The 95,570-nt window shown below is 38.1% G+C and carries 70 protein-coding genes and 2 tRNA genes (1 of these 72 only partly in view); 36 read left to right on the top strand and 36 right to left on the bottom strand.

Annotated elements, in window-relative coordinates:
• The first annotated feature begins 434 nt into the window (after positions 1–434).
• Positions 435–1,337, top strand: coding sequence for a tyrosine-type recombinase/integrase (locus V9G42_14125; GenBank protein MEI2760562.1), 903 nt, complete (start codon positions 435–437; stop codon positions 1,335–1,337).
• The gene (locus V9G42_14120) at positions 1,318–2,541 is read left to right on the top strand and encodes an IS91 family transposase (GenBank protein ID MEI2760561.1); all 1,224 of its coding nucleotides are present in this window, start codon (positions 1,318–1,320) and stop codon (positions 2,539–2,541) included. The genes V9G42_14125 and V9G42_14120 overlap by 20 nt, the downstream gene beginning before the upstream one ends.
• 290 nt (positions 2,542–2,831) lie before the next feature.
• Here V9G42_14120 and V9G42_14115 read toward each other — a convergent pair whose 3' ends face one another.
• From V9G42_14115 to V9G42_14065, 11 genes are all read right to left on the bottom strand, one after another.
• On the bottom strand, positions 2,832–3,380 hold the full coding sequence (locus tag V9G42_14115; GenBank protein MEI2760560.1) for a MepB family protein: 549 nt from the start codon (positions 3,378–3,380) through the stop codon (positions 2,832–2,834).
• Positions 3,381–3,592: 212 nt separating this feature from the next.
• Entirely contained in the window at positions 3,593–3,982 is a 390-nt protein-coding gene (locus tag V9G42_14110) for a hypothetical protein (GenBank protein ID MEI2760559.1), read from the bottom strand.
• A 229-nt stretch (positions 3,983–4,211) separates the two neighbouring features.
• Entirely contained in the window at positions 4,212–5,357 is a 1,146-nt protein-coding gene (gene ppk2, locus V9G42_14105) for a polyphosphate kinase 2 (protein ID MEI2760558.1), read from the bottom strand.
• Between the two features lie 420 nt (positions 5,358–5,777).
• On the bottom strand, positions 5,778–6,437 hold the full coding sequence (locus V9G42_14100) for a tetratricopeptide repeat protein (GenBank protein ID MEI2760557.1): 660 nt from the start codon (positions 6,435–6,437) through the stop codon (positions 5,778–5,780).
• Positions 6,437–7,249, bottom strand: coding sequence for a hypothetical protein (locus V9G42_14095; protein ID MEI2760556.1), 813 nt, complete (start codon positions 7,247–7,249; stop codon positions 6,437–6,439). The genes V9G42_14100 and V9G42_14095 overlap by 1 nt, the downstream gene beginning before the upstream one ends.
• 2 nt (positions 7,250–7,251) lie before the next feature.
• Positions 7,252–7,869: a hypothetical protein gene (locus V9G42_14090; GenBank protein ID MEI2760555.1), complete on the bottom strand. Its 618-nt coding sequence runs from the start codon at positions 7,867–7,869 to the stop codon at positions 7,252–7,254.
• A 118-nt stretch (positions 7,870–7,987) separates the two neighbouring features.
• On the bottom strand, positions 7,988–9,127 hold the full coding sequence (gene xerA / locus V9G42_14085; GenBank protein MEI2760554.1) for a site-specific tyrosine recombinase/integron integrase: 1,140 nt from the start codon (positions 9,125–9,127) through the stop codon (positions 7,988–7,990).
• Between the two features lie 789 nt (positions 9,128–9,916).
• Positions 9,917–10,063, bottom strand: coding sequence for a hypothetical protein (locus V9G42_14080; GenBank protein ID MEI2760553.1), 147 nt, complete (start codon positions 10,061–10,063; stop codon positions 9,917–9,919).
• Positions 10,064–10,247: 184 nt separating this feature from the next.
• Positions 10,248–12,263, bottom strand: a complete 2,016-nt coding sequence (locus V9G42_14075) for a tetratricopeptide repeat protein (protein ID MEI2760552.1) — start codon at positions 12,261–12,263, stop codon at positions 10,248–10,250.
• A gap of 631 nt (positions 12,264–12,894) precedes the next feature.
• Positions 12,895–14,466 (bottom strand): T9SS type A sorting domain-containing protein, encoded by a 1,572-nt coding sequence (locus V9G42_14070; protein ID MEI2760551.1) that lies wholly within the window; start codon positions 14,464–14,466, stop codon positions 12,895–12,897.
• A gap of 516 nt (positions 14,467–14,982) precedes the next feature.
• Positions 14,983–15,360: an SWIB/MDM2 domain-containing protein gene (locus tag V9G42_14065; protein ID MEI2760550.1), complete on the bottom strand. Its 378-nt coding sequence runs from the start codon at positions 15,358–15,360 to the stop codon at positions 14,983–14,985.
• Positions 15,361–15,799: 439 nt separating this feature from the next.
• Between V9G42_14065 and V9G42_14060 the strand changes: the two genes are divergently transcribed.
• The 8 genes from V9G42_14060 to V9G42_14025 all read left to right on the top strand — a co-directional run bounded on the left by V9G42_14060 (position 15,800) and on the right by V9G42_14025 (position 24,052).
• The gene (locus V9G42_14060; protein ID MEI2760549.1) at positions 15,800–17,230 is read left to right on the top strand and encodes a hypothetical protein; all 1,431 of its coding nucleotides are present in this window, start codon (positions 15,800–15,802) and stop codon (positions 17,228–17,230) included.
• A 114-nt stretch (positions 17,231–17,344) separates the two neighbouring features.
• Positions 17,345–18,343, top strand: coding sequence for a bifunctional ADP-heptose synthase (locus tag V9G42_14055; protein ID MEI2760548.1), 999 nt, complete (start codon positions 17,345–17,347; stop codon positions 18,341–18,343).
• Position 18,344: 1 nt separating this feature from the next.
• Positions 18,345–19,064, top strand: a complete 720-nt coding sequence (gene ubiE / locus V9G42_14050; GenBank protein MEI2760547.1) for a bifunctional demethylmenaquinone methyltransferase/2-methoxy-6-polyprenyl-1,4-benzoquinol methylase UbiE — start codon at positions 18,345–18,347, stop codon at positions 19,062–19,064.
• Complete coding sequence (locus tag V9G42_14045; protein ID MEI2760546.1) at positions 19,061–19,771, top strand: porin family protein; 711 nt, start codon at positions 19,061–19,063, stop codon at positions 19,769–19,771. Before ubiE ends, V9G42_14045 begins: the two co-directional genes overlap by 4 nt.
• Positions 19,772–19,786: 15 nt before the next feature.
• Positions 19,787–21,337 (top strand): FAD-dependent oxidoreductase, encoded by a 1,551-nt coding sequence (locus V9G42_14040; GenBank protein MEI2760545.1) that lies wholly within the window; start codon positions 19,787–19,789, stop codon positions 21,335–21,337.
• 33 nt (positions 21,338–21,370) lie between these two features.
• Positions 21,371–22,456: an AI-2E family transporter gene (locus V9G42_14035; protein MEI2760544.1), complete on the top strand. Its 1,086-nt coding sequence runs from the start codon at positions 21,371–21,373 to the stop codon at positions 22,454–22,456.
• A 78-nt stretch (positions 22,457–22,534) separates the two neighbouring features.
• Entirely contained in the window at positions 22,535–23,188 is a 654-nt protein-coding gene (scpB, locus tag V9G42_14030; GenBank protein ID MEI2760543.1) for an SMC-Scp complex subunit ScpB, read from the top strand.
• An 87-nt stretch (positions 23,189–23,275) separates the two neighbouring features.
• Positions 23,276–24,052, top strand: a complete 777-nt coding sequence (locus tag V9G42_14025; protein ID MEI2760542.1) for a DUF3108 domain-containing protein — start codon at positions 23,276–23,278, stop codon at positions 24,050–24,052.
• A 245-nt stretch (positions 24,053–24,297) separates the two neighbouring features.
• Here V9G42_14025 and V9G42_14020 read toward each other — a convergent pair whose 3' ends face one another.
• From V9G42_14020 to V9G42_14010, 3 genes are all read right to left on the bottom strand, one after another.
• Entirely contained in the window at positions 24,298–24,855 is a 558-nt protein-coding gene (locus V9G42_14020) for a hypothetical protein (GenBank protein MEI2760541.1), read from the bottom strand.
• A 110-nt stretch (positions 24,856–24,965) separates the two neighbouring features.
• Complete coding sequence (pdxA, locus tag V9G42_14015) at positions 24,966–26,036, bottom strand: 4-hydroxythreonine-4-phosphate dehydrogenase PdxA (GenBank protein MEI2760540.1); 1,071 nt, start codon at positions 26,034–26,036, stop codon at positions 24,966–24,968.
• Positions 26,037–26,038: 2 nt separating this feature from the next.
• Positions 26,039–27,463: a leucyl aminopeptidase family protein gene (locus V9G42_14010; GenBank protein ID MEI2760539.1), complete on the bottom strand. Its 1,425-nt coding sequence runs from the start codon at positions 27,461–27,463 to the stop codon at positions 26,039–26,041.
• A 155-nt stretch (positions 27,464–27,618) separates the two neighbouring features.
• On the opposite strand from V9G42_14010, the gene mqnC reads away from it, so the two are divergent.
• The 3 genes from mqnC to V9G42_13995 are packed head-to-tail and all read left to right on the top strand — an operon-like array spanning position 27,619 to position 31,959.
• A complete protein-coding gene (gene mqnC, locus V9G42_14005; protein ID MEI2760538.1) occupies positions 27,619–28,764 on the top strand; it encodes a cyclic dehypoxanthinyl futalosine synthase in 1,146 nt (381 codons plus the stop codon).
• 4 nt (positions 28,765–28,768) lie between these two features.
• The gene (locus V9G42_14000; GenBank protein MEI2760537.1) at positions 28,769–31,363 is read left to right on the top strand and encodes a gliding motility-associated C-terminal domain-containing protein; all 2,595 of its coding nucleotides are present in this window, start codon (positions 28,769–28,771) and stop codon (positions 31,361–31,363) included.
• Positions 31,363–31,959, top strand: a complete 597-nt coding sequence (locus tag V9G42_13995) for a riboflavin synthase (GenBank protein ID MEI2760536.1) — start codon at positions 31,363–31,365, stop codon at positions 31,957–31,959. Before V9G42_14000 ends, V9G42_13995 begins: the two co-directional genes overlap by 1 nt.
• Here the strand turns inward: V9G42_13995 and purB are convergent.
• Positions 31,951–33,297, bottom strand: coding sequence for an adenylosuccinate lyase (gene purB, locus V9G42_13990; GenBank protein ID MEI2760535.1), 1,347 nt, complete (start codon positions 33,295–33,297; stop codon positions 31,951–31,953). The two genes, V9G42_13995 and purB, sit on opposite strands and share 9 nt — an antisense overlap.
• Positions 33,298–33,437: 140 nt before the next feature.
• On the opposite strand from purB, the gene deoC reads away from it, so the two are divergent.
• The 9 genes from deoC (at position 33,438) to V9G42_13945 (ending at position 45,539) form a co-directional block, all read left to right on the top strand.
• On the top strand, positions 33,438–34,343 hold the full coding sequence (gene deoC, locus V9G42_13985) for a deoxyribose-phosphate aldolase (protein ID MEI2760534.1): 906 nt from the start codon (positions 33,438–33,440) through the stop codon (positions 34,341–34,343).
• 36 nt (positions 34,344–34,379) lie between these two features.
• A complete protein-coding gene (pyrH, locus tag V9G42_13980) occupies positions 34,380–35,090 on the top strand; it encodes a UMP kinase (protein MEI2760533.1) in 711 nt (236 codons plus the stop codon).
• A 282-nt stretch (positions 35,091–35,372) separates the two neighbouring features.
• Positions 35,373–36,548, top strand: coding sequence for an ImmA/IrrE family metallo-endopeptidase (locus V9G42_13975; protein MEI2760532.1), 1,176 nt, complete (start codon positions 35,373–35,375; stop codon positions 36,546–36,548).
• Positions 36,545–37,102 (top strand): DUF4411 family protein, encoded by a 558-nt coding sequence (locus V9G42_13970; protein ID MEI2760531.1) that lies wholly within the window; start codon positions 36,545–36,547, stop codon positions 37,100–37,102. The genes V9G42_13975 and V9G42_13970 overlap by 4 nt, the downstream gene beginning before the upstream one ends.
• A gap of 257 nt (positions 37,103–37,359) precedes the next feature.
• Entirely contained in the window at positions 37,360–37,716 is a 357-nt protein-coding gene (locus V9G42_13965; protein MEI2760530.1) for a hypothetical protein, read from the top strand.
• A gap of 39 nt (positions 37,717–37,755) precedes the next feature.
• On the top strand, positions 37,756–42,186 hold the full coding sequence (locus V9G42_13960) for a T9SS type A sorting domain-containing protein (protein ID MEI2760529.1): 4,431 nt from the start codon (positions 37,756–37,758) through the stop codon (positions 42,184–42,186).
• Between the two features lie 216 nt (positions 42,187–42,402).
• On the top strand, positions 42,403–43,530 hold the full coding sequence (locus V9G42_13955; GenBank protein MEI2760528.1) for a DEAD/DEAH box helicase: 1,128 nt from the start codon (positions 42,403–42,405) through the stop codon (positions 43,528–43,530).
• Between the two features lie 40 nt (positions 43,531–43,570).
• Positions 43,571–43,759: a cold-shock protein gene (locus tag V9G42_13950; protein ID MEI2760527.1), complete on the top strand. Its 189-nt coding sequence runs from the start codon at positions 43,571–43,573 to the stop codon at positions 43,757–43,759.
• Between the two features lie 115 nt (positions 43,760–43,874).
• Positions 43,875–45,539: a DUF4139 domain-containing protein gene (locus V9G42_13945; protein ID MEI2760526.1), complete on the top strand. Its 1,665-nt coding sequence runs from the start codon at positions 43,875–43,877 to the stop codon at positions 45,537–45,539.
• Positions 45,540–45,717: 178 nt separating this feature from the next.
• On the opposite strand, the gene truB is transcribed toward V9G42_13945, so the two are convergent.
• The 5 genes from truB to V9G42_13920 all read right to left on the bottom strand — a co-directional run bounded on the left by truB (position 45,718) and on the right by V9G42_13920 (position 49,513).
• Positions 45,718–46,428 (bottom strand): tRNA pseudouridine(55) synthase TruB, encoded by a 711-nt coding sequence (gene truB, locus V9G42_13940; protein ID MEI2760525.1) that lies wholly within the window; start codon positions 46,426–46,428, stop codon positions 45,718–45,720.
• A gap of 5 nt (positions 46,429–46,433) precedes the next feature.
• Complete coding sequence (locus V9G42_13935; protein ID MEI2760524.1) at positions 46,434–47,234, bottom strand: undecaprenyl-diphosphate phosphatase; 801 nt, start codon at positions 47,232–47,234, stop codon at positions 46,434–46,436.
• A gap of 20 nt (positions 47,235–47,254) precedes the next feature.
• Positions 47,255–47,452, bottom strand: a complete 198-nt coding sequence (locus tag V9G42_13930) for a DUF3098 domain-containing protein (protein ID MEI2760523.1) — start codon at positions 47,450–47,452, stop codon at positions 47,255–47,257.
• A gap of 94 nt (positions 47,453–47,546) precedes the next feature.
• Complete coding sequence (locus tag V9G42_13925; GenBank protein ID MEI2760522.1) at positions 47,547–48,419, bottom strand: permease-like cell division protein FtsX; 873 nt, start codon at positions 48,417–48,419, stop codon at positions 47,547–47,549.
• A gap of 95 nt (positions 48,420–48,514) precedes the next feature.
• Positions 48,515–49,513: a glycosyltransferase family 9 protein gene (locus tag V9G42_13920; protein MEI2760521.1), complete on the bottom strand. Its 999-nt coding sequence runs from the start codon at positions 49,511–49,513 to the stop codon at positions 48,515–48,517.
• Positions 49,514–49,599: 86 nt separating this feature from the next.
• On the opposite strand from V9G42_13920, the gene V9G42_13915 reads away from it, so the two are divergent.
• The 6 genes from V9G42_13915 (at position 49,600) to V9G42_13890 (ending at position 54,240) form a co-directional block, all read left to right on the top strand.
• A complete protein-coding gene (locus V9G42_13915; GenBank protein MEI2760520.1) occupies positions 49,600–50,364 on the top strand; it encodes a TatD family hydrolase in 765 nt (254 codons plus the stop codon).
• Entirely contained in the window at positions 50,364–51,386 is a 1,023-nt protein-coding gene (locus V9G42_13910; protein ID MEI2760519.1) for an asparaginase, read from the top strand. The genes V9G42_13915 and V9G42_13910 overlap by 1 nt, the downstream gene beginning before the upstream one ends.
• A 191-nt stretch (positions 51,387–51,577) precedes the next feature.
• Positions 51,578–51,665: transfer RNA gene (locus V9G42_13905), tRNA-Ser, on the top strand.
• An 18-nt stretch (positions 51,666–51,683) separates the two neighbouring features.
• Positions 51,684–52,304: a SirB2 family protein gene (locus V9G42_13900; protein ID MEI2760518.1), complete on the top strand. Its 621-nt coding sequence runs from the start codon at positions 51,684–51,686 to the stop codon at positions 52,302–52,304.
• Between the two features lie 22 nt (positions 52,305–52,326).
• A complete protein-coding gene (gene hflX, locus V9G42_13895; protein MEI2760517.1) occupies positions 52,327–53,517 on the top strand; it encodes a GTPase HflX in 1,191 nt (396 codons plus the stop codon).
• Between the two features lie 96 nt (positions 53,518–53,613).
• Positions 53,614–54,240, top strand: coding sequence for a hypothetical protein (locus V9G42_13890; protein MEI2760516.1), 627 nt, complete (start codon positions 53,614–53,616; stop codon positions 54,238–54,240).
• Positions 54,241–54,292: 52 nt separating this feature from the next.
• On the opposite strand, the gene V9G42_13885 is transcribed toward V9G42_13890, so the two are convergent.
• The 7 genes from V9G42_13885 to V9G42_13855 form a co-directional block, all read right to left on the bottom strand.
• A complete protein-coding gene (locus V9G42_13885; protein ID MEI2760515.1) occupies positions 54,293–56,224 on the bottom strand; it encodes a KUP/HAK/KT family potassium transporter in 1,932 nt (643 codons plus the stop codon).
• A gap of 607 nt (positions 56,225–56,831) precedes the next feature.
• Positions 56,832–58,361, bottom strand: coding sequence for a T9SS type A sorting domain-containing protein (locus tag V9G42_13880; GenBank protein MEI2760514.1), 1,530 nt, complete (start codon positions 58,359–58,361; stop codon positions 56,832–56,834).
• A complete protein-coding gene (locus tag V9G42_13875) occupies positions 58,358–61,174 on the bottom strand; it encodes a T9SS type A sorting domain-containing protein (GenBank protein ID MEI2760513.1) in 2,817 nt (938 codons plus the stop codon). The genes V9G42_13880 and V9G42_13875 overlap by 4 nt, the downstream gene beginning before the upstream one ends.
• Positions 61,175–61,363: 189 nt before the next feature.
• The gene (locus V9G42_13870; protein ID MEI2760512.1) at positions 61,364–62,902 is read right to left on the bottom strand and encodes a T9SS type A sorting domain-containing protein; all 1,539 of its coding nucleotides are present in this window, start codon (positions 62,900–62,902) and stop codon (positions 61,364–61,366) included.
• Entirely contained in the window at positions 62,899–69,849 is a 6,951-nt protein-coding gene (locus tag V9G42_13865) for a T9SS type A sorting domain-containing protein (protein MEI2760511.1), read from the bottom strand. Before V9G42_13865 ends, V9G42_13870 begins: the two co-directional genes overlap by 4 nt.
• 20 nt (positions 69,850–69,869) lie before the next feature.
• Entirely contained in the window at positions 69,870–70,322 is a 453-nt protein-coding gene (locus V9G42_13860; GenBank protein ID MEI2760510.1) for a hypothetical protein, read from the bottom strand.
• Between the two features lie 441 nt (positions 70,323–70,763).
• Positions 70,764–70,837: transfer RNA gene (locus V9G42_13855), tRNA-Ile, on the bottom strand.
• 81 nt (positions 70,838–70,918) lie between these two features.
• Between V9G42_13855 and V9G42_13850 the strand changes: the two genes are divergently transcribed.
• Positions 70,919–71,545 (top strand): HAD family phosphatase, encoded by a 627-nt coding sequence (locus V9G42_13850; GenBank protein ID MEI2760509.1) that lies wholly within the window; start codon positions 70,919–70,921, stop codon positions 71,543–71,545.
• Here V9G42_13850 and mce read toward each other — a convergent pair.
• The 7 genes from mce to V9G42_13815 all read right to left on the bottom strand — a co-directional run bounded on the left by mce (position 71,542) and on the right by V9G42_13815 (position 79,751).
• Positions 71,542–71,946, bottom strand: a complete 405-nt coding sequence (gene mce / locus V9G42_13845; GenBank protein MEI2760508.1) for a methylmalonyl-CoA epimerase — start codon at positions 71,944–71,946, stop codon at positions 71,542–71,544. The genes V9G42_13850 and mce overlap by 4 nt on opposite strands.
• On the bottom strand, positions 71,933–72,631 hold the full coding sequence (locus V9G42_13840; GenBank protein ID MEI2760507.1) for a rhomboid family intramembrane serine protease: 699 nt from the start codon (positions 72,629–72,631) through the stop codon (positions 71,933–71,935). The genes mce and V9G42_13840 overlap by 14 nt, the downstream gene beginning before the upstream one ends.
• A gap of 155 nt (positions 72,632–72,786) precedes the next feature.
• Positions 72,787–73,233 (bottom strand): GNAT family N-acetyltransferase, encoded by a 447-nt coding sequence (locus V9G42_13835; protein MEI2760506.1) that lies wholly within the window; start codon positions 73,231–73,233, stop codon positions 72,787–72,789.
• A gap of 4 nt (positions 73,234–73,237) precedes the next feature.
• A complete protein-coding gene (locus V9G42_13830) occupies positions 73,238–74,827 on the bottom strand; it encodes an ABC transporter ATP-binding protein (GenBank protein MEI2760505.1) in 1,590 nt (529 codons plus the stop codon).
• A 40-nt stretch (positions 74,828–74,867) separates the two neighbouring features.
• The gene (locus V9G42_13825; protein MEI2760504.1) at positions 74,868–78,443 is read right to left on the bottom strand and encodes a M1 family aminopeptidase; all 3,576 of its coding nucleotides are present in this window, start codon (positions 78,441–78,443) and stop codon (positions 74,868–74,870) included.
• 3 nt (positions 78,444–78,446) lie between these two features.
• The gene (locus V9G42_13820) at positions 78,447–79,325 is read right to left on the bottom strand and encodes an ABC transporter ATP-binding protein (protein ID MEI2760503.1); all 879 of its coding nucleotides are present in this window, start codon (positions 79,323–79,325) and stop codon (positions 78,447–78,449) included.
• A gap of 72 nt (positions 79,326–79,397) precedes the next feature.
• The gene (locus V9G42_13815) at positions 79,398–79,751 is read right to left on the bottom strand and encodes a hypothetical protein (protein ID MEI2760502.1); all 354 of its coding nucleotides are present in this window, start codon (positions 79,749–79,751) and stop codon (positions 79,398–79,400) included.
• A 271-nt stretch (positions 79,752–80,022) separates the two neighbouring features.
• On the opposite strand from V9G42_13815, the gene V9G42_13810 reads away from it, so the two are divergent.
• Positions 80,023–80,361, top strand: a complete 339-nt coding sequence (locus V9G42_13810; protein ID MEI2760501.1) for a gamma-glutamylcyclotransferase family protein — start codon at positions 80,023–80,025, stop codon at positions 80,359–80,361.
• Positions 80,362–80,371: 10 nt separating this feature from the next.
• Here V9G42_13810 and serA read toward each other — a convergent pair whose 3' ends face one another.
• Both serA and V9G42_13800 read right to left on the bottom strand, forming a co-directional pair.
• Positions 80,372–81,601 carry a phosphoglycerate dehydrogenase gene (gene serA / locus V9G42_13805; protein MEI2760500.1) on the bottom strand — a complete coding sequence of 410 codons (1,230 nt, stop codon included), beginning with the start codon at positions 81,599–81,601 and terminating at the stop codon, positions 80,372–80,374.
• A 460-nt stretch (positions 81,602–82,061) separates the two neighbouring features.
• Positions 82,062–83,231, bottom strand: a complete 1,170-nt coding sequence (locus V9G42_13800) for a T9SS type A sorting domain-containing protein (GenBank protein MEI2760499.1) — start codon at positions 83,229–83,231, stop codon at positions 82,062–82,064.
• A gap of 292 nt (positions 83,232–83,523) precedes the next feature.
• On the opposite strand from V9G42_13800, the gene fbp reads away from it, so the two are divergent.
• The 6 genes from fbp to pbpC all read left to right on the top strand — a co-directional run.
• Positions 83,524–84,552, top strand: a complete 1,029-nt coding sequence (fbp, locus tag V9G42_13795; GenBank protein MEI2760498.1) for a class 1 fructose-bisphosphatase — start codon at positions 83,524–83,526, stop codon at positions 84,550–84,552.
• 72 nt (positions 84,553–84,624) lie between these two features.
• The gene (locus tag V9G42_13790) at positions 84,625–85,605 is read left to right on the top strand and encodes a pyruvate dehydrogenase complex E1 component subunit beta (protein ID MEI2760497.1); all 981 of its coding nucleotides are present in this window, start codon (positions 84,625–84,627) and stop codon (positions 85,603–85,605) included.
• A 259-nt stretch (positions 85,606–85,864) separates the two neighbouring features.
• On the top strand, positions 85,865–87,394 hold the full coding sequence (locus V9G42_13785; GenBank protein ID MEI2760496.1) for a T9SS type A sorting domain-containing protein: 1,530 nt from the start codon (positions 85,865–85,867) through the stop codon (positions 87,392–87,394).
• A 26-nt stretch (positions 87,395–87,420) separates the two neighbouring features.
• On the top strand, positions 87,421–88,944 hold the full coding sequence (locus V9G42_13780; GenBank protein MEI2760495.1) for a T9SS type A sorting domain-containing protein: 1,524 nt from the start codon (positions 87,421–87,423) through the stop codon (positions 88,942–88,944).
• Between the two features lie 204 nt (positions 88,945–89,148).
• Complete coding sequence (locus V9G42_13775) at positions 89,149–94,545, top strand: MG2 domain-containing protein (GenBank protein MEI2760494.1); 5,397 nt, start codon at positions 89,149–89,151, stop codon at positions 94,543–94,545.
• On the top strand, positions 94,542–95,570 hold the start of the coding sequence (gene pbpC, locus V9G42_13770) for a penicillin-binding protein 1C (protein ID MEI2760493.1). The gene runs 1,290 nt beyond the window's last position; 1,029 of the gene's 2,319 nt are visible here — the first part of the coding sequence; it begins with the start codon at positions 94,542–94,544; its stop codon lies off the right edge, out of view. Before V9G42_13775 ends, pbpC begins: the two co-directional genes overlap by 4 nt.

Here is a 95,570-nt window from a genome sequence, read left to right as displayed (position 1 = left end):
TCTTTTGGTTTTGCGAAGGGTCGGCTTGTGTGTTGGGCAAAACCAAATGTGCCATTTGTGCGGCTGGCTAAAATTGTTTTTAAAAAATGTGCGGTGGGAAAAAATAAAAATACAGAAGCGTTGGCTTTTGGGTCGGCTGTCTGATGGTTCACTTGTTCTGTGTCTTATTTTCCTGTTTCATTCTGTCGTTCATTTTTACTCGGTTCGTTCTTTAGGCTTGCAGGTAACGTTTTGCGGCTTGGCGAAGTGGCGGATTTAAAAGCACGTACGTTCAATTTAGCACAAATGTTAATAGAAAACCGAATGTTCAATTTAGCACTTCAGCCGCCATTTTGCCAAACCGCTGTTCAAGCGACACCTTCGGTGAGTTTTGTATTTTGCTATTGACATCATAAGCAAAGATACGGACATTACCTTTCATCAAAAAATATATTATGAAAGGAAACACCATTTCTTTAAAACCACTCAATGAAAGTGGCAAAAGATGGTTGCAAAAGACTCTGCAACTTTTACAAATACAAGAGTACGGCAAGGGCTCTGTGCGCAACTACCTGCAAGAGCTCACCTTGCTCTTTAAGCATTACAACAATTTGCAAGTGGAAGAATTACGGCAAGAACACATTGAGCGTTATGTGCTATTTATTAAAGAGAACCATAGGGTAGGCCGAGCCAAATGCAGGAGTGTGGCACAAGCCTGTAGTTACTTTTTTAAGAAAGTTATGCCATCGGATTATATCGTTCCCAGCAAGCTTTACCCTAAAAAACAATTTGTGCTTCCTGATATTATGACAGAGCAGCAAGTAGCCCAACTGTTTAATGCATCGCTTTCTTTAAAAGAATACTGTGTTGTGGGGTTGCTTTATGGCTGCGGTATGCGCATTAGCGAAGTGTGTGATTTAAAGATTAGCCATATAGACAGCACCAACCAGCGTATTAAAGTAGTACAGGGTAAAGGCGGAAAAGATCGTTTCACCTTACTGCCACAAAGTTTATTGATTCAGCTTAGGCAGTACTATTTACAGGCCGGACGCCCCAAAGAATACCTGTTTACCAGCCAACAGACCAAGTGTGCTGTTCATGTACGCAGCATGCAGTTGGTGGTAAATAGTGCCATGCAAAAAGCAGGATTCGAATGCGGACGGTTTACGGCACATACCCTGCGACACTCCTTTGCTACGCACCTGCTCAATCAGGGCAATAATATTCATGTGATAAAAACACTGCTTGGCCATAGCAAGTTAGAAACCACCATGATTTATCTGCACCTGCAACACCACACCCAGCTTGGCATTGTATCTCCCTTAGAAAGATTGGGTGGTGGAACAAGCGGAAATTAAGCAAAGGCTTCAAACCAGAATCTTTGCCCACCACAGTGGACAGCAGTTTAATCCGTACAGTCAAAGTGTGTTGAAAAAGTTGTCCGATTGCCATACGTTAAGGTTAGGCATGCATGTTTATCGCTGCAATACTTGTTCTCACCAACATCACCAATATCATAGTTGCGGCAACCGGCATTGCCCCAATTGTGGTGGCTTAAAGCGCGAACAGTGGCTGCACGACAGAATGAGTGAGTTGTTGCCCACCACCTATTTCCATATCGTGTTTACCCTGCCGCAGCAATTAAGAAGTCTGGCCATGGGCAACCGCAAAGCAGTTCTTAATTTGTTGTTTGAAGCAAGCAATTATACGCTTAGAAAATTGGGTAGTGATGAAAAATATCTTGGAGGAACACCGGGCATCATCAGCATTTTGCACACCAACGGACAAGACTTAACTTTTCATCCGCACATACATTGCATCGTGAGTGGTGGTGGCATAGATAAAGAGGGCCGGTGGCAAAAAGAGAAACGCAGGACCGGTAACTTTCTTTTTCCCAGAAGAGCGATGGAAAAGATTTTCAAGGGCTATTTCTTAGAAAAACTGTTAGCATTAAAATTCAATCATCAACTGAATATTGAAGATGAAAAAATGTTTGAGAAAACAATGGGAGAATTGCAGTTCATCAAGTGGAATGTATATGCCAAACGTCCTTTTGGCGGGACACAACAGGTGTTGGAATACTTAGGCAGATATACGCATAAGGTTGCTATTACTACGCATCGGATAATGGCAATAACCGACACAACCATCACATTCAAATACAAAGACTACCAAGATGACAACAAACAAAAGTTGATGACCTTGAGCCATGAAGAATTTTTGCGCAGGTTTGAGCAACACATACTGCCCAAAGGTTTTGTGAAGATACGGCACAGTGGGTTTTTATCCCATCAGAACAAAACAGAGCGTTTAAAATCTATTTGCAGGCAATTAAAAATAGCAGAGCCACCACTAAAAGTAAAACTACCCGTAACCACTTTAGCAGCGATGAAGTACGGTGTGGATATTACGCAGTGTAGTGTTTGTAAAACTGGAACCTTAGAATTACAGGCAACCTATATCAACATAGCACGGCAGGGTGTACAGTTAGTAAATGTAGCGCTGTTGCACAACAAAGGCTCTCCACAAAAGATACAAAAACCTGTTAAACAAATGCGATGACAATAACAAACATAATGACAGCATCTAAAATCCTAAGTATCTTGGGTAGGGGAAGTTGTGTGTTTAAGCAAACCCAATCATCCGCAAACATGCGAAATACTACAACCGGTAACTATAAAAAGCACTAAATCACAAAGAACCAAAGCTACAAAACCTCCTATACAAAAAATACCGGTGTCGCTGAACACCGAATAGCAAAAAGCCCTGAAGTGTTTTCTACTCTCAGGGCTTTTTTGCATTAGGGCTTTTTTCTATTCGGCATAATGTTAGCTGTTCGTTGCTTTTCTTTCTCAATTATTTTCGTTTGTTTGGGTTAATAGTTTCTTTGTTAATTCAAGGTCGATTGAGCTGTCATTTTTAATTGCCATAAAATATTTTGTCTGCCAACTTTGAGTTTTCATAGCTTGTTTATTTGTCGTAATGTCCCAAATTGGATAAACTCTTATTCCACGTTTTCCTGCTTTTCCGTTCTTTGTTATTATTCCATTGTCTGCTAACACCGATTTCGGAAAAATAAATTGTCCAAAATTTTCGTCATTCCTTGCCGTTATAATCACAAAATCAAAGTTGTCTTCATAATCAAATGGTTCAGTTATTCCGTCTTTGTTTCGTTTCCAAATCGTTACAAACTGTCCTGCTTTTGTTGGTGTAATTTTAGAAATTCGTTGTTCAATTATTTTTCCGTTGAGTTCAAAAGTACAAGCTCCATATTCTCTACTTTCTATGTTTTGTTTCAAGTTTGTCAAGTTAAAACCACATTTGTCATAAACTAATTCTTTCACAATTTTTAGGTCGCTGTGAATTGAGTTTAAAAGTGTCAAAGTGTTTTCAGTTGTCATTTATTCTGTCTCTGTTTTATCTATTCGTTTCTTGTTTGGATGTCACTCTGCAATGACAGCTAACGGTTTCGGGCTTTGCGTTGGTGGGCTTTTGAACCCGTAAACTGTCTGCCAGCACCAACGTTTATTAATTGCTCAAATGTTTCTATTTGCACTGTCCGTCCACTAATGCAAAACCCGTGTTAGTGGCAGTTATGTCTTTCGTTAAATAGTCAACCTTTAGAGCTGTCTGCATAGATTAGTTTGTCTCTATTTTCTTGAAGAAAATTGTTTGCTACCTTACAATTAAGAAGCCAATAAGGAAGTTCACCGTATTTTCCAACAAATAGTTCATATTCCCTTTTAAAAAACTGGGTCGAGTCTAAGCTTGTCACCTCTTGTAAAATAAATCTTTCCAAGTCAAGAGTATTCGAGTTGGCATTAAGAAAGTCTTTTAGTCGATTCATTTTTAATTTAAATAATTCAACCAACCATTCAGTTTTCTCTGGGCGAGGACACTTTTCTCCTGTAAAGTCATTTCCTCCGCCAAACTCCCAGTCGGTAAAATGATAATGATAACTCAGTATTTTGTCAATTTTTTGTATTGCGTGTTTATTTTTCATTCTAATTGCCACTAACGTTTTCGCGCTTTATTTCAGTTTGGGTTTTGAAACACTGTCTACCGAAATGCTACTAACAAAGCTAAATGTTTTTTAGCCATTTGCAAAGCATAAATAACTGTCCTTCCCGAAGGGACAACTTTTGCAAATGCCTTATACTTCCGCCCAAATTGAATAAAGCGTGTGTTAGTGGCAGTTATTATTAATACAAAATTGTTTATTGTTAAGTTGCTTACGAGGAGGTCACTTCATGCGACCTCTTTTCACCTTTTTCATAAATTACATTAGAGCGACCTACAATTAAGGAATCTAATTTTCCAATATTGGCTTCGTCTTTGTCGGCATATGAAAATCTGTTTAAAACATATCTCATTGCATTGAGTCTAGCTCGTTTTTTACAGTTTGATTTAATAACAATCCAAGGTGAATCTGAAGTGTCTGAATAGAAGAACATTTTTTCTTTAGCGTCTGTATAATCATCCCATTTGTCTAATGAGGCTTTATCAATTGGCGATAATTTCCATTGTTTTAGTGGATGATTTTCCCTGTCGTTAAACCTTCTTTTTTGTTCGTCTTTACTAATAGAAAACCAAAATTTAAATAGATATATGCCACTTCGTATTAAGTTGCGTTCCAATTCCGGAACCTCACGCATAAACTCTAAATATTCCTCTTCATTACAAAATCCCATTACTTTTTCTACTCCTGCTCTGTTATACCACGAGCGATCGAATAGAACAATTTCTCCTTTAGATGGGAAGTGCTTGATGTATCGCTGAAAATACCATTGCCCCTTTTCCTCATCTGTTGGTTTCTCTAAGGCAACAACCCTCGCACCCCTTGGGTTGAGATGTTCCATAAGGCGTTTAATTGTTCCTCCCTTACCTGCAGCATCTCTTCCCTCAAATAAAATCACAACTCTGGCACCGGTTTCCTTGACCCATGATTGAAGTTTTAATAGTTCTACCTGTAATTTATACTTTTGTTTTTCATAGTTTTTTCTTGTCATCAGATATTCATAAGGATATCCGCCTTGATGCCAAACTTTTGACAAAACCTCATCAGGATGTTTCTCAACCTGATTATTTTCTAAATCATTTGTTAGTAGTTTAATAACCTCTTTTCTCTCTTCCTCAGAAAATTTTTCCAAATAGTCGTTTAAAGACATTTTCTTATTTTTAGACTTTCCGATTATATCTTCAAGTGCAGCCACTTCTTTTTCAATTTTGGCTTCATGTCTAACCTGAATTGTTTTGTTTTGAATCTGACTAGGGCTCTTCCCTTTTATAACGTCTCCCGATGAGACTCTTTTTAGCTTTGCTAATGTAGTATTGGTTGGTGGCGAACTTGCTTTTTTTATTGCTATTTTCTTTCCCATTTCGAATGTTTAATTTTTATTTAAGTAAATGCTAAATTTCGCAAAGTTACATCCTATAACATTCGAAAAAAATGATTTTAGTCATCTCTGGAAGAAGTAGTCCAGTAAGGATAATGATTAGGCGGTATTTTAATTTTTTGCAGAGTCTGTCTAAGCCGGCGACCTAATTGCCGCTAACGAAGAAGGGATTAAAGAAGTTTTTAAAAAGGGGGATTAGATGCACAACTGTTTGTTTACGCACCACTGTTTGATAGAAGTACAACTGTTCGTTAACCACTCAAAGCCCCCTTTTTAAAAATTTCTTTTAATCTTTATGTTATCCGCTGCCCTGCTGTTCGTTCGGAGTTCGTCAGTTTGAAGTCCGCACCAAAGTTTGTTCAAGGCGATGATACCTGTTTGATTTTTCATTTCCTCTGCAGTTCAAAGATGGTGATACTCCTTCAGATTTTTAATTATCTCTTTCACTTTATTGTTTGTTGTGTCAATGTCTGATGCCTTTTGATAAAGTTCAACTGCTTTTTCGTATTGCTTAATGTTGCTGTAACTGTAAGCACATTCAAAGTATGCATCAAAATAATTTGGATTCACTTTAAATGCTTTCTCGTATTCAGAAATTGATTTCTGCCACTCTCCATTATGTCTGAACAAAAGTCCTTTGTCGTAAAGTGATTTGAAGTCATTTGGATTTGCAGTTATCAAACTGTCCAGTCGCTGTAATTCTCTTTTATACTTTTCTTCATTTTGTTTATCGTGGTCGGCTTTTGCAGAAGATAAAAAAACATGTCCGTCCCACTTAAATTCAGAACCTCTGTCAACTGTGAATTGTCGCACTGTGTAATAAACTGAAAACAGCAAAACAAAAACTATGAGAACAGAAATCAGCTTGTTGGAATTGAAGTCAACCTTTTTGGTGAATTTATAAATTGCTCCGATTGCAAGTGTCCAAAAGATAAGCGGAAGTATGTAAGCCAAGTCGCCAAGTCCGTGTCCAAAAGTCAAAGAGCCAGAAAAAGAAAGCACAACAACCAAAATAAAAAATATGGCTGCCAGTCCAAGTGTTAGTCGTGTAAAACTATTCATTAAAACTTTTTGAAGTTAATAGGTCCGCCACAACCTGATTCAATAATAGCTGATGTTCCATTTCCAAAAGTTATTTCAAGGTCATGTTTGAATTTTGTCCAGAAGTCATTTTGATGTTCGCAGTTAATGTGGCAAGCAACAATTTCTTTTTCACTGATTAGATAAATGCAGGGAATTGTTTTTGCAGATTGTCCGCTTACTCCCCACTTTAATTTACCGCAATCACCGCCAAAACAATTCATCAAACTGTCAAGAGCTGCGGTGCATTGCTTGTCAGTTTCATATTGGTAAAATGAAAGATAGAGTCGCTGATAAACTGTTTGCTTGTAATTGTTAACGAAAGAAGTTTTGCTTTTGAGAGTTACTTTTTTCTTCCAAGTCGGGTTAGTTCTTGTATCAAGTGTGTATTGTTGTCCCGCACCGTCAAGATTGTCTTTGCTGATTGTAAAGTCAGCCGAATAATTTTTTACAAAGCTGTCAACCTTTGCTTGAAAGTCAGTCGCAGCAGTTTGCTGTCTGCCGGTCATACCCGTCAAAACAAAAGTTGCTAAAGTCAATATGATTAAAGTTGCTCTCAACATTGTCGGTCTAAGATAGGATGTTTTGTATTTCGTCTGTTCATTTCTTGCAGTCAGTTTCAAGTTAGCACTGTCGCCATAGGGTTGCGGATAACGGTTTGCAGATTTGCGATGGGCGGGCTTTTCAGCACAAATGTTTTTTCGGAGAACTGAACTTCCTTTAACCACAAAACTGTCTACGAAGCACGAAACCCCGCCTATTGCAAATGTGCTGTTATAGGTGGTTTTTCTCATTGTCAGTATATGCTCATGAGTTGATACTTTGGCTTTGTCACCTTACCTGTCTTAGTGTTTATTAGAATTGCTTCTGCTGTTTGTCCTCCGTGATTTTCGTTTTCTGTCCACCTTGCTATTTGCCAAAAAGTATTGAGACTGTCGACTTGCAATGTAACCTCCATGTCAGGCATTTTGAATCCTTTCTTTTCTGCAATCTTTAAAGCGTCAAAGTAAGAAATCGGATACCTCTTGTCATAGTCAATTATGCTATCAAGTTTACCTGTCGTTGAATAATACTTCCAAACCCCAACATAATTGTGATGAGCATTTGTCATAATTCCTTCTTCTTTCAATTGTCCATTCTCATAATACTCTTTCCAGTTGTCAAGCTTGGTTAACTCGTTTTGATATACTTCTATGAATTTTGCCCCTGAAACATATTTTCCTCGAATAATACTAAAGTTTGCACTGTCGATATATTCACGGTCTCCACTTGTCCTTAGAGTGTCTTTTATTTCAAAAATGGGTGTGTTGGCTACTTGAACAAATGAGTCTGTTCCATTGATGCTGACTTGCTTGTCTATCGGATTTGTGCAAGCTGTCAAGGTCAAAATTAATATTGTCGGTATTGTCTTCATAAAATCACCTATAACTAGCTTATATACGAGTAAAACTTTCGCTTATCTACCCAAATTGGGTAGATTGTAGCCATAAATTGGCGTTTTATTCTTATCTGGTTATTTTCTGTTTTTTTATTCATAAAAAATCAAATGGCGATTTAATTTGTTGTAAACTTTTGGTACTTACATGGGTATAAATTTCTGTTGTTTTACTGCTGTTATGTCCTAAAATCTCTTGTATATATCTTAAATCGGTACCGCTTTCCAGCAAATGCGTGGCATAACTATGTCTTAACCAATGTAAAGTAACCGGTTTTGTAATTTTTGTTTTAGCTATACTTTGTTTTAACACATTTTGCAAACTCCTTGCATCATACCTATTACCCTTAGTTTGACCTTCAAATAAATAATACTTGGGTTTTGTGGCCTTATAATACTCCCTCAACAAAACAATAATCTTTTCACTCAGTGGCACAATTCTGTCTTTTTGCCCCTTAGCATTTTTAACATGAAGTATATTTCTCTTAGAATCTATATCATTTGGCTTTAAACTAAGTATTTCTCCGCACCTTAATCCACAAGCATATATTAAACTAAGCATAGCTTTGTGTTTAATGTTTGTGGGTGTGTCAAGTATAGCTTTTACTTCTTCCTTACTAAGTACATTAGGTAACTTTTTCGCACGTTTTGGTCTAGGTATGGCATCTATATCTAAAGGAGAATTTTCTATCGTTTTAAAAAAAAGTTTAACCGCATTCACTACTTGATTTTGAAACGATGCAGAATAATTATTAGCTAAGATGTATTCATTATTAAATCGAATTAAATCATTATTATCAATCTCCTGAATCTTTTTAAAAGCATAAAATCGCAAAAAGGTTTTTATAGAATCTAAATAGGTGTTAATAGTACTTGGGCTGTATCTTCTGGAATGAAGCCAAAACCTGAATTTTTCAATTTTTTCTATGGCTTCAGCACTTATTTTTTCTTCTAAAACTGTTTTTGCACCTCTTTTACCACTTTCAACAGTGGTATCTAACACATCTTTTCTCGAAAAATCTCTGTAATCAACCCACGCCTTATTTTTAAATACCTTAAAAATATCCGATATATTATATTTATTCTGTGGAATATGCCATGCACGGTGCGTTTTACTCCATCGAGCATCTTCAAACTTTTTTATCAATAAAACTAGCTCTTCTTCATAAGGAAAAGAAATAATAATACGATTCTCGTTATTATGAACAACCTTTCTAACTTTAATTGATAAATCCATGATAGCTAATAAATACTAATAAATCACATCTGTTCAATATAGCTCAATAAAAAGGGCATGTTATAGTTTTCCCCTAAGGTTTATTTTTGGGGTTCTGACAAAACAACCCCATGCCAATGGCAAATGTAAATATATTTTTTCAAGTTTTGAGCTAAATAAATAGAGATTCCTTTTCCATGATTGTAAGCAAGTGGTGGGTCCGACCGACACTGCAAAGTAGTAAACACTTAGACTCGTTTAGTGTTTACGTTCTTTCCCCTGTGTTTGGTGTTGTCGCCAACCACTCCCAAAAATCTTCCTTCCCTTATTTGAAATATACTGTTGTTTTGAGTACTCGCAAAGATTCGTAACAATTATGGGGCATATATTTTACCTTATATGTTTGAATTTTTAAAAGTTAAGTAACTTGGCAAACTGAGGGGGATTTTACCTTGGTGCGCTGACACCGTCTGACAGCTGAAGTCAGGGGACTTTGAATACAGTAATTGCTACTTACCATTCCATTTCAGTGACCTCATCAACTACATAAACTCGGACAAATTAAGTTCATAAAACCCTACACTTGAATGTTTGTAATCGGTAAACTCATTTACCAAATTCTCCTTTTTTGCACAGGGATGGTGATGTATGTAATCTAACTTTTGTTTCATAGACTTTTTCGTATACCATGTGTTACAGTCAAACGATTGTTCAAATACGTGATGCAACTTACCGTCTATAGCTTGTTCTTTAGGAACGACTTGTTCCATTTTCAACAATAAATCAAATCTACCTGACTCCTTTAATCTTTTAACCACTTCGTACGCCAAAAATCATTTGCCGTTTGCCACAAACATCATAAAAATTTGCAATCTCAAATATCGGCATCCATGCAAAGCAGGTAATGGTGTAATAAAACATTACTACCTGCTCATCATATTTTCTACGTGAAGTCATAATGTGAAATTATATTCCACGTAAGTTCTATATTCATAAAAACGTATTATCCCTTTAATGCTTTTTTATAATTTCAAAGTCCCCTGAAATGCGGGAGACTTTGAATGGACGGAGAAAAGACTTCATTGTTTGCTCTAGGGGCGCAACAAAGTCTTAGTTGTTATTGATTGTGCTACAGGTACTATTATTGTTTCGTTTCAAAGTATTCGTGAGCTGTTCCTTTATTGGTATGTTCCTGCAGTTGCTTAATAATAGCATCAACGCGCTTCCCGTGTTGTTTTATTTTTTGGAGATTGTTTATCAGATCTGCTGCTGTTTCCTTTCTTTCATTCTCATTGCCATTTTGTACAATATCATTTACCATTTCTTCCGCAAGCTCAGAAAAGTTGTTTACAAAATTCAAAGGGTTTTGTATTTCGTGCGAAATGCGTGAAGCCATCACACCAAATGCTGCCATTTTTTCGCTCCTTATTAATTGCTCCTGTGCTTCTTTTAGTTTTTGATTGGCGATGCGCTGTTTGCTGTAGTTGCGATAAACAAAAAACAATAATACAATGGTGATGGCTATTCCTGCAAAACCACCGTACGTAATTGCTTTTTGTTTCGGCAACTTAACTGCTCCAAGTTCTTTTTCCTGTGCAAACTTTAAACTATCAGCAATTTGCTTCTTATCAAATTCGTATTGCATGCTTGCCTGAGTTAGCTTTTTGGTGTTTTCTTCGTTGAAGAGGCTGTCTTTGTATGTAATGAACATTTTGTGGTTTTCAAAGGCGCCTTTAAAGTTGCCTAAAGCGCTGTCGGCTTTGGATAGGTAGCCATAAGCATCTCTAATTCCATCTTTACTACCTGTTTCCTTATGTGTTACAAGGCCTTTCTGTAACCACTTTTCTGCTTCTTCAGCCCGGTTTTGCTGAATATAAACTGCTCCTATCCCGGTATAACAAGAAGCCATTCCACCCCTATCTCTAATAGTTTCAAATATTTTCAATCCATCAAAATAGTATTTCAGGGAAGAGGTGAAGTCGGACTGTGCATAATGCACACTTCCTATACCCATATTGCTATAAGCAATTTCAGATGGGTTTCCTATTTCTTCAGCAACTTTTAGATCAGCTAAATAATTCTTTAGGGCATTGGGAAAATCATTTTGTTGTGTATATACTTCCGCAATCATACGGTGTGCATATGAAATCCTCTCTTTGCTTTCTAATTCTTTGCCGATATCCAGGTAAATGTTAAAATTTTTCAAAGCATCAGAAAAATTACCCTGCGTTAAACATACCTGGCCTATTTTCAGACGACTAAAACCTATACCACTCTTGTCATTTATTTCTTCAAATAGCTTAAGTGATTCATAAAATTCCTTAAGGGCTTCTGTGTAATTTCCCTGAAAACCATAGGCATCTCCAATGAGTGCTATTGCATTGGCGATAGAAAATTTATCATTTAATTCTTCAGCCGTTTTCAGGCTGTTTTTATAATATTCAAGTGCTTTTGTTGGATTGCCCTGATAGATATATGCTGCTCCTATATTCTGATAAACACCTGCTGTTTCCCTTTTTTTACCAATCTTTTTATAAATATTTATGGCAATGCTATAGTTTTTCAACGCCTCGGTAAAATCTCCCTGTGCCAAATTCATTTGCCCGATTCCGCTATAAGCACCTGCTAGTGCCCCTTGGTCATCAGCTTTTGTTGCGGGAATTATGGCATTTCTGTAATACTCAATGGCCTTAAGATAATCAGCCATTTCGCCATAGGTAATTGCAATATTAACATAAACCTTTCCTTGCCAATATTTATTTCCTGTTTCTTTATAGAGTTCAAGAGCGGCAAAATAATTTTTCAGAGCTTCCTGGCGGTCGATTTTTTGAGCATAAGCATTTCCCATATTATTGTAGGCCCTTGCCATTCCGTCTTTAAAATCTATATTTTTGGCTAAATCCATTGCTTTCTGAGCATAAACTATACAAGTGTCGTTTTTACTCATTCTCCAACCTGCATGCTCACTTAAGCCATTGTAAATATTAACCAAGTTGGTGTCTGTTTGAGGGTGTAATAATTCGGATTTCAAAGAGTCAACAAGTGCTTGTCCTTTCTTAGGTGGCATTTCGGTTTTTTTTTCAGAGGTGCATCCTAATGTAAACCATAAAGCAGAAAACATTAATACAATCAATAATTTAAAATTAATATTTTTCATTACTACAGATTTTTTAAAGTTTAAAAAATTCTATTTTTCACAAAATTACATCTCGACTTCTCCTTTGCCTTTTACTGCGATTTTTCCACGAAGTTCAAAAATATATTGTTCGTCATTTTTTACTAAATCGTAAGTAGCTTTAAAAATATTGACTTTACCGCCTTCACCATATTACTCCATACGTACCGCTGTGTTAACCACATCTACTCAAATGGCGTAAACAAACTTCTTTACACCAACTATTCCTGCTACTACGTTGCCAGAATAAATTCCAATTTATTCATTAAAGGCACTATTTTTTTTGTTGTGATTTAATAAAACAAAGTTCTAAAATCAAGTTTCACACTTTAGGATAGAAACTTCCTTGAATGGAGAGTAATTGAAAGTCTACCTTCCCTTTTCTGAATCTTAATGTGCAAAGCAAATGTATAAACATTAAATAAAGGAACAAAGTGTTATAATGGCCTATATGCTAAAGGAAAAAAATATTTCACGTTTAAGGTTGCCCGTTTGCGCATCTGACGGAGGAAGTCATAAAACTCAAAAGCACCGATCATATTTCTCTGGACACTGCAATTTTTTTTAGCTTTTTATATTAAACATGTTTAACGGTATAACAACCGGAATTAATTTAATCTTTCTCAATTATAATTTTCCTACTATACTTTTTTTCTTCTTCGCTAACTTTTACAAAATAAATTCCATCAACCATTTTATCTATGCATATTTTTTTTTGGTTAGAATTAATTATATTATCTGAATAAATACAATCTCCGTGCACATCATAAATTTCTATTGCCGCATTAGCAAAATTATATGAGCTTGAAAAAGTAAATATTCCTGTGGAGGGGTTAGGGTAAATAATTATATTTTTTGTTTCTGTAAAGAAATCATTGACGCCAACATTACCCATACATGCTACACTAACATCTCCAAAGTTTGATGTAAATGCGCCAACTGGAAATTGATAACCCTCATTGAGAACCTGAATAAACAGGTTGTTTGACATTATGTTAATTGTATCGTTAATCGTTTGCGGATTAAATTCAAAGCAGCCACCACTATTCCCTATAAAATCAGTTTTAATGATATAACAATCATTATACCCTAATCCAAAACTTGACGTGAACCCAATCATGATACAACCACTGTCGGATGATAAATCCATATCATAACATTGTTCATTGCCTGAACCGCCATAAGTTTTTGACCACAGCAAAGATCCCATACTATCTGTTTTTATTAAATAAGAATCCCAATTATTCAAGTTAAAACTTCCTGTATAGCCAGTAATTAAAAATCCATTGTCAGGAGTTTGTTTTATCCTTAATCCATAATCATTAAAGTTGCCTCCAAACGATTTTCCCCAAAGTAAAGTACCTGTGCTATCAATTTTTACCAGACTTGCGTTAAAGACAAAAAGTCCATTTTGAAAATTCCACCCGGTAATAATAAAACATTGATCATTGGTTTCCTGAATTGAATGTCCAATAAAGGTATTCCCTGGTGATGAAAGATTTTTTGCCCAAATAACATTGCCTGTTGAATTTATCTTTATTATATTGGTAGAGTTAGAAGGATAATCTGAACTACCAATTAAAACAAAGCAACTATCGTGGGTTTGTATTATTTGATTACAATAATTAAGACCACTAGTTTGATAAACTTTTGCCCACAATAGATTTCCGGATGTATCAACTTTTGTAACATAAAACTGATCATAACTATTAAATTGAAATTCCTGTGAGGTTCCCGCAGCTATGTAATTTCTATCATAAGCTTGTAAAACAGAGGTACTAAAATTTATATATCCTGACCGAATAATGTTTGTGTTCCATAAAATTGTGCCTGAAGAATCTATTTTAAAAATACCAAACCCTTGGTTAGATGCCCCTCCCATTCCGGCTTGACCACTTATAATAAACCCATGATCGTCAGTTTTAGCAATTGCCTGAACACTATTTGTTGGAAAAATCGCCTTTGTCCATAATGTATCTCCAGATGAATTTAATTTAGCAAGAAATCCTCCACCCGAAGCAGAGCTTGCCTGGCTTCCTCCAATGATAAATCCTCCATCACCTGAATTAATAACTGTATATCCATAATCACCGTTATTACCTCCAAAGGTTTTTTGAAAAACAAACTGGCCATAAGAAATAAATGTTCCGAAAATAAAAAGCAGAGTATATAGATTCTTATTCATTTGTAAAGCATTATTATAAACCCAATTCTATTTCCATCCAACAAAATTAATGATAAAAGTAAAGTGTTTCCTTACTCAATTGAATCATTCTTACGACTCATTTCCCTCGGCAGAATATCTTTACATTTCAGTAGAACTGGGGTAACCAACAACAGAACAACCTATAAATATAGATACTTTCTTGGCAGTAAACAGTATGCATACACCTCTGCTAAGGGCGTAACATACTTGTCTGGTTTTTTCAAGAAGTAGGTGTAATCCATATCGCTTTCAAAAAACAACTCACGGCATACTACATTGTTGTATATGTGATAAAACTTAACGGCCTTTAAGGGAATGAGTGCCTCTGTCATTGTTTTTTTGAGAAGCTAAATGTAAGGATGTTTTGTGGTAGTATTTGGCTATAGTGTTCTATAGTTCTTCACGTTTCAGGCGGCAAAGTGGCCGACCTGGGGTAAACATAAAAAAAGGGAAGACTATTGAGAGCCTTCCCTTTTTTTTCTTTCTTACAGGAAATTAAGAAAGGTGTTTGCTAACGAGTTTAGTCATTTCAAACATAGAAACGGTTTTTTTGCCACCGAAAACTTTTTTCAAGTTGTCATCAGCATTGATGTTACGTCTCTCTTTTGGATCCTGTAATTTGTTTTTCTTAATGTATTCCCAAAGTTTTTTAACAACTTCAGTACGTGGAAGTGGCTTGCTTCCTACAACTGGATGCAGTGCTTCGCCAATTGTCATAGCTTTCATGAATGCAGCATTTGGAGTACGCTTTGTTTTAGCTTTTGCTTTTGGAGCTGCTTTCTTCTTAGGAGCTGCTGCTTTTTTCTTTGGAGCAGCTTTCTTTTTTGGGGCTGCTTTTTTAGCAGGTGCCTTTTTAGCTTTTTTAGTTGCCATTTTGAAATTTGTTTTTTTTAATTTGTTGAGCAAATGAAATACATAATTTTCGCTTTCAGACTATGCGGCACATGAATTTATTAACAGCCGTTTTCACTCTCAAAAACTTGTTTTAATACTATGCAACAACTACTAATGCATAGAGGGAAAGTTTTATGTTAACATTGTTTTCTCCTCTGAAAACGTGTCTTTTTACAAGGTAAACAACTTGCTTTCTTCTGTTTTCTCCTCTGAAAAAGGGGTCTGTATAACCATTCCGCCATTGTTAATAACCACAACGTTTATTATTTTACTAATGTTTTTGTAAGGTGAAAGGTGTGGTATTTTAAAGATTTCTTACAGCTAAACTTACATTTTTTCAGTGGGTAAGGTTGGTCCGTTAATGCCATAACTGCATATATATATGTATCGTTTAGCATCACAAACAACAAGTTTACGAATGAAAAAAGCAATACTCTTATTATTGTTCATGCTGCAGGTAAACATATTGGTGAAGGCGCAGGACATGTGGGGAATAGCCAATAGCAACTATGCAGGAAACTTCGCCATAGATATAAATCCCGCTTCAATGGCCGTGTCTCCAATAAAATATGAGTTGAATGTACTTTCGGGAAATATGACTTTTTATAATAACTATTTGTATTTGCCAAAGGGCGAAATGTCGGTGGGTAAGTTTTTTAAAGCAGACTTCTTTAACTACGACTGGCAGGATCAATATACGGGTAAAGATAAAAATGCTTTTATGCAGAGTAGTATCAAAGGGCCGTCATTTTTTCTCCGGTCGGGGCAGACAGCCTTCGGGTTGCATACCGGACTTAAAGCTATGGGCAGTGTGCGGAATATTGACTTTGAAATGGCAAAACTCTTTTACGAGAACTCTACCTATGTTCCACTACAGAAAAAAGAACTTACAGCAGAGAACAATAGTTTGTCTGCTCTATTATACGGAGAGATAGGTGCAAGCTTTGCACAGCAGATTGAAGCAGGGCCGGGAAACAGAATTGCAATAGGTGCTACCTTTAATTACCTGATGGGTTTTGATGGTTTTTATGCACAGAACAATTACATGCATTATAGGTTTGACGATGAATCAAAACTGCAAGTAGCCAATCTGGATGCCGAATATGGTTATGCCGTACCCGAAGAGGGGCAGAGTGACTATCTGAAAATTCGCGGAAAAGGATTCAGCACCACATTGGGTTTTCAATACCTGCATGGACTTAACCCCGAAGCGTATAATGTATATGCACAACGCTTGAAGTTTAAGAAGTATAAATACAAAATAGGACTTTCGTTGGTAGATGCCGGTAGTATATTGTTTGCCAAAGATACCCGCACTGTAAAGTTTGACAATAAAAGTATTGATTGGAACGACTTTGACACTACGCAGGTGGAAAGCATCAGTCAGTTAGGAGAATTGTTGCGTTCCAAAGTTTTTGACGATTCCACTTCCGGTATTGTAGCTGCCCGATACCGTGCAAAACTGCCCACGGCCATCAGCTTTCAGTTCGATTATTGCGTGACTCACTTTTTATATCTCAATACCTCAATCATTCAACCGGTCACAAGTAAGTCAACAGCTGTCAGACGTCCGGCACAACTTTCGTTTACACCAAGGTTAGAAACATGGCGTTATGAAATATCTTTTCCTTTAACATGGTATGAATATGATCAACTACGTGTAGGTACTTGTCTGCGTTTGGGACAGGTGGTTATTGGTTCGGACTACCTGACCTCCATGTTGGGATTGTCTAAATTTAATGGTTTTGATTTTTATGTAGGGATTAAGCATAGTAGTTATGCTATGGATAAACTAAGTAAACGCAAAAAAGAAAAAGTAAAAGATACATATACAGGTGGTGATATTTAATAGAATGAATGAGAATCCACCAAGTATTTTTTGCTATTAATACACCATAATTGTTACTAATAAAGTAAAGTTGGCGGTAATGCCTATTTTTGCACTCCAGTAATTATTAGAAGTGTGAATATTAAACAGACTGAATTGTTTCTAAGCCGTATTCAGAAAATGCGGGCATTGGTGATTGGTGATGTCATGACAGATGCTTATTTGTGGGGCAAGGTGGAAAGAATATCTCCAGAAGCACCCGTCCCGGTGGTAACGGTTCAAAAGCGCGAAAGCCGCCCAGGAGGTGCTGCCAACGTAGCCGTTAATCTTCATTCATTAGGAGCCATGCCTTATATCTGTTCAGTTGTTGGAAAAGACAATGCCGGAGCAGAGTTTAAAGATATGATTGCCAAAAGTGGAATGCCTGTTGATGGCATACTTTCCTCTTCTAAAAGAACTACAACCATCAAGACCAGAGTTATGGGCAACAATCATCAGCTTTTGCGGGTCGATGCAGAAGTTGTCGAACCACTGTCACAAACAGACAGTGAAATGCTCCTAAAAAAAACAATAGAGATAATACGGAAAAAAAAGCCAGCGGTAATTATTTTTGAAGATTATGATAAAGGTGCTCTTAATAAGACTGTAATCGAAGCTATTGTTGCAGAAGCACAGAAGCATAATATTCCAACAACGGTTGATCCTAAAAAGAATAATTTTTTCCATTATCGTAACGTAACACTATTTAAGCCCAACCTTAAAGAGTTGCGCGAAGGGCTAAAGACCGATTTGGAAAAGCCAACGGCAGCAGCACTTACGAAGTTGGCATCGGAATTTGCCTCCAAGCAAAAAATTAAGTCATTGCTTATTACCTTGTCAGAACATGGGGTGTATTATTATTCAAAGAATGAAAAAGGAATTATCCCTGCACACATTCGCAACATCAGTGACGTAAGTGGTGCAGGCGACACAGTAATCAGTGTTGCATCTCTGGCAATAGCAGCAGGTTTATCTTGTTTTGAAATGGCTGCAATCAGTAATCTGGCAGGCGGCCTGGTTTGCGAAAAGATTGGTGTTGTTCCTATTGATGGCAGTCAGTTATTGAACGAGGTTAAAAGACTTTCCGAGAAATAAGATGGAAGTAACGCCTTACAATACCGGAGAATCAAAAAAAGAACAAGTGCGTCACATGTTTGATGCAGTAGCTCACCGTTATGATTTTTTAAATCATTTTCTTTCATTGGGCATTGACAAAATCTGGAGACGAAAAACAATCAAAGAGATTGGTAAACTAAAACCAAGGAGTATTCTGGACATAGCTACAGGTACAGGTGATTTGGCAATTGCAGCAGCAAGTTTATGTCCTGAGAAAATAGTAGGAGTTGATATTTCAGAAAAAATGCTTCAGGAAGGAAGAGTAAAAGTCAAAGCAAAGAACCTGAATAATATTATTTCATTGCATGAAGGCGACAGTGAGCAACTTCAGTTCGACAGTCAAACTTTTGATGCAGTGATGGTAGCTTTTGGTGTGCGAAATTTTCAAAATTTAGAAAAAGGATTAAAGGAAATGAAACGTGTGCTGCATGATAATGGAAAGGTTTATATTCTGGAGTTCAGTAAGCCAACAATGTTTCCTGTTAAACAATTTTATGGCATCTATTCACGTTATCTGTTACCACTTTTCGGCAAAATGATTTCCGGTGATGCAGCTGCCTATTCATATTTGCCTGAATCGGTAAAGCATTTTCGTTCAGGAAGTGATTTTGCACTTGTTTTGAAAAAGTGTGGTTTTACTAATATTGATATTAAACCGATGACTTTCGGAATTGTAACATTATACATTGCATCAGTATGAAACGGAAGATAATTGTTTTTTCTTTCTTGCTTCTTCTGTTCAGTCTTGATAGTTTGTTTGCACAAAAACAAAAAATTCTGAACCTGCCTAAGTATGACAGGCAGCGTTTTCATTTTGGATTTATACTTGGAATCAATAAGACTGATTTTGTGATTGACAGAGTTGCTTCTTTTAGTTTAATAGATTCTCTTTATACTGTTGAATCAAAAGGTACATCGGGTTTTAATCTTCAGATAGTAACCAACATGCGAATGGGCGAGCATTTTGATTTAAGGTTTTTACCCGGACTGGCATTTGCTTCACGCAATCTGGTTTATACATTTGAAAAAGGAAGACCACTAAGTAATGTTGTGACTAAAAAGGTTGAATCAACTTTTGTAGAGTTGCCTTTGGATGTAAAATTCAAATCGGCACGTCTCAATAACTTCAGAGCCTATGTGCTGGGTGGCGTTAAGTACAGCATAGATATGGTGTCGCAGGCAAAAGTAAAAGCCAAAGACAAAGAATTTGTGAAACTGCAACGCAACGATTATGGTTACGAAATAGGAGTAGGATGCGATTTTTATCTTCCCATGTTTAAGTTTTCTCCTGAAATAAAAATGTATCATGGTTTGCGAAATCTTTTGGTGAAAGACGATTTGGTTTATTCAAAATCTCTTGACGGATTGTTTTCAAAAATGTTCACCTTGTCATTGACATTCGAATAATAGAAATTACTTTTTATGCAAACGATTGAACTTGTTGTTCTGCCCGAAGAGGCAGCCAGTGAGGAAACAATTAAACACATAGTTGCCAGGAAATTTGGTAACAACCGATTCTTCAGGATTGTAAAGCGTAGTATTGATGCTCGATCCAGGATTGTAAAAATCAGATTGCAGTTACAATGGACAGATAAGCAGGATGCTTTCACTGAAAATCGAAAGTGGCAACAGGTTGGCAATTTAGAACCTGTAATTATTGCAGGATGTGGACCAGCAGGATTGTTTGCAGCCATCCGTCTTATTGAATGTGGATATAAGCCTGTAATTATCGAACGTGGTAAAGACGTACGCAACCGCAGGCGCGATCTTGCTGCCATAAACAAACAGAGGCAGATTAATCCCGAGTCAAATTATTGTTTTGGTGAAGGTGGTGCAGGAACCTACAGTGATGGAAAGCTTTATACCCGTTCCAACAAAAGAGGCAACATAGCTTCAGTGCTGAACACATTTATTGAGCATGGTGCCGCTGCCGATATTGCTGTTGACGCACATCCGCATATTGGAACCAATAAACTACCTGCTATAATTTCTGCAATGCGAAACAGGATTATTGAATGTGGAGGAGAAGTATTATTTAACACAAAGCTTCTGAATATTGATTTTGACGCAAGTGGTGTGAATGGTGTAGAGGTGCAGCAAGGAGCGACTCAATATCATATTAAGTCTAAAGCACTTATTTTGGCAACAGGTCATTCTGCACGCGATGTCTTTTATATGTTAAACAATCAAAGAATAATGATTGAAGCAAAGCCAATTGCTATTGGTGTTCGTGCAGAACATCAGCAACGGCTTATTGACAGTGTGCAGTATCATTGTAACACACGCAATCCATTCTTGCCACCGGCATCTTATGCATTAAAACATCAGCATGATGGACGAGGAATTTATTCTTTCTGTATGTGCCCCGGTGGTATCATCGCTCCTGCAGCAACCGGCATTGGTGAAGTTGTTGTAAATGGATGGAGTCCTTCAAGAAGAAATAATGTCTATGCCAACTCAGGAATTGTAGTAAATATTACAGAAGATGATGTTCAACCTTTTAGAAAAGCAAAAGAGTTGCGCTATTTAGAATTTCAGAAAAAGATAGAGCAGCAAGCATTTATCAGTGGTGGTGGCAATCTGGCAGCACCGGCACAGCGCATGGTTGATTTTGTGAATCAAAAAGTATCTTCCACTTTACCTTCATGCTCCTATATTCCGGGAATCAATTCTGTAAATCTGACTGAGATATTTCCTGAATCTGTTACAGCATCACTTGCTACAGCATTTGTTACATTCGGTAAAAAAATGAAAGGCTACTATACAAACGAAGCAGTGTTAGTGGGTACAGAGTCGCGGACTTCATCTCCGATACGTATTCCGCGAGATGCAGATACTGCAATGCATATACAGGTACAGGGTCTTTTCCCCTGTGGTGAGGGTGCAGGATATGCCGGTGGAATTGTATCTGCAGCTATGGATGGAGAATTTTGTGCAGAAAAATGTGCTTCATATTTGAAAAATAATAATTGAATTAGTTACTTTTAAAACCATATTCTAAAAAAAATGGAAATCAATCAACCGCCTTACTATATCAGAATAACTATAAAAATCCTGTTGGCGATTTTAATTTTTTATGTCCTGCATGCTGCACAAGATGTTCTCATTCCATTTACAGTGGCTGTGTTGTTTTCTTTTTTATTGATGCCGGTGTCAAACAAGCTTATAAAATGGAAATTTCCACCTGCAATTGCAATCCTATGCAGTATCATCCTTGCTTTTGTAATTGTTGGTGGCCTTTTGTATTTCTTCTATTCTCAGATTATTTCATTTGCTGAAGATTTGCCATTGCTTCAGGCAAAACTTCTTGAGAAGGTAGAGTTTTTGCAGCGCTTTGTAAATGAAACTTTCAGAATCACAAAAGAGCAGCAAAATGTTTTGGTAAAATCAAAGTTGCAGGAAAATATTACTGACAGTGGATTGCTTCTGCTCAATCTTTTTTCTTCAACAGGAAGTTTTATTGCCAACTTTGCTTTGGTAACGATTTATGTTTTTTTCCTGACACTTTATAAAAAGAAATTTAAGCAGTTTATTGAAGCAATAGTTTCTAATGGTAATCACAATTCATATTTTGAAATTGTAAAAAAAGTAGCAGTAGTTTCTCAGAATTATCTGAAAGGAATTTTTTTAGATGTGCTGATTTTGTCTGTTCTAAATTCAACCGGGTTTTTGTTATTGGGTATTGAACATGCAATTTTGTTTGGGGTGTTGGCATCTGTTCTCAACATTATTCCATATATTGGGGTATTGATTGGAAGTATTTTGCCTGTACTTATGGCATTACTCACCAAAGATGAAATTGGCTATGCCATAGGAGCTGCCGGAGTTTGTGTTACGGTGCAGTTTATTGACAATAATTTTATTACTCCTTATGTTGTAGGCAGTAGTGTCAGTATAAATCCACTCACAGCAACAATAGCCCTGATCATCAGTGCCTCGGTTTGGGGGTTGGCAGGAATGGTTTTATGCTTACCTCTTACAGGGATGTTAAAGGTGGTTTGTGACCATGTTGAAGGGTTAAAACCTATAGGGTTTTTAATAGGCGAAGAGGTGGATTACAGGAAAAACAAATTTAAACTTGGCCGAAAGTAGGCCTGTTGAAAGGAAATACTAATTTTGCATTTTCTATTGAATGGTCAAGAACCGTTCATATAAAAATCAAGAGTAAAAATGGAGAATCTTAAACAGCATATTGAAGCATTAATTTTCACTTCAGAGCAAAGTATAACTGCTAATGAAATTGCTGCTGCATTAAAAGCAAGTTTCGGATGGGAGCTTTCCAATGAAAATATCAGACAGAATATTTCTGAATTAATCAACAAATACGCAGCAGATGATTATTCTTTTGAATTGGTAGAAATTGCAGGAGGGTTCCGTTTTTTAAGTAAGAAAGAGTATTATGGAGTAGTAAACACCCTGATGCAGATAAACTCTAAAAAACGACTCACCACAGCAGCTTTGGAAACACTTGCAATAGTTGCATACAAACAGCCGGTTTCAAAATCTGAGATTGAAAACATCAGAGGTGTAAACTGTGATTATTCTATACAGAAATTGTTAGAGAAAGACTTAATTACCATACAAGGAAAAGGTGATGGTCCTGGAAAGCCAATTCTTTATGGCATTAGCCGTACGTTCATGGATCATTTTGGGTTGAAATCTGCAAAGGATTTACCAAAGCTAAAAGATGTAATTCTTGATGAAAATGAGATTGGAACACCTGTTGATATGCAGTATGCAGAGAGTGACAATACCGAAGGTGTAAGTATTACTTTAGGCACACAAGAAGACAATAGAGAGAAGTCCGATGACGTTGCAGAATAAATAGTCTTTAATTGAAATTCATTTTTGACGGTGAAAATTTCTGTCCTTGGCTTACAATTTGATTCGGCATTACAAAATGTTTTCAACATGCTATCAATTGCTCTCATATGTTTAATGCAACCAAGTGCCAGCGAAGGACAGGAAAGACTACGCAAGATAGAAAATCAGGCATTTACTTATGGTGAAGTTTTGGAATATCGTGTGCATTACGGAATAATAGATGCAGGCGAAGCAAAACTTGAAGTGATGCCCGATAAAAAAACAATAGGACCTCGGGAGGTCTATCATGTTGTTGGTACTGGACAAACAAAGGGGGCTTTTGACTGGTTTTTTAAAGTGCGCGACCGCTATGAAAGTTTTATTGATGCACAGGCAATTATTCCATGGTTGTTTGTCAGAAGGGTTTATGAGGGTGGATATAAAATCAATCAGGATGTTACTTTTAATCAGGTTAAGAATTTAGCAATAAGCAAGAAGGCAACTATTGCCACACCACAGAATGTTCAGGATTTGATTTCTGCATTTTATTATGCACGCACAATTGACTTCAGCAATGTTCAGCCCGGTGAAATATTTGCTGTTGATGCCTATTTGGATGATGCCATTATTCCTGTAAAATTCAAGTTTGTGGGGAAAGAAAATATAAGTACTAAGTTTGGCACTTTTCGCTGTTTGAAGTTTCATCCACAGTTGTTGGAAGGCCGTGTGTTTAAGAACAAAGAAGACATGACACTTTGGGTAAGTGACGATGAAAATAAAATACCTATTCGTGCCGAAGCAAAGATATTGGTAGGGTCTGTAAAAATGGATATTAAAGGTTTTTCCGGACTTGCCAATGAGCCATTATCGTTGTTAAAAAAATAGCGAGGTAATCACTGACCAAAGACAGAGTTAAGTTTGTTCATGGATTTATATGGTGAAATGCGTTGATGATTAGAAAATGTGTTGGAAGTTTCGAAAATCTAAATTCAGTAGATTTTTTCACATTTTACCCTTATCCCAAATGTAAAAATGTAGTGTTACTGAGGTGAAAAAATAAATTAATGTTGCACCTGAATTGGGTGATTTATACAGGAATTTTTGTTTGGTGCAGATATTTTATTTGTATGTCAGTGCATACAACCCAAATAAATGTCTGCTTTGATTTTAAATACTTTTTCCTCTGTTTTATGTAATACAGTCAATGCACTATCGGCACTTTTCTCGTTTTCATATATGCCTGTTATTAGAGCAATAGTCTTGTCACCGGCCTTCTTTTGGTAAAAATCCAAATATTCTAAACTTAGATTTTCTGACGGGAAGCGTCTTGGAAAATAGTCTCCTGCATACAACTCATCTTCATCATCATCTGGCAAGGCAATAAGATTTTTTGTTTTGTTGTAAAATCGTCCCATAGTGTCAATAGGGATATTTAGTTGTCCATTTAGGTCAAACATTTTTTTGTGAAGAAAATAATAGTCAGTACTTGTGTCGGCAACGACTACGAAAAATGTTGCATAGTCATTGTCAGTCGTGTCTTCCATCTCACTTTTATTTGTTGAAACTATTGCGGATACGGAAGATGTGTCAACTTTGTTTGATTGAATATCGCTTCTATGGTTGTCAGAGGTAGCTGCTCCACAAGCAGATAAAATAACTGTCGCAAAAATGAAAATGTAATGTTTCATAAATTTATACATCATTACAGTCAATCAGATAACTGTCAGGATTAAAACTATTTATTACATCAAAAGTAAAAAGAAAATCAATCAGGTTGTGGTGCTTGGCTTTTTATGAATTACCTATCAGCCGACATACGCGAAAATTTCAGAGGATTAGCAGTAATCTCTTTTGTGATTTGTCTTTGTTTTGCAATATCGCAGGCAAGATATACCGCTTCGCGGAATGAATCTTCTGAAGCTTGATTTTTTCCGGCCAGATCGTAGGCAGTGCCATGGTCGGGCGATGTGCGGATTATTGGCAGACCGGCAGTGTAGTTGACTCCTGTTGAAAAAGCCAATGCTTTGAAAGGCACCAACCCTTGATCGTGATAGATGGCCATGATAGCATCAAAACTTTTAAATCGTGAAGATCCAAAAAATCCATCGGCAGGGTAGGGGCCGAATGCACCAATTCCGGCATTGTACATTTCGGTTATGGCAGGAGTGATAATTTCCTGTTCTTCTTTTCCCATTAAACCATTGTCACCTGCATGAGGGTTTAGTGCAAGAATGGCAATGCGTGGCTTTTGCAGCCCGAAGTCACTACGAAGCGACTGATAAACCAATTTTGTTTTTGCAATAACTTTTTCTTTGGTAAGTTGTGCTGGAACATCTTTTATAGCTACATGACCTGTAATGAGTCCAACACGTAATTTGTCGCTCACCATGAGCATAACGTGTTCGGCATTGCCGCAGAGTTTTGCAAAATATTCTGTATGTCCCTTGAAAGGAAATGCTTCGCTGTGAATGGTACTTTTATCAATAGGTGCTGTAACTATGGCATCAATTTTTTTATCGAGTACATCTTTGCCTGCTGCCTCGAGCGATTTGAGTGCGTAGGAGCCTGCAATGGCAGAAGTCTTGCCCAGTTCAACTTTTACATCTTCTTCCCAGCAGTTGATGACATTATTTTTTTTGTGACTTGCTTCTTCGGCAGTGCGAATAATATTAAAATTAAATTCCTGCTGATGCAGTGATTTTCTGTGGTAAGAAATAACTTTTGAAGAGCCATAGATGATAGGGGTACACACAGAAAGCATTCTGCTGTCGGAAAAAGTTTTAATGATGACTTCTATTCCAACACCATTCAAGTCGCCAATGGTAATTCCTATTTTAGGTTTTATTTCATTTTCAATTATTGTTGACATAATCAGATTTTGTTTTTTAAAAATTCAGTAATCAAACGTACCCCAAATCCGGTTCCGCCTTTACCACGATAAGAGTCTTCAGCATGAACAAATGCAGTTCCTGCAATATCGAAATGCATATAGGGATAATCAATAAAGTGTTCAAGAAATTTTGCAGCAGTTATCATTCCTGCAGCAGGACCGCCTACGTTTTTAATATCGGCTACATCAGATTTTATGAGTTCGCCATACTCTTCCCACATTGGAAATTCTACAACACGTTCATAAACATGTGCTGCGCTTTTCTTTAATGCATTGTTTTGATTCTGGTCAGCAGTTGTTAAAAAAGCACATGCATATTTTCCTAATGCACTTGATGCCGCTCCTGTTAATGTAGAAAACTCCATGACCAAAGCAGGGTGATATTTTTTTGCATGATGCAGTGCATCGGCAAGAATCATTCTACCTTCTGCATCAGTATTTAATACTTCTACAGTTTTTCCACTGTACATCTTTATTACATCTCCCGGAACATAAGCGTTTTCACCCGGGCGGTTGTCGGTGGCAGGAATTAAGGCTACTACATGCAAAGGAATTTTTGCTTTTGCCAGTGCATAGATGGCGCATCCTACTGCTGCAGCACCACCCATATCGCACTTCATATAATCCATGCTGTTGGCAGTTGGTTTCAGGCTCAATCCTCCTGTATCATATACAACACCTTTGCCTACCAAAACAAATGGCTTTTTGTTTTTATGTCCTGCAGGTTTGTATTCCATAATGGTAAAGGTGGGCGGGTCCTGGCTGCCTTTGTTTACTGCAAGCAAACCTCCCATGCCTGTTTTTTCAATATCTTTTTTGTTGAGCACGGTAACTTTAATACCTGCCTGCTTTCCCAACTTAACCATTTCGTTTGATAGTTGTGTTGCCGTAAGATAATTGACAGGTTCATTTACCAAATCGCGGGCTTTGCAGGTAGCCTCAACAATAGTATTTAACCATAATAAATCTTTGTCGGTTAATTTGTTTGAATGTAAAGCAATTATTTCAAGGCTGTTATTATCGCCAGAAGTTTTATATTTCCTAAACTGATAGTTGGTTAAGGCAAGCCCTTCTGTAAAACACAATGCTTCCTGACGTAAACCGCGTGCTTCTATCAACACACTTTTTGCTTTTGTTTTATTCAACAATGCCGTAACCTGATGACCCGCCTTGCGGCATGATTCCATGTATAACGACTGATCTTTTGATTTATTCTCGAGCAAACAGACATAGACCATGCGGTCATACTGATTTACTGCAACCAAATTTTTTTTATTTTTCAACTCATCTTTTACATACTTCAACTCATCGGTTGAAAAAACTGAAGCATCAAATTTTGTGGCTGATGTGGTGAGAATTACTAATGAATAGTCGAGGTTATTGTCGGCCAGTTTGTTTTTAATCATATCTTTTAAGTAATGTTAATTAAAATGACAGAATCATCTTCTCATCTGCCATAAATTTCTATAAATTTACGCATTGAAAAGAAAGACGTTTGCGGCCGTGAAATTATAAAAACAAATCACACCGTTTGCTGTTGATTAAAGTGAATTCTTAAAGTATGAATGTAGAAAGTTTACTGAGTCGTGCATTGGATTTTGAATTTTTGAGTGTTGAGGAGGGGATATACCTTTTTCATCATGCGCCATTAACCGACCTGATGTTTATAGCTAATGAGTTAAGAAAAAAACAGAAACCTGAAAATATTTCTGCAACAGGAGAAGAACTTGTAACCTGGATGATTGATCGCAATGTAAATACTACCAACGTATGTATTGCCAACTGTAAGTTTTGTAATTTTTTCCGAGTGCCGGGACATAAGGAAGCCTACATCACCAGTATGGAAGAATATAAGGTTAAGATAGAAGAGATGTTTCGTTATGGAGGAGATCAGTTGTTGTTACAAGGAGGTCATCATCCGGAGTTAGGTTTGTCATTTTACACCAAAATTTTCAGTGAGTTAAAGAAACTTTATCCGCAGGTGAAACTGCATGCACTTGGTCCACCGGAGGTGGCACATATCACCAAGCTGGAAGGAATGACGCATACAGAGGTGCTTAAAGCCTTAAAAGATTCCGGACTTGATACATTGCCCGGTGCAGGAGCAGAAATTTTAAGTGACAGGGTGCGCAGGATGATTTCAAAAGGAAAATGTACTGGACGCGAATGGCTTGATGTGATGCGTGCAGCACATCAATTAAACATTACCACATCTGCAACAATGATGTTTGGTCATATTGAAACTTTGCAGGAGCGATTCGAACATTTAGTCATGCTCCGACAGGTGCAGTCTGAAAAACCTGCACATGCAAAAGGTTTTCTTGCATTTATTGCATGGCCATTTCAGGATGAGAATACAATTTTAAAGAGAGTAAAGGGCATTCGTAATAAAGTTACTTCCGAAGAGTTTATAAGGATGACTGCATTGAGCAGAATTATGTTGCCAAACATCAAAAACATACAGGCATCGTGGCTCACTGTTGGCAAGCAAACGGCACAAGTGGCATTGCATGCAGGAGCCAACGATTTTGGTTCTATTATGATTGAAGAAAATGTGGTGAGTGTTGCCGGTGCACCACATCGTTTTACATCGCAAGGCATTCAGGATGCTATTCGTGAGGCAGGATTTATTCCACAATTAAGGTCACAACAATATCAGTTCAGAGAAATACCTGAAATGATGGAGCAACAGGTTATCAACTACTGAGTGTATGAAGAAAATTTTAATCTTTTTCTTACTGCTTTTCGGTATGCAAATAGAAGCATGGGCAACACACAATCGTGCAGGTGAAATAACTTTCAATCAGATTTCACTGCTTACTTACAGAGTACAAATTGTTACCTACACCAAAACGAGCAGCCCGGCCGACAGGCCAATGCTTGAAATGAATTGGGGTGACGGCACACAGGATTCTTTGCCACGAATAAGTAAAACTACTGTGGGCATTGACATCAGCAGAAATTATTATGAAGGTGTTCACACTTTTCCCGGACCTGCTGTTTATACGGTGTTCTTTGAAGACCCTAACCGCAACGGAGGTGTTGCAAATATTCCGGGTTCTGTAAATATTCCTTTTTATGTAGAATCACAAATTGTGATTAACCCTGTGTTAGGTTATAATAATTCTCCGGTATTGTTACAACCGCCAATTGACAATGGAGCAATTGGAAAAATATTTATTCATAATGCCAATGCTTATGATCCGGATGGGGATAGCTTATCGTATGAACTTATAAAATGCAAAGGCATCAATGGGCTTGATATTCCCGGATATTTTTATCCTGCTGCAAGCACATCATTTACTTTAGATGCTGTTACCGGAGATTTAATTTGGGATACACCAACCCTTCAGGGTGAGTTTAATGTGGCATTCTTAATTCGTGAATGGCGCAATGGCGTAAACATTGGTTATGTTGAACGCGATATGCAGATTGATATTGTAGTTACACCGGATAATCCTCCTGTCATAAATGCATTGAATGACCTTTGTGTAACAGCTGGAACATTAATTTCTCAGAATGTAACAGCCACCGATCCTGATGTTGGAAATTTAATAACCCTATCGGCAACAGGTAGTCCGTTAGACACCGGCTTCACACCCATAAGCCCGGCAGTTTTTCCTGTAGTGACAGATACCAATTCTGTTACGGGAACTTTTATCTGGCAGACAGAATGTGCACACGTTCGCAAGGCACCCTATCAGGTTTTATTTAAGGCACAGGATAATGTTAGTCAGATAAATCTTGTTGACCTGAAAAGGATGAATATAACAGTTGTTGCACCGGCACCACAAAATCTAACAGCAACACCTGTGCAAAATGCAATTCATCTTACGTGGGATCAGTCGGTGTGTTTTAATGCTGAAGGTTATCGTATTTACAGACGAAATGGCTTTTTTGGATATGTGCCCTCCATTTGTCAGACAGGAGTGCCGGCATTTACAGGATATACTTATCTGGCAACGGTGCAGGGATTGGCGAATAACACATTTGTTGACGATAACAATGGTGGAGGACTTATACCCGGAAACGATTACTGCTACATGGTGATAGCTTATTTTAATGATGGAGCAGAGAGCTATGCCTCAAACGAAGCTTGTGCTAAAATTGTTCAATCACTGCCTATTATGACCAATGTAAGTGTAACTGCTACAGATGTTGCCAATGGAACAATGTATGTAGCGTGGTCGAAGCCTAAAGAAATTGACAGCATTCAAACTCCGGGGCCTTTTGAGTACCGCTTATTACGAGGACAAGGTTTTTCACCATCATCGTTTACCACTGTTTCAACCTTCAGCAATCTTAACGATACCACCTTTAACGATGTTGCATTGAATACTGCTGACAATGCATGGACTTACAAAGTAGAATTTCATAACCTTACAGCCGGAAATACATTTAAAATAGGTGAGTCACTTGCCGCTTCAAGTGTTTATTTGACAACCACATCAACAGACAATGCAATTCAATTGTCATGGCAGGCATCAGTACCCTGGACAAACAATGCAACTGTTGTTTACCGGAAAAATGCAGGTGGCACTTTCTCGGTTATTGATACTGTTTCAGGAAATACATTTAACGATGCAGGCCTGGCAAACGATACGTTGTTTTGCTACAAGGTTGAAACTATTGGCAGCTACTCATCACCTGGTTTTGTTTCTCCTATTCTGAATTTTTCACAGGAGAATTGTACAACACCTAAGGACAATGTTAGTCCATGCAATATCAGCAGTGCAACAATATCAAGTTCATGTCTGAATAATGAAGTGATTTTAACATGGCAAAAGCCGGATAGCTCCTGTGGTGATGATGTGATATCTTATGAATTGTATTATGCACCTTCAAAGAATGTTACGCCTTATTTGATTGCCTCTTTGGATGGCATCAATCAAAGTACATACATACGTAATGTTCCTGACAGCACAAGCGGTTGTTATTATTTTATGACTGTTGATTCAGTGGGAAATAAGAGCAGCTTAAGCGAACCTTATTGTGCGGAGACATGCCCTGTTTATACATTACCCAATGTGTTTACTCCCGATAATGATGGTAAGAACGATTTGTTTGTTCCGTTTCCTTATCGTTACGTTGACCACATTGAACTCACCATTTACAATCGTTGGGGAAGTAAAGTTTTTGAAACACATGATAAGGATATTTTGTGGAAAGGAACCAAAGATAATGGCTCAACACGACTGAGTGATGGAGTATATTACTACGTTGGAAAAGTGTATGAAATTTTCATTGATGGCATAAAGCCACGTACTCTCAAAGGTGCCGTTAACCTGATAGGAGGTGCCAAATAATGTTTACCGGAATTATTGAAACCATTGGCATTGTAAAGAAAATAGAGCGTGAAGGCAGTAACCGTCATTTTACCATAGCATGTTCTTTTGCTTCTGATTTAAAAATAGATCAAAGTGTTGCACACAATGGTGTTTGTCTTACTGTCGTAAAAATTAATCCTGAAAATGGAACTTATAAGGTTACTGCTGTTGATGAAACATTGCGCCAAACAAACCTTGTTGATTTGGTCGAAGGCGATGAAGTAAATCTTGAAAGAGGCATGTTGTTGAATACACGTTTAGATGGGCATATTGTTCAAGGACATGTTGACGGCACTGCTGTTTGCACTTCAATAACCAATGAAAACGGCAGTTGGAAATTTGTTTTTGAAAATGATGGCTCAGCATTTAATTTAATTGTTCGAAAAGGATCTGTAACGGTTAATGGTGTCAGCCTTACTATAGTGGAGGCCGATGATTATTCGTTTTCTGTTGCCATTATTCCTTACACCATGCTGCATACCACTTTCAGAAATTTAAAACAAGGTCACTCTGTCAATATTGAGTTTGATATTATTGGAAAGTATGTTGCAAGGCTGATGCAAAAATCAGTTTGATAAATTTACTCCCGTATAATTTTCCGGTGTAATATTCAATAATTCAGCTTTTACAGCATCGCCAACCTGAAGTGTGCCAATAAACTGATGAATATCCTGCAATGTGATGTTTTCTTTCCCACGTGTAAGATCCTTTAATACTTCATAAGGATTAGGGTAGCCTTCACGTCTTAGAATAGTTTGTAATGCTTCAGCAATAACAACTGCATGACGATTAAGATCAGCAGAAATTACCTGAGTATTTGGAATGATTTTATTTAAACCTTTTAGTAAAGATTTCAGTGCAATGAGTGTGTGAGCAAAAGGAACACCTGTGTTTCTCAATACGGTGCTGTCAGTCAAGTCACGTTGAAGTCGTGATACGGGAAGTTTAGCTGACAGATGTTCAAACAAAGCATTGGCAATACCAAGATTACCTTCCGCATTTTCAAAGTCTATCGGGTTTACTTTATGTGGCATTGCAGAAGAACCAATCTCACCGGCTTTGACGGTTTGCGAAAAATAGTTCATACTGATGTAGCTCCATACGTCACGGCATAAATCCAATAAAATATTGTTGATGCGTTTTAGATTGTCAAATAAGGCAGCAAGATTGTCATAAGGTTCAATTTGCGTAGTGTAGGCAGTACGTGTTAGTCCTAGAGAGTTCACAAAGTCATCAGCAAAAGTAATCCAGTCAACGGTAGGATAAGCTACTGCATGAGCATTGAAGTTTCCTGTAGCTCCACCAAATTTTGCACTATGAGGTATTGACTTGAGCATTTCTAACTGTGAGCGAAGCCTTTCGCTAAAAACTTTCATTTCTTTTCCCAAGCGCGTTGGGCTGGCAGGTTGCCCATGTGTATGAGCCAGCAGGCTAATGTTTTTCCATTCCTGTGCCTGACTTTCAATTTTGTTTATCACATCTGTTAATGCCGGTAGCATTACTTCGGCAATGCCATGACGGACGAGCATTGGTGTTGCTGTGTTATTGATATCTTGCGAAGTAAGCCCAAAGTGAACAAACTCTTTTGCTTTTTGCAGTCCTAATGCCTCTAATTTTTCTTTTACAAAATATTCAACAGCTTTTACATCATGATTGGTAGTTTTTTCTGTTTGCTTAATCTGTTCTGTATCGGCAGGTGTAAACTGTCGGTAGATGCTGCGCAGTGCATCAAATTTTCCAGCGTCAATTTGAAGTTGTGGCAGTTGCAGCTGTGACAGTGCAATAAGATATTTTACTTCTACCTTAACACGTTCGCGGATGAGGGCATATTCAGAAAAATATTCTCTCAGCGGACTACAAACAGCGGCATAGCGACCGTCAACAGGCGAAACAGCAAAAAGGGCATCGGACATAGCATAATATTTGGTGAGACAAAGGTAGATTTTAAAAATTAAATGCTGATTGTGATTTGGATTATATCCTATGACATTAAATTTTACTGCAATTGATATGGAATGTTTATTTTAGCTCTCTGAAATTTTATCTTATCAGCATGGCAAAAGTAGATTTACGTTTTCTCAACCACCTGCCACCGGTAGATCAGGTTGGTGTTGAAGAGCGTGTGGCCCGTCTAAACAAACGCAGCATCAAGAACGAATCGAAGATGGAAGCATTGAAGTTAGCCATTTCCATGATGGATTTGACTACGCTTGATGCTAAAGATACACCCGGAAAAGTGAGACAACTGTGTGCCAAGGCCATCCGGCCACATGAAATGGAAGGCATCCCTTCTGCAGCAGCAGTATGTGTATATGCAAACCTTGTGTCGGTAGCCAAACAGGCATTGGAAGGCACAAAGGTTAAAGTTGCTGCTGTGTCAACGGCTTTTCCAAGCGGCATGAGTAATAGAAAATTCAAGTTAGACGAAACACGCTATGCTGTTGCCGAAGGTGCCGATGAAATTGACATGGTTATTTCAAGAGGAGAATTTTTGAGAGGAGAGTATAACTTTGTGTTTGACGAAATAGCTGCTGTGAAAGAAGCCTGCGGTAAAGCTCATTTGAAAGTTATTTTAGAAACAGGCGAACTCTCCACTTTGGATAATGTAAGGAAGGCAAGTGAATTGTCAATTGCAGCAGGTGCCGATTTTATTAAAACATCTACAGGAAAAGTACAACCTGCAGCCACACTGCCTGTAACCTTGGTGATGCTTGAATGTATTCGCGATTACTATTACAGAACAGGAATAAAAATAGGTATGAAGCCTGCCGGGGGTATTGCCACTGCTAAGCTGGCACTACAATATTTAGTGATGGTTAGAGAAACGCTGGGGCAGGATTGGCTGAATGCAGATATGTTCAGGTTTGGTGCAAGCTCTTTAGCCAACGATTTGCTTATGCAGATATTAAAACAAATTACTGGAGTGTATCAAAGTGCCGATTATTTTTCGAAAGATTAAAAAGAAAAAGTTTATAGAAAATAACAAACAGCTGATATGAAATATAAAAGAATATTATTGAAACTTAGTGGTGAAGCACTGATGGGAGAGAAAAATTTTGGGATAGACAACAACAGACTTACCCAATATGCGGAGGAAATAAAAACTATTGTTGACAAAGGTGTTCAGGTTGCCATAGTAATAGGAGGAGGTAATATTTTCAGAGGGTTGCAGGCAGCAGAAGGTGGCATGGACAGGGTGCAGGGCGATTACATGGGTATGCTTGCTACTGTCATTAACAGTATGGCTTTGCAGGGTGCATTAGAACATAAAGGCATAAACACACGTTTGCAATCGGCCATTACTATGGATGCTATCTGCGAGCCTTTTATCAGAAGAAGAGCAGTGCGCCACCTTGAAAAAAACAGAGTAGTGATTTTTGGTGCCGGAACAGGTAATCCGTATTTTACTACCGATACAGCAGCTTCATTGCGAGCCATAGAAGTGGAGGCTGATGTAATTTTAAAAGGAACCAGAGTGGATGGCATCTATACTTCCGACCCTGAAAAAAACAGTGATGCTGTACGCTTTGAACATCTAACCTTTGATGATGTTTACGAAAAAGATTTGAAGGTAATGGATATGACAGCCTTTACCTTGTGTCATGAAAACAAATTGCCGATTATAGTTTTTGATATGAACACTCCCGGTAACCTGTTGCGTTTGGTAGAAGGCAACCATGTAGGCACGTTGGTGGATGTAGAGTAGGCTTAAAGTAATTTTTATTTCAGTGAAATGCAGATTAAAACATATTGACAGTTCTCAAGTCATTTGTTGGATTAATTCTAAAATTCCACCTTTTTTTAAAACCCACGCATCCTCGCCCCTTACGCACGTTCTTGACTTCAGACGAGGACGAGAGGGGTTACTTTAAAACCTTTGGGGAACTCTGGATTCCAAGGTAATCAAGAAGTTATCTGAAAATTTGAAAAATATGGACAGAACCAGAGTGAAATTAAATAAGTTTGCAAGCTCAAATAAGGCACTTTCTTGACAACCATAAATATAAATCCTGAACGAATAAATCACTTGCTCAAACTCTATAAGTTAGGCAAGAAGGAATTTCTTTCGCTTGTTAGTGAGGGCTTGAAAAAGCAATTCACAGAAGAAGAAGTTTTCAGAAGCGAAATGAAAGCGAGTTTGCTCAAAAAGATTGACAAAGTTTTCGGCAAAGGATTGAACTACTACATTGACCCGAAACAACTTCGTGAAGCAAAAGAAGAAAGTATTTTTTTTAGAAAAGATAAATTCAATGCTGACCTGAATCTTGCTTCAAAGAAAATTGTGAATCAATTTGAAGAAGAAAAAATTTCTCTTTCGGCACTTTCAAAACTTTCTGACCTTACAAGAGACAGAGTGTTGCCCGTTTACACGGTGAGCAACAAACCAAAAGAAGTTGCAACGGAAATGAGGAAAAAAATTTATCCGGAATTTAACTACAAGAAAAGAGAGTTTCTTAAGTCACTAATTGCAAAGTTTGCTGAACACAACATTTTGGTTTTTGAGTTTGTAGAAAACTGGAACAAAAAAGAGAAAGTAAATATCAACGGCTTTTATCTCAAACCTGACACCATTGTTCTTAAGCGAAATCAAAAATCTTTTAGCCGAGAAATTTTCACACTGGTTCATGAGTTAGGACATTATCTTTTGAACGAAGAAGAAATTGATGAACGCATCAATGAAGACACACCTGATTATAATTCATTGAGCAGAATTGAAAAATGGTGCAATGACTTTGCATATTTCTTTTTAGTTGGGGAGTTGGACAAAACTTTGGCAGCATTGCCAACAGCGACTGCACACAACGATTTTCATCAAGACATTTTGGATGAGATTGCAATGGCAACAAACCTTAGTGTGTTTGCACTTTACACACGATTGCTGATTACAGAAAAAATTTCCTTGGGTAATTACAGAAAGCGATGCAATGAAATTTCAGAAAGTATTAGTGAACGAGAAGCAGAAGAACAACGCAAGCATGAGTTGGAGAAATTGAAAGCATTGGAAGAAGGAAGAACAATTGGCGGAGCAGCGGCAAAGCCGCTTCTATCCCCATTGTATGTAAACGCAATTCAGTCGGCATTTTACGAAGGAGTAATTACCGAAGCGGAGTTTTGCAAAAGGTTAAACATTAAAGCCGACAGGATTGATTATTATCTCAAATGAGAGCAGCAATAGACACAACTTCACTTGTTTCATTTGTTCGCTATTATCTACCATTTGATAAAGCAGATAAACTGAAAAAACTTCTTGAAAAGAAATTCAATTCAGGAGAAGTGATTGTGTTGGACAAAGTGTTTGAGGAATCGGGCAGAGTTGCTAAAGGAATTGTAACGGAGAAACTGGACTTTCTTGATGACAAAAAAAAATTGGTGAAAACTGATATGATTCTACCTGAGCAAAAGTTTTTCAACATCCTTGAAAACCAGTTATGCTATGGCTCACAGAAAAATAAACTTACTGATGTTCAATTTGAAATTGAACAGAAAAGATATTTGAATTCTGCTGATGCTAAATTGATTTTGTTTTGTGAGAAGGATAAAAATAATTTGGGATTGGATAAACCTATTTTGGTTACAGAAGAATCGCGGAGTGAGAATGACGGCAAACTTTTTAAGAAGTTGCCAGAGATATGTTCCATTCTAAACATAGAGCATTGTAATCTACCCACCTTGCTCAAAGACCACTTCCAAATTAATCTGAGTGATTACTTGAAATAAATGCCCCCCCCTCGTCCTCGTCTGAAGGGTAGCGTTGTGTGCGAGAGACGAGGATGTGATTAACACCTTTTATAGAGCCCCGCACATCCTCGTCCCTTATGCACGACTTGACTTTAGACGAGGACGAGAGGGGGACAATTGGAAAAAGATTGATGGGAAATAATTGTAGAAAAATATTGATTTAATCTAAAATTATCATACTTTTAGTCCTTGATTTTCCTGTATAACTCAATGGGCGAAAACTAAACTAAAAAAGTATGATAAAGAAACTACTTACAACCTTCCTTTTATTATTTAATGGATTACTATTTGCGGGAAATGACGGTAATCAGGAATTAATTCTCCGTATAAATGAACTTTCAAATCAGAAAAGACATGCGCAGATAGACAATATCTTAAGTACAACAGAAGGCATTGTTTCAAAGGAATATTGTTATTCGCTGAATTGTGTTATGCTAATAATCAATTCTACTGAATATAACAGCAGAGAAGTTCTATTGAATAAACTAAAGAATGAAGGTTTCACATTTACAGAGCGCAATGGTGTCACTATTTCGAGAGTGAAACAAGCTTGCAAGGATTCAAACAACAGCGATATGATAAAGAATCAATAATTGATTATGACGTAGAATAATTTTATTAACCTATCAAATATGAAACAACTCCTACTATTTCTGATTGTCGGTTATGCTCTGTTAGCTAATGAAAGCAGTGCACAATGCACAGGTGGTACTCTTGCCAGCAATATAACACCGGGAGTGACTTGGAGTACCACCGGAACCACTGCCGTGGCAGCAGGAAAATATTATACATTTACGGCTACGTCAGGATTTGTATATTATTTTTCATTCTGTGCTGCTGATGGTGGAAATGCTACATGGGATACACAGATAACTATTTTAAATAATGCAGGTACTTATGTTGGAGCAGGTGGTTTTAGTGATGATAATTGCGGATTGCAGTCCTATCTTGCATGGACTTGTGTAACCACAGGAACATACAGGGTGTTGATTACAAAATACAGTTGTACTACTGGCGGTACAGGTGCAACAATGTCATACAAGTACAGTGCCCCTTTAAGTTGTCCTTCAAATCTTGGAACAGGCAACGTAGCCATTGCTTCATTACCTTATAGCAGTGGTGCAGGAACTACCTGCGGAGCAGGCAATGATTTAACATCAGTCAATACCAATCCTTGTGGCAGTACATTTTATCTTGACGGAGAGGATAAAGTTTTTATTTTTACTCCTGCCAGTACCGGAACTGTAACCATAACACTCAATGCACCTTCTGCAAGTTATACAGCATTAAACTTATACAATGGCTGCCCTTTAACCGGTCAACCCGGAACATGTGTTGCCAACAGTCAGAGCTCCACAGGAAGCAAAACACTCACTGTCTGTCTTCAGGCAGGAACAACCTATTATCTGATTCTTGATACTTGGCCGGCACCAAGTTGTGTTCCCTTTAATAATCTGACCATTTCTGCACCTGTGCCTGCAGGAGCCTGCGCAACAGGTAATGGTACAGTAAATGTAGCATCGTTGCCTTATACCAGCAACAATCGAACTACCTGTGGTAAGACTGATGATTTTACGACTACCAATACGATTGCCTGCGGAAGCACTTTTTATAACGGTGCAGAAGACGAAGTATTTATTTTTACCCCCTCAACTTCAGGACAGACAACTATTTCACTGACAAGCGTAAGTTCATGGGTAGGAATAACGCTGTTTGACGGATGTCCTTTGGTTACCAGTTGCAGCGGTACTGCCGGTACCTGTGTTGCTTTTGCACAAAGTTCTGCAGGCAGTCAGAGCATGTGTGTTAATGTTATTGCAGGTCATACCTATTATCTTGTAGTTGACCAGTTCCCATCTCCTTATTGTATTCCTTCATATAATATCAGCATCAGTGCACCTGTAGGTATGCTTCCCGGTGCTGTGTGCAGCAATGCCGTAAACATAAGTGGACTTCCTTTTTCGGCTGCAAATGAAACAACAGCTTGTATGGGTAATGACTATACTAATGCATCCATAGGATCATGCGGTACATTATATGAGTCGGGAGAAGATAAAGTTTATCGTTATGTAGCAAGCGGCCCCGAGTGTATCTCTATAACTTTAAGTCAGGCAAGTGATAATTTAATAGGCTATCAGGTATATAGTGGCTGCCCGGGAAATGCAGGTACAAACTGTATAGGTAATAATAGCGGAGCACTTTCCGGAACATTAAACGGCAGTGTTGTATTGCCGGCAGCAGGCACATATTTTATTATTGTAGATACATGGGCACCGCCAACAAGTGTTACTTATGATATCAGTATTCAATCTTTTGGTTCAGGAGCAGCAAATGATTTACCATGTAATGCAACTCCGCTTCCTATTGGTGTTTATCTTAACGGAAGTAATAGCTGTTCAGGCTTGGCAGGTGAGCCTTCTAATCCATCATGTTGGTCAGCAGGGGCACGAAACACAGTTTGGCATTCTTTTGTAGCACCGCCTTCAGGTCAGGTAACTATAAGAACCGTGCCCGGATCATTACGTAATTCACAAATAGCTTTATATCAAGGAACCTGTGGTGCATCAATGACTTTATTGGCTTGCAATGATGATGCTCCTTCATGCGGTACTACCATTAATTATATGTCGCAGATAAATTATAGTGGTTTGACAGCAGGTACAACTTATTATGTTGTAGTTGATGGTTACAACAATGAGACGGGTAGTTACGGCATTATTATAGTTAGTGGTCCACCCACCAATATTCCTCCTGTATTTGGGCAGGAATGTAGTGTTCCAAATCCTGTTTGTAACCAGATTATATCCATCGGTGATCCGGGTTATCAGGCTTTCGGTTCATCTTGTGACTTTCCGGGCAGCGGTAGTAATTGTCTTTTAAGTGCTGAGCGAGGCTCTGCCTGGTATGAAATAAATATTCAGAATGCAGGTGTATTAGCATTTAACATTATCCCTAATGACTATGTTGCCGGTTTACCAGGTAATGAAACAGATTATGATTTTGCAATTTGGAAGATGAAAGACGGACCTACCAATAATGCTGTTAATACATGTGCAACCTTAGCGAGTGGAGCAGCACCCATACGTTGCAATTACAGCTATCTTGGAGTAACAGGGTTAAATAGCACTGTTACCAATCAGGCACCAGTTCCATATACACCTGATTATAATGCTGCCTATGATGCACAGATTAATGTTGCTGCAGGTGATGTTTACCAGCTTGTTGTGAGTAATTTCTCCAATAGCACATCGGGGTTCACAATGAACTTTTTAAGCTCACCGGTTAATTTCACTCCCAATCCGGGATTTGTAGTGTGGTCTGGTGGTGTTGACAACGATTGGTTTAAAGCTCCTAACTGGGGTGGATGCCAGATTCCAAATTGTACAGTAGATGCTATTATTCCACCATCATCGGCAAACATGCCGATAATCAACGCTGCAGGTGCTTCTTGTAAATCCATGACAATAAATCCTTCGGCCTCGCTTTCTATCAATGCGGGGTTCTCATTACAAGTATGTCAGGACTATAATAATAACGGTACACTGAATGCTGCAAACGGTTCAAATGTATATTTTAATAACGCCTCAGTAAATCAGAGTTTAAATGGAAACATGGTTGGAGCTTCGGCATTTGCTAATGTTGTTGTTAGTAAAACAGGTGGCATTGTAACGTTGGGGCAGAATGCCGACATGAAAGGTAATTTTATTATCACTTCAAGTACAAGTAATTTTAATGCAAATGCAAAAACACATCGTGTTGGAGGAGATTTTCTGAATTATGGTACATACACACCAGGTATTGGTGGCACACTTGAGCTATATGGAACAGCTGCTCAGAATTATTTAAACAATGGAGTTCTTAATAATCTTTCCATGAATCATTCAGGTACTGGCGTAACATTACTTTCCAATGCAACGCTTGGCAATAATGGAATGCTTTCGCTGACTAACGGAAAAATAATCACCAACCTATTTGAAGTGAAAGTTAATAACCGGAATAGCGGAGCTGTTACTCCCGGAAATATGAATAGTTTTATTCAGGGTAACTTACGCAGATACCTGAATACACAAGGATCTTACGATTTTCCTGTAGGTCATGCAACCGCAGGATATCAGCGAATGAATATTAACTTTAATGTTCCGGGAAGCCCAACAACTATTGATAATCTTCTTTCTTTCTTTAATACTTATTCTGTTATCCCTGCCGGAATAGCGGCTACTGAATGTAGTGTGGTTTATTCACAGCCTGCTCTTGACAATGGTTACTGGAGTTTTACGGCAAGCAATAGTCCTTTGTCAGGAACCTATGATGCCACTGCCTATAATCTCAACTACAGCAATCCATTTATGGGATGGACTATCATGAGAAACCACGGTGCAGGATGGAATTTGTTTAATGGAATTTGTTTGAACAGCCCTGTTACGGCTGTAAAAAGATTGGCCATGAATGGCTTTGGAACGGGCACAGAGTTGTTTGGAATAACACAGGCCAACAATCCATTACCCGTAGAGTTAATTGCATTCAATGCTTCACCTTTGGTCAATTCAATTATGGTTGAGTGGAGCACTGCCAGCGAAATCAACAGTGATTATTTTGAATTACAGCGTTCACTTAACGGAGTTGAATTTACAACTATTACAAACCTTACTTCACAAGGAAACAGTAATGTGGTGTCGGATTATAAATTTGAAGATAGAGACGTTGTTAAAAACACAATGTATTTTTATAGATTGAAACAGGTTGATAAAAACGGCAGCTATGTTTATACAGAAATTCGCAACGCAAAGATTGATGACGATTCAAATGTTTTTGTAATTACCCCGAATCCGTATAAAAATGAAACCAATTTTGTCATCTTTTTAAAAGACAATGCCGATGTTAGTATGGAGGTTATAAACGTAATAGGAGAGGTGGTTTCAACACAGATAAATGACAGACTTGAAAAAGGAATGCATCAATATACCTTCAGTGCAAAGAAACTTGGATTGCCTGCCGGTATCTATAATGTCAAACTGAATATCAATGGAGTAATTACATCCAGAAATATGATAGAATTAGAGTAGGTTTTCACCAAACAAAATGTTTGTTATGAGCCAATGAAATTAAACAATATATCCAATTTAATGTTGTATGTTTGCAACTTATATTAATAAATCAATTAAACACAACATCTGTAACAAACCCTATAACAAAAAGTAGTTGCACTTTTCAATTAAAGTAAAGTAGGCACTTTATATCAACTACAAAAAGCCTGTATTAAAAAACCGAGATAGTATTTAATGACATTTTCAAATTTAAACCTTATTGCACCCATATTGGATGCATTAAGAAAACTGGAGTATGAAAAACCTACTCCCATACAAGCACAATCAATACCCGCTTTATTAGACGGCCGCGACATTTTTGGATGTGCGCAAACAGGAACCGGCAAAACAGCAGCATTTGCATTACCTATTCTGCAATTGCTACATAATAAAAATCAAAAACCCTCCAACACCATAAAAGCCTTAATACTTGCTCCTACCCGCGAGCTTGCCATACAAATTGGCGAAAGTTTTACTGATTACGGAAACAAGCTGCCTTACCGCCATGTGGTGGTGTTTGGTGGTGTATCGCAACTAAATCAAACCAATGCTTTGAAAAAAGGTGCCGATGTGCTTATTGCAACACCGGGTCGCCTGCTTGACCTTATGCAACAAGGCTACGTAAATCTTCAGCATATAGCATATTTTGTGCTGGATGAAGCCGACCGTATGTTGGATATGGGCTTTATTAACGACATTAAAAAAGTTATTGCAAAACTCCCTCAACAAAGGCAAACCATATTTTTCTCTGCAACAGTAGCTCCTGAAATCATGAAACTTGCCAACACGCTGCTGAGTAATCCTGTTAAAGTAAACGTAACCCCTGTTTCCACTCCTACAGAAATGGTGAAGCAGTTTGTATATCATGTAAAAAAAGAAAATAAACGCTCGTTGCTTCGTCATGTGCTCAAGTCAAATGGTATTGATCATGCACTGGTGTTTACACGCACCAAGCGCGGTGCCGACAGGGTGACCAAAGAGCTCAATAAAAACGGCATTAAAGCCGAAGCCATACATGGTGATAAATCGCAGGGTGCACGCGAGCGCGCTTTGGAGGGTTTTAAAAACAGGAAGGTACATGTGCTGGTGGCAACAGATATTGCTTCGCGCGGTATTGATGTGGATAAATTAACACATGTAATAAATTTTGAAATTCCCGAACAGGCCGAAACCTATGTACACCGCATAGGCCGTACAGGGCGTGCGGGCGAATCAGGAACTGCGCTTTCATTCTGTACAGAAGATGAAAAGCCATACCTTAACGATATACATAAACTGATTAGAAAAAACATTGATGTGGTAAGATCACATCCTTTTCAATAAAAATTATTTTAAATTTTAGTAATTATAAATTAAACAAACAATGCAAAACGGTACAGTAAAATTTTTTAACGAAACAAAAGGATTTGGATTTATTAAAGCAGAAAACGGAGAAGACATCTTCGTGCACGTTTCAGGAATTAAAGAAAACATTCGTGAAAACGACAATGTGGTTTTTGAAGTGCAACAAGGAAAAAAAGGATTAAATGCAGTAAACGTTCGTTTATTGTAATTAAGCATAAAAACACTTGTTTAAAAAGGAGGTGCAGATTGTACCTCCGTTTTTTATGGAATATATCCGGGCATTGCATCTATCCTGTAAATTAAACATTAATACAGGAAGTAAAATGAAAAAACTATTTTTTGCAGCGACTCTGTTTATCGCACAATATACTGAAGCATCTGTTGAAAAAGCAGTTAAATCCAACGTTAAAAGTGTAACCGTATTTACACAAGGTGCGCAGGTTTTTCGTAACTCGCAGGTAGCCTTATCGCCCGGTGTTACGCAGCTTGTGTTTGGAGGTGTTTCGCCTTTTATAAACCCTGCAAGTGTGCAGGCAGGTGGTAAAGGCAACTTTGTGGTGCTTGAAGTAAAGCACAATATAAGATACCCCGAACCTGTGGCGCCTAAAGAAAGTACATTGCCTGCTGCTGTATTAAAAGAAATAAAGCTGCTGGAAGACTCCATTGCAGAAGCAAATTTTTATGCAGGCGACCTTGCCGAAAAAGAAAGTGCATTGCAGTTAGAAAAAGATATGATACTTAAAAACAAACTAACCAAAGGCGAAGGAAAAAGCGACTCACTGGCTGTGCTGATAAAGGCAATGGAGTTTTTCAGAATAAAGTTAACGGATATAAACACGCAATTAGGGAAAATAAAACGTGATGAAAAACGAAACAATGAATTGCTGGCAAGAGCCAATGCGCGTATAAATGACCTGCGCACCTATAAAACCAAGGAAGAGCCTGAAAAGAAATATGAGCCTGTACACGAGGTAATAGTAACTGTGAGTGCTGATGAAGCAGCAACGGCAGCAGTGGAAGTAAGCTACATGGTTACCGGTGCAGGCTGGGTACCCAGTTATGATTTGCGCAGCACTACAATTACGGCACCTGTACAGTTAACGTATAAAGCCAACGTGTATCAAACGTCAGGCGAAAACTGGAACGATGTAAAACTAAAACTAAGCACAGGCAACCCTAACCGCAGCAACATAAAACCTGTGCTGCCACCCTGGTACATTAACTACTACACACAACAACCGGCTTACCTCAAAGGCGCACGAGAAAAATCATTGCTAAACACCATTGCAGGTAATGAGCAAATGGATGCTGCTAAAAAAGATATGGATGAATTGGCACCTGCACAATCGGCAGCAAATTACTCACAACTTATAGAAACCATGACCAATGTTGAGTTTGATATTGCATTGGCTTATGACATACCCAGTGATGGTAAAAACCATATAGTAAGTGTTAAAACCAGCGAATTACCCAGCACCTATTGCCATTACTTAGTGCCTAAAATAGAAAGCGAAGCATTTTTACTGGCACGTGTTACCGGTTGGGAAAATCTTAATCTGCTGCCCGGCCGCGCCAATGTGTTTTACGAGGGAACATACGTAGGCGAAACTGTTTTAAACCCAACAGTAATAAACGATACACTTGAACTTGCCCTGGGGCGCGATAACGGTATAACCATTACCCGCACCAAACTTCCTGTAAAAGAAAATAACAAACTGCTGGGTAATGAAATTACAAAAACCGTAGCGTATGAGTTGCGCTTAAAAAACAACAAGAGCAGAAAAATTGAATTGATTGTGGAGGATCAAATTCCATTGTCAAACAATAAAGAAATTAAAGTGGAGATGAAAGACCATAACAAGGCTGAATACAATGAGCAAACCGGTTTGCTTAAATGGACGATGGCTGTAAACAGCAAGGAGTATAAAACACTTAAGTTTAGTTATGCTGTTACTTATAATAAGGATATGCCGTTGAGTTTGTATTAGCAGTTGTATAACTCCTGTAAAAAACAAAGGCTGCCTTGCATGGCAGCTTTTCGTTTTTTGAGGCTGTTTAAATTCTGACAGATTGTTTTCATATATAGCCCCTATAGGGCTATTATAGTATGAAGCTATTTTTTGGAGTTCCAGTGCTTCGTTTAAAAACGCAAACAACTAAAAAGAATTATTTATGCAAGTTTCTTATGGCTTCAACATAATGCTCAACGGTGTGTGCTGCACTAAGATTAAAATTCCCAATTCGTGTACGGATGAGTGAGCTTAAATAGGCTCCTGAATTAAGTGCCTTACCAAAATCGTTGGCTAAAGAACGAATGTAGGTTCCTTTGCTGCATATTACTCGAAAAGAAATCACAGGCATTGCTATGGCTGTAATCTCAAAACGATGTATATTTATTTTTCGTGGGGTTACTGTTACTTCTTCGCCACGTCTTGCTTTTTCATAGGCACGCTCGCCCTGAATGATTACTGCAGAATGTGCCGGAGGCAGTTGCTCTGTTTCTCCAATAAAAGTTTGCGCTGCCTGATGAATTTGTTCAGTGGTGATGTGTGCTATATCAAAGGTTTTGTTTACCGGTGTTTCTGCATCATAAGAAGGTGTGGTAGCGCCCAAGGTAAAAGTTCCTGTATATTCTTTTTCGAGACCCATTAAAGACTCAATGCTTTTGGTGGCCTTGCCTGTACAGACAATCAGCAGGCCTGTTGCCAGTGGGTCTAAAGTTCCGGCATGTCCAACTTTTATTTTTTTGAATGGACGACTGCCGTCTTCAAGTTTCTGATGTTGCAAGGTGCCTCTTAGTTTGTTTACCACATCAAACGAAGTCCATTCCAGCGGTTTGTCAACCAGAAGCGTTTCGCCCATCAAAAAATCAGGCATTGCGATTAAAGCATTTTAAGTTCAATGCCGGCAAAGTGCAACAGCAAAATGGCAGCACCAATAATTATTCTGTACCAGCCAAAAATTTTAAAACCATGTTTGGTCAGATAGCTTATAAAAGATTTGATAGCAATGGCTGCCACAATAAATGCCACCACATTGCCTACAGCAAATAGTTTTATTTCTTCTGTAGTGAATCCTCCGTTCAATTTATAAAAGCCATACATTTTATAAAGTGTTGCTGCAAACATGGTGGGCACAGCCAAAAAGAACGAAAATTCTGCTGCAGCTTTTTTATTGAGTCCCTGAGCCAGTCCGCCAATGATGGTGGCTGCCGAACGGGATACACCGGGTATCATGGCAATACACTGAAAAAGTCCTATATAAAACGCAGACTTATCTTTTAGGAGTTCTTCGCTTCCGCGCTCTTCTGTTTTTTGAAACCATTTGTCAAGAAGAATAAAAATTATACCACCAACAAGCAGCATGGCTGCAACAACAAGTACATTTTCAAGCAAGGCATCAATATAGTCGTCAAGCAGTTTGCCTAAAACAGCAGCAGGAATAAATGCTATCAGTAATTTTTTATAAAAATTAAAATCAACAACTAAGAATTTACGCCAGTATAAAAATACAACAGAGAGTATGGCACCAAACTGAATGGCAACAGTAAAAGTTTTTGTGATTGGAAGTTCGGCAATGCCCATTACGGAGGAGCCGATAATCATGTGACCGGTAGAAGAAACAGGTAGGAACTCTGTGATACCTTCAATGATGGCCAGAATGATAGCCTGTAGTGTATTCATTAAGACAGATGGAAGCGTATTTAATCTTTGGCGTTTACAACAATGGCAAACACTTCAAGGGCATAACCAAGCACTACCATTATTGGAGCAACCGTCAATCGTTGTGTATCAAAAATGGCAGGATTAAAAACTTTCGGATCAGCAGAACCGCCACCACTCATAAGCATATAGCCAAGCAGTATAAGAACAATGCCGCCAATCATAAGCATGTAATTTATTTTCCCGAAAGGCTAATTGTATTTCCGGTTTTGATGCAGGCTTTGCTGTGGTACTTTTGGTTATGGTTTTTTCCTTTGCCATGAATTTGAATTATTAAAAGATGTCTTCAGTTCGTTGGCGAAGATATTTATTTACTGCAAAATAGGTGCTGAATCCTGAAATAAAAATACCTAAAAACACCACAATACCTAAAACGATGCTCAAATTCACCGGATTTTCAAATGCTATGATTTCAGGAATCTGTTTTTTGGCATAATAAAACACCACTAAAATCATCATATTGGCGATGACAGCACCTATCAATCCCTGCAAAATTCCTCTTACTATAAACGGTTTTCTGATAAAATTTCGTGTAGCCCCAACTAACTTCATGCTCTTTATGAGCATTCTTTTTGCATAAAGTGCCAGTCTGATGGTGTTGTTAATTAAAGCACCTGCAATAAAGAACAACACAGCACTGAAGCCAAGAATGATAAGACTGATGTTTCTGATATTTTTATTGATGGCATCGAGCAACGACTCCTGAAAATAGACTTCCTTAACAATATTGTTTTTGGAAATAAAATCCTTTAGCTGCAAAATGTTATTCTCCTCTGTATAGTCGGGCTTTAGCTTGATTTCCATCAGTGGAAGCAGTGGATTAAATCCTAAGAATGTATTAAAATCTTCGCCCAGTTCTTGTTTTAACTGTTCTGCTGCCTGTTCACTGCTGATGTATGTTACTTCTTTGATAAAAGCATTACCATCTAACTGTTTTTTAAGATTTTGAATATCTGCTTCTGCTGCATCTTGTTTGAGCATGACCGTTAAAATCACATTCTCTTTTAAGTAATCAGAAAGTTGTTTGGCATTGATGAGCAACAGCCCTAACGAACCAATAAGGAACAATACTAACGAAATACTGATGACGGTAGATATGTTTGAACTGCGAAGTGCCTTTCGTGCCAGTTTGTTATCTTCACTCATTGCAGCAAAATTAGAAGGTAAAACACTGCACCAATTACCTCAAAGAGAATTTAATCAACAGGGTTATTAATAAATTTATTTCTGTCGTTTACCAATTACTCGGATTCAAAATAATGGTCGGTGTTTTTAATAATTTCATTAACATCCATGTCGTTCATACAACGGAAATGCTTTTTAGGGCATGTATTGTATCCAATTTTAGAACATGGCCTGCACTTCAGATTTTTCACTTCACTGATGCTGAAAGGCACACTGTTTACAGGCAGATAGGGATACATGCCAAACTCCGGTACGGTATTGCCCCAAACGGAAATAATTTTTTTACGCAAGGCTGCTGCAATATGCATCAGTCCGGTGTCGTGTGTTATGACAGCTTTGCTTTGTTTAATGAGCGATGCCGACTGACCGATACTGGTAATTCCACAAGCATTAAAAACACTTTTTGGAAACATTTTTTGCAGTTCAATGCCTTTTTGTTTGTCTTCAAAACCACCAAGCAGCACCACCTGATGTTTAAGTCCGCTGACAACCTCTTTCATTTTATCAATGGGTAAACATTTTGTGGCATGTTTGGCACCAATAACAAAAGCTACATATCCCAGACTGAATGATGCAGGTAAAAAAGTGTTGATATCAACCTCATCAAGCGGGTTGATGAAATAGTCAAGCCCCTGACCATCGTTGACTACACCCATTGGGCTGATGGCATCAAAATATCGGTCAACTATATGTTTATGCGGCAGCTTGTTTATTTTAAAATTCACATAAATCCACTTTTCAATATTTAGTTTTTTGAAACTGTATTTTTTTGCGCTTAATGCTCTTTTTACCTTCAACGAACGCATGTTGTGATGCAGGTCAACTACATAATCATAACCGACCATTTTTAACTGCTTGATAATTTCCGACAGATTATTATCAACATAAAGGGTGTTATCAATGTAGGGGTTGTTTGCCAATACATCACTAAAGTCGCGCTTGGTAAGAAAATGCACTTCTGCATTGGGCATTTGTTTTTTAATACAACGCAAAACAGGTGTTGTTAAAACAATATCACCAATAGAGCTAAAACGGATGACTAAAATACGGGACATAAAGTGGTTTTCGAAAAAATGTCAAATGCCAATGTTTGCAAAGGTAAGCATTGGTTTAAATACTTAAATTCGATTTACTTTGCATCATGATTTTTACAGACACACACACCCATCTCTATGCCGCAGAGTTTGATACAGACAGAGAAGAGCTTATGCAACGGGCAATTGATACCGGTGTGAGTCGTTTTTTTCTTCCAAATGTTGAAGCGTCAAGTGTTACCCCAATGCTTGACTTATGTGAACGGTTTCCGGAGAACTGTTTTCCTATGATGGGATTGCATCCATGCTCGGTGAAAGAAAATTATTTGGATGAGCTTTCATTGGTTGAGACTGAATTGTCAAAAGGAAATTATTTTGGTGTTGGGGAAATAGGTCTTGATTTTTTCTGGGATATAAGCTTTGTTAAAGAACAGGAAGATGCTTTTTTAAAACAGATTGCCTGGGCATGTGAATTAAATCTACCTGTAAGCATTCATTCGCGTTCAGCAACGGCACGTGCTATTGAGCTTATACAGTCATCCGGTCTTAATGTAAAAGGAGTCTTTCATTGCTTTGGTGGAAATATAGTGGAAGCAAAAGCAATTACTGATATGGGAATGTTTTTGGGAATAGGAGGTGTAATTACTTACAAGAATTCCGGCCTTGATACTATTGTTAGTCAGGTAGAATTGAAACATATTGTTTTGGAGTCTGATGCACCATACCTACCACCGGTGCCGCATCGAGGCAAAAGAAATATTCCGGAATATTTATTGCTGACAGCACAGAAATTAGCGGTCATAAAAAATTGTTCATTGGCAGAAGTTGCTGAGCAGACCACAAAAAATTCTAAAGTTATTTTCAAGCAATGATAAAGACAGATAAGAAGAACCTTCTGATAATTTACACCGGTGGAACCATAGGTATGATTCATGATGAAGAAACAGGATCGTTAAAGCCATTTAATTTCGGCAAGCTCAATACTGTTGTTCCCGAGTTGAAGAAACTTCCCTGTAAGATTGACTTTCATTCTTTCGAGCCTCTGATAGACAGTTCTGATATGCAGCCTGAGCGATGGATACAAATTGCAGAAGTCATAGAAGAAAATTATGGTAAGTATGATGGATTTATTGTCCTGCATGGTACCGATACAATGGCTTATACCGCATCGGCATTAAGTTACATGTTTCAGAATCTGAACAAACCTGTAATCCTCACCGGATCGCAATTGCCTATTGGTGAAATCAGAACAGATGCAAAATCCAACCTCATCACTGCTGCTGAAATTGCCTGTGGTAATGTTATTGTTCCTGAAGTTTGTATTTGTTTTAACAATCAGCTGTTCAGAGGCAACAGAGCTGAAAAATTTACTTCTTCAAAATTCGATGCCTTTCAATCCATCAACTATCCTCCATTGGCAGAGGCAGGCACTGAAATTAATTACAACCATGATGCTATTCGAGAGGTTAACAACAATGCATTAAAAGTAAAAACACACTTCAATAATGCTGTCATGATTTTTAAATTGTTTCCGGGAGTAAACGAAAAGGTTTTGTCAGCAATTTTAAATTCCGGAGTATTAAAAGGTTTGATCATTGAAACCTATGGCTCTGGCAATGCGCCAAAGAATGAAAAGATACTTAAACAATTAATGGATGCAGTAAAAAATCAAATGATAGTTGTAAATGTTTCGCAGTGTAGCGGAGGTGTGGTGCAGATGGAAAAATACGAAAATGGACTTGCATTAAAACGTGCTGGCGTTGTTAGTGGCTATGACATGACAACGGAAGCTGCCATTACCAAGCTGATGTTTTTATTGGGAAGTGAAATGGATTTTCAAGAGATAAAAGTGAATATGCAACTTGATATGGCTGGAGAACTAAGTCGTGAATAAAAGTGTTGATAACAAACTACGCATTGGCGCAGTTGTTCAATTTGTCAACCTACTTTTGATGCGGTTTTAATCAATCTGTTGACAACGGTCAAAAGATAGGTTTGGTTTTAGGTTCTCAGCCTGTCGTATTTTTTTCGGCAGGCTTTTTCTTTAGTCATCATGTTAATTTGTTAGCTTTGCAGGCTCATTAAGGAGAGGTGTCCGAGTGGTTGAAGGAGCACGCCTGGAAAGTGTGTTTACGTCAAAAGCGTAACGAGGGTTCGAATCCCTCTCTCTCCGCAAAAATCTTTTATCAATATGTACACAGGAATTTTACACACACACACACTTGTTGTTTCACTGTTTATTGTTTTATACCTCATTAAAGCAACCTTGTTAGTGTTAAACAAGCATGCAGCATTAGACAACTTTGTTAAGAAAACAAAGGTTGCAGAAATGATTATCAGTACCTTGTTTTTATTGACAGGAGTTTATCTTGCTGTAAATACCGGCAACAAGGGCACATGGCTGTGGGTTAAATTGTTCGTTATTGCTTGTACCATTCCGCTTGCAATTATTGCATTTAAAAAGAAAAACAGTTCATTGGCATTAATTTCACTCATGGCATTAATTTATGCTTATGGTATTTCGGAAACAAAATCCATATCCATGAAGAAAGCAGATACATCAGTAAATACTGCAGGATTGGAAGGTGTTGCTGCAGGTAAAGTTATTTTTGAAAGCAAATGCCAGTCTTGTCATGGTGCAGATGGAAAATTGGGGTTGAGTGGAGCCAAAGATCTTACACAATCTGCATTGTCTGCCCCGCAAAAGATTGATATCATTACCAATGGAAAGAAAACAATGGCTGCCTATAAAGATCAATTGACACAAGAGCAAATTACTGCCGTTGCAGAATATGTTCAGACACTGAAATAATTTATTTCAGTTTAATTTATTGATGAAAGAAAAAACCGTTTTCAAACCTCTTACAGATGTTAAGGAGCGCGCTGTTTTAGTAGGTGTAATTTTGAAAGATCAGCCTGTAGAACAGGAGATGGAATATCTCGATGAACTGGCTTTTCTTGCAGAAACTGCCGGAGCGCAAACATTAAAGTCTTTTACTCAGAAATTAGACCATACCGAACCACGGACCTTTGTGGGTTCAGGTAAACTGGCAGAAATCAATGAGTATATTAAAGCTAATGAAATAAATCTTGCAGTTTTCGATGATGAGTTATCGCCTTCGCAGCAACGCAACATTGAAAAAGTATTGCAGATAAAAGTTTTAGACAGGACACAACTCATTCTCGATATTTTTGCACGAAGGGCGCGCACAGCACAGGCACAAGTGCAGGTAGAGTTGGCACAATATCAGTATCTGATGCCACGCCTCACACGCATGTGGACACACCTCGAGAAACAGCAGGGAGGAATCGGCAACCGTGGTCCCGGTGAAAAAGAAATTGAAACAGACAGGCGTATTGTTCGCGACCGACTGAGCAAGCTCCGGGAGCGTTTGAAAGAAATAGAGAAGCAAGGCTTTAATCAGCGTAAAGCAAGAGGCAATATGGTTCGTGTGGCATTGGTGGGTTATACCAATGTAGGCAAGTCCACAATCATGAATCTGCTTAGTAAATCAGATGTTTTTGCCGAAAACAAACTCTTTGCAACATTAGATACTACAGTAAGGAAAGTAGTGTTTGACAATATTCCCTTTTTATTGAGTGATACGGTTGGATTTATCCGCAAGTTGCCACATCATCTGGTAGAATCGTTTAAGTCAACACTTGACGAGGTGCGCGAAGCCGATATTCTAATTCATGTTATAGATGTTTCGCATCCTAATTTTGAAGCACATATTGATGTTGTCAACCACATGCTGCAAGAACTTGGCTCAGCAGACAAACCGGTCATACAGGTGTTTAATAAAATAGATGCGTTTTCTTATGTTGAAAAGGAAACAGATGACCTGACTCCAATGACACACGAAAATATTTCGTTAGAAGATTTGAGAAAAACATGGATGAACAAAGGCAAAGTAGCTACAATTTTTATATCTGCTACAGAGAAGGAAAACATTGCCGAGTTACGTAAAATTTTACTCAACAAGGTGAAGGCTATTCACCTGCAGCGTTATCCAAATAAATAGTCCTCAATTCTCGCAAAAATTGATTAGGTATAAGAAAATTATTTCACTAAAATATTACTTAAATTCATTAAACTTGCGTTTTAAATTAAAATTAATATGAAAAAGTTTTGTTTTATTATGGTTTGTATTTCTTTAAGCTCTTGTGCAAGTTGGAAGCAAATAGGTGCATTGACTGTGATGAGCACTCGAAATTTTGATGGAAATACAAAGTATATAGAAAAGGCACGTTATGTGGATAGTAGGAAGACAAAAGAACTACCACGTGCAATTCGTAAGGCGCATGATAATATGTCGCCAATGGAAATTGAAATCGAAAAAATGATTTATAGCACACCGGGAGGTGATTTTATTAAGAACGCTAAAATCTACACCAAGAATGGAGAAGTTAAAATAATTGGAGATGTATGGGGTTATGGTGGAGGTGAATCCTCATCACCGATTATCATCAACCAGAATAATGGTACAGTTAAAGAATCGAATGAGAGTACACTAAAGACTGAAAAAGTTGAAGATATGGAAGTTGAGAAGAAAGACAGCCAACCAAACATTTATGGTATGGTTATCGGTGATACAGTAAAATGGAAAAGTATGGGAAAGGTTTTTGAAGGAGTAATTATGAGTATTAAAGGTGAAAAAGCTGTAATTAAAACAAGGAAAGGGGAATTCGATTCATTTGTTAAGATGTCTCTTTCTCAACTCACAAAAATTGAAGCATCAAAATAATTCCACTTTTAAATGGGTTGGTGACTTATTAAATATTTTCTTTTTCTAATCACTAAATCCTTTTCAATCGAAATTTACCTGATGGCTTTACCACCAGTGGAACATTTTCTACTGTTACAGAACTGGTGTCAAGTCCAAATGCTTTTGATTCCGGTAAACTCAGCATTTTTAGAAAGTCATAGGCACTAAGTACAAACTTCTCGTAGAAGGTGAGTTTGTTGTCGTAGGAAAGTGTTTTCTCAATAACAACAAAACGAAAATCACCGATTACATTCTTTTCTTTAAGCGAAGTATATCGGCTGGTGATATCAACTTCATTATTTTTTACAAGCTCCTCAACAACCTGACGAAACATTTGATTGATGCGGGGCTCAATCCGGAAACCCAACCGGAAATCAATATGGATAACTTTATCGTTAACCATTTCTTCTACTTTATACTCCATGGTATAAGGTTCGTCAAGCACATCTACGTGTACAAACCAGTAAATGTCGGCACGCTTCGGAAATTTCTGTAAGAGAGAATACATCACTTTCGATTCTATTTCATCTCTGCGGTTAGCACTGGTCAGATATACAAGGTTGGTTGCATACTTAGGAATAGATTCGTCTTTGCTCAGGTTGGTTAATATTTCCAAAAAGTCTTTTATTTTTACAAAATCCACAAACTGATTGCGGATTTTACGTGCAGCATACCACACGTACATGGTGAAAAACAAGAATGCAGCAATAAGCATGGTCACATAACCACCATGTTCAAACTTGATGAAGTTGGCTACTAAAAAGGCTATTTCTATTACAATAAACAATAAAAAAGTGAGCATGACCAACAGTAAAGGATAACGTTTTAGATAGAGGTAGAAGGATAATAAAGTTGTAGTCATCATCATGTCAATGATAATGGCCAGACCATAGGCACCTTCCATGTTTGATGAATGTTGAAAGAATAGAACCACGGCAATACAACCGGCACACAGTACCCAGTTAACCGTAGGGATATAAACCTGCCCGCGCAGGTCTGTCGGATAAACTACCCTCAGCTTTGGTCCGAAATTGAGTCGAATGGCTTCATTGACTACTGTAAACGCACCACTGATGATTGCCTGGCTGGCAACAACGGCTGCTGTAGTCGAAATTATAATACCAATCAATAAAAACCATTCGGGCATGAGTTGGTAAAATGGATTGATATTGATCGTCTGTCCTTCGAACTTGAGCAGGTGAGCTGCTTGTCCAAAATAATTGACTAAAAGACAAAATTTAACCATGCTCCAGGTGATGTAAATATTTTTGCGACCCACGTGTCCCAGATCTGAGTAGAGTGCTTCGGCACCGGTAGTACAAAGAAAGACTGCACCTAATATCCAAAAGCCTTGAGGATAATTAACCAATAACTGATAGGCATAGTAGGGATTGAATGCTTTTAGTACCGTTGGATTTTGAATAAGCTGATTAAATCCTAACACAAACAGCATTGAAAACCAAAGCAACATAATAGGGCCAAATGATTTACCCACGAAATTGGTACCAAACTGCTGAATAAAAAACAAGCCGAAAATGATTGATACAATGATGGGTAAGATAGGTATATCTGGATGGAGAATCTGAACACCTTCTACTGCCGAAGATACAGAAATTGCCGGGGTGATTAATCCATCAGCAAGCAGGGCACTTCCTCCTAAGATAGCAGGAAATACCAACCATTTTACTTTTGTCTTTCTTACCAATGCATAAAGAGAAAAAATGCCACCCTCACCTTTATTATCGGCTCTAAGCGTGAGAAAAACATATTTAAATGTGGTTTGAAGTGTTAGTGTCCAGAAAATACAACTGATGCCGCCTAAAACCAGTTCAGGGCTTATGGGCCTTGAGCCAATGATGGCATTCATTACATACAGCGGTGAAGTGCCTATGTCGCCATAAATGATTCCAAGCGTGACTAAAAGGCCGCCTAATGTAATTTTATTTAATGCATCGTGACGCATACTGATTTTAAATAAGGCAGCAAAGGTATGATTTCGAAATGTTTATTGAAGAAAGTTTTAAAAAAATCTCAATCGTAATTGAATTTTAATAATTCATATTTGATAGTAAAGTTAGCATAATGATTAATGGCAGTATAATTATGGAATGGTTTTGCATTTCTTTTTTAATGCTTATACACCAGCAATCTCTTAGTTACACTTTGGTAATTGAATGTTATCACACTATGATAAATAACATTTATAATATCTGGCAATGAAATAAATTGCAATGTGCTCCACGAGTAGATAACTTTGGGTATCCTTCTTCACTCTTTTATTTGTGTTTATCTTTATTTTAGTTGTACTCATAAATGCATTTGTCTTGATACAAAAGAACCAAAAAATCAAGACTGTCTGAAAAACCACTACAAAAGCCATCAACGCACGAAAACAAAAACTTGTTGCCGCAATCCGCCACAGGCGGATATGCCGGCAACTTCAGACAGTTTGTTTTCTTTTTGCTCATATAGTTGGCTTTTACTTAACGTGTTTTTTCAGAAGGTCGGTATTTGAGCCATGAAGAATACTTTGTAAACATGGTATATTAGGTTTGAGTGTTTGCTTTTTATTACTCCTTAAAGACAACCAACTTCTTATGCACCCTTTCATTACCACTGCTAATCACACATTGATAAACGCCATTAGCGATTTTTGGCAATGAGATGTATTGAAGCGTACTCCATTGCGGCAAGTTGTAAGAAAAAACTTTTTTACCCGTTATATCAAATACCTCAAAAGTGCCCTTACTATTCTGCGGTAACAAGTACATGATTTTAAAATTTCCATTGTTGGGATTTGGTGAAACAGAAAACTTAAAATCATGCTGCTCCATTTCATTAATACCTGTTATCAAACAAGGACAGGTAGTTTGAGTAGTATCACAACCTAAGTAATAATTGGGGTGATAAACATTCCCTCTTACAGACCAACAAGGCAAATGCAAATCATGCAGATGTACATCACATGCCATTCCTGCACTGTCAGGATAATTAATGTAGTGCAAATCAATAACACCACTACCCGAAGAAATATAAATCTTACCATTTGCAGCAAGATACATCCACCAAAAATCAGTTTGAAAGGGTGGTATGGGTGAATAAAAGCCATCATTAACGGCAACCGTTGTTTTACTTGCAGCAACATCGGAAGTGTCGGTATTAAATTGATATACTCTCTGAAAAGAGGAATGATATAAATATTTTGAATCCGATGAAAATGCCAAACCAAAACCTGCGGAACTATCGCTTATAGCAATATATTCCAATCCTGTAAAATTACTGTTGCATCTATCAAAATTAAAAATTCTTACATCGTGGAAAGGTGGTGGATTACCTGTACCTGATGTGTATGCAAACTTAGTTCCATCAGGAGAGAATGTAGGTTGCCCTGCATTGCCTGAAAAAGGAATAGGAAACCCCAAATTTTGCGTACCCATATAGGTAATGCCTGATGAATCCAATAAAAATTTATGAATGATTGTGCTTGCATCTTTTAAAGCAAACACCCACCAATCTCTGCCATTGGCATGTTTACATGCTGCTAATCCCCAAGCCAAATCATCATTCAATATATTCTGGTTTTTAGTTGTAACCGCACCCAAGCCGCCATTCAGCGACAAATCAATTTCCGAATAATACAATTCGGTTGAAACAAAATTGTTGTTATAATTTCCCGTCTGATGAAACAAAATGTATTTATCAGCATTACCCGGATAAGGCAAAATGAAATTACCATGTGCTAAAGGAATACCAGAATAAGCATCGCACCAATTATTGGTAAAGGAGTTCGGATTCAACCCACCTCCATTCATCATGGTATCGCCTGTGGCATCAGCTATCCAACAGCCGTTACTCACAATTAATAAATTACCATTTTCATCACTGATATTTCCCTGTGCTGCACGAAAAGCCATTTTCCTGCTTTCACTAATAACCGTTACAGAATTGCTGTCAAATAGCAACCTTCCCTTTCCCGATGTTGTATAAGCATCAGTAAGTATATTATAACCTATAAGAAAATTATGTGTTTTTCCCTGTGATTGTGCCATCACAGGGAAAAACATCAATAATGCTATAAAATAAAATTTATTTCGTATCACCTTACAACAATGAGCTTAAAATTTTGAATTTCATTTTTTGTTTTTACAACAATCGTATATGCGCCTTGTTGTAATTCACTAATGTTAATTATATTTACTTGATTACATTTCAATTTTTTATTCAGTACACTTTGCCCTACTGTATTTGTTATATCTGCGCTGAATGTTTCGTTTTCTTTGCAACTAACTTTTATTGAAACGTAATCGCTTGCAGAGTTCGGCTTTACTTCAATTCTTTCTGATGTTAATTCATTAGCTGTTTTCCCTTGCCTGTAAATGCCATAGAGCAAACAATTCACATCATCATTGTATTCAATTGAATCATTTACCAAAGCTATTACTGCTCTTGCTCTATAAACCGCTTCACCACTGTAATACGGACATTGCTCCGCAATATTCATTATCTCATTATAATGCTCATCAATGTTTGTATAATTGGCTTCTTCTAACTGCATAAACAGGTCATTCATTAATGTACTGTTTATTTCATTCTGTTCATCGCCATTTATAATGTTGTTGGTTAATTCACCTTCATACATTTCGCCCGATATAACAGCATTATGCTGCAATATAATGTTCTGCCTTGTTCTTTCTAAATTTCCTATTTGCACAATCCATTGCTCTAATAGAGAATCAGCATTGGTGCCAGATTGCTCGATTGAATCTCGCATCGCTTCAAAATCTTCTACATAACTATTAAATACTTTCAATAAGGTATCTATGCTATTCAACATTGGAATAAATGTAGAATCCATTTTGCCGTAGGTTTCAAACCTCCTTTCTACTGAGTTAAGTTGCCCTTCGGCTTCTGCTAGCATTTCATTATAAAAATTCTGAAACAAGGTGTCGCTTGCAAGCAAGCTGTCGTTATTTGTCAACACTTGAAACAAATACTGCCTTGCCATGCTTTGGCTCTCGGGGATAAATTCTTCTGTGAGTATGCTGTCACCTGCAATTATTCTGTACAAAATCTCATTGTCTATTCCTTCAAGCATATCGTAACAAGCCGCACCGCATTGATACGGGCTTGTTGTCGCTGTCGGGCTAAACCAGCCTAAGTTTTGTTGTGCCAGTATGGGATAGTAAATGTTACCCGGAACATCAGTTGTTCTCACACGAAATTCTGAACCTGATAATCCTCCGAATGATAAATTCGCATTATAAGCACCAACAGTGTCGCGGTAATCAATAAATCTGTTTCCGTTGTTTGGTTGTATGCCTGTTAAGCCTACATTGTTAATGTACAGCCCCAATAAATTATTGCGCAGGGTGTTGCCTTTGAGTTGTGCGCCCATGCAGTTGCCGCCAAAAAATATTCCTGTGGCTGTGCTGTCAATGCTGTTGCAACTGATGCTTGCATTGCTGCTTATACTGTAAACAATACCTTTTGTTACTGTGTTAGCAATATTAAGATTGCGTACACCATTGCAACGTACCAGAGTGCTGTCGCAATTGTTTGATGTTATGCCTTCGCTGTAAAAGTTGCTGCTGCTGTTGTTTTGTTCTATGTAGTTATGTGCCACCAACGGTTTGTATACATTTTGCATGCGTATGCCGTAACGTACATTGTAAAGATACAGGTAATTGTTATCAATATAATAATTACCCTGTCCGTTTTTATTGATTTCGCTGATGATGATACCCGAAGCTACATTTAATCCGGCACCATTGACATGAATGGTGTTGTTGTTTAAATCCATCTTGGCTGCACCGGCATTGTTGTTGCAAACAATACCTGCGCGTTTGGCTTTTATTTCGTTCCAGGCAATGGTAGCACTCAGGTAGTCTTTGCAACGGTTTACTGTTGCACCTATATACATGCTGTCCATGCGCACATTGTTTAGGTTCAGTGTGCTGTAGGTAGTCCACACACCGAAGTGGCTGCTATTGATAGTGATTTGATTGTTCATCACGGGCTGCATGGTGAGGTTGCCTCTTTTGCCCGTAGCAATATCACCAACAGATGCTACTGCCGTGCCATTGTATTGTTTACCATAAAAAGCATCGGCTTGTATATTACCAAAGAAACAATTTTTTACTGTTACAGTGCTGCTTTTGGTAACAATACCATTGTTCAGGTTTAAGAATTTGTTTAGCCACATCGAATCCTGATAGGTTCCAATAGTCCCTATCCAATCATTAAGCAACACACCGCACTCCGGCTTTACGCCATGTGTATTTTGTCCTGTGTAGTTTTGTTTAAATGCCGTGAAATCAAAAGTTGTCTGCTCTACTTTTAGTGTTGTGCCGTTGTAATAGACATTTGCCGATGGCGGCATGTACACTCCAATTACAAAGTTTTTGATATAGGCATTGTGCAGTGTTGCCTTGGCTTTGTTGTTGGCAAGTACTGTAGTATCAGCATCGGCAATAGTGCTGCCTTCGTACACAAGTAACTCTCCGTAGTCAAGTACTGTAATGCCGCGCCACATATTGGTGCAGCCTGTTACAAAGCTGCTGTCAATATCCAAGTAGCCGCCAGCCTGCACTATAATATGCGCCCCTGCATTCATATACACATTGCAACGCATCAATTTTAAGGTGTCGTTTACAAACAGTGTGCCTTCAATAAATATGTTTAAGGTGTCGTATCTGTAATTTAGGGTAGTACTGTAGGTGCTGTCGTAAATGATGAACGTGCTGCTGTCTGTGCAAGCATAGTTTACACTCACACAAACACTATCTTTCCACATAGTGCTTGCCGGAGAAGTAACGCTTGCTACGTTGTAGAAGCAACTTCCCGGAGAGGTAAAATATCCTGATACGGTAAAGGTGTCGCATTGCATGGATTGGACGGTTGCTTCTTTGTTCATTTCTTTTGCTTGTCCAAAAGAAACGAACCAAAGAAAAAGACACCAACAAAGCCAACCGTAAATTTTCTTTTTACGCAAAGCCTGCCCTACATAAGCTGGAAAATTTACGGTTCGCACCTTTGTTGGATCGTCAGCGCACGGGGATTGTAGTATTATAAACCGATACATAGCTGTTTTAAAAATACTACGTTACTCTTTAAAGACAACCAACTTTTTATGCACCCTTTCATTGCCACTGCTAATCACACATTGATAAACACCGTTAGCGATTTTGGGCAATGAGATGTATTGCAATGTACTCCACTGCGGCAAATTTTGCTTGTAAACTTCTTTACCTGTAATATCAAAAATTTGGAGTGTGCCGGATTTGTTCTGTGGTAAGAGATAAACTATTTTGAAGTTGCCGTTTGATGGATTAGGAAAAATAGAAAATTTAAAATCATGCACGGCTAAATCATTAATGCTTGTTAAAGAATCACAAGGGCTGCCGACTAAGCGACCGAGATAATAGTTTGGGTGGACTGGAACTGTTCCTAAATTAAAACACGGCAGATGAATGTTGTGTAGGTTAACATTACATGCTGTACCCGCACTATCTGGATAATCTATTTCGTGCAAATCTAAAACGCCATTTGTTGATGTCAGATAAACCTTGCAGTTAGCTGCAAGATACATAGTATGAAAATTTGTGTAAAAAGGAGGAGACGGAGATGGAAATGTATCGCTTGTAGCAACTAACTGCAAACTTCCGAATACAGTTAATGAATCTGTATCAAGTTGATATAAGTGATGAGAGGAACCAAAGTAGAGGTATCTTGAGTTAGAAGAAAATGCAGTACCATAGCCTAATAAGGAATCGGTATAGTCAACAATAGTATCAAGTGTAAATGTTGCATCGCAACGGTCAAAATGAAACAGTCTCATATTTTCAACCCATGTTTGAGTGATGGTGCTGTAACCATTACGATATGCAAATTTACTTCCGTCAGGTGAGAAGACAGGCTGCCCTGCCCAATCACCATATACAGGAACATTTAGATTTTGGCTACCAATATATTGTACATTGTTTGGGCTTATTAAAAATTTATACATAATGCCAGCATTATTATTAAAAGCAACTACCCACCAATCTCTACCGTTTCCGTGCTTACAGGCTGCCATTCCATGACCAAATGAGCCCGATAATGCAACATTATTTTTAGAAACAACATCACCTTTTCCACTATCCAGTGTTTTGTCGATAATGGTATAGAATATCTCTGGAGAATTTAACGTTATTGACCCTGCTGTTTGGTGAAATAAAACAAATTTGTCAGTATCATTGGGCATGGGCAATATAATGTTACCATTAATTAATGGTAATCCATAATCTTTAAAACTTGTTGCTGCCCAGCCAGGATTTAGCCCAGTCCCGTTAGGCATTGTATCTCCTATAGAATTAGCAATCCAAATACCATTGCTGCTCATTAAAAAATTTCCATTTTCGTCAGAGATATTACCCTGTGTCTCAGCAAAAGGCATTTTTCTCAAGTGTGGAATCAGAGAATAGCTGCTATTTGTAAAATCCATTCGCGCCATTGTATCGGTTGGATTGCTAATATTGTAATGATAGCCTAACAACCACGTATGATTATAGCCTTGTCCACAGGACTTGTTATTAATAAATAACAAAGCAACCAGCAGTATAACGCTGCCAGTTGCTTGTGTTATGTTATTTTTATTTATCATCTGATAATTACCAGTTTTGAATGAACGCTGTATTTATTTTCAGCGTTTACTTTAATGGTGTATGCACCCGGTGTAAGTTTTGATACATCAATTTTTGCAACAGCATCTTTGCAGTTAAGCGTTTTGGTTACAATAATTACACCCAGTGCGTTGGTTATTTCAATGGTGCATAGTCCTTCGAATTTACCAATTAATGTTATTGTTACCTCATCATTTGCAGGATTGGGATTTATGTTGATGACTTTAATTTCCTGCTTTATATTATTGCTATTGTTGTTACTTTGCCTGTATATTCCACTTTGCAGGCACACATTATCGTCATCGTAATACACAGAATCGTTTACCAGTGCAATTAATGTCCGTGCGCGCTCAACGGCAGGCCCCCCGGCATAGGGGCATTGAGATGCAATGGCAAAGAGTTCTTCGTAATTGTTGGTTATTATCAAAGTACCCTCTTCCATAAACTGCATTTCGCGTTCGTTGATAATTTGCGTGTTTTCCTGTGGGAGATTTTCAGGCACTACTATTTCATTTACCAGTTCGGCCTGAGTGAAATTATCGTTCATTAAGGCATCACGTTGCATATTTATGTTTTGTATGGTTTGGGTTAAAAAATTAATGGTATTGATAAACTGTTCCTTTAATGCTTCCCAATTTGGCGGCTGATTCTCCTCAAGCCAAACTATGCTATCGTTTAAAATATCAATTTGGTTGTTGGCACTGTCAAGCAGGTTTATGTAAACCGTATCAAAACTGTAAGCAGCCCGCATATATTCTTCGGTATCGTATAAATATCCTACGGCAGCATCTTCGTTTTCTGACATAAATGCAACAAAAGCTGAATCTTCCAGCAGCAATGTTGAATCATTGGACAGTAATGCGTATAAATATTCTTCGGCAATGGCACGGCTTTCTTCGGCAAATTCTTCGGTTTCAAATGTGCCGTTAGCAATCAGTTCTTCTACTTCTGTTGCAGTAAGAGCCGGTGGAGGAGTGTTGCACACAGATGAATTAGAACAATAAAAAGTATTACCTGATGATGGATTAAACCATCCACTTATGTTATTTAAAGGCCAGTAATCGCTGCTTAATGTTGAATCTACAATGAAACGAGAAAATGCGGGTGCTTGTGAGTTTCCGCTAAAAGCCTGATAACTTAAATTAGTATTGTTCCAACGATTACCAAAATGAGTTTGCCAACCAATGCTGCCAGAGTTATTGATGTATAAACCATTGTAATGGTGATGAAACTCTGTAGCTTTTAAATAAGTGCTTGGGTTTACACCGCCAAAGTAAATGCCGCGATGAGTGCTGTCAACAGAATTGCAGTAAAGCGAGTTGCTTCCTAATAGTGAGTTGTTTCCCATTAGAATGCCTTTGGAAGAAGCATTAAGACCACTGCTATATATTCCTGAAATACTATTGCAACTAATGCTTGAATAACGGTTTGCCCAAATAGTAATACCACTATTGTTGCCGTTGTTATTTATTTTTATGTTGTTGAATTTGATTTTGGCAGTGTTAAGCACACCAGAATAGATGCCGTGCTGTGCATTATAAAGATTTATAGTATTACCATTGCAGTAGTAGCGTACAGATGCGTTGGGATTGGCCTCGCTCATCCATATACCATAATGTCCGAGTGAAAAACCTGAGTTGACAGTGCCACTGATAGTAATAGTGTTATTATTTGCAATCATGAATTTAGCCAAAGGGTTAGAGACAAAGAATATTCCGATATGCCTTGATGTAATTGTACAATTGGTAACAGTGCTTGTTTTGGCTGCCGGTGTTTGAATGCAATAAACACCGTAGCGCACGTTGAGCAAATGAAGGTAGTCAACCGCAACGGTTACACCTCTTGCGTAAATTCCGTATTCGGCATTGTCAACAGTGTTATATGTTGTTGCCTCCGGTAATACTCTAATCATTGCCAGCGAAGTAGTGCTTGCATCAGTAGCCATAGCCATGCCCTGATATTGATTTGTATAAGATACATCTTTTGTAATGTTATAAAACTTTGTTCGTTTAATGTTTATTATGCTATTGTGAGCTACAAACCCATTATTCAATTTATAAAACTCATTTAATTTACCTGCTATGCCTCCCAATGTCATTATAATATTATTAACCTCTATGCCGGTATATGGTAGATTGCCATGTGCAGGCTGTCCAATGTAATCGGGTTTAAATATTATTGATTTCATTGCAATTTCTGTTCGACTTACAGTTATGGATGTATTAACAAATCCGGTTGCCGGTGGCGCATATATGCCACGTACACAATCTACAATACTAGCAGAATCAATAATAGCAACAGAGCCTTTATTTGTTGTTATTCCAACATCAGCATCTTTTAGTGTACTGTTGTTTAGTAGATATATTCTTCCTTCATTGTTTACCAATATACCTTGCCACATAGTATCACAACTTTGTATGGAAGTGTTATTTAGTACAAGAGTACTGTTTGCCAATACGATTATTTGTGAACCTGCATTGGCATAGACCATACAGTTATTTAAAACTAATGAATCACTTACATAATACTTTCCTGCAATGAAAATAGAGATATTGTTGTAAACCTTTTTTCCCGAATAGGTACTGTCTGCAAAGGTAGTGTCGGTATTTGCACAAACATTAAGAACCGTCACACAAACACTATCTTTCCAAACCGTGTTAGCCGGAGAAGTAATGGAGGCTACATTGTAAAAACAACTACCCGGAGAGGTAAAATATCCTGATACGGTAAAGGTGGCGCATTGCATGGAGTTTAGCGTTACTGTTGCAGGCAGTGTGCTGTTGGTAATCACAAAATTTGCAGGGGTGTTGTCTGCAAGGATACCGGTCTGCGTATTTACGCTGTTGTTACACACGGTAATGGTGTAGGTAAGCGTGTCGCCTACGTTGGTTGTGTCGGTGCCGGCAGTTTTGGTAATGCTCCAGCAGTCTGTACAGGCAGTGCTGTCCATAAACAGCGGATTCTGGTTGTTGTAGTTAAAATAGGCTGTATAGGAAAGCGAGTCGCCACAGTAGTTTTTGCCGGCTACCAGTATGTTGGGCAAAATGGTGTCTGAGGCAAATGCGCACTCAGGAATCAGATTAAAATAAACACAAAACCTGTCGGTGAGGTGTATGCCGCCATTGGCAAAGCCCAAAGCCTGCATGTTGGCAGGTGTTATCTGCCACGAGGGGGCACTGCCGGTAAGGTAGGAGACCGTAACGGGCGTAGCATTGGGGTTCAGTATATAGGCACTGAGTATGTTCAGCCCCTGTGGTATATTAATCAGCCCTGCAAAGTCGGGATAGGCATATCCCGGATTGCTGTTAAAAATGCAGGTAAATTTTTTAAGGGTGTCGCAAAGGGTGTAATTATTAGGGATATATCCTTTGCCTTCGCCAGTGATGGCTGCCTCAAAATATTCTATTCCAAGCGTCACAGAGCCGGCACCACATACCGTATCGGGTATTTGCGAAGTGGCCGTAGGGAAGCCGTTGCAGTTCCATCCGTAATATAAAGGGAAGGAGTTTATGGTGCTGTCGCAGCTCACAAAAGTAGCGCATAGCTGCCCTGTAACAGAATCACCGGCTGCCAGATGTGCCGTAAGCGGAATGATGCCGTTAACAGCATTGATGGTACTCTGACCCGTGGGGGTAAACTGCCAGTTTTGAAGGGCAGGGATTGCCCCATTTAAAGGCACTCCCAAAAACACATTGTCGGCACCGGTGCTGTAAATGTCAGGCGTTCCGGGCTGTACAACAACCTTTGGGTTGAGCACTTTAACTGTCCAGCACAACTGTTGCTGCTGTGCATTGGCAACGTTGCTCACAGGCAAAACAAGGTTCAGGTTGGGCTGTACCAATAGCGGTTGTATGTTGGCATTAAAAGGAATGGAGTCTGCTGCTGTTGCTAAAGGTGTGCAAGAGAGGTTTTCTGTTGGATTGCATTCCGACTCAAACAATCCTGTGCTGCTATAAACGGACGACAGCGGCAGGGTGTCAATAGTGTTGCTGCAGTCGAACCTTCGGATAAAACACTGCAATTCCAATCGGGTAAACTGGTCGCCAGCAAAGGCAGCCGTGTCATTGCCTGCGGGACTCATGCTTTGTTGCAAACAATGCATCACTGGCAGTGCGTCAAAGGGTATCTGCACCAGACCTGTAAGCTGTGGTGGTGTCAGCGTGTCGTAAGCAGAAAAGGGTGCCATCAGTTGTCCGTTGTTATCGTAATACACACCGGAACGGACTCTCATCAGGGAGATGTAATAACCGTTAGGTATCTGAAAACTGATGGTATCGGCAAAAAGTGGCGGCACTCTATATTCGTATGGATAAACATCAAAGATACGGTTTCTGTAGCCTGCAAGGTCGGCAATATAAACGGCAGTGATTCGTTTTTCGCAACCCTGACTGTTGGTAACAGTGCTGTTGTTGTAGTACGAGGTAGGTGCAAAGTAAAACCTGCCGCCAAAAGTTTCGCAGTAGAAACGTGCAGAGTCAATAAAGTTCTGATTGGGCAACGGATAACCACTGCTTGCGTTAAAGGAATAATGAAAGTCTGTTTCCATAGCACCAACGGTGTTGGGCATTTGTGGCAGGGTTGCAATGGCATCGGCACCTTGCTGTTTGCCTGTAAACCACAGGTTGTTGCTGATGGGCGAATTGCATACCAGATTGCTTATAGAATTAAACGGCAGACGGTAGTTGCCGCAAACCGAGTAGCGCACTTTAAGCCTGTAGCGTTGCCCTGTTTTAAAAGCCACAAAGGGAAAAGAGTTGTTGGTAAAAGTTTCGAAGGCCTGGATATTGCCACCGGTGGTGTCGCAAAAAGTAAACAGCAACTGATTGCGCGGCACATCGGCCAAAACACAATGGCTGTAAGCATCGGCCCGATTAAAAGCCACCACACTTTGAGTAACAACACTATTGCCTGTTAGCCCAAAGTCTGCACAATCTATGCAGGCATTGGTGTTGGGAATGAGGGTGTCAATATAAAGCACTACACTGTCAATGGTAAGGTTAAAAGAATCCAGCCCAAAGGGAATAATGCGGCTCAGTTGCATAAAGTGCAGTGGCACTCCGGCAGTCACTAATTGCTGATAGGTGTATCCGCCACCGGTGCCGGAGTTGTCGCCATCCTGAAAATAGGCGGAAAGATAATCTTCCAGCGTATCGCTGTAATGGGCAAAATTTTCGTTCAAATAATTTTTAAAAGTGTTGTAATAGTTGTCGCCTTTGATTATCTTTGTTGCATTATCAGTGCGGCTGTCATTATTGCTGTCCTGTAAGCCAAAAGAAACACGATTTATTTTATAATTTGAAACAATAGCACCTGGGGCAAGGCATCCAGGGCAGTGGACACTTATCTGGTCACCGGTGTAGCTTAGCGGCAGCCATTGTTGACGCACATCAGAAATCACGGGCAGGGTATTGGGCGTGGTTTGTGTCAGGGTAAGACAGTTTGACGGATTGGGCAAGGTATAGAAATTGATTTGATAGGGTGTTGCTCCTTTATCAATTCTGCAGCAGGCCTGCACGGTAAATTCAAAATGGGCACTGTCTAAAAATGCTTTAAAGCCTGCACTGTTCATGTTAAAATAGTAGTTGTAGTTTCCGGCTTCACAAAGGTTGGTGTCAACAGCAGCAAAAACATAATCGGGTTTTAAAACAAGGGTGTCGCCTTGCGTAATACGATAGTAAACCAACTGTGCATGCGTGGCAGGACCGGCAATGCGCAAATTGGTGTCGCAATGTACCTCTGCTCTGAGCCATCCGTTCATCAGGCAGTTGTTTACAGGCACACTGCAACCATAAAGCTGATAGTCATAAGGCGATGGCAAGAGTCCTTTTAAACGCACTTTCAAAAGAGCGCTGTCGCCAAAGGTGGCGCCCGGTGCTACGGAAAGGTCTGTCACCGTGGGGCTGAAAATTAAATTCTGAGAAACATCTGCCGACCCTCCGCTGGCATGGGTGCTGATGGACGTAGTGTTGGCTAAGCCTATATTATAGTCTGCAGACACACCATCGCCACAAACTTTTCTTCCCTTAACAGAATTAAACCCCCAATGGTTATAATTTTTTTGAATGTTAAACAGGTTGGTATCTTCTTCGGAGCAACGCAGGGTATTAAAAGCGATAATAACGGTATCCGCATTGCCGAAGTTCTTTATTTTGAAGGCTGCTTCAAACAAGGCATCGGCAACTAAATTTTTGCACAGCCAGTCGCTGCGGTGCAGGGTATCCACAGCAACAGTGCAAAGGCTTCCTGTATTTTGTTGCCAGCTAAAACTTTGAAATGGAATTAATGACAGTGCATTATAATTGGGCAGGGCATTATTGAGTGTTGGAAAGGATTGGTTTATGTTAAAGAACAAAGAATCCATGGCTCCCATACCACTGTTGGTAACACGATATTGCCAGTGAACAAAGTTCACCGTATCGTTCAGGCAACTGAAATCATACAAAGAGTCTGCTGGCGCCAGACGTTCTATTTTCACAACAGGAGCATCGCCACTGTTAATGTAGTAGTTTACGGTGATACCATTTTTGCAATTGGTGCAGAAAATATTTGATGGAATGTTGTTGTTGCATGTCCATTGCAACTGCGCAGCTACAGACCCGCAGGCAGGGCTTTTATCCAAACATTCATTAGCCTGAACAGCCTGCCTGATGACAAGGGTGTCGCCAATGTTCAGCACCTCAGCAATGTTGGGTGTTGTTGGAACAAAGTTGCCGTTTAACCCAATATTATATTCCGGTTGCCCTGTTGTAATCCGTTGACAATAGTTTGTAGCATCGGGTGTAAAAGTAAAGTTGAAATTGAGTTTTGTAGTACCGGTGTTCTGATAGTAGAAATAAAGAAATGAATCTGTTTTGTAGTAGGCCACCTTGTTGAGGTTAGAGGATAAGGACACCAGCTTGGGTATCTGCACATTGAGCGAGGTGTGCACATTGCCCTGATTGTTGACAGCTAAAGTATAGTTAGTGCAGAAGAGTCTGTAAATGTTTGGACAAAATTAATATTGCTGTTTCCTTGGGTTGTATCTGAAATAATAGAGCAGTCAATAAAAGCATGATACGATAGTGTTACAGCGTTGCTGTTGGTTACGGTAAAACTCATGGTTTGCCCGTTGTTGTAGGTAACTACATTGCTCACATTGTTAGATGCAGCAATATAATCAAGATAGATGGGGCTTGCATTGCTGCAATTTGCCGCAGGCGCATTGCTAAGCGATGCAGTAATGATTACCCTTGCTCCGGTGGCTCCGGAAAATGAAAGGGCATAAACATTGCTCTCGCAGGCACCTATGGTGTCGGGCGGCAGTGTTAAGGCAATATTTACTGATTGTGATTGCGCTCGTGTAAAGAATGTAAACAGGCAGAGCAAAACGGCTATTGCAGTTGCTTGGATTTGGTTTTTCATATTATTTGGTTTTTTGGGTGTGACTAAATTACATTGATTTTTTGGATTTTGTAGGGGGGTAAAAAATAAAACGCGGGCTAATTCCTATGCTCGTCATAGAGGTTCTTGCAAACCTACAGCACGAAGCAAAAGGAACGCCCACGTTTTACGCAGGCGTTTCCACTTTTACTCTCCTGTGCTGTTAAAATTTTGCAAGATTTCTATGACAGGAAACTTTAAAGCGAAACGCTTATATTTTATTTCACAATTTTATTCTACTTTATTTCTTCATTTTTATGATTCATCTTTGTTTTGTGCGGAATTCATTTTCCGCTTTGTAAAAGTGGGCAAAGATTTTGAAACCAGCAAATTATTTTATAATTTAATGGAAATAAAATCATTCTCAAGGTGGTAATAAAAGAAAAAGGACAATCATTTTGAAATTATGATTGTCCTTTAAAGTGGGCCCACCTGGGCTCGAACCAGGGACCCACAGATTATGAGTCTGTTGCTCTAACCGACTGAGCTATGGGCCCAAAAAAGAATTATATGTTAAATGAACTTTAAGGGCTGCAAAAGTATATTTTTGCACGCAATAAACAAAAGATAGTAGGAGAATGATTAAAAATATCATTTTTGATTTTGGAGGTGTGTTGTTGCCTATTAACACAGAAAAAACTGCAATTGAGTTTGCAAAGATGGGGCTCGATAATTTTGAAGAACTCTATTCCATGAAGCAGCAAGCAAAATTTTTTGATGACTTTGAAAAAGGTTTGATACCTGCCTCGACATTCAGAAGCGAAATCAGAAAACATTACAAGCGGCCGCTTTCTGACGATGAAATTGATTTTGCCTGGAATGCTCTAATAGGTGAAATGAATCCCGAAAGGTTTAATTTTCTGAACGAACTTAGTGGCAAGTACAATATTTACTTATTGAGCAATACCAACATTATTCATCATACAGCATTTATAAAGAGCCTGAATCAGACTTTTGGTAAAGACCGTTTTGAAAAACTGTTTGAAAAAACTTATTATTCTTTTCAAATGGGAACACGAAAGCCTGATAAAAGAATTTTTACTGAAGTGATTAAGGATAGCGGTGTGATTCCTGCTGAAACAGTTTTTATTGACGACAACTTGAATAATGCCTTAGGTGCACAGAAGGCGGGGTTGAATGCTATTCATCACGATGTTCAGATGGAAATAGAGAAAGATCTGATGGCAATGCTCTCTGCTTTTTAAGATTTAATTTCCTGACACAATTCTACCAGCACACCATTGGTTGACTTGGGATGAAGGAAACAAACCAATTTATTGTCGGCACCTTTCTTTGGCTCACTGTTTAAAAGTGTAAAACCGGATTGTTGCAATCTTTGCATTTCTGCCTTTATATCATCTACAGCAAAGGCCAGATGATGAATTCCTTCACCACGTTTTTCAACAAATTTTGCGATGGCACTTTCAGATGAGGTAGCTTCTAAAAGCTCAACCTTTGTTTCACCCGACTGAAAAAATGAGGTAATAACATATTCGCTTTCAACATTTTCTCGTTTATAAGACGGAAAACCTAATAATGCTTCAAATATAGGCTCAGAAATTTGCAGACTTTTAACTGCAATGCCAATGTGTTCAAGATTCTTCAGTGCCATTTTGCTCGTCTGATTTTTTATACGAATAAACAATTTTTAATGATGACTGCGGAGCATTTTCATCATTTTCGTGATTATCAAATGTTTCATCATCATCTCCCCACTCATAAACTTCCTGCTGCTGACCTTCCTTTCTGAAAACTATTGCACAAAGTATTCCGGACAGAGCTCCAAATAAATGCCCCTCCCACGAAATTTTTGGAACAACGGGAAAAAGTCCCCAGACTAAACTTCCATACAGAAATACCATAAGCAATGAAACGGCAATTAGCCCTGTATGCTTTCTGATAAAGCCACTTAAAAATAAAAATGCTGTGATGCCATACACAATGTTGCTGGCTCCAATATGATAATTTTCGCGTCCGCCAAGCCAAAGCCAAAAACCACTAAGAATATAAATAAGTAATGTCACCCTCACAGCCAGTTCTTTATAAAAATAAAATAACATACTGCCTGTAACTATCAGCGGGATAACATTGCTGAACAAATGTTCCCAGTCGGCATGAAGAAATGGAATAAATAAAATTCCTTTTAATCCACTAATCTGTCTTGGTAGTACACCATACACACCTAAATCGGAATGTGATAAAACTTCAAAAACTTTTACACCAATCATTATTAGTGATAAGATGAGTGGTATAGTAATGCTTTTAAAAATTTTGCGGACTTCCGGATGCATGTGTTTTACCTTACAAACAATCTGCCATTGTAATAAATTGAGAAAAATCTGCCTTTATTTCTGATGCTATTCCTTGTTTGGCAGTGATTTGCTGATTTAATGACAACGTGTTTTTTGAAATTTTAGATACACAAAAAAATGCAGTATAAGGAAAACTAAAGTGTAATTTTACAATTGATCCATTCAGCATCAAAAACAGTATCGTATTTTTTATAAAAATTAATTGCAGGCTCATTCCAGTTCAACACCTGCCATTGTAATTGTTGGCAGTTACATAACTTGGCTTCTGCAACAACAGCATCAAACAATTGCTTGCCTATTCCTTTTCCGCGTAATGATTCTTGAACAACAATGTCATCGAGATAAAGACATTTTCCCTTCCATGTTGAATATTTGATAAAGTAGATGGCAATACCTGCAATTTTTTGATCTGCTTCAGCAACCAACAAATCGAAAATTGGTTTTTCGCCATAGCCATCTATAAGCATTTGCTCAACAGTATTGATAACTTGTTCAGGTGCCTTTTCAAATGCTGCCAATTCTTTGATAAGTAGAAGTGCCGGTTCAACATCAGCGGGTGTTCCTTTGCGAATGGTTATCATTTTTCTATAAAATTGATCTTAATAATATCTCTGAATATGTTGTTGGGTGCTCCTCAAATAATTTTTCTGTTTCTAAATAACAGTCAACCTTGCCTTCTTTCATCACCAAAACAGTATCACACATCTGACGGATAACTTTCAGGTCGTGAGAAATGAAAATACATCCGAAATGAAATTGTTGTTGAAGACTGTTTATCAATTCAAGAATTTTTGCCTGAACAGTAACATCAAGTGCACTAACAGCTTCATCGCAAATAAGCAAATCTGGAGAAGGAATCAGTGCGCGGGCAATACACAAACGTTGCTTTTGTCCGGAGCTTAGCTCATGCGGAAATCGGTTTAAATGTTGTTCCGTTAGTCCTACTTTTTCAAACCAATCAACAATTTTGTTTTTAACAATAGTGGCATTTTGTGGTGAATCATGCAATTTCATCACTTCACCAAGTTGTTTCCCCACAGTCATAACCGGATCGAGTGACCCATGCGGATTTTGAAATACAGCCTGAATTTTTTTTCGCCAAGGTTGTTCCGTTCGAATCGGGTAGTGTATAAGATTTTCTCCGTTTAATTTTATCAATCCACTATCCGCTTCAATTAATCGAAGTAATAATTTAGCTAATGTTGTTTTTCCTGAACCCGATTCACCAACAATGCCTAATGTTTCTCCCTGCTTTACTGTAAAGATGATATTGTCAACAGCATTTGAGGTGTTTTTTGTACTTCGAAAAAGCCCTTGCCGTTGGTTGAAATTTTTATATAAATTTTCTACAGTCAGAATATTTCTTTCACCAATAATTTTGTTTCTTTTAAATCCTGAAGGGCGACTTTGCAATAGCTCTTTTGTGTAATCATGAGTAGGATGTGAAAATAATATCGGTGTCTTTCCTTGTTCAACCATTTGTCCTGCATGAACCACTAAAGTGTGATGTGCAATGTGTTTTACAACTTCAAGGTCATGACTGATGAACAACATACCCATATTATTTTCTGATTGCAGTTGCTGTAAAAGCAAGAGTATGTCTTTCTGTACTGAGGTATCGAGTGCTGTTGTTGGTTCATCAGCAATAAGGAGTGATGGATTACAACAAATAGCCATTGCAATAGCAACACGTTGTAACTGTCCTCCCGAAAGTTGATGCGGAAAACGTTTACTGATTTGTAATGGATTTGGTAGCTTTACTTTTTCAAAGAGTTGAAATACTTTTTCTGTTGCATCATTTTTGCTTAATGAGGTATGCTTTCGAATGGTTTCTGCCACCTGATGTCCACAAGTAAATATCGGATTAAATGCCTGCATTGGCTCTTGCATTATCATAGCTATATGACGACCTCTGATTGCAGTTAATTGTCTTTCATTCAATTTCAATAAATCAACAGGTTGTTGCATATTGAAATAGGCATTGCCACCCAATACCACGTTTTTACTGTTCAACAATCCGAGTAATGCCAATGATGAAACTGTTTTTCCTGAGCCTGATTCACCAACTAATCCTAATGTTTCACCTGCTGCAATAGAAAAAGAAAAATCCTTTACAGCAATTATAGGACTGCTGTTTTGATGAAATACAACGTTCAGATTTTTTACCTCAAGCATGGCTGCCAAGATAAAAACTAAAAGTCTATGTAAGAAAAAATTATTGTAAGGATTTTACTTCCTTTATGTTATCCTCACTATTTCTGTCAATGAGTTTATGCAAAGGGTCAATACCAGCCTTAGACGGTTTGTTATCAACAGTAATAACTAATGTTTTTCTGCCACCTGTAAATAATTGTTTCTGCAAATATTGATAGGAGTGTTTTCCTGTGCCATCATATTTCATTATGCCCACATCAATCCAGTCATTTGGTTTAACCCCTGTTTCATTGCCCATACTGTCAGCATAGATTTTTGCTGTCTCTATATCTAAAGTAACCTCATATTTATTTCCTTTCTTTTTGTATGCCGCTTCAACACATTTTAAATCGAACAGTGTGATACGGTTAAACATATCTTCTATCACTTGTTTTAAACTGTCAGGTGTTGCATCAGCAATGTACTGCACAAACTGTGGTGCTTGCACATAGGGTGGCGATTGAAATCCATACGTTTTAATAAATCTGTGTAATGCTGCATTAAGCGTGTCTTCACCCAGATAATCTTTCATGGCATACATAACCAAGCTTCCTTTTTGATAATGAATATATCCCTGACCATCGTTGCGTGCAATGGGTTGCTCGTTTATTCTTTCTATTGAGCGACCGGAAAGATATCCATCCAACTCATATTTAAGAAATTTTTCCATAGCATCTTTCCCGAATTCTTTTTCCATCACCATAAGTGCTGTGTATTGCGCCATACTTTCTACCATCAATGTAGAACCCTGGCTGTTGGCACCACAAACCTGATGCCCCCACCATTGATGTGCAACTTCATGTGACGTTACATAAAATGCATTGTCTATATCTGTGTCTTTGCTGACGTCATATATAAAACCAATAGCTTCGCTGAAGGGTATGGTGTTTGGAAAAGATTGTGCAAAAGTTTCATAGCGTGGAAATTCCAGAATACGAACCTGACGGAACTGATAGGGCGAAAAATTTTTCTGACAATAAGCCAAAGTTTTTTTAATGGCCTTATTCATTTTTTCAATATTCCATGAATGTGTTTTGTGGTAAAATATCTCAATATTAATTCCCTGAAAGGAATCACGAAAAACTTCATATCGTGCACTTAGAAAGGAATAGAAATTAACCATTGGCGCATCCATTTTGTAATGGAAATATCGTCTTCCGTTTTGTGTCCATTCTTTTTGAAGGTATCCCGGTGAAACTGCAATCTGATCGGGTGATGTGCTTATAATACATTCATATCTTATCCAGTCTGCATCATTAGCTAAGTAAGTGTTGTTACGCGATGCACTATCACTAAGCAAACGCATGGTGTGATTTTTTCTCGGAAGCTCTTCCTTTTTTCTGTCGCTGTTATCGGTCAATTCAAACGATTCTGAATATCCAAATGCTGGCAGATAGTTGTTGTTGATAAAAGTGCCGTTGTTTACCAATCCCAATTCTTCTTCTGAGTTGGCAAATCCGTTGTTGATGTATTCAATGTCAAAATATACTTTAGTAGAATCATTGGGTTGTAATGGATGAGCTAGTTTATAAATAACAAACTGCTTCTGATAGTTTTCGACTTCATCAGCCAGAATATCAAAACCAAACCTGTTGATTTTTATATTCTCATGTGCCCAAGTTATTAAAAATGTATCAATCGGTAATGCAGATTTGTTTTGGATGATATAATATCCTTTAATGGCAGCATATCTTTTTTCAGGAACCAAATCAATATTTACATTTACTGCTGTAATTCGTGGCTGGTTAAAATCAAGGTATTTGCGAAAGCGTTTTTCGTATTCGGCCTGTTCATGTCTGACTGCCTTATCGCTTTTAAATTTATGCAGGATGTTGGTGTTGTAAAAAATAAAACATCCTGAAACAATAAAAACTAAAAGCAGCGACCAAACTATTTTTTTTCCTCTGCTATATTTCCATTGTTGTAAAAATATTTTCCACCGGGCTTTTATTCCAATTTCGCTTCCATGACGATTCATCATAACACCAAGCACGAAAAGTATAAGCCCTAAACTTCCCCAATAAAGCAAGAACATATATTTTGGATAAAGAAAGTGTCCGTATCCATTCATGTCGGAGTAGGGTGCAGAAGGTATGTTGCCGTACCAAATCATTTTATGTGTTATCCCCATTGCTGCCGCTGCCATTCTACCGACAAAATAGGCAATCATTAATGTATGGCCGATAAATTTATTGTTGACCATACTGTGAATGAAAAATGCAAGTAACACAAGTAAAATCAAACTTGGGTACTGACTGACAAAAAGTGTTTTCAGATATACGTCAATATCGTAACGATAAAAACCTTTTAATGTCTGAATTAAAATTCCTATAAACAAGACGGTAAATTGCATCATTGCCACAATAAGACACATGGCAAAAAACTTGGCTGTTATTAATGCATATCTTGAAACAGGTAGTGAATCTGTTATCAGATGAATGCCGCGTTCTCGTTCTTTCCATACCAACTCACCTGAATAAAAAGTGATAATTATCAAAGTAAACAAGGTAAAATTTCCTGTTAAATCATCAATGATGGCATAGGTAACAGGGTAGATGGTAGTGCCAAACATTTTACCTATTTGTGGCATTTGACCAAGTATAAGAATTACACCACAAATCCAGATTGCAATAAAGGGAACAGACCGAATAGTCCCGAAAAAATCAAATCGCACCATTTGAAGCCATTGCTGCAATCGGGTTGAAAAGGAATAATCTTTTGAAGTTTCAAGAAGGCTAATGTGACTTAAATTTTCAGCACTAATTTTTTTCTGAATATTTCTGCTACGCAAAACAAATGGACTTGCCTTTGAAAACTGAAACAACCGATAGGTAACAAGCGCACCAATTAAAGCTATGACTATCCACAACAAACGATTCCACAACAGATAACTTTCCAATGGTATTGTTTGCAGATTTTTTTCAAATGGAGTCCAGTAGCGTGTAATGTAAAATGAAGGAGTGATACCAAATACATCGAATAAGGCAAACTTTGGATTGTTTTCTACATCACCTGTTGCAGAAGTTAACACCAAATAGAAAATAAAGAAAACCATTCCTTGCAGATATATTGCCAGTTGATTTCTGAAAAGCGAACCGGTAGCAAAAAACATTACACCCAGAATAAATACATTAGGTATGACGATGTACAGAAAGGGAAGTACATAGGCATTCAACATAAAAGGGCCTAAAACTTCTTTGTCAATCCACGGCATTACTAGCCCTGTTAAAATGCCTAATGGTATTCCGAAAAAAATAAATAATGTTGTGAAGTATGAACCTAAGAAACGTCCTCCAAGATATTGCGCTTTTGAAACGGGAAGCGTAAACATAATTTCATGAAAGTGATGCTCGTAATCGCGATAAACCGGCACACCCATTACTGCGGAAATAATCAAGGTGCCTAAAAGCGTTAGAATGAGCATAACCTGATATATGGTGTAGGGTGAGTTTTTATGAATGTTGCCAACAGCACCACTTATAGAGATAGCATCTGTTGCAGCAAACAAAAAGCTTATCAGAAAAAGAATGGCTAAGTAGATGTAAGTTGCAGGCCTTCTGAAACGGTACGACAACTCAAAAGAGAGTACACTCCACATAACTTAAGGGTTTAGATTGCCATTAAGCACAGAAAAATAAACATCTTCCAAAACGGGCTGCGCAATGGCGAAGTGGTGGTTAAGAGGCTCTTCGCTCCACACATGCAGTTCAATCAGTCCGGTGTTAAATTTTTGGGATATGACATTGTGTTTTGTCATCAGTTCGCGTGCAGTGGGCTTGTCAACCTGACAGGTCCATATTTTTCCCTGCACCCGTTTTATTGCTTCTGCCGGGTGCCCACTGAACATTACTTCGCCTTTATTGATGATGGCCATCTGAGAGCACAACTCCTTAACGTCTTCAACGATATGTGTTGAGAGAATTACAATGACTTGTTCACTGATTTCACTTAGCAGATTTAAAAATCTGTTCCTTTCTGTTGGGTCAAGTCCTGCTGTTGGTTCATCAGCAATAATAATTTTAGGATTACCGATTAATGCCTGTGCTATTCCAAATCGCTGCTTCATTCCACCACTAAAACCGCCTAAATTTTTGTTGCGTACTTCATACAGATTTGTTTGCATCAACAGACTTTTTACAACTTCTTCACGTTCTTTTTTAAGATGTACACCTTTTAATAATGCCAGATGGTTAAGTAATTCCTGTGCAGAAATGTTTGGATAAACGCCAAACTCCTGTGGCAAATACCCTAAGATTTTTTTTACTTCTTCTTTATCCTCAAGTACATTTAAATCGTCTAAAAAAATATTGCCACTGTCTGCATTTTGTAAAGTAGCAATAGTTCGCATCAAAGATGATTTTCCGGCACCATTGGGACCCAACAAACCAAATAGTCCGTTTTTTATTTCTAGGTTTATGTTTTTTAAGGCTTGCACTCCGTTAGGATATGTTTTTGTCAGGCCTTTTATAGTAAGCTTCATTGGCAGAAGTTTGATTTTTGTGTTTATAAAAAATAGAAACTGCAAAAGCAGTAAACAATGTAACAGGTCTTGTTAACGGCTAAAGTAACGAAGAAATGAAAACAATGATGCAAAAGTTCTTTTCTGCTGATGTGCCACCACCTCAATTGGCGAAATTGTAACAGAGGCAATATAGTTGCTACCATACTTTACTGCAGGATAAATTTGTTGGTTGATTTTATTTGCACGGATGGTGACAACAGGTAATTCTACGGCTTTTAGTTCTGAAGCATTGGTAGTAATAGTGACTTCAGGAAGTTGTTGATAAGGTATTACCTCACCCTGCATAATAATTGCAGGAACTACAACAGGTGGTTGTGCGTTTTGTGCCAGTGTAGGTAATACTGCTGCTGCTAAAATGATGGTTAATAATTCGAAGCGTTTCATCTGTATATGTTTTTATTGATTATTGCGATGCAAAGATATATTTATAAAACAGTACTATGCAACACATAGTAGTATAAAAATTTATATAATATTGAAAATCAATCATAAAAATTTAGTCTAAATAATTGAATTACTGGTTTTATACTTTTCTGAGAACCATTAACAAGACGGTTATTATACTTAAAATGTTACAAAACAATTTGAATGGCACATAAAAAATGACTGATTTTTTTTGTCATAACACTAATATTGCCACAACAAAATTTAATCCGTGCACCACTTTTTGTTTTCTTACGGCACACTGCAACTTGAGCGAGTCCAACTTGAAAATTATGGACGCAAACTAAAAGGCAACATAGATTTGTTGAAAGGCTATCGAATTGATGATTTAGAAATTACAGACAGTGACGTAATTCGTAAAAGTGGAAAGCATATTCACCCTGTGGCTGTTCATTCCGGAAATGAAACCGATGTTATTAAAGGAATGATTTTTGAAATTACAGAAGAAGAATTACAGGCTACTGATAGGTATGAAGTGTCTGATTATATACGTGTAATGGAAAAATTGGAATCCGGAAAAGAAGCATGGATTTATATCGGTAAGAAATAATTAATAGTCATTAATAAACTCCACGAACCCTGATAGTCTCTTTGCTGTTTTTTAAATCTGCTATCAATCCTGCAGAAGCTTTTTTATCAATATCAACAGCCACATAACCTATAGCATTATTGGTTTGAAGATATTGACCTAGGATATTTGCTTTATGTTTACTCATAATGGTATTTATTTCTGATAGTACACCGGGCACATTGTGGTGAATATGTAAAATACGATGCGCACTTTGCTGTAAAGGTAAATTCAATGCAGGGACAGAAACACTACCCATACTGTTGCCGGTTTCAAGATAACGGATAATTTTTCCGGCCACATCAGTACCTATATTTTCCTGTGCTTCAAGTGTTGACCCTCCAATATGTGGTGTCAACAATACATTATTCAAGTGTTGTAGGGGCGATTGAAACAGGTCGCCCTTATGTTGTGGTTCGTCAATAAAAACATCGGCAGCAAGTCCTGCTAAATGTTTTTCTGTAATGGCATTCACAATAGCCTGTTCATCCATCACCTCGCCACGACTCAGGTTGATGAGTACACTGTCTTTTTTCATTTTTCGTAAAAAAGATTCGTTCACCATATTGCGCGTTGCCGAAGTTCCGGGTACATGCAGCGTCACAATGTCCGATAGCTTGAGTAAGTCATTTATACTTTTACAAGCTTTGGCATTTCCCAAACTTAACTTTGGCTCTACATCATAAAAAATCACCTTCATGCCTAATGCCTCTGCCAAAACAGAAACCTGACTGCCTATGTGGCCATAGCCGATTATCCCAAGTGTTTTACCACGAACTTCAAAACATCCGGCACTGTCTTTTAACCATTGTCCGGCAAGGACAGCTTTACTTTTTTCGGGAATTCTTCGCAACAGCATGATGCAATTGGCTATGACTAATTCTGCCACAGAGCGTGTATTGCTGAAAGGCGAATTAAAAACAGCTATTCCATTTTCTATGGCATCACTCATACTCACCTGATTGACACCAATACAAAAACATCCCGTTGCTATAAGTTTGTCGGCCTGTTTAATGGCAGCAGCAGTTAATTGTGTTTTTGAACGAATGCCAAGAATATGGACATTATTTATTTTTTGCAGTAGTTCTTTTTCTGATAATGCACCTGTAGTGGTTTCAATTTGTGTGTAGCCTGCATCTCTGAACATTTCCACAGCAGCAGGATGAACACCTTCCAGTAAAAGGATTTTTATTTTTTCTTTTGGAAAACTTGTCAACGCCATTACACTATTTTGCTGCAATGATAGTTTGTTTTATCTGAACAATATCAGTATATGTTGTACAAGTTATTTACAATCTGCTGAAGCAAGATAAAACTAATTAAATTAGAGTGGAAATACAAAAATGGTTTTATAAAAAGTGTGTTTTACTCCCTGACAATTTTCATTGTTTTAATTTCACCTGCAACATTAGTTAACTTAATAAAGTAAATGCCGTTTGAATTTATATTTGGTTTAACCACAAAAGATTGCTTAGGCAGAAGTTTTAAATCTTCTGAAAATACTTTACTGCCTATTATGTTATAAATTTCAATTTTCGCTAACTTGCTTTTCGAATTAATACAAAACGAATTGCTCAAAGGGCTAATAAGAGGGTGAAATTTTATTCAAATTTATATACTTTTTTATAATTGATTACCTTGAAAAAGATAAAATTTGTGGGCGAAGTTTTACAGACTAAATTCTAATTTACAATTAATTTCTTGTAATAAATTTTATCACCTTCAGTTATGAGGACAAAATAGATTCCTGCAGCAAGTTTTTTGTTTATTGTAAAGGAATGGGTACTTGCTTTTTGAGATGTATATACCGTATTTCCAATACCATCAATAATGCAAACGGAAAATATACCTGTTGTATTGAGGTTACTTATTCGAATCAAATTATTCTCTGATGGGTTCGGATATATTACGAATGATGAATTATCTGAAGCTGACACCGAACTGACACCGTTATTAATTTCACAACACAAAGTGTCGTTTAAGGGGTTTGTGTCTCCGGGCAATTGGGTGAAGAAGCAAATGGTGTAATAACCATTTGGCGCTGTAAAATTGCCCATTGAAAAACTATCAGCCTTGATGGAAGTTAGGGAGCCATTATAAATTGAAAAAAATGGTGTTCCACCATTGATGATAACACCAACGGGAATAGAGAGTAAAGTGTTTGAACCAACATTAGCAACATTAGCCGTAGCCACATTAAAAGGTTGTTGTGTATTCTTAGATGGAGAAATTATCGAAGCAATGGATGCATCATTGTTAGGCAACGTATAAATAGAAAAATCATCAATAGTAATTCCATCGTAGAATATTGATGCATCAGAAGAAAACCGAAATCTGAATTGAACATCAGAGAAACCATAAACCGAATCTAATTTAATGGCAGAAAAAGCCCAACAATTTGATGTGCCTGACCAACCCCAGTCTCCAACCACGTTATTCGAATTCCAGTTAATGGTTGGAATGTTATCATTGAATCCAAGTATCTTCCATGTAGTTCCTGAGTCTGTCGAGTATTGAAGTAAAGCTCCATCCCATTGTACTTCTATTTTGTAGTTTAACCAAAACGATAAAATAGAATTGGTAGAAGTACTAAAATTAAAGTGTGGAGAATACAAATAACACAAGGTGCTGTCATTGTAAGCAGAATCAAGCGAAATATCCCATGCATTGCTGCCGGAATGAGCGCCTGTAGTTAATCCGAAGTTTGGTGTTCCAAGCTCCCACGAACTTCCACTGTAGGTGCTATCAAACCAGCCTTGTGCACCATTTTCAAAGTCGTTAAAGTATGGGGGTGTGATTTGTCCTTTCGCAGCAAAAGTGGACAGGCAAAGTAATAAGAATAGATTTTTCATGGTTGTTTAATTTACACGATGTAAAACTAAATAATTTTCCGGCAGACTGTTCATTTATTGGATGCCAAATTATTGTAAATATATTCTAATCAAAAATATTCTTGCATGTGAATGTAGTTGTTCATTTCATCTAACTCAAAAATTTACGTGATTCTCTATCGTTCTATATAGACATCATTGCAAAATACAATATCCATCCAACAAGCACACAGCAATTCTCAATTCCGGAATACTTAGGCAGTCGGCATGTAGCCTTTTTGCTTATTTTTGTAACCTAAACATTGTAACATACATGTACACACCAAAACGGGTTATCACATTAGGGCAATTTATCATTGAGAGACAAGCGGATTTTCCTTATGCCAAAGGAGAGTTGTCACGATTACTGCGAGACATTGGCATTGCTGCCAAAATGGTTAATCGCGAAGTGAATAAGGCAGGCTTGGTAGATATTCTTGGCGATTATGGTAATACCAATGTGCAAGGCGAAGAAGTAAAAAAGTTGGATGTTTATGCCAACGAACAATTTATATCTGCATTGAGCAGCGGTGGTGAAACCTGTGCTGTTGCCAGCGAAGAAAACGAAGAAATGGTTCCCATCAATTCCGAAATTTCTAAAAATGCAAAATATGTGGTTGCAATGGATCCTTTGGACGGCTCATCTAATATTGATGTCAATGTTTCTATAGGAACAATCTTTTCTATATACAGAAGAACAACGCTTTCAGGCCCCAGTAACCTTTCTGACTTTATGCAAAAAGGGACTGAACAGGTAGCTGCCGGTTATGTTATTTATGGCTCATCAACCATGATGGTTTACACCACCGGTAAAGGTGTTAATGGATTTACATTAGACCCCTCAATAGGAGAATTTTGTCTGTCGCATCCCGATATGAAAGTTCCTAAGCAAGGATTTATTTATTCCGTAAACGAAGGCAACTATGCACACTTTCCGGAAGGCGTAAAAAAGTTTATTAAATTTTGTCAGGAAGAGGACGAAAAAACAAAACGTCCTTATTCATCTCGCTATATTGGTTCGTTAGTGGCCGATTTTCACCGTAATCTTTTAAAGGGTGGCATTTATATTTATCCCGCCACTGCCAAGTCACCAAAAGGAAAACTAAGATTACTTTATGAATGTAATCCACTGGCATTTATTGTGGAACAGGCGGGCGGCAAGGCTTCTGATGGATTTAACCGCATACTCGACATTCAACCTACATCGCTGCATCAACGAACACCACTTTTTATCGGCTCTCCGGATATGGTTTCAAAAGCAGAGGAGTTGATGATGCGTTTTAGTCAGGTAAGTACATCTTAATATTTCTAATAGTTCAGACATTTTTACAGACAAAAAGTAATTGCTTACTTTTGTAAAAGATAACATCACATTATGCGCGAAATACAATTCAGAGAAGCCCTGCGAGAAGCCTTAAGCGAAGAAATGCGCAGGGACCCTAATGTTTTTTTAATGGGCGAGGAGGTAGCACAATACAATGGGGCGTATAAAGTTTCGCAAGGCATGTTGGATGAGTTTGGTGCCAAACGTGTAATTGACACACCTATTGCAGAATTGGGTTTTGCCGGCATAGGCGTTGGTGCTGCCATGAATGGATTGCGTCCTGTTATAGAGTTTATGACGTTTAATTTTTCTCTCGTAGCCATAGATCAGGTCATCAACGCAGCAGCTAAAATGAAAAGTATGAGTGGCGGACAATATGGTGTGCCAATTGTTTTTCGTGGGCCTACAGCATCGGCAGGTATGCTCAGTTCACAACACTCGCAGGCATTTGAAAGCTGGTATGCCAACTGCCCCGGTTTAAAAGTTATTGTTCCTTCAAATCCTAAAGATGCCAAAGGACTGCTGAAAGCCGCAATACGTGATGACGACCCTGTAATTTTTATGGAAAGCGAACAGATGTATGGCGACAAAGGCGAAGTACCCGAAGGCGAATACCTGATGCCTATTGGTGTTGCAGACATCAAACGTGCCGGCAATGATGTAACCATTGTTTCGTTCGGAAAAATTATAAAGACTGCATATAAGGCAGCAGAAGAGCTAGCCAAAGAAAATATAGATGTAGAAATTATTGACCTGCGTACTGTACGTCCTATTGACTATGCCACTGTAATAGCGTCTGTGAAAAAAACCAACCGTATGGTAATAGTTGAAGAGTCGTGGCCGCTGGCAAACATTGCCACAGAAGTAGCTTTTAAAGTACAACGCGAAGCATTCGATTATCTTGACGCACCTGTGCTGCGCGTAACAGGTGGTGATGTGCCATTACCTTATGCACCTACACTAATTGATGCCTACCTTCCAAACCCTGAGCGTATTATTAAAGCAGTGAAGAAGGTGATGTATTTGGAGTAAACAAATTTTGCACAACGCACCCCCATATTAGGATTGTTTTAAGGCTTCTCAATAAAGTTATAAAAATATTTTGAATTTATTATTTTATAACTATATTTGCTTTGAATTATATTCAAACTAAAATTATAAATGTCATGAAAAAGCTAACTTGTTTTAGAATTCCACTATCTCTGTCTTTAATAAATTTGGCGCAGGGTGTATATCAGGTAAAGGCTGTTACAGAAACAGAAGAAAAATCAACCAGGCTAATAATTTTAAAATGACAACACATCTCAAAAACTGGCTGTTGTTTTTAAGTTTACTTTTTTATAATAATGCAACAGCACAAGACAGAAACAGCATTTGGGTATTTGGCGACAGTGCAAGAATTGATTTTGTAAATGGAACTGCAACAGCAGGCGGCAGTATAGTAGCCTCAAGAGGATCGTGCGTGAGCATTGCCGACAGCATAGGATTGTTGTTTTATGGTTTTACTAATCCCGGTACCGGATTTTATTCAGCAAAAATTATTAACCGAAACAATGTGCTTATGGATGGAGGCGATAGCATAGTAGGCAATAGTTGGTACAATGAGCTGATGATAATTCCCAATCCCGCAGGGAATAACCGGTTCTATATTTTTCACTTAACCGCCTCATTAGGTCTTGGGGGGGGGCATAATGGGTTGTTTTATTCTGTTGTTGATTTAAACTATAACAGCGGCTTAGGAAAAGTAACCACTAAAAATCAGCATTTGATAACTACCGATTACTTGACCGATGCCATGGGAGCGGTGAAGCATGGCAACGGGCGTGACTGGTGGGTGGTATGCAAGCCAATCTATTCAGGAGCAACAGGTCCAATTCCTTCCGATACGTTTTATGTTTACCTCGTAACGCCAGACAGCATACATGAGCCAATGAAGCAGCGCATAGGTACGGACAGAGGATGGGGGTTGGGTAATTTTACTTTTTCTAATGCCGGCAATAAGTTGAGTGTAGTAATGTCTGATGGCATTATTGAAGTTTTTGATTTTGACCGTTGCTCTGGTATTTTATCTAATGCCAATATTATTTATGATATACCTATGTTTTCTGATGGCAATAATGCTTTTAGTGGTTCTGCATTTTCTCCGAATGACAGCTTATTGTATGTAACCCAAGGAGTATATCTGCCGCCTTATTATATTTTACAGATAGACTTATCCAACAATGATATAGATACCGTAGCGCAGGTAACTTCATTTAGTTCATCATTTACACGCGGCACAGGCGCGTTGCGTCTTGCACCTGATGGTAAAATTTACATTGCTACTATTGCACGCGACAGCTTTGGCGGCATTTGGTTTCCGTATCCTAATAATTTTTACTCACCGGATAACATGTATCTTGCCACCATTGACAGCCCTAATGTAAAAGGTACAGGATGCAGTTATAATCCTTATAGCATTTATTTAGGCGGTAAGCGCTGTTATTTTGGTTTGCCCAACAACCCCGATTATGAGTTAGGAGCACTTGTAGGCAGCGGCTGTGATACGATTACAGGAATAAGCCACCTAAATCCCCCAAAGGAGGATTTAATAAACATTTATCCTAACCCAGCCAAAGATTTTGTTTTTATTAAATGCACGGGCAGCATAATTTATGAAATTACAGATGTGGCAGGGAAACAATATAAGCAAGGTAATTTTGATTTGGAGGGCAATGCAGTAGTAAGCATTAACATTGAGGAGCTTATGCAGGGAGTTTACATAGTAAAAGCTACACAGGAAAATTGCACTAAGGTTGCGCAGATTGTTGTTATAAAATAATTTCAGAACGTATTAAAACTGTTTTTATGTTAAGAAATATCATAGTCTTACTGGTTTTGAGCATTAATATATGCCATGCACAGTACAAAAATTCGGTATGGTGCTTTGGCGACAGTGCAAGGATAGATTTTGTAAATGGAACTGCAACAGCAGGCAGCAGCGCTGTTGGCTCAAGAGGAACATGCACAAGCATAGCCGATTCGGCTAACAACTTGCTTTTTTATACGGCTGATGATCCAAATTACAATAATATCCCCGGCTACATTAGAAGAGGTACTGTTTACAACAAGTTCAACGTTGTTATGGATAATGGCGATTCGTTAATATCCCTTGCATGGTACAATGAGCATATTATAATTCCAAACCCGGCAAATGATAATACATTTTATTTATTTCACGTAGGGATCAATTCAGATTTACACAGTGGATTGTTTCTATCTGTTATTGATTTGAACTATAACATAGGGTTAGGAAAAATAACCATTAAAAACAAACCATTAGTTGATTCGGTTGTGTTTACAGATGCTATTGGAGGGGTTAAGCATGGCAACGGGCGTGACTGGTGGGTGGTGAGCAAGCCAATCTATGTAGGAGCAACAAGCTTAATTCCTTCCGACACGTTTTATGTTTATCTTGTAACGCCTGACAGCATACATGCTCCAATGAAGCAGCGTATTGGATATGACAAAACTACGGGTTTGGGTAATTTTACATTTTCATCTGACGGCAGCAAACTAAATTTTGTTAGTTATGGCGGCTCAATGCAGTTATTTGATTTTGACCGCTGCACAGGGTTAATGTCAAATGCCAATATTATTACTGATTCATTGCCGATTACAGATGGAGCTTTTTTAGGTTCGGCATTTTCGCCCAATGACAGCTTGCTTTACATTATCAAAGGAGTCTATTATCCTTTTTATTTATTGCAGTATGATATTTATTCGCAGGATATGGACACCATAGCACAGATAACCGGAATGCAAACGGTTGTAAACAGGGGGAGGTCCCCCGGTCATATCAGACTTGCTCCAGACGGAAAAATATACATGACTGCATCCTATACCGATACATTAGGGTATCTTTATTTCCCTTATGCAGATTCCTGTTATTTTCCTGAAAACATGTATTTGGGAGTCATCAACAATCCGAACGTGAAAGGTGTGGGGTGCAACTTTAATAATTTCGGGTTTTATCTTGGAGGCAAACGTACTTATTGGGGTTTGCCCAACAATCCGGATTATGAGTTGGGCGCATTGCAAGGTAGCGGTTGCGATACGCTAACAGCATTAAAGCAAGATCCGGAAATAGCTAAAAATAATTTATTTGTTTATCCCAATCCTGCTAAGGATTTTGTCACCATTGCGTTTTCAAAGGCTGTTCGTACAACCTGCAACTTACGTTTGTTTAATGTACTGAATAAAGAAGTTTACAGGCAAAATTTTGTACAACAAAAAGTAACTGTACCCATAGCAAATCTTGCAAAAGGCATTTACATTGTTGAGGTTAGTAACAATGGTTTTAAAGAATATGCAAAATTTGTAAAAGAGTAGGTTCAGATTGTTTAGTAATACAAAGCAATAAAGTAAGTCCTTTTTATTCAGAATTAGTTGCGTTGTAAAAGCATTTAATCACCGTATTATTGTTGGTATCTCATTTTTTATTTATTGGGAATTTTAAAAATTTTAATCCCTAAATACTTCTATAACATTTCATCCGTTACCTTTATGATTTTTAATCAAGGTAAAATCTGAATTATGAGTACCATTAAATACCATTTCTGGACATTACTCTGTATTGTTCTGCTATCGTCATGTAAAAACCAAAACACGGTTTCTGTTGCCAACAAAAACTTTGAAGATGTTGTAGCGCAGCAACAAAACCTCATTTTTACTTTCGATAAAGATTTGGTTGATGATAGTTTAATTGACCGGTGGGACAGCACTCAGTTTGTTTCCATCACACCAGCGGTAAGGGGATTGTTTAAGTGGAATACCAAACGCGAGTTGATGTTTTCGCCAGAAACATCTTTTGGCCCTGCTACTTTTTATAAAGCTGTTGTTACCGACAGAATACTTTATGGAAACAGGTTGCTTTCTTTTGATGCGCCTGCCGCTTTTGAGTTTCATACACCTCTGACACAACTTGAAAACCTTCATGCACACTGGGCTCTTTCTACACAGCAAAATAGCATTGTGTTGCTCACAAAACTTGATTTTAATTATCCGGTTCCTTCTGCACAGATGAAAGACCTTGCACAGATAAAGATTAATGATAAGGTTTATCCTTTTACTGTTGTAACCAACACAGCATCAACAGAAGTAGTTCTGGAAATAAACAACATACAACCTTCAGATTACAAAAAAGTAAAGGTTAGCGTTGCTATCAATAAAGGGTTGATGTGTAATGGCAGCAATTATAAGACAGAAAATATTCTTGTTAAAGATACAGATGTGCCATTGCCCGATAGACTGACAATTATGAATGCATCAGGCGAATATGATAACACACAACCTGTCATTCATGTTTACACGAATCAGGCTGTTAATTTGAATCAGATTGCAACGTATGTTTCTGTTCAGCCAAGAGTTGATTTTACCACCGAAGCAGCCAGCGATGGTTTCTTAATTAAAGGAACATTCGATCCCGGACAATCCTATCAGCTTACAGTTAAAAAAGAACTGAGTGGATTAATTGGTGGCATGTTAGATCAGGATTTTATTGCTACCATCCCTTTTGGAGAAATGCAGCCTTCAATATCTTTTACCAATGCTAACGGCATGTATCTGTCTTCAAAAGGAAATCGAAATATTGGAATACAGATAGTAAACGTACCTAAAGTTCGTGTCAGCATTTATAAAGTTTATGAAAACAATATTTTGAATTTTTTGCGTCAAAACAGCTACAGCGATTTCTATGAAGGATCAGAAGATGGGTACTCCAGTCGCAAGCAATACAATATTTATGGTATTGAAAATTATGGCGACTTAGTGATGCAAAGAAATTACAGTGCTAAGAGTCTGCCCCGTGGTAATGGCAACGACTTACTCAATCTTTCTCTCGATGAAATTAATGCCTATAAAGGAATTTATGTAGTTGATGTAGCTTCAACAGACGATTATTGGTTGCATGATACAAAGGTTATAGCACTTTCTGATATTGGCATGATTGCAAAATATTCCGAAAACGAATTGACGGTCTTTACTAACTATATTAAAACGGCATTACCTGCAGAAGGTGTAAATGTAAGTTGTATATCAACCAATAATCAAGTGTTGTTCAACGGAACAACAGACCATGACGGTAGGGTTACTTTTTCTGATATCGGCAGTAAAGCAAAGAATTTTCGTATAGGAATGATTTCAGCCCGGCAGGGTAAGGATTTTAATATGATTTTACTTAGTGAAACGAAAGTGAGTACGAGCCGCTATGATGTTGGTGGGTATAAAGACAATCCTGCAGGTGTTATGGCATACATCTATGGCGACAGGGATATGTATCGCCCCGGTGAAACGGTTTATTTAAATACCATAGTGCGCAATGATAAATGGATGCCCGTTGCCAATGTACCTGTAAAATTGAAAATGACAATGCCCAATGGTCATGAGTTTAAGACACTGCGTAAATCCCTCAACAGTCAAGGGGCAGTGGCAGCAGATTTTTTGTTACCACAAGTAGCAGTAACCGGAAATTATAATATAGATATTTTTTCTGCCAACGATGTCCTTATAGGCTCAAGAACCATACAGGTAGAAGAGTTTATGCCCGACAGAATAGATGTGAAAGTGAAAGTTAATAAGAGCGATTTTCATCCTGCTGACACCATTGTTGCAGCAATTTCAGCAACTAATTTTTTCGGTCCGCCTGCTGCCTTGCGCAAGTTTGAAGCAGAGTTTAATCTTATCAGAAAAAGCTTTTCAAGTAAAGATTTTAACGGTTATAATTTTACAGTTAAAACATTAAATGAACTTCCATTAGATAAAAAGATTGAACAGGGGCAAACCAATGAAAAAGGCGAAGCAACAGCTAAGTTTCTGATTCCTGATTCCTGCTCAAACACTGGCCTTTTGCAAGGTAGAATTTATACAACGGTGTTTGATGAAACCGGTCGTCCGGTAAACAGACTCAACACTTTTGATGTAAATACGCAACAAAATTATTTCGGCATTAAACTGAATGATTACTATGCCAATATTGGTACCAACACGCTCATTGGGTTGGCTGCATGCAACAGCAATGGCAAGGGGGCAACGGCAACTGCCTATGTTGAAATAATTAATTACGATTGGTACAATGTGGTTGAGAAATCGGATAACGGACAATATCGCTATGTTTCACAAAAGCGGGAAGTAACAATGTTAAGTCGCGAAGTGCATATTGCAGCAGGCGGAAGTAGTTTGAACTTTATTCCTGCAAACTCAGGCGAGTATGAGGTGCGTATCAGTGCAGTTAAAGGTGGAAACTATGTTGCATCCAATTTTTGGGCTTATGGATTTGGCTACACCTCAAACACTTCTTTTAATATAAACACTGAAGGGCAGGTAACCATTCAGGCAGATAAAGACACTTTTGCACCGGGAGAAAAAGCCAACTTACTTTTTAAAACACCTTTTGCAGGCAAGCTTTTGGTAACAATTGAGAGTAACAAAATTTTAAAGCATTACTACATCAACACAGATAAACGTTCTGCCATGCTTTCTGTACCTGTGAGTGAAAGTTACTTGCCCAATGTGTATGTTTCAGCTACTTTATTTAAACCACTTGATGATGGTGCTATGCCGTTAACTGTCGCACATGGTTTTTTGCCTCTTATTGTTTCAAAACCTGAACTGAAATTACCTGTTGCGATAACTTGTGCTGCAAAATCAAAGAGTAAGAAAAAACAGACTATTAAAGTACGTTCTGTACCAAATGCCGAACTGACAGTAGCTGTTGTTGATGAAGGAATTCTTGCATTAAAGAATCAAAAGTCGCCTGATCCCTTTGGGTATTTTTATCAGAAAAAGGCATTGCAGACAACAACGTATGACGTATATGCGCAGTTGCTACCCGACTTAAAAATGCGATCATCTACCACCGGTGGCGATGGATTTGATCTGGCAAGAAGGGTAAATCCGCTATCCAACAAACGTGTTCAGTTGGTGGCACTTTGGAGTGGCATACTCAAAACCAATGCAGCCGGTGATGCATCATTCAATATTGAAATTCCACAGTTCAGTGGTAAGTTGCGTGTTATGGCTTGCAGTTGGAAAGATAACCGCTTTGGCAGTAGTGAGCAGTTTATCACCGTTGCCGACCCTGTTGTTATCAGTCCTTCGGTGCCACGGTTTTTAAGCCCTGGCGATTCGTTAGAGATGCCTGTAACTTTTACTAACACTACGGCAATGCCGTTAACGTTGGGGGTAAGCTGTACTGTAACAGGAAATCTTAAATTATCCAATAATGCATCTTCACAACTCACTATAGCTCCTTCGGCAGAGGCTCGTTTTGTCTGGAATATGGTTGCCTCATCAGCTATAGGGCAGGGCTCTATAGAAGTTAAAGTTAATACCGGTAGTGAATCATTTTCAGATAAAACTTCTATCACCATCAGGCCGCCATCATCTTTAGTTAAAGAAACAAGCAATGGTGTGGCAAAAGGAAACACTACGATGCAAGTTGCATCGGATTTTGTTTCAGGTTCAACCAAAGTGTATTTTACGCTAAGTGCATCGCCATTGGTTCAATTTACTGATCAGTTAATTTATTTGCTCGATTATCCGCATGGCTGCCTTGAACAAACCGTTTCCATTGCATTTCCACAGTTGTATTATGGTAATCTTGCAAAAAACATTACAAACAAAAGTGGTGTGGCATATAATCCTCAATTTAATGTTCAGGAAGCTATCAGAAAAATTGAAGGCATGCAGATTTATAATGGCTCAATGACATACTGGCCGGGTAGTGTGATTGAAAATTGGTGGGCAACTGCCTATGCATTACATTTTCTTACCGAAGCAAGAAAGGCAGGATATGAAGTTAACGAGAGTACCATCAACAGAACATTTGAATACCTGAAATCAAAAGTAAAAACTAAAGAAACAGAGAAAGTGTATTTTGCTAATGCAAGTAATGTTATTGAAAAGCAGGTGAAAGTAAAACGTGAAATTATTTATTCACTATATCTGCTGGCAATTAACGACAGAAGAGATTTAACAATGATGAATTATTATAAGGCAAATCATCAACAACTGACAATAGACTCAAAATACATGCTTGCATTAAGCTATCTTGCCATTGGCGATACAAAAAGTTATTTGGCATTATTACCAGATAATTTTGCAGGAGAAAAATCAGAAAGAAGTCTTGCAGGTAATTTCTCATCGTACGTAAGAGATCAGGCCTTGACTTTAAACTGCCTTCTTGAAACCGACCCTGATAATGCACAGATTCCAAATATGGCGCGCACACTTTCGCAATTGATAAAAGGAGAAAAGTGGTTGAGTACTCAGGAACGTGCATTTGCTTTCCTGGCATTGGGTAAGTTTGCTAAACGCAGCACATCAACAAATGTGCGTGCAACAGTATTTGCTGATGGAAAAGAATTAGGGGTATTTAGCGGAGCAGATTTAGTGTTAAACAGCAATCAACTGGCCGGAAAAAAGATTGAAATTCGCACAGAAGATAAAGGTCAATTGTATTATTTTCTTGAATTGAGTGGAATAAAAACCGGATTAAGGGTGAAAGAGGAGGATAGTAAACTGAGTGTTAGAAGAAGTTACTTCAACCGCTTTGGTCAACAAATGAGTAACAATTTTAAACAAGGTGATTTAATTGTCGTGCAGTTGGCTTTGAATTCGCCTACAGGCATTGACGTAGCAAATGTTGTTCTCACTGATTTAATTCCCTCAGGCTTTGAAATTGAAAATCCACGTATTGTTGACGATAGAGAAATGACATGGATTAAAAGTAAATCGCAACCGGATTATTTTGATATACGTGATGACAGAATTAATCTATACACACAGGCAGGTAAAACAACAAAGTATTTTTATTATACTGTGCGTGCAGTAAACACCGGAAGTTTTGTTGTGGGACCGGTCAGTGCTGATGCCATGTATGATGGAGAGTTTCATTCTTATAGTGGAAGTGGAAGAGTTAAAGTGGTTAAATGAAGTCAACAGTTAAAGGCTTCCGGATTGCAGCTAAAAAAAGCGCAATTGTGATTGCCGTAAGCATGTTGCTGATGTTTGTTTTGGCATGGTTTATTCCATTAAATGTAAATATCCCTTATGCTGTTACAGTTACTGACAGTCGTGGGGAAGTGTTGCATGCTTTTTTATCAAAGGATGAAAAGTGGAGAATGAATGTTGGTCTGAATGAAATCAACCCACAGCTGGTAAAGGCTATTATTCAAAAAGAAGATCGCTGGTTTTATTTTCATTATGGCGTAAATCCCGTTGCCGTTGTTAGGGCAATGGTCAATAATTTGATGTATCAGCGAAAAACATCCGGAGCATCAACCATTACAATGCAAGTCTCCAGATTGCTTTACCCTGCGCCCCGTACGTTGTACAATAAAATGATAGAAGCTTTACGTGCCGTACAATTGGAATGCAGGTATTCAAAAAAAGAAATTTTAGAGCTTTATCTTAACCTGATTCCGTATGGTGGAAATATTGAAGGAGTAAAAGCTGCATCAGTTTTATATCTTGGCAAGTTACCTGCAGACTTATCACTTGCTGAGTGTGTAGCATTGTGCATTATTCCCAATAGACCAAATTCTTTACGTCCGGGTTATGATAATGATCTGATCAGACGCGAAAGAAATAAATGGCTGACAAGATTTGAAGGAAAAAAAATTTTTAAAAGTGAAGTTATCAATGATGCATTGAATGAACCTGTTGAAATGAAGCGACAGGCTGCGCCTGCATTGATTACTCAATTGGCATATCGTTTAAGAGAGCAACATCCTTCAACAGAGAATATACATTCTACCTTACGGGCACCACTTCAACATAAAGTACAGTCGCTGGTGTATAACTACAGCAAACGTAAGTCGCTGCAAAGTATTTACAATGCATCGGCCATTGTGATTGACAATAAGAGTCATAAAGTTGTAGCCTATATTGGTTCTGCAGATTTTAAAGATCAGTTGCATCATGGACAAGTTGATGGCGTAAATGCAGTTCGTTCACCG

This window comes from Bacteroidia bacterium, from assembly GCA_037045145.1.
In the GTDB taxonomy this organism is placed as follows: domain Bacteria; phylum Bacteroidota; class Bacteroidia; order AKYH767-A; family OLB10; genus OLB10.
The sequence above is the reverse complement of the archived record's forward strand: the minus strand, read 5'-3'. Positions and strand labels throughout refer to the sequence as shown.

Excerpts from the sequence above, each read along its gene's own strand:
- V9G42_14000 (MEI2760537.1), top strand. The coding sequence starts at position 28,769 with ATGAAGAAAATTTTAATCTTTTTCTTACTGCTTTTCGGTATGCAAATA.
- V9G42_14075 (MEI2760552.1), bottom strand. The coding sequence starts at position 12,263 with ATGAAAAATATTAATTTTAAATTATTGATTGTATTAATGTTTTCTGCT.
- V9G42_13790 (MEI2760497.1), top strand. The coding sequence starts at position 84,625 with ATGCGCGAAATACAATTCAGAGAAGCCCTGCGAGAAGCCTTAAGCGAA.
- V9G42_13830 (MEI2760505.1), bottom strand. The coding sequence starts at position 74,827 with ATGCTTGAGGTAAAAAATCTGAACGTTGTATTTCATCAAAACAGCAGT.
- V9G42_13945 (MEI2760526.1), top strand. The coding sequence starts at position 43,875 with ATGAAAAAACTATTTTTTGCAGCGACTCTGTTTATCGCACAATATACT.
- V9G42_13820 (MEI2760503.1), bottom strand. The coding sequence starts at position 79,325 with ATGAAGCTTACTATAAAAGGCCTGACAAAAACATATCCTAACGGAGTG.
- V9G42_13850 (MEI2760509.1), top strand. The coding sequence starts at position 70,919 with ATGATTAAAAATATCATTTTTGATTTTGGAGGTGTGTTGTTGCCTATT.
- V9G42_14100 (MEI2760557.1), bottom strand. The coding sequence starts at position 6,437 with ATGAATAGTTTTACACGACTAACACTTGGACTGGCAGCCATATTTTTT.
- V9G42_13915 (MEI2760520.1), top strand. The coding sequence starts at position 49,600 with ATGATTTTTACAGACACACACACCCATCTCTATGCCGCAGAGTTTGAT.
- V9G42_14070 (MEI2760551.1), bottom strand. The coding sequence starts at position 14,466 with ATGAATAAGAATCTATATACTCTGCTTTTTATTTTCGGAACATTTATT.
- truB (MEI2760525.1), bottom strand. The coding sequence starts at position 46,428 with ATGCCTGATTTTTTGATGGGCGAAACGCTTCTGGTTGACAAACCGCTG.
- V9G42_13935 (MEI2760524.1), bottom strand. The coding sequence starts at position 47,234 with ATGAATACACTACAGGCTATCATTCTGGCCATCATTGAAGGTATCACA.
- V9G42_13775 (MEI2760494.1), top strand. The coding sequence starts at position 89,149 with ATGAGTACCATTAAATACCATTTCTGGACATTACTCTGTATTGTTCTG.
- purB (MEI2760535.1), bottom strand. The coding sequence starts at position 33,297 with ATGTCCGATGCCCTTTTTGCTGTTTCGCCTGTTGACGGTCGCTATGCC.
- V9G42_13860 (MEI2760510.1), bottom strand. The coding sequence starts at position 70,322 with ATGAAAAACCAAATCCAAGCAACTGCAATAGCCGTTTTGCTCTGCCTG.
- fbp (MEI2760498.1), top strand. The coding sequence starts at position 83,524 with ATGTACACACCAAAACGGGTTATCACATTAGGGCAATTTATCATTGAG.
- V9G42_14045 (MEI2760546.1), top strand. The coding sequence starts at position 19,061 with ATGAAACGGAAGATAATTGTTTTTTCTTTCTTGCTTCTTCTGTTCAGT.
- V9G42_14025 (MEI2760542.1), top strand. The coding sequence starts at position 23,276 with ATGCTATCAATTGCTCTCATATGTTTAATGCAACCAAGTGCCAGCGAA.
- V9G42_14040 (MEI2760545.1), top strand. The coding sequence starts at position 19,787 with ATGCAAACGATTGAACTTGTTGTTCTGCCCGAAGAGGCAGCCAGTGAG.
- V9G42_13870 (MEI2760512.1), bottom strand. The coding sequence starts at position 62,902 with ATGATAAATAAAAATAACATAACACAAGCAACTGGCAGCGTTATACTG.
- V9G42_13780 (MEI2760495.1), top strand. The coding sequence starts at position 87,421 with ATGTTAAGAAATATCATAGTCTTACTGGTTTTGAGCATTAATATATGC.
- V9G42_14095 (MEI2760556.1), bottom strand. The coding sequence starts at position 7,249 with ATGAGAAAAACCACCTATAACAGCACATTTGCAATAGGCGGGGTTTCG.
- V9G42_13835 (MEI2760506.1), bottom strand. The coding sequence starts at position 73,233 with ATGATAACCATTCGCAAAGGAACACCCGCTGATGTTGAACCGGCACTT.
- V9G42_14090 (MEI2760555.1), bottom strand. The coding sequence starts at position 7,869 with ATGAAGACAATACCGACAATATTAATTTTGACCTTGACAGCTTGCACA.
- V9G42_13900 (MEI2760518.1), top strand. The coding sequence starts at position 51,684 with ATGTACACAGGAATTTTACACACACACACACTTGTTGTTTCACTGTTT.
- hflX (MEI2760517.1), top strand. The coding sequence starts at position 52,327 with ATGAAAGAAAAAACCGTTTTCAAACCTCTTACAGATGTTAAGGAGCGC.
- scpB (MEI2760543.1), top strand. The coding sequence starts at position 22,535 with ATGGAGAATCTTAAACAGCATATTGAAGCATTAATTTTCACTTCAGAG.
- V9G42_13885 (MEI2760515.1), bottom strand. The coding sequence starts at position 56,224 with ATGCGTCACGATGCATTAAATAAAATTACATTAGGCGGCCTTTTAGTC.
- V9G42_13875 (MEI2760513.1), bottom strand. The coding sequence starts at position 61,174 with ATGAACAAAGAAGCAACCGTCCAATCCATGCAATGCGACACCTTTACC.
- V9G42_13950 (MEI2760527.1), top strand. The coding sequence starts at position 43,571 with ATGCAAAACGGTACAGTAAAATTTTTTAACGAAACAAAAGGATTTGGA.
- V9G42_13995 (MEI2760536.1), top strand. The coding sequence starts at position 31,363 with ATGTTTACCGGAATTATTGAAACCATTGGCATTGTAAAGAAAATAGAG.
- mqnC (MEI2760538.1), top strand. The coding sequence starts at position 27,619 with ATGAATGTAGAAAGTTTACTGAGTCGTGCATTGGATTTTGAATTTTTG.
- V9G42_13785 (MEI2760496.1), top strand. The coding sequence starts at position 85,865 with ATGACAACACATCTCAAAAACTGGCTGTTGTTTTTAAGTTTACTTTTT.
- V9G42_14080 (MEI2760553.1), bottom strand. The coding sequence starts at position 10,063 with ATGACTTCACGTAGAAAATATGATGAGCAGGTAGTAATGTTTTATTAC.
- V9G42_14060 (MEI2760549.1), top strand. The coding sequence starts at position 15,800 with ATGAAAAAAGCAATACTCTTATTATTGTTCATGCTGCAGGTAAACATA.
- ppk2 (MEI2760558.1), bottom strand. The coding sequence starts at position 5,357 with ATGGGAAAGAAAATAGCAATAAAAAAAGCAAGTTCGCCACCAACCAAT.
- V9G42_14125 (MEI2760562.1), top strand. The coding sequence starts at position 435 with ATGAAAGGAAACACCATTTCTTTAAAACCACTCAATGAAAGTGGCAAA.
- deoC (MEI2760534.1), top strand. The coding sequence starts at position 33,438 with ATGGCAAAAGTAGATTTACGTTTTCTCAACCACCTGCCACCGGTAGAT.
- V9G42_14065 (MEI2760550.1), bottom strand. The coding sequence starts at position 15,360 with ATGGCAACTAAAAAAGCTAAAAAGGCACCTGCTAAAAAAGCAGCCCCA.
- V9G42_13960 (MEI2760529.1), top strand. The coding sequence starts at position 37,756 with ATGAAACAACTCCTACTATTTCTGATTGTCGGTTATGCTCTGTTAGCT.
- V9G42_14110 (MEI2760559.1), bottom strand. The coding sequence starts at position 3,982 with ATGAAAAATAAACACGCAATACAAAAAATTGACAAAATACTGAGTTAT.
- V9G42_13815 (MEI2760502.1), bottom strand. The coding sequence starts at position 79,751 with ATGAAACGCTTCGAATTATTAACCATCATTTTAGCAGCAGCAGTATTA.
- V9G42_13920 (MEI2760521.1), bottom strand. The coding sequence starts at position 49,513 with ATGTCCCGTATTTTAGTCATCCGTTTTAGCTCTATTGGTGATATTGTT.
- V9G42_14035 (MEI2760544.1), top strand. The coding sequence starts at position 21,371 with ATGGAAATCAATCAACCGCCTTACTATATCAGAATAACTATAAAAATC.
- V9G42_14115 (MEI2760560.1), bottom strand. The coding sequence starts at position 3,380 with ATGACAACTGAAAACACTTTGACACTTTTAAACTCAATTCACAGCGAC.
- V9G42_14010 (MEI2760539.1), bottom strand. The coding sequence starts at position 27,463 with ATGATTAAAAACAAACTGGCCGACAATAACCTCGACTATTCATTAGTA.
- xerA (MEI2760554.1), bottom strand. The coding sequence starts at position 9,127 with ATGGATTTATCAATTAAAGTTAGAAAGGTTGTTCATAATAACGAGAAT.
- V9G42_13840 (MEI2760507.1), bottom strand. The coding sequence starts at position 72,631 with ATGCATCCGGAAGTCCGCAAAATTTTTAAAAGCATTACTATACCACTC.
- V9G42_13800 (MEI2760499.1), bottom strand. The coding sequence starts at position 83,231 with ATGAAAAATCTATTCTTATTACTTTGCCTGTCCACTTTTGCTGCGAAA.
- ubiE (MEI2760547.1), top strand. The coding sequence starts at position 18,345 with ATGGAAGTAACGCCTTACAATACCGGAGAATCAAAAAAAGAACAAGTG.
- V9G42_13955 (MEI2760528.1), top strand. The coding sequence starts at position 42,403 with ATGACATTTTCAAATTTAAACCTTATTGCACCCATATTGGATGCATTA.
- pdxA (MEI2760540.1), bottom strand. The coding sequence starts at position 26,036 with ATGTCAACAATAATTGAAAATGAAATAAAACCTAAAATAGGAATTACC.
- serA (MEI2760500.1), bottom strand. The coding sequence starts at position 81,601 with ATGGCGTTGACAAGTTTTCCAAAAGAAAAAATAAAAATCCTTTTACTG.
- V9G42_13825 (MEI2760504.1), bottom strand. The coding sequence starts at position 78,443 with ATGTGGAGTGTACTCTCTTTTGAGTTGTCGTACCGTTTCAGAAGGCCT.
- V9G42_13965 (MEI2760530.1), top strand. The coding sequence starts at position 37,360 with ATGATAAAGAAACTACTTACAACCTTCCTTTTATTATTTAATGGATTA.
- V9G42_14020 (MEI2760541.1), bottom strand. The coding sequence starts at position 24,855 with ATGAAACATTACATTTTCATTTTTGCGACAGTTATTTTATCTGCTTGT.
- V9G42_13925 (MEI2760522.1), bottom strand. The coding sequence starts at position 48,419 with ATGAGTGAAGATAACAAACTGGCACGAAAGGCACTTCGCAGTTCAAAC.
- V9G42_13890 (MEI2760516.1), top strand. The coding sequence starts at position 53,614 with ATGAAAAAGTTTTGTTTTATTATGGTTTGTATTTCTTTAAGCTCTTGT.
- pyrH (MEI2760533.1), top strand. The coding sequence starts at position 34,380 with ATGAAATATAAAAGAATATTATTGAAACTTAGTGGTGAAGCACTGATG.
- V9G42_13970 (MEI2760531.1), top strand. The coding sequence starts at position 36,545 with ATGAGAGCAGCAATAGACACAACTTCACTTGTTTCATTTGTTCGCTAT.